The 115,343-nt window shown below is 58.0% G+C and carries 98 protein-coding genes, 2 tRNA genes and 4 pseudogenes (2 of these 104 cut by a window edge); 65 read left to right on the top strand and 39 right to left on the bottom strand.

Features of this window, described 5'->3' with window-relative positions; all coding sequences use genetic code 11:
• Window positions 1-1,181: the 3' portion of a recombinase family protein gene (locus tag ACNQFG_RS00785; protein WP_423405654.1), read on the top strand. The gene continues 457 nt to the left of window position 1, outside the view; only the last 1,181 of its 1,638 coding nucleotides appear in the window; the start codon falls outside the window, past its left edge; the stop codon is at window positions 1,179-1,181.
• 82 nt (window positions 1,182-1,263) lie between these two features.
• Here ACNQFG_RS00785 and ACNQFG_RS00780 read toward each other — a convergent pair whose 3' ends face one another.
• Together ACNQFG_RS00780 and ACNQFG_RS00775 are read right to left on the bottom strand one after the other, a co-directional pair.
• Window positions 1,264-2,415, bottom strand: a complete 1,152-nt coding sequence (locus tag ACNQFG_RS00780; protein WP_423405653.1) for a sensor histidine kinase — start codon at window positions 2,413-2,415, stop codon at window positions 1,264-1,266.
• Window positions 2,412-3,089, bottom strand: coding sequence for a response regulator transcription factor (locus tag ACNQFG_RS00775; RefSeq protein WP_423405652.1), 678 nt, complete (start codon window positions 3,087-3,089; stop codon window positions 2,412-2,414). Before ACNQFG_RS00775 ends, ACNQFG_RS00780 begins: the two co-directional genes overlap by 4 nt.
• Before the next feature lie 140 nt (window positions 3,090-3,229).
• Between ACNQFG_RS00775 and ACNQFG_RS00770 the strand changes: the two genes are divergently transcribed.
• Genes ACNQFG_RS00770 through ACNQFG_RS00760 form a run of 3 tightly spaced genes read left to right on the top strand, consistent with a single transcriptional unit; the run spans window position 3,230 to window position 5,239 of the window.
• Window positions 3,230-3,382 (top strand): CD1871A family CXXC motif-containing protein, encoded by a 153-nt coding sequence (locus tag ACNQFG_RS00770; protein ID WP_423406530.1) that lies wholly within the window; start codon window positions 3,230-3,232, stop codon window positions 3,380-3,382.
• A 25-nt stretch (window positions 3,383-3,407) separates the two neighbouring features.
• On the top strand, window positions 3,408-4,283 hold the full coding sequence (locus ACNQFG_RS00765; RefSeq protein ID WP_423406529.1) for a 4Fe-4S binding protein: 876 nt from the start codon (window positions 3,408-3,410) through the stop codon (window positions 4,281-4,283).
• A complete protein-coding gene (locus ACNQFG_RS00760) occupies window positions 4,280-5,239 on the top strand; it encodes a TlpA disulfide reductase family protein (protein ID WP_423405651.1) in 960 nt (319 codons plus the stop codon). The genes ACNQFG_RS00765 and ACNQFG_RS00760 overlap by 4 nt, the downstream gene beginning before the upstream one ends.
• A 176-nt stretch (window positions 5,240-5,415) precedes the next feature.
• Here the strand turns inward: ACNQFG_RS00760 and ACNQFG_RS00755 are convergent, their stop codons facing one another.
• Together ACNQFG_RS00755 and ACNQFG_RS00750 are read right to left on the bottom strand one after the other, a co-directional pair.
• Window positions 5,416-5,661, bottom strand: coding sequence for a phage holin (locus ACNQFG_RS00755; RefSeq protein ID WP_423405650.1), 246 nt, complete (start codon window positions 5,659-5,661; stop codon window positions 5,416-5,418).
• 36 nt (window positions 5,662-5,697) lie between these two features.
• Window positions 5,698-6,327: a GH25 family lysozyme gene (locus ACNQFG_RS00750; RefSeq protein WP_423405649.1), complete on the bottom strand. Its 630-nt coding sequence runs from the start codon at window positions 6,325-6,327 to the stop codon at window positions 5,698-5,700.
• A gap of 668 nt (window positions 6,328-6,995) precedes the next feature.
• Here ACNQFG_RS00750 and ACNQFG_RS00745 point away from each other — a divergent pair.
• The 15 genes from ACNQFG_RS00745 (at window position 6,996) to atpC (ending at window position 22,108) form a co-directional block, all read left to right on the top strand.
• On the top strand, window positions 6,996-8,024 hold the full coding sequence (locus ACNQFG_RS00745; RefSeq protein WP_423405648.1) for a ubiquitin-like domain-containing protein: 1,029 nt from the start codon (window positions 6,996-6,998) through the stop codon (window positions 8,022-8,024).
• 290 nt (window positions 8,025-8,314) lie between these two features.
• Window positions 8,315-10,582, top strand: coding sequence for a 1,4-alpha-glucan branching protein GlgB (gene glgB, locus ACNQFG_RS00740; protein WP_423405647.1), 2,268 nt, complete (start codon window positions 8,315-8,317; stop codon window positions 10,580-10,582).
• 84 nt (window positions 10,583-10,666) lie between these two features.
• Window positions 10,667-11,860, top strand: a complete 1,194-nt coding sequence (locus ACNQFG_RS00735) for a glucose-1-phosphate adenylyltransferase (protein WP_005938116.1) — start codon at window positions 10,667-10,669, stop codon at window positions 11,858-11,860.
• Entirely contained in the window at window positions 11,854-12,981 is a 1,128-nt protein-coding gene (gene glgD / locus ACNQFG_RS00730; protein ID WP_005938113.1) for a glucose-1-phosphate adenylyltransferase subunit GlgD, read from the top strand. The genes ACNQFG_RS00735 and glgD overlap by 7 nt, the downstream gene beginning before the upstream one ends.
• A gap of 166 nt (window positions 12,982-13,147) precedes the next feature.
• Window positions 13,148-14,566, top strand: coding sequence for a glycogen synthase (locus ACNQFG_RS00725; protein ID WP_423405646.1), 1,419 nt, complete (start codon window positions 13,148-13,150; stop codon window positions 14,564-14,566).
• A 338-nt stretch (window positions 14,567-14,904) separates the two neighbouring features.
• The gene (locus ACNQFG_RS00720) at window positions 14,905-15,165 is read left to right on the top strand and encodes an AtpZ/AtpI family protein (protein WP_097791596.1); all 261 of its coding nucleotides are present in this window, start codon (window positions 14,905-14,907) and stop codon (window positions 15,163-15,165) included.
• Window positions 15,166-15,182: 17 nt separating this feature from the next.
• Complete coding sequence (locus ACNQFG_RS00715) at window positions 15,183-15,683, top strand: ATP synthase subunit I (protein ID WP_423405645.1); 501 nt, start codon at window positions 15,183-15,185, stop codon at window positions 15,681-15,683.
• A gap of 3 nt (window positions 15,684-15,686) precedes the next feature.
• Window positions 15,687-16,430, top strand: a complete 744-nt coding sequence (locus ACNQFG_RS00710; RefSeq protein ID WP_154259627.1) for a F0F1 ATP synthase subunit A — start codon at window positions 15,687-15,689, stop codon at window positions 16,428-16,430.
• A 53-nt stretch (window positions 16,431-16,483) separates the two neighbouring features.
• The gene (gene atpE, locus ACNQFG_RS00705; RefSeq protein ID WP_005930278.1) at window positions 16,484-16,765 is read left to right on the top strand and encodes an ATP synthase F0 subunit C; all 282 of its coding nucleotides are present in this window, start codon (window positions 16,484-16,486) and stop codon (window positions 16,763-16,765) included.
• Window positions 16,766-16,801: 36 nt separating this feature from the next.
• The gene (gene atpF, locus ACNQFG_RS00700; protein ID WP_097774383.1) at window positions 16,802-17,308 is read left to right on the top strand and encodes a F0F1 ATP synthase subunit B; all 507 of its coding nucleotides are present in this window, start codon (window positions 16,802-16,804) and stop codon (window positions 17,306-17,308) included.
• On the top strand, window positions 17,305-17,844 hold the full coding sequence (gene atpH, locus ACNQFG_RS00695) for an ATP synthase F1 subunit delta (protein WP_423405644.1): 540 nt from the start codon (window positions 17,305-17,307) through the stop codon (window positions 17,842-17,844). Before atpF ends, atpH begins: the two co-directional genes overlap by 4 nt.
• Window positions 17,845-17,895: 51 nt before the next feature.
• Window positions 17,896-19,416 carry a F0F1 ATP synthase subunit alpha gene (gene atpA / locus ACNQFG_RS00690; protein WP_097774385.1) on the top strand — a complete coding sequence of 507 codons (1,521 nt, stop codon included), beginning with the start codon at window positions 17,896-17,898 and terminating at the stop codon, window positions 19,414-19,416.
• A 17-nt stretch (window positions 19,417-19,433) separates the two neighbouring features.
• On the top strand, window positions 19,434-20,282 hold the full coding sequence (gene atpG / locus ACNQFG_RS00685) for an ATP synthase F1 subunit gamma (protein WP_005938091.1): 849 nt from the start codon (window positions 19,434-19,436) through the stop codon (window positions 20,280-20,282).
• Window positions 20,283-20,308: 26 nt separating this feature from the next.
• Complete coding sequence (gene atpD / locus ACNQFG_RS00680; RefSeq protein ID WP_005938088.1) at window positions 20,309-21,703, top strand: F0F1 ATP synthase subunit beta; 1,395 nt, start codon at window positions 20,309-20,311, stop codon at window positions 21,701-21,703.
• 3 nt (window positions 21,704-21,706) lie between these two features.
• Window positions 21,707-22,108 carry an ATP synthase F1 subunit epsilon gene (atpC, locus tag ACNQFG_RS00675; protein ID WP_423405643.1) on the top strand — a complete coding sequence of 134 codons (402 nt, stop codon included), beginning with the start codon at window positions 21,707-21,709 and terminating at the stop codon, window positions 22,106-22,108.
• 61 nt (window positions 22,109-22,169) lie between these two features.
• Here the strand turns inward: atpC and ACNQFG_RS00670 are convergent, their stop codons facing one another.
• Window positions 22,170-23,012: a DegV family protein gene (locus ACNQFG_RS00670; protein WP_097791605.1), complete on the bottom strand. Its 843-nt coding sequence runs from the start codon at window positions 23,010-23,012 to the stop codon at window positions 22,170-22,172.
• 332 nt (window positions 23,013-23,344) lie between these two features.
• On the opposite strand from ACNQFG_RS00670, the gene murC reads away from it, so the two are divergent.
• Window positions 23,345-24,721, top strand: coding sequence for a UDP-N-acetylmuramate--L-alanine ligase (gene murC / locus ACNQFG_RS00665; RefSeq protein ID WP_423405642.1), 1,377 nt, complete (start codon window positions 23,345-23,347; stop codon window positions 24,719-24,721).
• Between the two features lie 93 nt (window positions 24,722-24,814).
• On the opposite strand, the gene coaBC is transcribed toward murC, so the two are convergent.
• A complete protein-coding gene (coaBC, locus tag ACNQFG_RS00660; RefSeq protein WP_423405641.1) occupies window positions 24,815-26,011 on the bottom strand; it encodes a bifunctional phosphopantothenoylcysteine decarboxylase/phosphopantothenate--cysteine ligase CoaBC in 1,197 nt (398 codons plus the stop codon).
• 303 nt (window positions 26,012-26,314) lie between these two features.
• Here coaBC and ACNQFG_RS00655 point away from each other — a divergent pair, with 303 nt between their 5' ends.
• From ACNQFG_RS00655 to ACNQFG_RS00645, 3 genes are all read left to right on the top strand, one after another.
• Window positions 26,315-27,193, top strand: coding sequence for a type III pantothenate kinase (locus ACNQFG_RS00655; RefSeq protein ID WP_423405640.1), 879 nt, complete (start codon window positions 26,315-26,317; stop codon window positions 27,191-27,193).
• A 23-nt stretch (window positions 27,194-27,216) separates the two neighbouring features.
• Entirely contained in the window at window positions 27,217-28,185 is a 969-nt protein-coding gene (locus ACNQFG_RS00650) for a Gfo/Idh/MocA family protein (protein WP_423405639.1), read from the top strand.
• 123 nt (window positions 28,186-28,308) lie between these two features.
• Window positions 28,309-28,908 carry an ECF transporter S component gene (locus tag ACNQFG_RS00645; protein ID WP_423405638.1) on the top strand — a complete coding sequence of 200 codons (600 nt, stop codon included), beginning with the start codon at window positions 28,309-28,311 and terminating at the stop codon, window positions 28,906-28,908.
• Between the two features lie 139 nt (window positions 28,909-29,047).
• On the opposite strand, the gene ACNQFG_RS00640 is transcribed toward ACNQFG_RS00645, so the two are convergent.
• Window positions 29,048-29,416, bottom strand: a complete 369-nt coding sequence (locus ACNQFG_RS00640; RefSeq protein WP_097791611.1) for a RidA family protein — start codon at window positions 29,414-29,416, stop codon at window positions 29,048-29,050.
• 171 nt (window positions 29,417-29,587) lie between these two features.
• On the opposite strand from ACNQFG_RS00640, the gene ACNQFG_RS00635 reads away from it, so the two are divergent.
• The 4 genes from ACNQFG_RS00635 (at window position 29,588) to ACNQFG_RS00620 (ending at window position 34,311) form a co-directional block, all read left to right on the top strand.
• On the top strand, window positions 29,588-31,348 hold the full coding sequence (locus tag ACNQFG_RS00635) for a tyrosine-protein phosphatase (protein WP_423405637.1): 1,761 nt from the start codon (window positions 29,588-29,590) through the stop codon (window positions 31,346-31,348).
• 322 nt (window positions 31,349-31,670) lie between these two features.
• Window positions 31,671-33,248: a ribonuclease Y gene (gene rny, locus ACNQFG_RS00630; protein ID WP_423405636.1), complete on the top strand. Its 1,578-nt coding sequence runs from the start codon at window positions 31,671-31,673 to the stop codon at window positions 33,246-33,248.
• A 255-nt stretch (window positions 33,249-33,503) separates the two neighbouring features.
• A complete protein-coding gene (locus ACNQFG_RS00625; protein WP_423405635.1) occupies window positions 33,504-34,196 on the top strand; it encodes an ABC transporter substrate-binding protein in 693 nt (230 codons plus the stop codon).
• Window positions 34,105-34,311, top strand: a complete 207-nt coding sequence (locus ACNQFG_RS00620) for a hypothetical protein (protein WP_423406528.1) — start codon at window positions 34,105-34,107, stop codon at window positions 34,309-34,311. The genes ACNQFG_RS00625 and ACNQFG_RS00620 overlap by 92 nt, the downstream gene beginning before the upstream one ends.
• Before the next feature lie 199 nt (window positions 34,312-34,510).
• Here the strand turns inward: ACNQFG_RS00620 and ACNQFG_RS00615 are convergent, their stop codons facing one another.
• From ACNQFG_RS00615 to uxaC, 6 genes are all read right to left on the bottom strand, one after another.
• Window positions 34,511-35,275 (bottom strand): nucleoside phosphorylase, encoded by a 765-nt coding sequence (locus ACNQFG_RS00615; RefSeq protein ID WP_423405634.1) that lies wholly within the window; start codon window positions 35,273-35,275, stop codon window positions 34,511-34,513.
• Window positions 35,276-35,440: 165 nt separating this feature from the next.
• Window positions 35,441-35,917, bottom strand: coding sequence for an NUDIX hydrolase (locus ACNQFG_RS00610; protein WP_423405633.1), 477 nt, complete (start codon window positions 35,915-35,917; stop codon window positions 35,441-35,443).
• A gap of 303 nt (window positions 35,918-36,220) precedes the next feature.
• A complete protein-coding gene (locus ACNQFG_RS00605; protein WP_423405632.1) occupies window positions 36,221-37,702 on the bottom strand; it encodes a recombinase family protein in 1,482 nt (493 codons plus the stop codon).
• Between the two features lie 273 nt (window positions 37,703-37,975).
• Window positions 37,976-38,128: a hypothetical protein gene (locus tag ACNQFG_RS00600; protein WP_179860395.1), complete on the bottom strand. Its 153-nt coding sequence runs from the start codon at window positions 38,126-38,128 to the stop codon at window positions 37,976-37,978.
• A gap of 439 nt (window positions 38,129-38,567) precedes the next feature.
• Window positions 38,568-38,643, bottom strand: a tRNA-Val gene (locus ACNQFG_RS00595).
• Between the two features lie 273 nt (window positions 38,644-38,916).
• A complete protein-coding gene (gene uxaC / locus ACNQFG_RS00590; protein WP_423405631.1) occupies window positions 38,917-40,350 on the bottom strand; it encodes a glucuronate isomerase in 1,434 nt (477 codons plus the stop codon).
• A gap of 328 nt (window positions 40,351-40,678) precedes the next feature.
• Between uxaC and ACNQFG_RS00585 the strand changes: the two genes are divergently transcribed.
• From ACNQFG_RS00585 to ACNQFG_RS00570, 4 genes are all read left to right on the top strand, one after another.
• Window positions 40,679-42,193 (top strand): tagaturonate reductase, encoded by a 1,515-nt coding sequence (locus tag ACNQFG_RS00585; protein ID WP_005944147.1) that lies wholly within the window; start codon window positions 40,679-40,681, stop codon window positions 42,191-42,193.
• A gap of 208 nt (window positions 42,194-42,401) precedes the next feature.
• Window positions 42,402-43,892, top strand: coding sequence for a UxaA family hydrolase (locus ACNQFG_RS00580; RefSeq protein ID WP_423405630.1), 1,491 nt, complete (start codon window positions 42,402-42,404; stop codon window positions 43,890-43,892).
• Between the two features lie 72 nt (window positions 43,893-43,964).
• Window positions 43,965-44,126 (top strand): hypothetical protein, encoded by a 162-nt coding sequence (locus ACNQFG_RS00575; protein WP_172678628.1) that lies wholly within the window; start codon window positions 43,965-43,967, stop codon window positions 44,124-44,126.
• Complete coding sequence (locus tag ACNQFG_RS00570; protein ID WP_423405629.1) at window positions 44,123-45,004, top strand: aldose epimerase; 882 nt, start codon at window positions 44,123-44,125, stop codon at window positions 45,002-45,004. Before ACNQFG_RS00575 ends, ACNQFG_RS00570 begins: the two co-directional genes overlap by 4 nt.
• Window positions 45,005-45,208: 204 nt before the next feature.
• Here ACNQFG_RS00570 and ACNQFG_RS00565 read toward each other — a convergent pair whose 3' ends face one another.
• Window positions 45,209-45,685: a cytochrome C gene (locus ACNQFG_RS00565; protein WP_423405628.1), complete on the bottom strand. Its 477-nt coding sequence runs from the start codon at window positions 45,683-45,685 to the stop codon at window positions 45,209-45,211.
• A gap of 260 nt (window positions 45,686-45,945) precedes the next feature.
• Here ACNQFG_RS00565 and ACNQFG_RS00560 point away from each other — a divergent pair, with 260 nt between their 5' ends.
• Window positions 45,946-47,031: a hypothetical protein gene (locus ACNQFG_RS00560; protein ID WP_423405627.1), complete on the top strand. Its 1,086-nt coding sequence runs from the start codon at window positions 45,946-45,948 to the stop codon at window positions 47,029-47,031.
• A gap of 101 nt (window positions 47,032-47,132) precedes the next feature.
• Here ACNQFG_RS00560 and ACNQFG_RS00555 read toward each other — a convergent pair whose 3' ends face one another.
• The 5 genes from ACNQFG_RS00555 to ACNQFG_RS00535 all read right to left on the bottom strand — a co-directional run bounded on the left by ACNQFG_RS00555 (window position 47,133) and on the right by ACNQFG_RS00535 (window position 52,035).
• The gene (locus ACNQFG_RS00555; RefSeq protein ID WP_423405626.1) at window positions 47,133-47,933 is read right to left on the bottom strand and encodes a gluconate 5-dehydrogenase; all 801 of its coding nucleotides are present in this window, start codon (window positions 47,931-47,933) and stop codon (window positions 47,133-47,135) included.
• Window positions 47,934-48,003: 70 nt separating this feature from the next.
• Complete coding sequence (gene kduI / locus ACNQFG_RS00550; RefSeq protein WP_005944042.1) at window positions 48,004-48,852, bottom strand: 5-dehydro-4-deoxy-D-glucuronate isomerase; 849 nt, start codon at window positions 48,850-48,852, stop codon at window positions 48,004-48,006.
• Window positions 48,853-48,871: 19 nt separating this feature from the next.
• Entirely contained in the window at window positions 48,872-49,897 is a 1,026-nt protein-coding gene (locus tag ACNQFG_RS00545; protein WP_423405625.1) for a PfkB family carbohydrate kinase, read from the bottom strand.
• A 93-nt stretch (window positions 49,898-49,990) separates the two neighbouring features.
• The gene (eda, locus tag ACNQFG_RS00540; protein WP_423405624.1) at window positions 49,991-50,953 is read right to left on the bottom strand and encodes a bifunctional 4-hydroxy-2-oxoglutarate aldolase/2-dehydro-3-deoxy-phosphogluconate aldolase; all 963 of its coding nucleotides are present in this window, start codon (window positions 50,951-50,953) and stop codon (window positions 49,991-49,993) included.
• A gap of 176 nt (window positions 50,954-51,129) precedes the next feature.
• Entirely contained in the window at window positions 51,130-52,035 is a 906-nt protein-coding gene (locus ACNQFG_RS00535; protein WP_423405623.1) for an HAD-IIB family hydrolase, read from the bottom strand.
• 194 nt (window positions 52,036-52,229) lie between these two features.
• Here ACNQFG_RS00535 and ACNQFG_RS00530 point away from each other — a divergent pair, with 194 nt between their 5' ends.
• From ACNQFG_RS00530 to ACNQFG_RS00480, 11 genes and pseudogenes are all read left to right on the top strand, one after another.
• Complete coding sequence (locus ACNQFG_RS00530) at window positions 52,230-52,874, top strand: phosphatase PAP2 family protein (RefSeq protein WP_423405622.1); 645 nt, start codon at window positions 52,230-52,232, stop codon at window positions 52,872-52,874.
• Window positions 52,875-53,008: 134 nt separating this feature from the next.
• Window positions 53,009-53,683, top strand: a complete 675-nt coding sequence (locus ACNQFG_RS00525) for a GntR family transcriptional regulator (protein ID WP_423405621.1) — start codon at window positions 53,009-53,011, stop codon at window positions 53,681-53,683.
• 281 nt (window positions 53,684-53,964) lie between these two features.
• Window positions 53,965-55,065 carry a mannonate dehydratase gene (gene uxuA / locus ACNQFG_RS00520; RefSeq protein WP_005937183.1) on the top strand — a complete coding sequence of 367 codons (1,101 nt, stop codon included), beginning with the start codon at window positions 53,965-53,967 and terminating at the stop codon, window positions 55,063-55,065.
• Between the two features lie 5 nt (window positions 55,066-55,070).
• Window positions 55,071-56,657 carry a mannitol dehydrogenase family protein gene (locus ACNQFG_RS00515; RefSeq protein ID WP_423405620.1) on the top strand — a complete coding sequence of 529 codons (1,587 nt, stop codon included), beginning with the start codon at window positions 55,071-55,073 and terminating at the stop codon, window positions 56,655-56,657.
• A 287-nt stretch (window positions 56,658-56,944) separates the two neighbouring features.
• Window positions 56,945-57,877: an ROK family protein gene (locus tag ACNQFG_RS00510; protein WP_423405619.1), complete on the top strand. Its 933-nt coding sequence runs from the start codon at window positions 56,945-56,947 to the stop codon at window positions 57,875-57,877.
• A gap of 133 nt (window positions 57,878-58,010) precedes the next feature.
• Window positions 58,011-59,669, top strand: coding sequence for a glutamine--tRNA ligase/YqeY domain fusion protein (locus ACNQFG_RS00505; protein ID WP_005942643.1), 1,659 nt, complete (start codon window positions 58,011-58,013; stop codon window positions 59,667-59,669).
• 31 nt (window positions 59,670-59,700) lie between these two features.
• Entirely contained in the window at window positions 59,701-60,093 is a 393-nt protein-coding gene (locus tag ACNQFG_RS00500; RefSeq protein WP_097791467.1) for an FMN-binding protein, read from the top strand.
• 242 nt (window positions 60,094-60,335) lie between these two features.
• The gene (locus tag ACNQFG_RS00495) at window positions 60,336-61,406 is read left to right on the top strand and encodes a leucine-rich repeat protein (RefSeq protein ID WP_423405618.1); all 1,071 of its coding nucleotides are present in this window, start codon (window positions 60,336-60,338) and stop codon (window positions 61,404-61,406) included.
• Between the two features lie 32 nt (window positions 61,407-61,438).
• Window positions 61,439-62,869, top strand: coding sequence for a VWA-like domain-containing protein (locus ACNQFG_RS00490; RefSeq protein ID WP_423405617.1), 1,431 nt, complete (start codon window positions 61,439-61,441; stop codon window positions 62,867-62,869).
• Window positions 62,870-62,880: 11 nt separating this feature from the next.
• Window positions 62,881-64,418: pseudogene (locus tag ACNQFG_RS00485) on the top strand (ATP-binding protein).
• A gap of 3 nt (window positions 64,419-64,421) precedes the next feature.
• Complete coding sequence (locus tag ACNQFG_RS00480) at window positions 64,422-65,381, top strand: AEC family transporter (RefSeq protein WP_423405616.1); 960 nt, start codon at window positions 64,422-64,424, stop codon at window positions 65,379-65,381.
• Window positions 65,382-65,598: 217 nt separating this feature from the next.
• On the opposite strand, the gene ACNQFG_RS00475 is transcribed toward ACNQFG_RS00480, so the two are convergent.
• The 4 genes from ACNQFG_RS00475 to ACNQFG_RS00460 all read right to left on the bottom strand — a co-directional run bounded on the left by ACNQFG_RS00475 (window position 65,599) and on the right by ACNQFG_RS00460 (window position 68,143).
• A tRNA-Met gene (locus ACNQFG_RS00475) sits at window positions 65,599-65,675 on the bottom strand.
• A gap of 108 nt (window positions 65,676-65,783) precedes the next feature.
• The gene (locus ACNQFG_RS00470; RefSeq protein WP_423405615.1) at window positions 65,784-66,953 is read right to left on the bottom strand and encodes a DUF4349 domain-containing protein; all 1,170 of its coding nucleotides are present in this window, start codon (window positions 66,951-66,953) and stop codon (window positions 65,784-65,786) included.
• A complete protein-coding gene (locus ACNQFG_RS00465) occupies window positions 66,940-67,431 on the bottom strand; it encodes an RNA polymerase sigma factor (RefSeq protein ID WP_423405614.1) in 492 nt (163 codons plus the stop codon). Before ACNQFG_RS00465 ends, ACNQFG_RS00470 begins: the two co-directional genes overlap by 14 nt.
• Before the next feature lie 136 nt (window positions 67,432-67,567).
• On the bottom strand, window positions 67,568-68,143 hold the full coding sequence (locus ACNQFG_RS00460; protein ID WP_423405613.1) for a hypothetical protein: 576 nt from the start codon (window positions 68,141-68,143) through the stop codon (window positions 67,568-67,570).
• A gap of 182 nt (window positions 68,144-68,325) precedes the next feature.
• Between ACNQFG_RS00460 and ACNQFG_RS00455 the strand changes: the two genes are divergently transcribed.
• Window positions 68,326-68,883, top strand: a complete 558-nt coding sequence (locus tag ACNQFG_RS00455) for a biotin transporter BioY (RefSeq protein ID WP_423405612.1) — start codon at window positions 68,326-68,328, stop codon at window positions 68,881-68,883.
• A 56-nt stretch (window positions 68,884-68,939) separates the two neighbouring features.
• Here ACNQFG_RS00455 and argF read toward each other — a convergent pair.
• From argF to uidA, 3 genes and pseudogenes are all read right to left on the bottom strand, one after another.
• A pseudogene (argF, locus tag ACNQFG_RS00450) lies at window positions 68,940-69,939 on the bottom strand (ornithine carbamoyltransferase).
• Window positions 69,940-70,032: 93 nt separating this feature from the next.
• Entirely contained in the window at window positions 70,033-70,512 is a 480-nt protein-coding gene (locus ACNQFG_RS00445) for a deoxycytidylate deaminase (protein WP_005944992.1), read from the bottom strand.
• Between the two features lie 208 nt (window positions 70,513-70,720).
• On the bottom strand, window positions 70,721-72,547 hold the full coding sequence (gene uidA, locus ACNQFG_RS00440) for a beta-glucuronidase (protein WP_423405611.1): 1,827 nt from the start codon (window positions 72,545-72,547) through the stop codon (window positions 70,721-70,723).
• A 585-nt stretch (window positions 72,548-73,132) separates the two neighbouring features.
• Here uidA and ACNQFG_RS00435 point away from each other — a divergent pair.
• The 8 genes from ACNQFG_RS00435 (at window position 73,133) to ACNQFG_RS00400 (ending at window position 81,559) form a co-directional block, all read left to right on the top strand.
• A complete protein-coding gene (locus ACNQFG_RS00435) occupies window positions 73,133-74,524 on the top strand; it encodes an MFS transporter (protein ID WP_097791449.1) in 1,392 nt (463 codons plus the stop codon).
• Window positions 74,525-74,676: 152 nt separating this feature from the next.
• On the top strand, window positions 74,677-75,879 hold the full coding sequence (locus ACNQFG_RS00430; RefSeq protein ID WP_097791448.1) for an AraC family transcriptional regulator: 1,203 nt from the start codon (window positions 74,677-74,679) through the stop codon (window positions 75,877-75,879).
• Between the two features lie 388 nt (window positions 75,880-76,267).
• Window positions 76,268-77,317 carry a substrate-binding domain-containing protein gene (locus tag ACNQFG_RS00425; RefSeq protein ID WP_423405610.1) on the top strand — a complete coding sequence of 350 codons (1,050 nt, stop codon included), beginning with the start codon at window positions 76,268-76,270 and terminating at the stop codon, window positions 77,315-77,317.
• A 163-nt stretch (window positions 77,318-77,480) separates the two neighbouring features.
• Window positions 77,481-79,001 (top strand): sugar ABC transporter ATP-binding protein, encoded by a 1,521-nt coding sequence (locus ACNQFG_RS00420; RefSeq protein ID WP_423405609.1) that lies wholly within the window; start codon window positions 77,481-77,483, stop codon window positions 78,999-79,001.
• Window positions 79,002-79,041: 40 nt separating this feature from the next.
• Complete coding sequence (locus tag ACNQFG_RS00415) at window positions 79,042-80,040, top strand: ABC transporter permease subunit (protein WP_120080912.1); 999 nt, start codon at window positions 79,042-79,044, stop codon at window positions 80,038-80,040.
• A gap of 93 nt (window positions 80,041-80,133) precedes the next feature.
• A complete protein-coding gene (locus ACNQFG_RS00410) occupies window positions 80,134-80,442 on the top strand; it encodes a hypothetical protein (protein ID WP_302275378.1) in 309 nt (102 codons plus the stop codon).
• A gap of 138 nt (window positions 80,443-80,580) precedes the next feature.
• On the top strand, window positions 80,581-81,051 hold the full coding sequence (locus ACNQFG_RS00405; RefSeq protein WP_423405608.1) for a DUF4430 domain-containing protein: 471 nt from the start codon (window positions 80,581-80,583) through the stop codon (window positions 81,049-81,051).
• A gap of 7 nt (window positions 81,052-81,058) precedes the next feature.
• Complete coding sequence (locus ACNQFG_RS00400; RefSeq protein WP_097791442.1) at window positions 81,059-81,559, top strand: hypothetical protein; 501 nt, start codon at window positions 81,059-81,061, stop codon at window positions 81,557-81,559.
• 238 nt (window positions 81,560-81,797) lie between these two features.
• On the opposite strand, the gene eno is transcribed toward ACNQFG_RS00400, so the two are convergent.
• Window positions 81,798-83,096 carry a phosphopyruvate hydratase gene (gene eno, locus ACNQFG_RS00395; protein ID WP_005942684.1) on the bottom strand — a complete coding sequence of 433 codons (1,299 nt, stop codon included), beginning with the start codon at window positions 83,094-83,096 and terminating at the stop codon, window positions 81,798-81,800.
• Between the two features lie 475 nt (window positions 83,097-83,571).
• On the opposite strand from eno, the gene ACNQFG_RS00390 reads away from it, so the two are divergent.
• The 5 genes and pseudogenes from ACNQFG_RS00390 to ACNQFG_RS00370 all read left to right on the top strand — a co-directional run bounded on the left by ACNQFG_RS00390 (window position 83,572) and on the right by ACNQFG_RS00370 (window position 88,437).
• Entirely contained in the window at window positions 83,572-84,795 is a 1,224-nt protein-coding gene (locus tag ACNQFG_RS00390) for an ABC transporter substrate-binding protein (RefSeq protein WP_423405607.1), read from the top strand.
• A gap of 171 nt (window positions 84,796-84,966) precedes the next feature.
• Window positions 84,967-85,845, top strand: a complete 879-nt coding sequence (locus ACNQFG_RS00385) for a branched-chain amino acid ABC transporter permease (RefSeq protein WP_097777225.1) — start codon at window positions 84,967-84,969, stop codon at window positions 85,843-85,845.
• Window positions 85,846-85,858: 13 nt separating this feature from the next.
• Window positions 85,859-86,884 carry a branched-chain amino acid ABC transporter permease gene (locus ACNQFG_RS00380; protein WP_423405606.1) on the top strand — a complete coding sequence of 342 codons (1,026 nt, stop codon included), beginning with the start codon at window positions 85,859-85,861 and terminating at the stop codon, window positions 86,882-86,884.
• Window positions 86,877-87,720, top strand: a pseudogene (locus ACNQFG_RS00375) (ABC transporter ATP-binding protein). The gene ACNQFG_RS00380 and the pseudogene ACNQFG_RS00375 overlap by 8 nt, the downstream one beginning before the upstream one ends.
• A 3-nt stretch (window positions 87,721-87,723) precedes the next feature.
• On the top strand, window positions 87,724-88,437 hold the full coding sequence (locus tag ACNQFG_RS00370) for an ABC transporter ATP-binding protein (protein WP_294648329.1): 714 nt from the start codon (window positions 87,724-87,726) through the stop codon (window positions 88,435-88,437).
• Window positions 88,438-88,501: 64 nt separating this feature from the next.
• Here ACNQFG_RS00370 and ACNQFG_RS00365 read toward each other — a convergent pair whose 3' ends face one another.
• The 6 genes from ACNQFG_RS00365 to ACNQFG_RS00340 form a co-directional block, all read right to left on the bottom strand.
• A complete protein-coding gene (locus ACNQFG_RS00365) occupies window positions 88,502-89,635 on the bottom strand; it encodes a ComEC/Rec2 family competence protein (protein WP_423405605.1) in 1,134 nt (377 codons plus the stop codon).
• The gene (locus ACNQFG_RS00360) at window positions 89,608-91,662 is read right to left on the bottom strand and encodes a YgiQ family radical SAM protein (protein WP_423405604.1); all 2,055 of its coding nucleotides are present in this window, start codon (window positions 91,660-91,662) and stop codon (window positions 89,608-89,610) included. The genes ACNQFG_RS00365 and ACNQFG_RS00360 overlap by 28 nt, the downstream gene beginning before the upstream one ends.
• A gap of 15 nt (window positions 91,663-91,677) precedes the next feature.
• Window positions 91,678-92,598, bottom strand: coding sequence for a BsuBI/PstI family type II restriction endonuclease (locus ACNQFG_RS00355; RefSeq protein WP_423405603.1), 921 nt, complete (start codon window positions 92,596-92,598; stop codon window positions 91,678-91,680).
• A complete protein-coding gene (locus ACNQFG_RS00350) occupies window positions 92,595-94,082 on the bottom strand; it encodes an Eco57I restriction-modification methylase domain-containing protein (protein ID WP_423405602.1) in 1,488 nt (495 codons plus the stop codon). Before ACNQFG_RS00350 ends, ACNQFG_RS00355 begins: the two co-directional genes overlap by 4 nt.
• Window positions 94,083-94,122: 40 nt before the next feature.
• Window positions 94,123-97,047, bottom strand: coding sequence for a DNA translocase FtsK (locus ACNQFG_RS00345; RefSeq protein WP_423405601.1), 2,925 nt, complete (start codon window positions 97,045-97,047; stop codon window positions 94,123-94,125).
• Window positions 97,048-97,134: 87 nt separating this feature from the next.
• Window positions 97,135-97,821 (bottom strand): ClpP family protease, encoded by a 687-nt coding sequence (locus tag ACNQFG_RS00340; protein ID WP_423405600.1) that lies wholly within the window; start codon window positions 97,819-97,821, stop codon window positions 97,135-97,137.
• A 246-nt stretch (window positions 97,822-98,067) separates the two neighbouring features.
• Here ACNQFG_RS00340 and ACNQFG_RS00335 point away from each other — a divergent pair, with 246 nt between their 5' ends.
• The 5 genes from ACNQFG_RS00335 (at window position 98,068) to ACNQFG_RS00315 (ending at window position 103,412) form a co-directional block, all read left to right on the top strand.
• Complete coding sequence (locus ACNQFG_RS00335) at window positions 98,068-98,709, top strand: redox-sensing transcriptional repressor Rex (protein ID WP_423405599.1); 642 nt, start codon at window positions 98,068-98,070, stop codon at window positions 98,707-98,709.
• Window positions 98,710-98,909: 200 nt separating this feature from the next.
• Entirely contained in the window at window positions 98,910-99,515 is a 606-nt protein-coding gene (locus ACNQFG_RS00330; RefSeq protein ID WP_423405598.1) for a thymidine kinase, read from the top strand.
• A gap of 558 nt (window positions 99,516-100,073) precedes the next feature.
• Window positions 100,074-101,450 (top strand): ABC transporter substrate-binding protein, encoded by a 1,377-nt coding sequence (locus tag ACNQFG_RS00325; protein ID WP_423405597.1) that lies wholly within the window; start codon window positions 100,074-100,076, stop codon window positions 101,448-101,450.
• A gap of 167 nt (window positions 101,451-101,617) precedes the next feature.
• Window positions 101,618-102,544 carry a carbohydrate ABC transporter permease gene (locus tag ACNQFG_RS00320; protein WP_423405596.1) on the top strand — a complete coding sequence of 309 codons (927 nt, stop codon included), beginning with the start codon at window positions 101,618-101,620 and terminating at the stop codon, window positions 102,542-102,544.
• 10 nt (window positions 102,545-102,554) lie between these two features.
• Window positions 102,555-103,412 (top strand): carbohydrate ABC transporter permease, encoded by an 858-nt coding sequence (locus ACNQFG_RS00315; RefSeq protein ID WP_005942942.1) that lies wholly within the window; start codon window positions 102,555-102,557, stop codon window positions 103,410-103,412.
• A 90-nt stretch (window positions 103,413-103,502) separates the two neighbouring features.
• Here the strand turns inward: ACNQFG_RS00315 and ACNQFG_RS00310 are convergent, their stop codons facing one another.
• Window positions 103,503-104,318: a helix-turn-helix domain-containing protein gene (locus ACNQFG_RS00310; protein WP_423405595.1), complete on the bottom strand. Its 816-nt coding sequence runs from the start codon at window positions 104,316-104,318 to the stop codon at window positions 103,503-103,505.
• Window positions 104,319-104,411: 93 nt separating this feature from the next.
• Here ACNQFG_RS00310 and ACNQFG_RS00305 point away from each other — a divergent pair, with 93 nt between their 5' ends.
• Both ACNQFG_RS00305 and ACNQFG_RS00300 read left to right on the top strand, forming a co-directional pair.
• Window positions 104,412-105,968, top strand: coding sequence for a glycoside hydrolase family 28 protein (locus ACNQFG_RS00305; RefSeq protein ID WP_423405594.1), 1,557 nt, complete (start codon window positions 104,412-104,414; stop codon window positions 105,966-105,968).
• 5 nt (window positions 105,969-105,973) lie between these two features.
• Complete coding sequence (locus tag ACNQFG_RS00300; RefSeq protein ID WP_423405593.1) at window positions 105,974-107,116, top strand: glycoside hydrolase family 88/105 protein; 1,143 nt, start codon at window positions 105,974-105,976, stop codon at window positions 107,114-107,116.
• 116 nt (window positions 107,117-107,232) lie between these two features.
• Here ACNQFG_RS00300 and ilvD read toward each other — a convergent pair whose 3' ends face one another.
• The 4 genes from ilvD to ilvB form a co-directional block, all read right to left on the bottom strand.
• Window positions 107,233-108,891: a dihydroxy-acid dehydratase gene (gene ilvD, locus ACNQFG_RS00295; RefSeq protein ID WP_097774031.1), complete on the bottom strand. Its 1,659-nt coding sequence runs from the start codon at window positions 108,889-108,891 to the stop codon at window positions 107,233-107,235.
• A gap of 168 nt (window positions 108,892-109,059) precedes the next feature.
• Complete coding sequence (gene ilvC, locus ACNQFG_RS00290) at window positions 109,060-110,079, bottom strand: ketol-acid reductoisomerase (RefSeq protein WP_097774032.1); 1,020 nt, start codon at window positions 110,077-110,079, stop codon at window positions 109,060-109,062.
• Window positions 110,080-110,316: 237 nt separating this feature from the next.
• On the bottom strand, window positions 110,317-110,889 hold the full coding sequence (gene ilvN, locus ACNQFG_RS00285; protein ID WP_005942213.1) for an acetolactate synthase small subunit: 573 nt from the start codon (window positions 110,887-110,889) through the stop codon (window positions 110,317-110,319).
• Between the two features lie 15 nt (window positions 110,890-110,904).
• Window positions 110,905-112,569 carry a biosynthetic-type acetolactate synthase large subunit gene (gene ilvB, locus ACNQFG_RS00280; protein WP_423405592.1) on the bottom strand — a complete coding sequence of 555 codons (1,665 nt, stop codon included), beginning with the start codon at window positions 112,567-112,569 and terminating at the stop codon, window positions 110,905-110,907.
• A gap of 251 nt (window positions 112,570-112,820) precedes the next feature.
• Between ilvB and ACNQFG_RS00275 the strand changes: the two genes are divergently transcribed.
• Window positions 112,821-114,038 carry an ATP-binding protein gene (locus ACNQFG_RS00275; protein WP_423405591.1) on the top strand — a complete coding sequence of 406 codons (1,218 nt, stop codon included), beginning with the start codon at window positions 112,821-112,823 and terminating at the stop codon, window positions 114,036-114,038.
• A 365-nt stretch (window positions 114,039-114,403) separates the two neighbouring features.
• On the opposite strand, the pseudogene ilvA reads toward ACNQFG_RS00275, so the two are convergent.
• Window positions 114,404-115,343: pseudogene (gene ilvA, locus ACNQFG_RS00270) on the bottom strand (threonine ammonia-lyase) (it continues 266 nt past the right edge of the window).

Here is a 115,343-nt window from a genome sequence, read left to right as displayed (position 1 = left end):
TTCGGACACGCAAGAAAAGTGGAAAGTATATCTCCAGCGGCGCACCGTTTGGCTACCAGAAAGACCCTGCCGACCACAATCACCTTGTGATCGACCCGAACACCGCCCCCGTTGTTGAGTATATCTATTCAATGGCAGAGGAAGGGCTGGGGCTTCACCGCATCGCCAAGCGGCTCCACGATGAAAAAGTCTTGAAGCCGTGTTACTACAAGAAGGAGATGTTTGGCCGCTTTATTGATGATGAAAAGATGTATGATTGGGACAGTGCCTATATCAGTCAGGTTCTGCACAGCCCAGTCTACGCCGGACACATCATCTACGAAGCCAAGCCCACCGTGTCCATGAAATCCAAAAAGCGGCGTTATATTCCGTTTGAAGAACGCGCTATCGTTCCGAATACACATGAAGCAATCATCCCACAAGACCGTTGGGAGAACGTGCAGCGAATCCTTTACAGCCGTTCCAGTAGTTTTATGTGCGATAAGACCGACTACGACAATATCTTCAAAGGCATCGTCCGCTGTGCAGACTGCGGCAGAACGATGTTAGTCAAGGTCGAGCACAGGCGCAAACGTAACAGTGTTCTGGATCAGACCTTTTATTGTTGCAGCACTTATCGGAAATATGGTGCGAAAGCCTGTGACTCGCATAATTTGGAAGCCCGTGTTCTGCATGAAGCTGTCTTTGCGGACATTCAGGCACACGCAAAGGCCGCTGTGAGCAATCGGGAAGCCCTTGTGAAGAAGATTGCAAATCAGATGCACCTCCGGGTGTCCTCTGACCGGGCGCAGCACAAACGGGATTTGAAGCAGTGTAAAGCACGAATCGCAGAAATCGAAGACCTGTATGCAAAACTTTATGAGGACGTATCAAAGGGACTTCTCCCGGAGAAACGTTTTCAAATGCTTGCGGATCGCTACGACAAAGAACAGGCTGAACTGACCGACAAGATTGAGCAGTACGAGCGGGAAGGCCGTGCTGAACACGATCAGCTGGACAAGATTCAGGATTTTATTGATGAAGTCAGCAAGTACGCTGGTATCACCGAACTGAACTATAAGATTCTGCATCAGCTGATTGACAAGATTCTGGTATCCAAAGCGGAAAAGGTCGATGGCGAATACGTCCAGAAAATCCAGATTTTCTACCGCTTTATCGGCCCATTGGATGCCATCGAGTAACAAAGTCAGAAAAGTCACCTCCGAGAACTATCCTACAGATGCAGGGCGGCAAGCGAAGCGGCGAAAAACGAATAAAAGGGTTTTAGGGCTTCGTTGATTGTTGCGTTGGCAACCCCACCGCAATGGTAGTGCCCTTCTCCGAACTTTTCTCTACCCAAACGGAGCCGCCGTGGAGGTCGGCGATCTCCCATACCAGTGAGAGTCCCAGTCCTGCGCCACCGTATTCCCGGCTGCGAGACTTGTCCACCCGGAAGAAGGGCTGGAAGATACTGCGCTGATACACCTCCGGGATGCCGCAGCCAGTGTCGGAAACGCGAATGATGCACTTTTCCTGCCCCTGTGCAAGCTCGACCCGCACCGAGCCGCCGAGGCGGTTGTATTTGACAGCGTTCTCCGTCAGGTTGAAGAGCATGCGGTAGATCAGCGCGTCGCTGCCGGTCAGGGCGGCGTCGCCCTCCGCTTCCAGCGTGATGCTTCGCTTCTCCGCCAGCGACGCAAGATCCGTAAAGATCTCCTCGACCATGGGGGCGAGCTGGAGCTGCTCGTTCCGCGCCACCTGCTGCAAATTGCTCATCTCCAGCAGCGTCTTGGTCATCTGTGTCAGCCGCTCCGTCTGCTCGCGCAAAAGCGTGAGGAATTCCGCCGTCTCCGGCCGCACATCGGGATGCTCCGCGGAAAACAGCTCCAGCTGCGCCTGCATCAGCGCCAGCGGGGTGCGCAGCTCGTGGGCGGCATTGCCGGTGAACTGCCGCTGGGCGGAAAAGGCGTTGTTCAGCCGCTCCAGCATCTGGTTGAATGAGCGGCTCAGCTGCCGGAACTCCGAAATAGCATCTTCATCGATCCTCATATCGGCAAGATTGTTCAGCCGCACCTGCTCCACCTGCGAGGTAAAGCTGCGCAGGGGCTTGAGAGCGCGTCCGCTGACGAAATAGGCGAGGATGCCGCTGAGCAGCGTTACCGCCGCCGTGATGTACCAGTTGGTGGTGCGGAAGCGCCCCTGCACCCCATCGACGACGATGGTCAACTCCTCGTTGGGCGCTATGAGCTGCGGGTCAAAGCTTGCCGTGCCTCCCTCATTCAGGAACACCGTGCCGTCACCCTGTAAGCTGTCCGCAATGGTGTCCATATAGTACACACCGGAGGAGCACAGCAGCAGATTCATGGCCACGCAGGTGATGCCGATGAGCAGGACGGACATCAGCGTGATGCGCCACTGCAGGGAAAGACGCTTCATGATTCCTCGCCTCCCATCAGATAGCCCTCGCCGATGCGGTTGCGGATGGGGTCATAGCCCAGCACGGCGCGGAGCTTTTTGCGCAGGGCGGAGATGTGGACGCGAATGGAATTGCTGAAGCTGTCCACGCTGTTGTCCCAAACGTGATCCATCAGCTCCTCCTGACTCACAGGCCGCCCCTGATGCACCATTAGGTATTCGAGTATCCCCGTTTCCTTGCGGGTGAGCGTCAGCAGCTGCCCATTGACAGTGGCGGTGCGGGAGCGGGTGTCAAAGGTTAAAGCTCCGCAGCTTAGCAGCACATCCTGCTGGGTGAACTGCCGCAATGTAAGGCTGCGGATGCGGGCCTCCAGCTCGGCAAGATGAAAAGGCTTTGCCAGATAGTCGTTGGCGCCCGCATCCAGCCCCTCCACCTTGTCCTCCACCTCGCCGCGGGCGGAGAGGATCAGTACCCTCGTCTCACGGTCGGTCTGCCGCAGGGTGCGCAGCACCGTCATGCCGTCCTTTTTCGGCAGATTCAGATCAAGAAGTACCAGATCGTAGCACTCCACGCCCAGCAACTCCAGAGCCTTCTCCCCGTCGTAGCAGTAGTCCACGCTGTAGGCCAGCCGCCGCAGGCTGCGGACGATGGTCTCACACAGGGCGCGTTCGTCTTCAATTACTAAAAGGTGCATGAGAACTCTCCTTTTTATTTCTCCGTTTTTGTGTTGTTTTTATTATAGCAAAAATAGATAAGGTTTGCGTTAAGTTTTCGTTCTTAACAGAGACTTTAACTCTCCCGCGCTATAATGGGGGCAGAAAATCGGAAAGGATGATGAAAAATGAGCTGCGGGAAAAGGCTGCGGCGCAGATCGCGCTGCTGATGGCCGGAGTCGCCATGCTGTGCTTCGGCGTCTGGCGGGGCGAGGCGGCGACGGTGCTGAGCAAAGCAATCAAATTATGTCTGGAGTGTGTGGGGATTGGGTAAAAAGTTTTCAGGCGTTTCGCAGACCATGTCCCGCTTCCGGGGCTGGATTCAGGCGGGTGCGACGCTGCTGACCAACCTGCACCTGCCGAACTTCCTCAAGGGAGGACTGTATCAGGGCGCTGGGAAAACCGTCTGCGTGCCGGGGCTGAACTGCTATTCCTGCCCGGGCGCGGCCGGTGCCTGTCCGGTGGGAGCATTCCAGGCGGTGGTGGGCTCTTCCAAGTTCCGCTTTTCCTATTATATCACAGGCTTTCTCATTCTGCTGGGTGTGCTGCTGGGGCGGTTCATCTGCGGTTTCCTCTGCCCATTCGGGTGGTTTCAGGAGCTGCTGCATAAGATCCCGACAAAGAAACTCTCCACCAAGAAACTCAAGCCCCTGACATACCTCAAGTACGCTGTACTGCTGGTGATGGTTTTCCTGTTGCCGGCGTTCCTGGTGAACGATGTAGGCATGGGCGACCCCTTCTTCTGCAAGTATCTCTGCCCGCAGGGCGTGCTGGAGGGTGCCATTCCCCTCTCCCTGACCAATGCGGGCATCCGCGCTGCGCTGGGCAAGCTGTTCACATGGAAGGCCTGCATCCTGCTGGCGGTCATCGTGGGCAGCGTGGTGTTCTACCGCCCCTTCTGCAAGTGGCTGTGCCCGCTGGGCGCGTTCTACGCCCTGTTCAACCGGGTGTCCCTCTTCCAGATGAAGGTGGATAAAAACAAGTGCGTCTCCTGCGGGAAATGCGCCAGAGCCTGTAAGATGGATGTGGATGTGACGAAGGCACCCAACCATACCGAGTGTATCCGCTGCGGGATGTGCATCCGTGCCTGTCCGACGAACGCCGTCAGCTTCCGCTACGGCTTCGGCGATGGGAAAGAAACTACAACAAAAATAAATACGGAGGAATCAAAATGAAGTTTCAAAAGTTTACTGCGCTGCTGCTGGCGGTCCTGCTGGTGCTGTCTTTGGCGGCGTGCGGCACAAAGGACAACGAAAAAAAAGCGGATATGAGCAGCAATGATTCTGCCATGACCGGCGAGCCGAAAACCGCCGAGGAGGCGCTTGCCCTGCACAAAAAGCTGATGGAACAGGAGAACACGATTCTCTCGCAGAACACTGCGCTCTGGGAAAAGGTTTTCATGGCGGCTGATAAGGGCATGACCTTGCAGGAGGACGGAAAAAATTACGGCGAGTTCCTGCTGGATACCATCGAGGGTGCCAAAGACCAGTTCACCGACGAAGAGTATGAGATGCTGAAGGAGTCGGCCACGGAGATCAGCAATATCGAGAACAAGCTGACCGAGCTGGAAAACAAGTACCCCGAGATCATGCAGGAATCCATCGACGGCGATATGAGTGTGCCCGCAGGCAGCGACATGACCAATCCGCCCGACGACGGCAGTATGCAGAAGTTCCCCGCATTTGAGGGCAAAGACTTGGATGGGAATCCGGTGAAGAGCGACGAGCTGTTCTCCGCCAACGCCGTCACCGTGGTGAATTTCTGGTTCAACGGCTGCAAGCCCTGCGTGGGCGAGCTTTCCGAGCTGGACGCACTGAACAAGGAGCTTGCGAAGAAGGGCGGCGCACTCATCGGCGTCAACACCTTCACATTGGATGGCGATGAAGCGGCAATTTCCGAAGCAAAAGATGTACTGGCCAAGAAGGGCGTGACCTACCAGAATGTGTATTTCGCTTCCGACGGCGAGGCGGGAAAGTTCACTACAAACATTTTTGCCTACCCCACCACCTATGTGGTTGACCGCAACGGCAATATCGTGGGTGACCCCATCGTAGGCGCCATCACGGAAAAGAAGCAGGCGGAGACGCTGCAAAAGCTCATCGACCAGGCTCTTGCCGCCGATATGGGCTGACAAACGAATTTATCTTCTCAGAAAGGAGGGATACACCCAAAATGTACGTTTGCAACCCTGCTTCGGCAGGGTTGTTTTTGTTATAGCTGTTTTTCGCTGAACGGGGGTGCGCGGCTGCATCGCGGCCCCGGACAGCACGGAGGGCCCGGTGCATTGCGCACCGGGCCCTCATCTGTTTACTGGCCGTTCTTCAGTTTGTAGAAGTAGTCATCGGCTTCGATGGCCTCCGGGGTGAACGAGTTGTTCTTCCACCAGCTGACGAGGGCGGCGGCCACGGTCAGGCCGGTGGAGACCAGCTGCTCCAGCTGGGCCGACTCGATGGGCAGCACCGCGTGGCCGGTGGCGCTGAGGATCTGGTTGGTCAGGGCCAGCGCCAGCGCGGCGGTGCGGGCAATGGTCGAGGGCGAGATCTTGTGCTTCATAAAAACTCCTTTCGTTCCGGGTGTGATGTGCGGGGTTCAGCCGGAGAAGCGGCCAAGCCCTGCGCGGCGGCAGAGGGCGGGGTAGTCCTTGTAGGCGCGGCTCAGATCGACAGGGCCGTCGATGCCCGCCACATGGCCTGTGCTGGTGTACTGCCACATCCCGTGGGGGCGGGTGGGGCGCTTGCCGCGGTAATCGGCGAGCCAGAGGTCGTAGGCGGTGAGTGCATCCATTGCAAGGGCAGTGTCCGCAAAATTCGTGTAGGTGTAGACCATGGCGTAGAGATTCCAGGCTTCGAGCTGGGCGGCGGCCTGGGCCACCCGCTGCGCGAGCGCGGCAGGGGAGAGGGAACGCAGCCGGGCGTCCTCCACATCAATGGCAAGGGGCAGCTGGAACGTTTTCCCGCGCAGCGCGGCCCGCAGGGCGTTGAGCTCCGCTTCGGTCTGCCGGGAGGTGACGGCGCAGGTGTAATAGTAGCCGCCCACCGGGATGCCGCGCGCCGTGCAGGCAGCATGACAGCGCTCGAACTGCGGGTCGGGGTAGGGCTGGCCGTTTCGGCTGCCCAGCACCCGCAGCATCACGCCGTCGATGGCACCGGAACGCTGCACCGCGTCCCAGTCTATGCAGCCCTGCCATCGTGAGACATCCAGCACCCGCAGCGGGGTCATCGGATGACCTCCGGGCGGTGGGCCGGATACGATGTTTGTGTCATGGAACAGACCTCCTTTCTGCTGTTGTCCCGATTGTACAGCCGGGATACGAAATGCGGAAGTGTGGTCTTTTTTCTTGCGGATCTTTGCCGTTCGGCATTTTGCCAAGGGGTGTTTCCGGGGCAGAAAAGCAGGGGCAGAACAGGGCCTTTTGGGGAGTAATTCTGGGTGCATTTTCGGGCGGAAAATGGCGTCTGTGAATGGTTTGTGATGACAAAAATCAAGGGAAATTCGGTCGATTTCCGGCTTTGAAACAGCACTTGAATGTTAAAAAATTGTGAACAAATCATGCCCGGATTTTGCAAAAAAATCGGGAAGAATCGCTCGAAAATTTCACGCATACGGGAAAACTGTGTACAAAATTCACAAAAAACTATGTTAAGAATCTGGCAAACTGGAAATGTCAAATTTGACAAATCGGCTTTGGTCTGCTAAAATAGCTTCCGCTCAACGGACGTTGCAGCGTATAAAATTCATCACATTGAAGTGAAAAGCCGCACTGCGGTTCCCGAATACGGAGTGAAGAAACTCCGTGCCACGGCGGGTATTGGAAGGCCCGCATCGTATTCCAAACTGTAAAAAGAGAGGAGTTGTCTCGTATCGCTTCCGTAAAATTTCAAAAAGCATTGAGCGGCCGCACCCGTGCCGCCGCCCCCCGTGTGCTGGCGTTCTGCGTCATGGCCGTGAGCCTGTTGTTCACACTGGCCGTGACCGCTGCGAATCTGCGGCTGACCTACGTCACAGACTCCAATGGTGCCCGGCAGCTGGTGGTCAGCACTGACGCTGACAGCGATCCCGCCCGCGTGATGAGCCTTTCCGGCATCCAGTCCGAAGAGGGCGATCAGGTCTATTACACGGCCTACAGCGGCAATCTTGCCGCCCTGAACATTGAGCGCGCATTCACCGTGACCATCCAGGCCGACGACCAGGAGTATCCGGTGAAGATGGCCTTTGGCACCGTTGCCGATGCGCTGGAACGCGCCGGCATTACCCTGGATGAAGAGGACTACACCGAGCCTGCTCTGGACCAGCTGGTCACAGCAGGCAGCAGCATCGTGGTCCACCGCGTCGATTATCAGGATAAGGTCGAGACGCAGGCCATCCCCTACGATACCGAGTACGTCTACACCAGCCTGTATTTCCGCAACACCGGCCGCGCCACCACGGTGCGCCATGGTGCGGAAGGCCAGCAGACCATCACCACCCGCGACCGCTATGTGGACGGCGAGCTGGAAAACAGCATCGTGGTGGATTCCACCACCACTGTGGAGCCGACCAACCACATCGTAAAGACCTATGGCGCAGGCGCGCCGGTCTCCCCGCTGACCGGCCCGGACGGCACCACCAATGCACCCGCCTCTTACAGCAAGGTGCTCACCGGAAAGGCCACCGGCTACTATTCCAAGACCGGCAAGGGTTCTTCCGGTCTGGGTCTGGGCTACGGCACTGTGGCTGTGGACCCGGATGTGATCCCCTACGGCACCAAGCTGTATATCACCTCCACCGACGGCAAGTTCGTGTACGGCTATGCGGTGGCTACCGATACCGGCATTGCCGTGCAGAAGGGCCAGATCCTTGTGGACCTGTTCTACGAGACCTACGCCGAGTCGGTCATCAATGGGGCGATCCAGGTCAATGTTTACGTTGTGAACTGAGTCTTTGGAATCCCCCTCCCCGCACACGGAATGAACAGAACGTCTGCCCCGCTCTTTGTTGCATTTTGCACAGAGAATGGGCGCAGATGTTCTTTTTTGTTTTATATTCCGTCAGGTTTACCTATAATTTTCGCATAAATTTGGCTAGGTTGTCTATATCACTAAAATATCCTCGAAAAGATTATGGTACATTTTCCGGAAAAAGCCTTGAAAAATGTGCCAAAATTCTTTAATATAAGAGAGTAAAAAGGTATAGGCCCCTCTGCGGCCTGTACGGGGAGGAGCAGTCTATGAAACCGACGGAAGAAAAAATCCATACGGATCCATCGGACCTGCCGGTGTATTTGTTCAAACAGGGCAATAACTGTGAAGCATACCGCTACTTTGGCGCACACATGGAAACGCGTGCCGGTGAAGCAGGTGTGGTGTTCCGCGTGTGGGCACCCCATGCTGTAGCCATCAGCGTGGTGGGCGACTTTAACAGCTGGAAGCCGGGCAGCCACCCGATGCGCAAGGTGGATGGCGATTCCGTATGGGAATTGTTCATCCCGGGCATGAAGGAATATGATGTTTATAAATACTGCGTGACCACCCGCGCAGGTGATCTGGTCTATAAGGCCGATCCCTATGCGTTCCACGCCGAGACCCGCCCGTCCAACGGCAGCAAGGTCTACGATATCAGTGGTTTTGCGTGGCACGATGATGCATGGCAGGCAGCACAGAAAAAGGCTGATGTGATCAACAGCCCGATGAATATTTACGAGATGCACGCCGGCAGCTGGAAGACCAAGGGCGAGAATATCCCCTACAATTATTCCGAGCTGGCAGACGAGCTGATCCCGTATATCACAGAGATGGGCTATACCCATGTGGAACTGCTGCCGGTCATGGAATATCCGTTTGACGGCAGCTGGGGCTATCAGGTCACCGGCTATTTTGCACCCACCAGCCGCTACGGCACCCCCAAGGACCTGATGGCTTTTGTGGATAAGCTCCATGCCGCCGGCATCGGTGTGATCATGGACTGGGTGCCTGCTCACTTCCCGAAGGATCAGTTCGGCCTGTACAACTTTGATGGCGAAGCCTGCTACGAGGACCCGAATCCGAAGCGCGGCGAACATAAGGAGTGGGGCACCATGGTGTTCGACTTCGGCCGCAGCGAGGTGCAGAGCTTCCTGATCTCCAGCGCACTGTATTGGCTGGAGCAGTACCATATCGACGGTCTGCGCGTGGACGCGGTGGCATCCATGCTGTATCTGGACTATAACCGCAAGCAGGGCGAGTGGGAGCCGAACAAGGACGGCGGCAAGGAAAATCTGGAGGCTGTTGCTTTCCTGCGCAAGCTGAACGACACCGTGCTGGGCCGTCACCCCCACAAGTACATGATCGCGGAAGAGTCCACTGCATGGCCCATGGTCACAAAGCCTGCATCGGACGGCGGCCTTGGTTTCAACTTCAAGTGGAACATGGGCTGGATGAACGATATGCTCAGCTACATGAAGACTGACCCGCTCTTCCGTTCCGGCAACCACAACAAGGTCACCTTCAGCTTCTTCTACGCCTTCAGCGAGAACTTTGTGCTGCCCATCAGCCACGATGAGGTGGTGCACGGCAAGGGCAGCCTGATCAACAAGATGCCCGGCGAGTACGACGCCAAGTTTGCAAACCTGCGCACCTTCTTTGGCTACATGATGGCCCACCCGGGCAAGAAGCTGCTGTTCATGGGTCAGGAGTTTGGCCAGTTCGCCGAGTGGAACGAGACAAAGCCGCTGGACTGGATGCTGCTGGGCTACGATAAGCACACCGAGCTGCAGACCTACGTCAAGACCCTGAACGCCTTCTACAAGGAGCATCCCGCCTTCTGGCAGGTGGATTACAGCTGGGAGGGCTTCCAGTGGATCGTGCCGGATGACTCGCAGCAGAGCGTCATCGCCTTCCTGCGCAAGGACACCTCCGGCAAGCAGATCCTTGTGGTGTGCAACTTCAACCCCGTCCTGCGCGAGGGCTACACGCTGGGCGCACCGGTGGCAGGCTCCTACAAGGAGATCCTGAACAGCGACGATGCAGAGTTCGGCGGTTCCGGCGCAGTCCACAACAAGGCCGTGCGCACCCACAAAAAGCCGATGCACGGCTTTGAGCAGAGCATCACCATCACCCTGCCGCCCATGAGCACCCTGTATTTTGAAGTGCCCACCAAGCGCACCCGCAAGGCGGCAGACCCGGCCAAGGCCGACGAAAAGGCAGCACCCAAGAAGACTGCTGCCAAGACCAAAAAGGCGGAAAAAGCGGAGAAGGCCCCCAAAAAGACCACCCGCACCCCCAAGGCGAAGACGGAGAAGGCCGCGGAGGAAAAGCCCGCCAAGGCAGAGAAACCGGCCAAGGCCGCAAAACCCAGAAAGACCTCCGCAAAGGCCGAACCGGCCGAGAAGGCTGCGCCTGCGGAAAAGCCCAAGCGCACCCGCAAGACCAAAGCAGAAGCTGCCCCTGCGGCAGACGCTGCACCGGCAAAGCCCACCCGCAAGCCCCGCGCCAAAAAGGCAGCAGAGCCCAAAGAGTGAGCCGTGCGCACAGACCATTCACATCGTTAGACCATTTCCAATTCCAAACCAACTCGGAAATGTGTAAAAGGGGAGAATAAAGCTATGGCAAAAGAAATTGTGGCAATGATCCTTGCCGGTGGACGTGGCTCGCGCTTGTACGCGCTGACACAGAAAACGGCAAAACCCGCAGTGTCCTTCGGCGGTAAGTACCGCATCGTGGACTTCCCGCTGTCCAACTGCGTGAACTCCAACATCGACACCGTTGGCATCGCGACCCAGTATCAGCCCCAGAAGCTGAACGAGTACATCGGCAACGGCCAGCCCTGGGATCTGGATCGTCTGCACGGCGGCGTGCACACCCTGCCGCCCTACGAGCAGGCAAAGGGCACCGACTGGTACAAGGGCACTGCAAACGCCATCTACCAGAACATCGGCTTCATCGACAGCTACGATCCCGAGTATGTGATCATCCTGTCCGGCGACCAGATCTGCAAGCAGGACTATGCCGACTTCCTGCGCTTCCACAAGGAAAAGGGCGCAGAGTTCTCTGTGGCTGTTATGGAAGTGGACTGGAAGGAAGCCTCCCGCTTCGGCCTGATGGTGGCTGACGAGAACGACCGCATCACCGAGTTCCAGGAGAAGCCCCCGGTACCCAAGTCCAATCTGGCTTCCATGGGCATCTACATCTTCAACTGGGATGTGCTGAAGAAGTATCTGGAAGAGGACGAAGCAGACCCTAACTCCAAGAACGACTTTGGCATGAACATCATCCCCGCCCTGCTGCGCGACGGCCGCAAGATGTACGCCTACCGCTTTGCCGGCTACTGGCGTGACGTGGGCACGATCGACAGCCTGTGGGAAGCCAACATGGAAGTGCTGGACCCCGAAAACTCCGGCATCGATATCTTCGACGAGAAGTGGAAGATCTACAGCCGCAACCCGGTCCTGCCTCCGCAGAAGATCGGCCCCCGCGCTGTGGTGCAGGATTCCCTCGTCACGGAGGGCTGCAAGATCTACGGCAATGTGCATCACTCTGTGCTGAGCGCAGGCGTTGTTGTGGAAGAGGGCGCTACCGTTGAGGACGCAGTCCTGATGGACGGCGTTGTGGTCAAGGCTGGTGCTGTTGTCAAGCGCTGCATCCTGGCGGAGGATGTTGTGGTCGGTGCAGGTGCACGAGTGGGCGGCGATGGCCCCATTGCCCATGTGGGCACCGGCCTGACCGTCGGCGCAGGCGCAACCGTCAAGGAAGGTGCCAAAGTCTTTGAATCCGTCAAGGAGGGTATGGAAGTATGCTGAGCCAGAACACCAATGCGTTGGGTATTATTTTCCCCAACAGTTATGATAATACCGTCCCCGAGCTGGTGACCGAGCGCGCAATGGCTTCGATCCCCTTCGCGGGCCGCTACCGTATGGTGGACTTTGTTCTGTCCAGCATGGCAAACTGCGGTATCTCCAATGTCTCCATCGTGGTGCGCAAAAACTACCACTCCCTGATGGATCATCTGGGCACCGGCCGTGAGTGGGATATGGCCCGCCGTCACGGCGGCCTGAACATCGTGCCGCCTTTCGCTGAGAAGGGCGTGCGCATCTATTCCGGCCGTGTGGAAGCTCTGGGCTCTATCATGAACTTCCTGGAGAACCAGAAGGAAAAGTACGTGGTCATGAGCGACGCCAACGTTGCCCTGAACTACGACTTCAACGCCCTGCTGGCCGCCCATCAGGCAAGCGGTGCCGATGTGACCGTCGCTTACCAGAAGACCGAGATCCCCGAGGGCCGCAAGAATGACAACTACACCCTGACCGTTGATGCCGACGGCCGTGTGACCGAGCTGCTGTTCAACGATTACCGCCCCGGCGTGCAGAACCTTGACCTGAACATCTATGTTCTGGAGCGCGAGACCCTGCTCAAGCTGGTCCGGGATGCGACCTCCCGCGGCCTGATCTACTTCGAGCGCGATATTCTGGCCCACAATGTCAACATCCTGAACATCCACGCTCTGGAGTACACCGGCTATGTGGCACATGTCTGTGACATGAAGAGCTACTTCGACGAGAACCTCAAGCTGACCGATGACGAAAATCTGGAAAAGCTGTTCCCCAAGAAGAGCCCGGTCTACACCAAGATCCGCGACGACAACCCCACCCGCTATGTGCCGGGCTGCAAGGTGACCGACTCCATTCTGGCCGACGGCTGCGTCATCGAGGGCACGGTGGAGAACTGTGTGCTGTTCCGCGGCGTCAAGGTCAAGAAGGGTGCCGTCGTCAAGAACTGCGTGCTGATGCAGGATACGGTGGTGGAAGCCAATGCCGAGCTGGACTGCGTTGTTACCGATAAGAACGTGAAGATCACCGCCGGCAAGAAGCTGTCCGGCACCGAGAGCTTCCCGGTGTACGTGCAGAAGAAGCACACCGTCTGATTTTACTGAGTTATCCATAGGGGCGGCTTCCTCCCCGGTAGCCCCTCTTGAGAGGGGCGGGGGCATCTGTGTGCCCCCGCCTGCTCTTTTGTAAAAATGGTTCGTGCTGCCTGCAAGGGCGGTGGGGGAGAACGAAAATATCCCACTATATGAAAGGAGCGATCCTATGAGAATCCTGTATGCTGCTTCGGAAGCTGCCCCTTTTGCAAAGTCCGGCGGTCTGGCCGACGTTGCGGGTGCCCTGCCCAAGGCTCTGGTCAAGGACGGCGTGGATGCCCGCGTCATTATGCCCCTGTACGGCGATTTGAAGTTCCGTGATACGCTGGAGTACGTGACCAATTATTCCGTCCCCGTGGGCTGGCGCAGCCAGTACTGCGGCCTGTTCAAGACCGAGCGGAACGGCGTGACCTACTACTTCCTGGACAACGAGTATTACTTCAAGCGCCGCGGCCTGTACGGCTTCTATGATGACGGCGAGCGTTTCGCCTTCTTCTCCCGCGCCGTTTTAGAGACCCTGTTCTACATCGATTTCACCCCCGATATCATCAACTGCAACGACTGGCAGACCGCTCTGGTGCCGGTGTACCTGAACCTGTACTATCGCCATCTGGATAAGTTCAACCGCATCAAGACCATCTTCACCATCCATAATATCGCTTATCAGGGCAAGTACGGCACCGACATTCTGGAGGACACCTGCGGCATCGGCCGCCGCGACCAGCACATCGTAGAGTACGACGGCTGCGCAAACTTCATGAAGGGTGCTTTCGAGACTGCCGATAAGATCACCACTGTCAGCCCCACCTATGCCATGGAGATCCTCGACCCGTGGTTCAGCTATGGTCTGGACGCTCTGTTGCGCGAGAAGCAGTACAAGCTGTGCGGCATCCTGAACGGCATCGATACCGATTCCAACGATCCCGCTACGGATAAGAACATCCCCTTCAACTACGACATCACCAACTTTGAAGAGGGCAAGGCAAAGTGCAAGGAAGCCCTGCAGGATAAGTTCGGCCTGAACAAGGATGGCAGCCCCGTCTTTGCCATGGTCAGCCGCATGGTCGGCATGAAGGGCTTTGATCTGGTGCAGAGCATCGCCGATGGCCTGGTGGATCGCGGCATCGAGCTGGTCATTCTGGGCAGCGGCGAGAGCCAGTACGAGAACTTCTTCTCCGACCTGTGCGCACGCCACCCGGGCCGCGTTGGCACCTACATCGGCTTCGAGCCGGCCCTGTCGCAGGAGATCTACGCAGGTGCAGATGCCTTCATCATGCCTTCCAAGAGCGAGCCCTGCGGTCTGGCACAGATGGTGGCCTGCCGCTACGGTACGCCTCCCATCGTCCGCGAGACCGGCGGTCTGCGCGACTCCATCCACGACAGCACCATGGGTGAGGGCAACGGCTTCACCTTTGCGGGCTACAATGCCCACGAGCTGTATGACGCCTGCTGCCGCGCACAGGACCGCTACTACAACAAGGAAGACTGGCACAACCTCGTCAAGCACGACATGGAGTGCGACTTCAGCTGGGATGTCTCCGCCAAGAGCTACGAGGGCCTGTACAACGAGACCGCAAACCTCTGGTAAATTCGACCAATTCCATACACTCCAGCCCTGCCGGGCCTCTGTACTGCACAGGGGCCCGGCGGGGCTTTTTGCTGTCAAGGGGCAGACTGAACAAAGACGCCATCACTTTTTTGTGGAGGATGCGATGAACGGCGGACAAAAATCCACCGGGGGAGGACAGTTGTGAAGTAAGTATAAACAAACTATGAAGTTTTCACAGAATTTGGTGGAAAATTGATTGAAAAAACGGCCGGTTTGAATTATACTATCTCTATGAGGGTCTTGCATGGAAAAGGTCCTTTGCGAAAGAGCCGCCGCATGGGGTGCCTGCGGCGGGCAGACCAGAAGGAGGAACGCCGTTGAAGGGCTTATACAAAGCACTGGAGGATATCGTGTGGCTGACGCAGCTGGGTTTGTCCATGCTGCTGCCGCTGCTGCTCTGTCTGGGCGGCTGCTGGTGGGCAGTGAACCGCTGGGGCTGGCCGGAGTGGGTGTATCTTCCGGGCGTTTTTCTGGGGCTGGCCGCAGGGGCACAAAATTTCTGGGTCTTTGCCAGGGAGCGGATGGAACGCGCCAAAAAGGAGAAGACTTCTCGTGTTGGCTTCAATTCGCATCAATGAACGTTGGAGGGTTTGCTATGAAACTGCAGCCGGAATCCAAAAAGGAGCTGACCCGCATTGCCTGCGGCACGGCCATCTGTACCGCCGTCATGTGGGTGATCTTTGCAGCTCTGCACCTGGTTGGCTGGGTCCGGTTCGACTACACGGTCGTGCTGGGCGGTCTGGTGGGTGCAGCCGTCGCCATCGGCAACTTTGCGGGCATCTGCCTCGTATGCCAGAAGGTCATCGACGAGCAGGATGAGAAACGGCGCAAAGCCAAACTACAGCTTTCCCACAACAGCCGGATGCTGCTGCAGGCCGTCTGGGTCATCGTGGCCATCGCCGCGCCCTGCTTCCAGCCGTTTGCCGGTGTTCTGCCGCTGCTTTTCCCGCGCGTTACGATCTACTACCTGCAAATAACCGGCAAGTACAAGCCTCTTGCGCAGGCAGCCCCCGCACAGGACGTCTCGGTGGAAGACGAACCGGTGCAGGCCGCCGCGCAGGCCGAAGCTCCCGGCGAAAAAGGGGGTGAAACGTAACAAATGGAACTGAACGGCGCAAAGATCCTGTATACCATCCATACGGACATCCCCCTGCTGGGTGATTTCAAGATCTCCCAGACCTTAGTCAGTACCTGGATCGTCATGGCGCTGCTTTCGGGTCTTGCCATCTGGCTGGGCAGCAACCTCAAGCTGGAAAATGTCTCAAAGCGGCAGGCCGCCGCCGAGTTCATCGTAGAACGGCTGGACCAGTTCGTGCACGACAACATGGGCTATCACTTTGATAAGTATATCCCGCTCATCGGCGCGATCTTCGCTCTGAGCATCGGCTGCAACCTCATCAGTGTCATCGGCCTGTGGAGCCCCACGGCAGACCTGAACACCGAGGCGGCGTGGGCCATTGTGGTGTTCGTGCTGATCATGTACTACAAGATCAAGACCAACGGCATCCTTTCCTACCTGAAAGGTCTTTTGGACCCCATCTTCATCATGGCACCCATCAATGTGCTGTCGGAGGTTTCCACCCCCGTCAGTATGGCGTTCCGTCACTTTGGCAACATCTTGTCCGGTACGGTCATTTCCACACTGCTGTACTGGGCGCTGGCAAGCCTGAGCCACGTCATTTTCGGCTGGCTGCCGGGTGCCTTGAGTCAGATCCAGCTGTTCCAGATCGGCATCCCGGCCTTTACGGGCCTGTATTTCGACTGGTTCGGCGGCTGCATTCAGGCGTTCATCTTCTGCACCCTGACCGCAATTTTCATCAAACGTGCTGCCGGTGAGGACTAAGCCCTCACAACGGCATCTCCCAAAACAAAAAACTTTTTTGGAGGACAAATCTTATGACTGACTTTCAGTACCTCGCTCGTGGTATCGCTCTGGCAGGCTGCGGCATCGGCGCAGGCTGCGCACTGATCGCAGGTATCGGCCCCGGTATCGGCGAAGGCAACGCAGCAGCTGCTGCCTGTGAAGCTGTGGGCCGTCAGCCCGAGTGCAAGAGCGACGTTACCAGCACCCTGATCCTGGGCGTTGCACTTTCCGAGACCACCGGTATTTACGGCTTCGTCACCGGCCTGCTGCTGATCTTCCTGGCACCCGGTATGTTCATGAAGTTCCTGGCATAAGCGGAACCTTTTACAAAATAACGAAAGGAGACGCTTATGGAACTGTACCAGGCGTTGATCACGCTGGACGGCTGGACCTTTCTGGCCCAGATCTGCAACCTGATGATCCAGCTGTTCATCTTCAAAAAGTTCCTGCTGAATCCGGTCAAAAACGTGATCGCAGAGCGCAAGGCGAAGGCAGACAGCCAGATCGCCGATGCCACCAAGCTGCGCACCGAAGCCGAAGCTATGAAGGCAGAGTACGAGCAGAACCTGCAGAATGCCCGCGCCGAGGCCAACGAGATCGTTGCCAATGCGCAGAAGACGGCCACCGCCCGCGGCGAAGAGATCGTGGGCGAGGCCCGCGCGCAGGCTGCTGCCCTCAAGCAGAAGGCCGAAGCCGACATTGCGCAGGAGCGCAAGAAGGCCGTGAACGAGGTCAAGGACGAGATCGGCGGCATCGCCATGGAGATCGCCTCCAAGGTGGTGGAGCGTGAGATCAGCGAGAAGGACCACAAGGATCTGATCGACGAATTTATCAAAAATGTGGGTGAAGCATCATGACCGAGACTGCAAGGATGTACGGCGGAAGCCTGTACGATCTGGCGGCGGAGGAAGGGCTGGAGGCCCGCATTCTGGGCGAGCTGGACGAAACCGTGGCGCTTTTTAAGGCAAACCCGGACTACCTGCATCTGCTCAGCACCCCCAGCATCCCGAAAAGAGAGCGCTGCGGCCTGCTGGATGAAGCACTGCGGGATCAGGTCCACCTCTATGTGCTGAACTTTTTGAAGATCCTGTGCGAGAAGGGCACCCTGCGGGAGCTGTCCGGCTGTGCACGGGCTTACCGTGTGCGCTACAATCAGGCGCACGGCATTCTGGAAGCAACGGCGACCACTGCAGTGGCAATGACGGAGCAGCAGGCAAAGGGCCTGCACGAAAAGCTGGAAAAACTCACCGGCAAGACCATCGACCTGAAAACAAAGGTCGATCCGGCAGTGCTGGGCGGCATCCGGCTGGATATCGAAGGCACCGAGCTGGACGGCACGGTGCAGAACCGTCTGTCCGCCCTGCGCAGGGATATTGCTTCCGTGACACTGTGATCGAATTTCCACCCGAAAGATTTTTAAGAATTGAGTGGTGAACAAACAAAGATGCAACTGAAACCTGAAGAGATCTCCAAGATCATCCGTGCGCAGATCAAGCATTACGAAAATGCCATTGAGCAGAGCGAGACCGGCACGGTCATTATGGTGGGCGATGGCATCGCCCGCGCCAGTGGTCTGGAAAAGTGCATGGCAGGTGAGCTGCTTCAGTTTGATAACGGCGAATACGGCATGGCCCAGAATTTGGAGGAGAATACCGTCTCCATCGTTCTGCTGGGCTCCGACGTCGGCATCAAGGAAGGCAGCACTGTCAAGCGCACCGGCAAGGTGGTGTCCGTGCCGGTGGGCGAAGCCATGATCGGCCGCGTGGTCAACGCGCTGGGCCAGCCCATCGACGGCGCAGGCCCCATCGAGACCACCGAGTTCCGCGCCATTGAAAGCCGCGCTCCCGGCATCATCGACCGTCAGCCGGTTAAGGAGCCGCTGCAGACCGGCATCAAGGCCATCGACTCCATGATCCCCATTGGCCGCGGCCAGCGCGAGCTGATCATCGGCGACCGCCAGACCGGCAAGACCACCATCGCCTCCGATACCATCATCAACCAGAAGGGCAAGGACGTCATCTGCATTTACGTTGCCATCGGTCAGAAGCGCTCTACCGTGGCAAACCTTGTGCAGAGCCTGACCGAGGCCGGTGCTATGGGCTACACCATCGTGGTGTCCGCAACGGCATCCGAGCTTTCGCCCCTGCAGTATATCGCACCCTACTCCGGCTGTGCCATGGGCGAATATTTCATGCATCAGGGCAAGCACGTCCTCATCATCTACGACGATCTGTCCAAGCACGCCGTGGCCTACCGTGCACTGTCGCTGCTGATCCGCCGTCCCCCGGGACGTGAGGCTTACCCCGGCGACGTGTTCTATCTGCACTCCCGTCTGCTGGAACGCGCGGCCAAGCTCTCCAATGAGCTGGGCGGCGGCAGCCTGACGGCTCTGCCCATCATCGAGACGCAGGCGGGCGATGTTTCCGCCTACATCCCCACGAATGTCATTTCCATCACCGATGGTCAGATCTTCCTGGAGACGGAGCTGTTCCACTCCGGTGTCATGCCGGCAGTCAACCCCGGCATCTCGGTGTCCCGCGTGGGCGGCAATGCCCAGATCAAGGCCATGAAGAAGGTCGCCGGCACCCTGAAGCTGATCTACTCCCAGTACCGCGAGCTGCAGAGCTTTGCACAGTTCGGTTCCGATCTGGATGCCGACACCAAGGCCCGCCTTGCACAAGGCGAGCGCATCGTGGAAGTGCTCAAGCAGAACCGCTCCGCTCCCGTGCCTGTGGAAAAGCAGGTGGCCATCCTGTATGCGACCATTCACGATCACCTTGTGAAGGTCAAGGTGCCGGACGTGGCCGAGTATGAGAAGGGCCTGTACGAATATCTGGACAACAATGCTGCGGGTGCCGCCGTCATGGAGACCATCCGCACCACCGGCAATCTGGATAAGGACACTGAGGAGCAGCTTAAGAGCGTGCTCACAGCCTATACCGACAGCTTCGTCAAGGCGCACTAAGGAAGGAGGCGTAACGCATGGCTGGTTCCATGAAGGACATCAAGCTGCGCATCAAAAGCGTAGAGAGCACCATGCAGATCACCAAGGCAATGGAACTGGTGGCTTCCTCCAAAATGCGCCGCGCCAAGGAACGGGTGGAGCACAGCCGCCCCTACTTTGAAACGCTGCATGAGACTTTGACCAAGATCGCCGCGGCCGACCCCCGCGCCCGCAACCCCTACCTGCGCCGTGACGAAGTGAAGCGCACCCTGCTCATCGTCATTGCAGGCGACCGCGGCCTTGCCGGTGGATACAATTCCAACGTGCTCAAGCAGGCCGGGGCCGAAGAAGGCGAAGTGCTGGTGCTGCCCATCGGCAAGCGCTCGGCAGAGTATTTCGTCCACCACGAGGTGCCCCTGTTCACGCAGGAGGTGCTGCTGGCGGCAGATGTCTCGGTGGGCGAGTGCTTCCAGCTGTCCCGCCAGATCACGGAAGGATATCTCAAGGGCGAGTACGATGCGGTAAAGATCTGCTACACCCGGTTCGATTCCATGATGACCCAGACCGCAGCCACCATGGAGGTGCTGCCGCTGTCCATCGAACCTACCGAGCAGCAGAAGGCGGATGCCCGCCGCAGCCAGATCCTGTACAAGCCCAGCAGCGAGGAAGTATTCAGCGCGATCATCCCGGAGTATGTGGCAGGCATCGTCTACGGTGCCGTGTGCGAGAGCGTAGCCAGTGAGCTTGCCGCCCGCCGCACTGCCATGGATGCCGCCACCAAGAACGCCGGTGAGATGATCGACCATTTGAACCTGTATTATAACCGTGCCCGTCAGGCTGCCATCACGCAGGAGATCACCGAGATCGTGGCCGGCGCGGAGATTTAAAACCTATCAAAAAGGAGTTGTAGCCTATGTCCGAAAAACATATCGGCAAGGTGCTCCAGGTCATCGGCCCGGTGCTGGACATCCAGTTTGAGGATGGCCAGCTGCCGGAGCTGCTCAACGCCATCGAGATCGACAACCACGGCGAAAAGCTGGTGGTCGAGGTGGCACAGCACACCGGCGATAACGTGGTGCGCTGCATTGCAATGAACAGCACCGATGGTCTGGTGCGCGGCACCGAAGCCGTGGATACCGGCGAACCCATCAAAGTGCCCGTGGGCGACCAGTGTCTGGGCCGCGTGTTCAACCTGCTGGGTGAGCCCGTGGACAACAAGCCCGCCCCGGCCCCGGAGGCCTACTGGCCCATCCACCGCCCTGCTCCCAGCTACGAGGAGCAGCAGTCCACCACCGAGATCCTCGAGACCGGCATCAAGGTCGTGGATCTGATCTGCCCCTACGCAAAGGGCGGCAAGATCGGTCTGTTCGGCGGTGCAGGCGTCGGCAAGACGGTCCTGATTCAGGAGCTGATCTATAACATCGCCACCGAGCACAACGGCTACTCGGTGTTCACCGGCGTTGGCGAGCGCACCCGTGAGGGCAACGACCTGTACGGCGAAATGACCGAAAGCGGCGTTATCAACAAGACTGCGCTGGTCTACGGCCAGATGAACGAACCCCCAGGAGCCCGTATGCGCGTGGCACTGTCCGGCCTGACCATGGCGGAGTATTTCCGCGATGTGAAGAATCAGGATGTGCTGCTCTTCATCGATAACATCTTCCGCTTCACCCAGGCTGGTTCTGAGGTGTCCGCACTGCTGGGCCGTATGCCCTCTGCCGTCGGCTACCAGCCCACGCTGGCCACCGAGATGGGTGCTCTGCAGGAGCGCATCACCTCCACCCGCAAGGGCTCCATCACCTCGGTGCAGGCCGTCTACGTGCCCGCCGATGACCTGACCGACCCGGCCCCTGCCACCACCTTTACCCATCTGGATGCCACCACGGTCCTGAGCCGTGACATTGCTTCGCAGGGCATCTACCCCGCTGTGGACCCGCTGGATTCCACCAGCCGCATCCTCAGCCCGGAGGTCGTGGGTCAGGAGCACTACGAGATCGCCCGCGCCGTCCAGAAGGTGCTGCAGCGCTACAAGGAGCTGCAGGACATCATTGCCATCATGGGCATGGACGAGCTGAGCGAGGAAGACAAGCGCACGGTCAGCCGCGCCCGCAAGGTGCAGCGCTTCCTGAGCCAGAGCTTCCACGTGGCAGAGCAGTTTACCGGTATGCCCGGCCAGTATGTGCCGCTCAAGGAGACCCTGCGCGGCTTCAAGATGATCCTGAACGGCGAGTGCGACGAGCTGCCCGAGAGCGCATTCCTGTTCGCGGGCACCATCGATGACGTGTTCGCAAAAGCGAAGAAAGGGTAAACCATGACGACCTTTCATCTGACGGTGGTCACGCCGGACGGCTGCGCCTTTGACGGGCAGGCCGAGCGCATCGTCTGCCGCGCCATTGACGGCGATCTGGCCATCCTTGCCAAACACGGGGATTACTGCACCGCGCTGGGCATGGGCGAAGCCCATATCGTGGATGCCGAGGGCCAGCGCCGCCGCGCCGCCTGCATGGGCGGGCTGCTGAGCGTGCTGGATGGCGAAGTGCGTCTGGTCGCCACCACATGGGAGTGGGCCGAGGAGATCGATCAGGCCCGCGCCGAGGCTTCCAAGAAGCGCGCCGAAGAGCTTCTGGCACAGAAGAATCTGGACAAGCGCGACTATGAGCTGGCCCAGGCCCGCCTGAAGCGCGCCCTCGTCCGCACCTCCATCCACCCATAACAGCAAACAGCACCCCATCCGCAGCGCCTGCTGCCGGTGGGGTGCTTTTGTGCGGTGCGATTTACTTTGTGGCAAAAACGATACCGATGGTGCCGGGGCCGGAGTAGCCGCCGATGGTGGTACCGATGTCCGTCTCGATGATCTGCTCGAACTTGCCGTACTGTGCAAGCCCGGCCTTGACGGCCTCCAAACAGCCGGGTTTGGGCTGGCAGGAGGAGAGGAAGACGACACTGGTATCGATGTCGTCTCGGTCAGCCAGCTTCTCGGTGATGTATTTGCCCACGCAGATGGGAAGCTGACCGCGGTACTTCTTGACCACCTTCAGCTCGCCGTCGATGACGGCCAGACTGGGCTTGATGCCCAGAATGTTGGCCCCGAAGGCCAGCACGCCGGAGCAGCGGCCACTCTTGGCCATGTAGTCCAACTGGTTGAGCACGAAGCTGAGATCGACCTTCTTGGCAAGGGCTTGCAGCCGCATACAGATGTTCCGGGGCGGCAGGCCGTCCGCCGCGAGCTTGGCTGCCCGCAGGACGAGATAGCCCTGCCCGGTGCAGATGTTCTCGCTATCCACGACCGAGACGTTCCCGAACTCCTGCGCGGCGAGTTTTGCGTTCTGGCAGCAGGACGAGAACTTGGACCCGACACAGATGTGGATGACGGCATCGTAGTCTTTAGCAAAGGGCGCAAAGAAATCCGTGTACTCCACGAGGTTCGGGGCAGCGGATTTCGGCATCTTGCCGCCGTTCTGCACATGGGTGAACACATCGGCGGGGCGGACGGTAACGCCGTCCAGCAGGCTTTCCTCGCCCATCAGGATGTGCATGGGGATGAGCGAGATATTCCACTGCCGCAGCAGCGTTTCGGACAGGTCGCAGGTGCTGTCCGCTGTGATCTTGATCTTCATGTTCGATACTCCTCTTCTGTTCGCCGGGCCGGGCCGCAGCGCGTTGGTTTCTTCAAAATCCTGAATTATCATAGCACAAAAGCTTAAAGTTTGTTAGGCAATCACAAAAATGAAATGTGAATCTTTTGTGAATCGCTGATTCTGGCGGAAAAAGGCTGGCATTTGTGTACAGTTGTCACAAAATAAACCGGTTTTTTATGGTTCTTTCCGAAAATTCGGGTTTACCTGTTTATTTTGTCCGCCAAAAATTATATAATAAGTAGTACCACACGATGGATCAAAATGAGATCGGTCTGCTCTGCGGCCGTTATTTATTTGGAGGTTGCCTTATTATGTTTGTTACCGACTATACCAAGCATCTGCTTGATCATGTGAAGAAGATCCACTTCATCGGCTGCGGCGGCAGCGGCATGTATCCGCTCATCCAGATCCTTGCCGCAAAAGGCTACGAGATCTCCGGCAGCGATGTGCTGGATGGCAGCATCATCCGCTACGAGCGTGAGATGGGTGTCAAGGTCAGCCTGGGTCACAGCGCCGATAATGTGATCGGCACCGACATGGTGGTCTACTCTGCCGCCATTTCCAAAGATAACGTGGAGCTGAATGCCGCTGCCTCCTACGGCATCCCCACCATCGAGCGCAGCGTTCTGCTGGGTTACGTGAGCCGCCTGTACAAACAGAGCATCTGCGTCTCCGGCACCCACGGCAAGACCACGACCACTTCCATGATCACCACTGCGCTGGAGCTGGCAGGCCGCGACCCGTCCGCTGTCATCGGCGGCAAGCTTCCGCTGATCAATGGCTACGGCAAGGCTGGCAAGGGCGACGATATCGTAATTGAGTCCTGTGAATTTGCCGAGACCTTCCTGAAACTGACCCCGTACCTGTCCGTTGTGCTGAACATCGACAACGACCATCTGGATTACTACGGCAGCATGGGCGAACTGAAGTTTGCCTTCAAGCGCTTTGCCCTGATGACCAAGTTCATGATCTTTGCCAATGCGGACGACAAGAACACCATGGATGTCATGTACACGCTGGACCGCCGCGTGCGCACCTTTGGTATCGACAACGACGGTGACTACCGCGCCGTCAATGTGCAGGAGTACAAGCCCGGCTTCTTTGAGTTCGACCTGAAGGAGTGGAACAAGGTCACCGGCCATATCCGTCTGGCTGTGCCCGGCTACCACAACATTTACAATGCGCTTGCCATGTGCGCCGTCTGCCGCTTCGTCGGTCTGACCGTGGAGCAGTGCGCCGATGCAGCCCTGAATTTCAAGGGTGCCGGCCGCCGCTTTGAGGTCTACGGCGAGTGTAACGGCGCTTTGGTCGTGGACGATTATGCACATCATCCCACCGAGATCCGTGCGACCTTGACCACGGCCCGCGAGATGGGCTACAAGCGTCTGATCGCCGTCCACCAGCCGTTTACATACAGCCGCACCAAGCTGCTGTTCAACGACTTTGTGGATGTGCTCAAGATCCCCGATATCACCGTGCTGACCCCGATCATGGGCAGCCGTGAGCCCAACGATCCCACCATTACCAGTGCAAAACTGGCCGCTCAGATCCCGAACGCAGTCCTGGTGGACAGCCTGGAAGCTGCGGCGCAGTGGGTCAAGGACAATGCCCGCGAAGGTGACCTCGTCATCACCCTCGGCTGCGGCGACATCTACAAGGCCAGCAAGATGATGGTGGCAAAGGACTGAAGCCGCCGCATCCGGTGACCAATAAAACCAAAGCTCCCTGCCGGGCACAAAATGTGCGGCAGGGAGCTTTTTTGTGGGATGCGAACCGTCTGTTTACCCGTTCCGCCGCTTCAGGATCTCGTCCAGAATGGCGTCGGCGACGTCCGATTTGCTCATGAGGGGCAGTTCACGGGCACCGTCCGGGGTGATGAAGGTGACGACGTTGGTGTCCACACCGAAACCGGCACCGGCCACCTTCAGGTTGTTGGCGACCACCATGTCGAGGTTCTTCCGGGTCAGCTTGGCCGAGGAGTTTTCCAGCATGTCGCGGGTCTCCATTGAGAAGCCGCAGAGGAACTGCCGGGTCTTCCGGGGGCCGATGGTGCCGAGGATGTCGGCGGTGCGCTCCACCGGGATGGACATGTCGCCGTCCTTTTTTTTGATCTTGTCGTTTGCCACGGCAGCGGGGCGGTAGTCGGCCACGGCAGCGGCCATGACGAGGATGTCCATTGCGTCAAAGCGGCTGGTGACGGCTTCGTACATGTCCTGTGCGGTGGTGATGGGCACGTCCTCGGTGAACCGGACCGGCGGCAGGGCCGTGGGGCCGTGGATGAGGGTGACGTCTGCACCACGCATCGCGGCGGCGCGAGCCACGGCATAGCCCATCTTGCCGGTGGAATGGTTGGTGAGGTAGCGCACCGGGTCCAGCGGCTCCTGCGTGGGGCCGGCGGTGACGGCAATGCGCAGACCGGCAAGATCTTTGGGCCGAGCAATGGCATGCAGGATATACTCGATCAGCACATCTTCCTTAGGCAGACGGCCGCTGCCAACATCCTTGCAGGCCAGCACGCCGCTCTCGGAGGGGATCACCGTGAAGCCGTAGCGTTCCAGCGTGGCGATATTATCCTGCGTGATGGGGTTTTCCAGCATTCCGGTATTCATGGCCGGAGAAACGAGCTTGGGGCACTTTGCAGCCAACACTGTGGTGGTGAGCATATCATCGGCGATGCCGTGGGCCATCTTGGCGATGACGTTGGCAGTGGCCGGGGCGACAAGGATCACATCGGCTTTTTTTGCCAGCGAGATGTGGGTGACTTCAAACTTGAAATCCCGGTCAAAGGTATCCACCATGCACTTGTGGCCGGTAAGCGTTTCAAATGTAACAGGGGTGATGAACTGGGTCGCATTTTTGGTCATGATGACCTCCACATCGGCTCCCAGCTTGCGCAGTGCGCTGGCCACGTTGGCCATTTTATAGGCGGCAATGCCGCCGCTTACGCCCAGAAGGACGCATTTTCCGTTCAGATCCATCCAAAAACCTCCCAAATCTCTGGTTTGCTCCCCTTAGTATAATGCAAAAGTTCCGCCAGCACAACAAAATCTTTTTGCAGCACTTGTAACGGAAGGCAAAATGCGGTAAAATAACCCTTGACTTAGAGTGAAAGGAACCAAACCCTCTCAGTCTCGCTGACGCTCGCCAGCTCTCCCGAAGGGAGAGCTTGGAAGCAGAAACGTTGGCCTGTAACGTAAAACCTCCCCCTTTGGGGGAGGTGGCAGCGCGGATGCGCTGACGGAGAGGGTTGGCTCTTGCAAATCAGGAAAGGTTTCCCAAATATGATCTTAGCCATTGATATAGGCAACACCACCGTCGCCCTTGGGGGCATTCGGGACGGACGTGTATGCTTTGTGGCGCGCATGGACACGGTGCGCACCCGCACGGCTGCAGAATATCGTGTCGAAATGGATAAAATTTTTGCGCACCGCCGCCATCCTGAGCGCCCCATGCGCTTTGAGGGCGCTGTGCTCACCAGCGTGGTGCCCCAGATCACCGGGGCACTGGCGGAGTGCGCCCGCCATTATACGGGCAGGAAGCCGGTCATCGTTTCGCCGGAGATCCGAACCGGACTGACCATGGGCGTGGATGAACCCCACGCCGTGGGCAAGGATCGCCTTGTGGATGCGGCTTATGCGGCGGCAAATTTTCCGCTGCCGGTGGTCACGGTGGACCTTGGCACTGCCACGACCTTTAATGTGGTGGACGAGAACCGCGTGTTCCGGGGCGGTGTCATCTGCCCGGGGCTTTCCACCGGGCTGCGGGCACTGGGCGACCGCTGTGCCCAGCTGCCGCAGGTGCGTCTCGGTTCCCCGAAGAGCGCCATCGGTGTGAACACCGAGAGCTGTATGCTGTCCGGCTCCGTGATGGGCACGGCGGTGCTGCTGGACGGCATCGCCCAGCGCATCGAAGAAGAACTGGGCCGCCCGGCAACGCTGGTCGTGACCGGCGGTCTGGCCAAATACGTCACCCCGCTGTGCCGCCACCCGCTGACCTACGACCCGGAGCTGCTGATGAAGGGCCTGGCGCTGCTGTACCAGATGAACGCGCCGCAGCACCACGCAGGCGGCGGCAAAAAGCGGAACCAGAACTTCCGCCGCGCCCGCCGACCCCACCCGCAGCGCCGGGAGCGCCGCGAGGATGAGGCCAAAGCAGGCTGACGACAGACAGGATGGAGAAGAGAATGAAATTAGGCATTCTTGGCACGGGCAAGATCGTGCGGGAATTTTTGCCATGGCTTGCAGAGCACACGCCTTTTACGGTGCAGGCCATCTGCAGCACCGAGCGCAGCGCAGAGGCGGCGGGGGAGCTGTGCGAACAGTACAGCATCCCCCAGCATACCACCAACTATTTTGAGTTGTTGCAGGACGTGGATGTGGTCTATCTGGCCGTGCCGAACAACCAGCACGCCCGCTATGCCAAGGTGGCCATCGAGGCGGGGAAGCATGTCATCGTGGAAAAGCCGATGGCCATCAATGCCTTGCAGGCAGAGGAGCTGGCGAATCTGGCCCGCCGCAGGAAAGTCTTCCTGTTCGAGGCCATGACCACCCAGTATCTGGAAAATTACAACAAGATCCGGGAGCTGCTGCCCCGCATTGGCACCGTGAAGCTGGTACAGTGCAATTTCAGCCAGTATTCCAGCCGGTACGATGCCTTCTGTGCAGGCGAGGTACAGCCTGCCTTTGACCCGGCCTGTGCCGGCGGTGCCCTGATGGATCTTGGCGTATATAATGTAAGCTACATCGTGGGCCTGTTCGGGGAGCCGAATCAGGCCAAATATACCGCCAACATGGAGCGCGGCATCGACACCAGCGGCATCCTGACCATGGATTACAGCGGCTTCAAGGCCGTGAGCATCGCTGCCAAGGACTGCGCGGCCCCGGCCCGGTACATCATTCAGGGCACGAAGGGCTATATTCTGCAGAAGTCCACCGCCAACTGCTGCGGCGGCATCACCTTCCACCCTAACGAGGGCAAGGAGGAGCACTACAATCTGAACGGCGGCAGGCCCCGGCAGGCGGCAGAGTTCCATGCGTTCGCCCGCGCCATCGAGGGCGGCGACCAGGAGCTTTGCAGCCGGATGCTGGATACCTCTGTGGCCGTCAGCAAGGTGCTGACCGTGGCCCGGCGGTCAGCAGGACTCAAGTTCTGACCACGGACAATGCCCTGACAAGCGTGTCTGAAGTCCGTATCAACAAAATTTATCCCGCATAGAGCGGGCAGGTTTGCGCCGTATCCGACGTATAGGGCGGAACGGCAGCAGGAGGAAAACAGAATGAAAAACAACGATCTTCGTACTCTCACCCGGCTGGCACTGCTGGTCGCCATCGAGCTGGTCATGAAGGCCATCGGCCTGGGCAGTGTGCCTGTGGGCCCGCTGTACATGAGCTTCCTGACCCTTCCCATTGCAGTGGGTGCCATCACCATGGGCCCCGCTGTGGGCGCATTGCTGGGCGGTGTGTTCGGCGCAGTGAGCTTCTACGATGCCATCACCGGTGCTTCCGCTATGACGGGTGCACTGTTTCAGGTAAGCCCTGTGAACACCTTTATCCTGTGCGTGGGTATGCGCGTGCTGATGGGCCTGTGCTGCGGCCTGATCTTCAGCGGCCTGAAGCGCTTTGACAAGCCCGGCACATGGAGCTACATCGTCAGCGCCATGAGCGCCCCGTTCCTGAACACGGTGTTCTTCATGGGCTGGATCGTGCTGGCCTTCTACGGCTGTGACTACGTGCAGAACCTCGTGTCCGTCAAGGGTGCTGCGAACCCCTTCATGTTCGTGGTGCTGCTGGTCGGCGTGCAGGGCGTGGCCGAGTTCCTTGTCTCCGGCATTCTGGGCGGCATCGTAGCCCGTGCTGTGCGCAAGTTTTTGAAGTAACCGACGCGCCACACGTCAGGGCAGCGCGTCCGGCCCGATCATAAAATAACAAAAGCCAGAACTGGTCTGCCAAACGGCAGCGCAGTTCTGGCTTTTTTGCAGCTTCATGCAGCATCCGGAATCGGGTACGGACGGCGGATCACGCCTCTGCGATGGCCTCGACCTCGCACAGGACGCCCTTGGGCAGGTCCTTGACGGCGACACAGCTGCGGGCGGGCTTGGAGGTGAAGAACTTGGCGTAAACCTCGTTGAAGGCCGCAAAATCCGCGATGTCGGCCAGGAAGCAGGTGGTCTTGACCACCTTGTCAAAGCCGCTGCCGCCAGCTTCCAGAATGGCGCCGACGTTCTTGCAGCTCTGCTCCGCCTGTGCGGCGATGCCTTCGGGGATGGTGCCGTCGGCGGGGTTCACCGGGATCTGGCCGGAGGTGTAAACAAAACCGTTGGTGAGAAAGCCCTGCGAGTAGGGGCCGATGGCGCCGGGGGCCTTTTCTGTAGCGATCACTTTCATAGGATACTCCTTCTTTCTTCATCTGAGATGTGAAATGCGTTTGCTATGCTGAGTCTACACCCGGCGGGCGGGTGCTGTCAATCATTCGGCACTTTTTTCGCCGTCCGGCTTTACATTCCGCGCAAAAGGCGGTATTCTTTATGTACCAACCACTGTTTCAGGAGGAGCCCCATGGATATCCGCCAGCTGCACTACTTTCTGGTATTGTGCGATGAAATGAATTACAGCCGCGCGGCACAGCGGCTGTTTTTGTCACGGCAGGCACTGCGGCAGAGCATCTCTGCGCTGGAAGCCGAGCTGTGCGGGCCGCTGTTCCTCAGCGCCCACCACAAGCTCACCCTTACCGACCGCGGCATGAGCCTGCAGCGCCATGCCGCGCCAGTAGTGGAGCAGTTCCAGCAGATGCAGGCATCCCTGCGGGCCGAGATCCAGTCGGCGCAGCCGGTGCGCATCGGCATCAGCGTGTCGCTGGTGCCGGACTACCTGCCCGGATTAGAGACCCAGCTGGACAAGTTCCGCCAGCAGTATCCCCATGTGGAGATGCGCTTCCGCATGATGGACAACGATGCGGTGGCGGACGATGTGGAGCAGGGGGAGCTGGACGCGGGTCTGGTCATCGATCTGGGCTGTGCTGCACCGGTACTGGCCCGCACCACCCTGCGGGCAGACCCTGCCTGCCTGCTGGTGCCCCGGGGGCACGCGTTCTGGGATAAGGAGAGCATCCCGCTGGCAGAGCTGCGCGGTCAGCGGGTGCTGCTGCCCAGCTTGCGGCAGGATCTGTTTGCGCCCCTGTGGGACGCCTGCGCCAAGGCGGGCTTTGCGCCCGACGCCGAGATCGGCCCCAGCTTTTATCAGGCCTATTATCTTGTGCAGGAGCAGCTTTGCACCTGTCTGACCCGCTATGAACCGGGAGCCAGACGGGAACTGGACCGTGTGCGGGATGTGCTGCTGGAAGATCTGCCTCCGCTGTGCGTCTCACTGGTGCAGCGGCGGGACCACAACTCGGCCTATCTGGATCTGCTGCGCAGCTACCTGATGGAGGTGCTGGGCGGTACGGCATCGCTGCCGCCCCGGCGGGGCCGCCCGGCCAAGCCGTTCTACAGCCGTCCGGTGCTGTCCAGCACGGCGGTGGAAAAGCCTGCGCCCCACCCCGCGCCCGGCACCCAGCTGGATTTTGCCGGCGGCACCAACTTCCGGGAGCTGGGCGGCTACCCGGCCGATGAGGGCAAACACGTCCGCTGGGGGCAGATCTACCGGGGCATCCCCACAGGTCTGCTGACGAGCGACGCCGACCGGAAGCTGCTGGATTCGCTGGGGCTGCGCCTCATCCTCGACCTGCGCAGCGAGCAGGAGGCCGAGAAGATGCCGGATTATGTGCCGGACGGTGCCCGGATGGTGCGCATCTGCGGGCTCTGCCTGGACGACGGCAAGGAAGTGGATTTCTCGCCGGAGGACCGCGAGCGCCTGCTGGAAGGCAAGCCGGACGAAGGCCGCCGGATGGCCGATGCCATGTACCGGCAGATGCTCTTCGGCAACAAGGCGTTCAAGGAGCTGTTCCGTGCGCTGGAAGCAGGCGAGACCCCCATCCTGTTCCACTGCTCGGCCGGCAAGGACCGCACCGGCGTGGCGGCCATGCTCATTCTGCTGGCACTGGGCGCTTCGGATGAGACGATTCGTCAGGATTTCGTCCGGACGAACGAATGCCGCCGCCCGGAGCTGGAAAAGATCTGGGCCGAACATGCCGACGAGATCGCCGCCCGCCCGGAACAGAAGAAGTTTTATCAGGGCATCGCAGGGGTGCACCCCGAATCGGTGGACCTGGTGCTCTCCGCCATCCGGGAAAAATACGGCAGCGCCGAGAACTATCTGGAAGCCGAATACGGCCTGACCCCTGCGCGCCTGATGCGGCTGCGCAGGATGTATCTGGAGTAAATTTTCAAAATTGCGCCCGCTTCCCTTGACATTGCTTCAAATGTTTCGTACTATAATTAGTAGTATGGAATAAAAGACGCTGTGTGCAGGGGTATTCCGCAACCAAATTTCAATGGGGCTTCATCTGCCCGTTTTTATATGAAAACCTTGTAAATAAAAAAGAAGTGCAGAACGCGCACCCGAAGGGTCTTTCCGGTGGTGTGTTCCGGTCCGGCTTCTTTTGTGTTGAGAGCTTGATTTTGTCTTGTTGCCCACGCCTTGCCTGGCAGCGTCTCCAGCATTTCGTTGAATTTGAACTTTAACGTTAAGGAGAGTGAACACGATGCCCACGATCGCATTGGTTTTGATCGTGGCCGTGATCGCAGCTGCTGCCGGCATCGGCGGGGGTTATTTTATTGGTTACAACAACCGTAAAAAGACCGCCGAAGCCCAGATCGGCAGCGCAGAAGCCGAGGCCACCCGTCTGGTGAACGAAGCGATCAAGACCGCAGAACAGAAACGCAAGGAAGCGGTTCTGGAAGCAAAGGACGAGGCCTTCAAGCTGAAGGCCGAGGTGGATGCCCAGAAGGCAGAAGCCGATAAGGAGATCAAGCAGCGCCGTGCGGAGATCAGCCGTCAGGAGAACCGCATCGACCAGAAGGAAACCGCCCTCGACCGCAAGACCGAGGTACTGGAAAAGAAAGAAGAAGAGCTGAAGAAGAAGAACGAGGAAGCCGACGCCCATCTGGCGGAGGTGGACGCCATCCGCGCCAAGGAGATGGAGCGTCTGGAGACGCTGGCAGGTCTGAGTCAGGAGGATGCCCGCGAAGTGCTGCTGCACAAGGTGGACGAGGAGCTGACCCACGAAAAGGCCGTGCGCGTTGCCGCCTACGAGACCGACCTGAAGGAAAACTGCGACAACATCGCACGCAACCTGATCGGTCAGGCCGTCAGCCGCTGCGCTGCCGACCACTGCAGCGAGACCACCGTCAGCGTGGTGCCGCTGCCCAGCGATGAAATGAAGGGCCGCATCATCGGCCGCGAAGGCCGCAACATCCGCGCTCTGGAGACCGCGACCGGCGTGGACCTGATCATCGACGATACCCCGGAGGCCATCACCCTGTCCTCCTTCGACCAGACCCGCCGCGAGGTGGCCCGCATGACGCTGGAACGCCTGATCGGTGATGGCCGCATCCACCCCGCCCGCATCGAGGAGACGGTGGAAAAGTGCCGCCACGAGCTGGAGCTGCAGATGAAGCGCGAGGGCGAGCGTGCCGTGATGGAGCTGGGCATCCATGGCCTGCACCCGGACCTGATCAAGCTGATCGGCCGGTTGAAGTACCGCACCAGCTTTGGCCAGAACGCCCTGACCCACAGCATGGAGGTGGCATGGGTGGCCGGCCTGCTGGCAGGCGAGATGGGTGTGAACGTGACCATGGCACGCCGTGCCGGTCTGCTGCATGATATCGGCAAGGCACTGGATCACGAGATCGAGGGCAGCCATGTGCAGATCGGTGTGGACATCTGCCGCAAGTATAAGGAAAATACCCAGATCATCCATGCCATTGAGGCTCACCACGGCGACGTGGAACCCAAGACCCCGCTGGCCTTCATCATTCAGGCTGCCGACGCCATCAGCGCTGCACGCCCGGGTGCCCGCCGCGAGAACGTGGAAAGCTACGTCAAGCGTCTGGAAAATCTGGAGGAGATCTCTTCCAGCTTCGAGGGTGTGGAGCAGGCCTTTGCCGTGCAGGCAGGCCGCGAAGTGCGCATCATGGTCAAGCCCGATGTCATCAGCGACGATCAGGTGATCCTGCTGGCACGCTCCATTGCCAAGAAGATCGAGGACACGCTGGATTACCCCGGCCAGATCAAGGTCAATGTGATCCGCGAGAGCCGCGCTGTGGAGTACGCAAAATAAGATCCGTTCCCGAAGCCCGCTGTATGGTTGCAGCGGGCTTCTTTTGTCTGCCCCGGCTGCGGAAGTCTGGAACAACTGTCTTCCATGCAAGAACAACGATGATATGAAAACCGGAAAAGAGCCTGCATTTTGCATGAAAAAAGAAAAGCGGGCTGTTTGTTTATAAAATGAAGTAAGCAGCAGATAATATAGAGAAAAACAGAAAAAAGCATACTTTTTCAATCGTATTTATTTCAAAGTGAAATGAGCTCATGAGTGAAAATTGTACAAAAATTAAGCGATTCTTTCGGCCGCGATGCAAAGTGGTCCAATGGCGATGCCGTTACCGCAGCCGACTTCGTGTTTGGCTGGCAGCGTGCTGTTGACCCCGCAAACGCATCTGAGTATGCCTACATGCTGAGCGATATCGGTCAGGTGGTCAACGCCGCCGAGATCATTGCAGGCAGCAAGCCCGTCACCGATCTGGGCATCACCGCTGTGGACGACAAGACCCTGAAGGTGGAGCTGAACGTTCCGGTCAGCTACTTCCTGAGCCTGATGTATTTCCCCACCTTCTATCCGGTCAACGAGGCCTTCTACAACACCTGCGCCGATACCTTCGGCACCAGCCCCGACACCGTTCTGTCGAACGGCGCTTTCAAACTGACCGACTACCAGCCTGCCGCAACGGCCTTTACGCTGGTGAAGAACGCCGACTACTACGATGCTGACCGCATTGCTCTGGACGGCCTGAACTATCAGGTCATCAAGGACAGCCAGCAGGCTCTGATGAGCTACCAGACCGGTGCGCTGGATCTCGGACCGCATCGGCGTGCTGCATCTGGGTCACCTGCTGGAGACGGGTACCACCGAAGAGATCTTCGAGAACCCCATCCACCCCTACACCCGCAGCCTGCTGTCGGCCATCCCGCTGCCGAACCCGGTGGTGGAAAAACGCCGCGTGGCTGAGACCTACGACTACGCATCTTCCGGCATCGACTATTCCAAGGGCACCAGCCACCATGTGGAGGGCAGCCACTATGTCAAGTGCACCGACGAGGAATTTGCCCGGTGGTGTAAATAAAACCAGCAAAAAACCCAGAACTGCAAAGCCGCTCCGGCGGTGCAGTTCTGGGTTTTTGTTGTTGAGGAGAGGGGTGTTGGGGGCACAGAGTTCACTTCTCAAACTCTTGCGAGTTTCCGAAGTGCTCTTGTTGGGGCATGCCTGCCCCAAACCCTATATTGGTGCCATACTGTTTGCTGTTGATTGAAACCATGGCCGGTTACATGTTTATAAGAACGCTGATGCAGAGTTCCAGCGCTTTCCGCAAAGAACCCTTTCCCCAATCTCTCTCATCATGAGCATAAATATTCGCAAGAGAGTCGGCAGTGTAGAGAATCTGGCCAAAGACTGCACCACGTTTCTGGGCACAGGCAGCCAATGCAGCACACTCCATTTCAACTGTGGAACAGCCCTCGGATTTGCGATATTCTACCATATCTTGTGTTTCTCGAAAAAAACCATCCGTTGTCCATGTAACACACTCCTGGAACGGAATGTTCTGCACAAGAAGAGTATGCTCGATGGCATCCCGGATATTTTTGTTAAGCTCTATATAGCGGGATGCCGGAAGATAATGATAAGAGGTTCCCTCGTCTCGTAACGCCTTTACCGGAATGAGAAATTCGTTTTCGGCCAAATCGGTCAGAACACCGCAAGAACCAGTCGAAATGATTTTCTTACAACCGCAGGAGATGAGGAAGTCCATCAGTTGTGCTGCCGCAGGTGCGCCCAGCGGGGCAGCGCAAAGGCAAAATTCCATGCCATCCTGCTTTACGATGTAAACAGGATAGTTCCGGGTTATGGTTTCAAAAGTTTCAGCAACGGTGGCTTCTGCCTCGGAAGCATAATCATCAACTGCTTCTCCAAGAAAGGCATAGACGCATTTTTCGGGAAGTTTCAGCTGTTCTGCACCATGATTTGGCCTTATGACTTCTTCCGAGTTGGAATCGTACTCTAAAATAGGCAGTTCGTGTTTTTGAATCATCTTAGCTCTTTCAATCCTTTCAGGAAAACGTAGAGGACAAGAATCGTCCCGTGGCCACAAATTTTCAATTCTTGAAAATTTTCTGCCCCTTGGGACAGCTTCTTGTTGGGGCGTGCCTGCTCCAAACCCTGCTGGAACGAGTACGGCAAACTGGAAGTTGCATGATTATTCATATTCTGACCTGATAGTGAATTGTTTGGGAAGATTGTAAATGTTTGTTTTCAGAAATATAGGATAGAAATATTCATCCTGTAACCGTTCAAATGCAAGCCATTCAAAGTCATGTATATGGTGACCTTCATGGAGTGTAAACCGTTCTCCTTTTTCCAATAATCCTGTTTCGGAAATGTCCATCAGATAATAGATACAGATTTCATGGTAATTCAGCTTATCAACATCTTCAGTGAAAAAACTTTGGTTCAGCCATAAAGGACGAATAATTTTAGGTGTGATATTCAGTTCTTCCTCTACTTCTCTAACAACTGCGTGTTCGGCAGTTTCTCCCATCTGAACTCTGCCACCAGGCAAATAAAAGTATGGGGAACGTTCATCGTGCATTGCCAGGATTTTGTTGTTAGAAATAATGATAGCACAAACCCTATAATTAAACTTTTTCCGGTTAGAAACATAAGTAATGTCCATCCATCTTTCCTCCGTCAAATTACGATTTGTTGAACTAAGCCGAGTATATCATACTCTGTGAAAAATAGCAAAAGGTAGGGTGCCATCGCTCAGGCTTGCACTGGCGGGGGAAGATACTCCGGCAGGCCGTGCTTTCTTGGTAGACATTCCTAGGCGTTGGGAACCGCGGGCTAAGCAACAGCCCACTGGGCTGATTGCTTACTCTGCCGACTGGCGTCGTCAGAGCCGCCCTGTTCGAGTCCTGTACCGTCCTGCTCTGACATGAGACAGCGGCAAACGCAACAAAAAAGCCCCTAACTTTCGTTAGAGGCTTTTGTTTGGTGGAGCATTGTCCACAGCACTCGAACCCAACACTTCCTCACGGGTGACCGTTTTGGCATCATCCGTGAAGTTGAAATTGAGTACGACCCGGTCATCAAAGACGTAGACCGAGTTGACAAAGGTATCAATGATCTGCCGCTGGTGTTCCGTGCTGCCCACGTCACCCTTGCGGAATTTTTCAAGCCAGAACCGAATCCACTCACGGGTCAGGACGGGCTTTTTCAGCTCTTCTTCCAGAATGCTGGTGTTCAGGGCTTCTTTCCGGGCTTCCAGCTCGTCCAACCGCTGCTTGGTGGTCGGGGTCAGGATGCCCTGTTCAATGGCTTCCAGAAGGTTTGCCAGCCGCTTCTCCGTGTCCCTGAGCTGGTCTTTCAGGACAGGCAGCCGGGTGTTCTCCTTCTGCTGGGCTTCCATGACCAAATCTATCAGCCGTTCGATGATTTCATCGCTAAAAATCACCTTAATGGCGGTGTCCACCACGAACCGTTCCAGCGGCTCCTTGCGGATGGCTTTCAGGTCGCAGTGCGCCTTGCCGTGGCGTTTGGCGTTGCCGCACTTGTAGTAATAGTAGGTGTTTCCCATGTGGCTGGTGCCGCTTTCGCCACCCATCAGGGTGCCGCACTTGCCACAGAACAGCTTAGTGGTCAGCAGATAGCTCACATCCTCTTTTGCAGGCCGACCGTGGGCGATTCTGTTCTGCTCGAAACGCTGCTGCACCCGGTCGAACAAATCCTGGTCAACAATAGCCGGAATGCCGCCCGGCGTCACAATGTCCTTGTAGCGGTATTCGCCGATGTAGCGGCGGTTGCGGAAGATTTGGAAGAAGCTGTTCTTTACGAACGGCTTCCCGGTGCGGGTACGCAGGCCGCGCTCATTCAGGGATGCTGCAATCTTCTCAGCCGGTTCGCCGTCGGCGTACCGGGTGAAGATCTCTTGCACGATGGGAGCCGTCTCCGGGTCGATATGGTACAGCCTGTCCTCCTTGCCAATGGTGAAGCCCAGCGGCACCACACCGCCGTTGTACTTGCACTGGAGGGCGTTTTCGCGCTCACCGCGCGCCACTTTCAGGGCGAGTTCGGCGGAATAGTATTCCGCCATGCCAATCAGCATACTCTCCACCATAATGCCTTCAGGCCCCTGCGAGATGGGTTCCATGGCAGACACCAGATGGACACCGTTCTTTTCCAGCTGGTACTTGTAGTTCACGGCATCGAATCGGTTCCGGGCAAAGCGGTCCAGCTTCCAGACCAGAACTACGTCGAAGATTTTCTTTCCGCTGTCCTTGATCATCCGCTGAAAGTCTGGGCGGTCATCCGTTTTGGCAGAGTAGGCACGGTCAATGTAGGTGCCGACCACGGTGATGCCGTTCTTCTCGGCGTAGTCCTTGCAGTCGCGCAGCTGTCCCTCAATGGACGCTTCACGCTGGCTGTCGGATGAATAGCGGGCGTAGATCACGGCGGTCATGGTTGCACCTCCTTGGCGCGTATTCGACTTGCCTTTATAGTATCGGGTCAAGCGCAGCTTGTCAACAATCTGCGAGCAGATTGAAATGTGAAAATTGCGAAACGCAGCGAAAAAGGTGAGAGCAAGAATCGTCCCGTGGCCACAAATTTTCAATTCTTGAAAATGTTGTGCCCTTCCGGGACTGCACTTCTGCAACGCTCCCGCGTTTTGAAGTGTTCTTGTTGGGGCGTGCCTGCCCCAAACCCTGCTGGAACGAGTACGGCAAACTGGAGGTTATCGTTTGTTTTTCATATTGCTAAAAGTAAGAACAACGCAAACAGCTATAACTACTGCTGCGACGATTAAAAGCATATCGTTATGAAAATACAGACTCAATAACAACAAAACCAAATCTATGATTTGCAAAATTGGTAATAATTTTCTCATCTACTTTTCCTCCTCAAATTCTTATTTGTTGAACTAAGCCGAGTATACCACACTCCACCATGAAAGAACACCCCGATATAGTGAAATTTTGCCATTTTTCTGCGTACGTGCGTACACGATCCGCAGGGATTCTAAGGGGCTTGACCCCTTAGCACACGGACTTTGGAACAAAGTCTAGTGTGTTACACCTTGCCAGAGGTGTACAGGCTCCCGGTACGCACGTACGCAGCAATTGCCATCAATGCGCCATATAGATGGCGATCAAGTTCGCACAAAGCGACCTTGATCCCGCAAAACAAAAGGCAGGATACCACCGTCATAGTGATACCCTGCCTTTGCTCGTTTAATGCTCTGTGTAGTCCTTCCGCAGAACTTCCGATAAACAAAAAACGTACCCAAACCCTTTCTCATAGAGAATCGGGTTCGAGTACGAACTGTATGGTGGACGGTACAGGACTCGAACCTGTGACCTCCTGCACGTCAAGCAGATGCTCTACCAGCTGAGCTAACCGTCCAAATTGGCTGTGCCGCAATCGGCTTGATTATGTTATCATATTCTCCGCAAAAAAGCAAGTCTTTTTTGAAATTTTCTGCAAACTTTTTTGCAGCGGGGCGGGAGGTGCCGAAATTTCTGCGGCCTGGCGTGGAACTTGGCCGATGCAGAGCGGCAGAGGGGAGCCGTTTTGCCAAACGCGCTGCGGGCTGCGCAAAAAAGCCCGGCCGGAGGCTGTACGGGCAGCGCTCCGGCCGGGCGGAAAACAGAAATGAGAGATCAGGCGGGAAGAGGCTTACAGGGCGAAGTAGCGCTTTGCGTTGTCGAAGCAGATGCCCTTGACGATCTTCTCCAGAGCCTTCTCGTCGTTGGGATACTCGCCATCCTCGACCCACTGGCCGATGATGTTGCACAGGATGCGGCGGAAGTAGTCATGACGGGTGTAGCTCAGGAAGCTGCGGCTGTCGGTCAGCATGCCAACGAAGTTGCCCAGCAGGCCCAGGCTTGCCAGGCGGGTCATCTGCTCTTCCATGCCGATCTTGTGGTCATTGAACCACCATGCGGAGCCGTGCTGGATCTTGCCCGGCACCTCGCTGTTCTGGAAGCAGCCCAGAATGGTGCCGATCTGTGCGTCGTCGGCGGGGTTCAGGCTGTAGATGATGGTCTTGGGGCACTCGTCGGTGTCGTTCAGGGCGCTCAGCAGGCTTGCGATCTCGCCGCCGCAGGTAGCGGTGTTGATCATATCAAAGCCGGTGTCGGGTCCCAGCAGAGCGTTCATCTTGCGGTTCACGCCGCGCAGGCAGTTGTAGTGGATCTGCATGGCGATGCCCAGACGGTGATACTGCTTGCCCAGATGGATCAGGATGTAGGTCTGGTACTTCTCAGCCTCTTCGATGGTGCAGGTCTCGCCGGCCATCACCTTCTGGTAAATGGCGTTGACCTCTTCCTTGGTGGCCTCACGGTAGGGGATGTAATCCAGACCGTGGTCCGAAGCGCGGCAGCCCATCTCGGCAAAGAACTCGATGCGCTTGGTCAGAGCGTCGGTGACGCAGTCGATGCAGGCCAGCTTTTCCTTGCCCACAACAGCGGCCAGCTTGCCCATGTACTCGGCAAAGCCGGGCTTGTTGATGTTGATGGCCTTATCGGGGCGGAAGGAAGGAGCCACGGTGAACTTGATGGTGGGATCTTCCTTGATCTTCTTGTGCCAGTACAGATCATCGATGGGGTCATCGGTGGTGCCGATGAAGGCCACGTTGGACTGCTCGATCAGGCCGCGGACGGTCAGCTTGGGATCGTGCTGCAGCTTGTCGTTGCACAGGTTCCACACTTCCTCAGCGGTGTCGCCGTTCAGCACGCCGTCGTAGCCAAAGAACACATGCAGCTCGAGGTTGGTCCAGTGGTACATCGGGTTGCCGATGGCCATGGGCAGAGCCTCTGCAAACTTCTGGAAGCGCTCGCGGTCGGGCTTATCACCGGTAATGTACTCCTCGGGCACACCGTTGGAACGCATCACGCGCCACTTGTAGTGGTCGCCAAAGTAGCTGCCGTCCGGGTTGCGGCCGCCCAGCCATACCTGAGCGATGTTCTCAAAGCGGCGGTTCTCGTAGATCTCACGGGGAGGAATGTGGCAGTGGTAGTCGCAGATAGGCATATCCGCAGCGTAGTCATGGTACAGATGCTGAGCAGTGGGAGACTGGAGCATGAATTCCTTATCCATAAATGCTTTCATGGGTCGATATAACTCCTTTTCTCTGATGGTTTTTGTTAAAAATCCGTCAAACCTTGTGTACAACGGGACGCCCGCCTGCACGGGCAGGTTTGTCTTACCTTTAGTATAACGGAAAAAGCGCATGTATACAACTGAAAAAGTGACAAATTTTCTAGCACACAATTGTGCTTTTCGCTGGAAATGCCCCAAATCGTCACCTTAAGGCTAAAAATATTGCACAAAGCTCTTGACTTATTTGTATACAACAGCATAAAATAGGGTAAGGAGCAGAGGGCAGACAAAGAGGCTCTCTGATAAGCAAAGCAAGTTTATAAAGGAGATCAACAAGATGGAAACTTTGAACTACAAGGTTCTGGAAGGCACCGGCTACAACGGCTACATCCTGAAGGATGCACCCGTCAAGGTCATGCAGTTTGGCGAGGGCAACTTCCTGCGTGCTTTCGTGGATTACTTCTATGACATCGCAAACGAGAAGGCCGGCTACAACGGCAAGGTCAAGCTGGTGCAGCCCATCAGCAACTTCCCCCAGATGGCAGACTGGATCAACGAGCAGGAGGGCCTGTACACCCTGTACCTGCGCGGCAGCGAGAAGGGCCAGAAGGTCGATGCAAAGCGCGTGATCTCCTGCGTGTCCGACTGTGTGTGCCCCTACATCGACGGCAAGTGGGACGAAGTGCTGGAGCTGGCACGCTCTGCCGATCTCGAGACCATCGTTTCCAACACCACTGAAGCCGGCATCGCCTACACGCAGGGTGACAGCCAGTTCGATCAGGTTCCTCCCAACAGCTTCCCCGCAAAGCTGACCCGCGTGCTGTTCGAGCGCTACAAGGCATTCAACGGCGCTGCTGACAAGGGTCTGGCCATCCTGTCCTGCGAACTGATCGACAACAACGGCAAGGAGCTGCAGAAGTGCTGCAACAACTACGCCAAGGATTGGAATCTGGAGCCTGCATTCATCGACTGGATGAACAACGCAAACACCTTCTGCTCCACTCTGGTGGACCGCATCGTTCCGGGCCGCATCCGCGATCCCAAGGAACTGGCTGCCATGGAAGAGGCCAACGGCTACCATGATGCCGCTCTGGACGTGGGCGAAGTGTTCGGCGTGTGGGTCATCGAAGGCCCCGCTGAGCTGGAGGACAAGCTGCCGTTCAAGAAGGCCGGCGTGAACGTCATGGTCGTGCCCGATGTTACCCCCTACAAGAAGCGCAAGGTCCGCATCCTGAACGGTGCACACACCGGCTTCGTTCTGGGCGCATATCTGGCCGGCTTCGACATTGTGCGTGACTGCATGCACAACGACACCATCCGCGGCTTCATGAACAAGATGCTGCACGAGGAGATCATCCCCACCCTGCCGCTGGACAAGAAGGATCTGGAAGAGTTTGCTTCCGCTGTTGAGGACCGCTTCAACAACCCCTTCGTCAACCACGAGCTGATGAGCATCTCCCTGAACTCCACCTCCAAGTGGAAGGCCCGCAACATGCCTTCCTTCCTGGCTTACATCGAGGAGCAGAAACAGCTGCCCAAGTGCCTGACCATGTCTCTGGCAGCCTACATTGCCTTCTATTCCAGCGACATTCAGGAGCGCACCGCCGACGGCCTGATCTGCAAGCGTCCTGCCGGCAACACCTACAAGATCCAGGATGACGCATGGGCACTGGACTTCTACTATGCACACAAGGACGACACCGCTGCTCAGCTGGTGAACGCCGTGCTGACCAACACCCAGATGTGGGATCAGGATCTGACTAAGATCGAGGGTCTCGAGGCCGCTGTTCTGGCTGATCTGGAAATGATCCGCACTCAGGGTGCCGAGGCTGCTTACAAGAGCTGCCTGTAAGCCTGATCGTTTAAAAGAAACATTGCTTTGAGGTGTGAACCCTCTCAGTCCGCTTCGCGTCCAGCTCCCCCGAGGGGGGAGCTTTTGCGGAAACGTGGAAACGTAAAGTTTTCATCGCAAAGACCTCGCCCTTCGGGAGAGGTGGCATCGCATGGCGATGACGGAGAGGGTTCATTCCCTTTTGTGCGATACGATAAGGAGAACTACTATGCCGCAGGCAATTCATATCAGCCCCATCGACAACGTGGTCGTTGCCCTGCACCCCATTGCCAAGGGCACGCTGGTGGAAGTGGACGGTCTTTCTGTGACTGCTCTGGAGGACATTCCGCAGGGCCACAAGATGGCCGTGAAGCCCATCAAGAACGGTGAGAACGTGATCAAGTACGGCTTTCCCATCGGCCACGCCACCGCAGATGCCGCTCCCGGCAGCTGGATGCACACCCACAACGTGCACACCAACCTGTCCGGTGAGGTAGAGTACAGCTACAACCCCGCCCCGGATCTGGCTCCCCTGCCCAAGGTCGAGCCGGAGACCTTTATGGGCTTCCGCCGCAAGGACGGCCGTGCCGCCATCCGCAATGAGATCTGGATCATCCCCACCGTGGGCTGCGTCAACGACATCGCCAAGAAGATCGTTGCCGACAATCAGGATCTGGTCACCGGCTCCATCGAGGGCCTGTACACCTTCACCCATCCCTTTGGCTGCAGCCAGACCGGCCACGACCATGCACAGACCCGCAAGCTGCTGGCTGCGCTGGTGCGCCACCCCAATGCTGCTGCCGTTCTGGTGCTGCATCTGGGCTGCGAGAACCTGCAGCACGATCAGTTCGTGGAAGAGCTTGGCGAGTACGACCACGACCGTGTGAAGTTCCTCACCTGTCAGGAGGTGGACGACGAGTTCACCGCTGCCCGCGATATCCTCAAGGAGCTGGCTGTCTATGCCGGGCAGTTCAAGCGTGAGCCTATCCCCGTGTCCGATCTGGTGGTGGGCATGAAGTGCGGCGGCTCGGACGGCCTGTCCGGCATCACCGCCAACCCCACCATCGGCCGCTTCTCCGACATGATGGGTCAGCGCGGCGGTTCCACCGTGCTGACCGAGGTGCCCGAGATGTTCGGTGCCGAGGGCTTCCTGATGGATCGCTGCATCAACCGTGACGTCTTTGTCAAGGCTGAGCACATGATCAACGGCTTCAAGGATTACTTCATCAGCCACAACGAGGTGGTCTACGATAACCCCTCTCCGGGCAACAAGCAGGGCGGCATCACCACGCTGGAAGACAAGAGCTGCGGCTGCGTCCAGAAGGGCGGCACTGCCCCCATCATGGACGTGATCGGCTACGGTGATCCCGTTGTCACCAAGGGCCTGAACATGCTGTACGGCCCCGGCAACGATCTGGTTTCTGCCACGGCCATGACCGCCGCAGGCGCACACCTGATCCTGTTCTCCACCGGCCGCGGCACTCCGTTCTCGGCCCCGGCTCCCACCCTGAAGATCTCCACCAACACCCCGCTGGCCCAGAAGAAATCCGGCTGGATCGACTTCAACACCGGCGTGATCGCCGATGGCGAAAAGACCATCGACGAGGCTGCAAAGGATCTGCTGGATCTGGTCATCCGCGTTGCAAGCGGTGAGCAGACCAAGGCCGAGAAGCACGGCTTCCGCGAGATCTCCATCTTCAAGGACGGCGTCGTGCTATAAATAAAAAAGGCTGCTGTGCGTTTGTTTTGCGCACGGCGGCCTTTTTGTGAAATACAGGAAGGAAGTGTTATTATGGCAGTCAATACAACCGGAATGCTCTTGATCACACTGCTGGTCTATGCAGCGATCATCTACGGCGCAGTTTGGCTTGTAAAATACTTTATCCGGTATGGCGTTGATTACTATTTCAAAAAACTGGCAGAAAGCCAGAAAAATAGGGAGGACTTGAAATGAATCAGATCACGACTCAGTATGTTACCGAAGGCGGTGCCTGCTACGAGCAGTACGTTATCACCGACCCCGCTGCCAAGACGGCCCTGACCATCACCCCGGAGCGCGGCGGCATGATCACCGGCTTCTCCCTGAACGGCGAGGAGTACATCTGGACCCGCCACCCCAATTTTTCCGAGTGCAACCGCCCCCGCTTCGGCGTGCCGGTGCTGTTCCCCAACTGCGGCCTGCCGGATAACGGCGTGCACATCTTTGACGGCAAGGCATACCCCATGGAGAACCACGGCTTTGCCGACCTGTGCGCATGGGATGTGGAGAGCGTCGGCCCGGACGGCGTGACCCTGATTTTGGAGTCCACCCCGCTGACCAAGTTCCTCTATCCCTTCGATTTCACCGTGCTGATGAACTACGACCTGAACGGCACCACCGCTTCCATCAGCATGACCGTCATCAACGAGGGCGACGTCCCGATGCCCTTCAGCTTCGGCTTCCACCCCTACTTCAAGGCTTCCAAGCTGGAGAATGTGGATTTTGACATCCGGTGCAAGACCTGTTCCGAGAGCGCCAAGGGCGAGCAGCCCGCTGCCCCGGAAAAGATCACCCTCACCCGCAAGGAAGGTGCGGACAACAGCGTGCGCCTGCTGACCGGCGTGCAGTTCCCCATGACCCTCACCGACAGCGGCAGCGGCCACAAGGTGACTGTGGATGCCGACGACAGCTTCGACCACGCCGTGCTGTGGCAGCAGGATGCCGAGAGCTTTGTGTGCATGGAGCCGTGGAACGGCTGGGCCAACAGCGTCAATGAGGAAGGCAAGCACGAAGTGCTGGAGCCGGACGAGGCCATGACCAGCGAGTGGACCATTACCATCGAGAAGGTCTAAGGACGCGATGTTCTCTTTTGCGTGCCAAAAGAGAACCAGAAAAGCACCCGCTACTTTCGAGGCGCGGGAGGCACGAATTAAGGGCTACTCGCCCTTAATAATCCCAAAGCAGAACAAAATCCCCCAGAATCGGGCGGTGTGCCATTCGGCACAAACGCTTTTCCGATTTTGGGGGATTTTTTATTTGCGGCGTTGCCGCAGAAATTACTGCTCCGGAGCAGAGAAAGCGATGGGGGTAGCACCTGCAGCGGCATCCACACTCAGCAGGGAGATGGGAGCGACCTCGTAGTGCAGGGTCTCAAAGCTCTGGGTCTGGCCGTCCTCGGTGGTGAACTCCAGGACGTACTTAGCGGACTGGTCAGCATCCTCCGGCAGGGTCAGAACGACGTTCTCGCCGTCTGCCAGGCCCTCACCGGCCAGGTTCTCGCCCTTGTCCTCAGAGCCGGCAACATACAGGTACAGCTCGGTGACGGTAGAACCGGTGGTGTTGTACACAGTGTACTCAGCGGGCTCAGCTGATTCGCTGGCTGCAGCCTCAGAGCTTGCAGCCTCGGAAGAAGCGGCAGCAGAAGAAGCCACAGAAGAGGAAGCGGCGGTGGAGGATGCAGAAGAACCGCAGGCGGTCATGCCAACAGCCAGTGCCAGAGCAGCAGCGACGACAGCAGCATTTTTCAGTTTCATAGTGATAGATTCTCCTTGTTCAATGTGAAAAGTTCCTTCATGGGACAACTTCGTGTGAAAGTTGCTCACGAGTAACTATTATACCGAAAATGACGAAAAATGCAAGGAAAAATCCTTTACAAAAATGTGAAATCTCAGGGTTTCTCGAAACAAACTGGGCATCACGACAAGAGACACTGACAAAAATTTGAAAAAACTATTGACATTGTTGATATCAAAATGATATTATAATGGCGAAAGATGGAATAGGAGGTGTTTCCATGAGGCGGACAAAACTTTTCGTCTGGGTGCTTGCGGTGGCATTGCTGCTGTGTGCCTGTACGGGCAGGCCGAACCAGAATCTTCCGGACGGACGCAGCGACCTGACGAAATGGGTCGTGAGTGAGCGGCAGGTCGAGATCCCATCCCAAACGGTCGAGCACGGCGAAGATTATGTCATCCAATGGGAAGACCCCGCCATGGAAGCCCACATCCGCTTCGTGCTCAATAAGCCGGAAGGGGACATCCTGCACAGCGACGTGTGGGAGATTCAGGTGCTGCGGATCAGCGCAAACGGCGTGGATGCCGCATGGACAGAGCCGACCGAGGGTGCCGTTTTCAATACGGCTGACAGCGCAAAGAATGCGACACATCTGGCTGAGGGCGGAAATCTTGAGAACCTGACCAGCCTGAACGATCTGCGACATTTTGACAGCCTGCAAGTGTTCTATTATACGGCAAAAGTGCCTTACGACAGTCTGACAGACCTGTCCGGACTGGAAGCCTGCACCGGACTGAAAGTGCTCTCGCTCTATGGTGCCAAACCCGCAACGCTAGCCCCTCTGGCGGCGCTGACGAAGCTGGAAAGCCTGACCCTTTCCAACTGTGGAACGCTTGATCTAAGCCCCTTGGAGGGGTTGCAGAAGTTGGAGGTGCTGGGCCTGAGTTCGTCGAATGAACTGGCTTCGCTGGAGCCGCTGACGACACTGCCCAAACTGCGGTATCTGAGCATCGGAACCGGCACCACGTACCCCAGCCTGGACCCCTTGACCCGCACACACATTGAGTTCCTGGACATGGGCCTTGGCGTGGGCGACGAGAAGACCTGCAAGGGTCTGGATTACGAGCCGTTGACCCGGATGCCGGACCTGAAGTATCTGGACCTGATGAACCATCTGGACCTCACCGCCGACCTGTGCAAGCGCATCGCCGCCGGTTCGCCCAACCTGCGCGGGCTGGATATCTCCTACACTCCTGCTGCGGACCACAGCAAGGAGCTGCAGGCCCTCGGCATTGAATGGCTGCAGGACCCCACCAACCGAAGCATCAACGAGTTCTGGCGTCGGATGATCTATAAGCTGGGATGATCGCCCGGCATGGCCAGACAAAATACGGGCAATCAAAAAACAAGCCCCCTGCATGACCAAATGATCTGGTCACGCAGGGGGCTTTGAAGTGTTCGCGGAACTTACTTAGGCTGCTTGCCGATGTAAGCCAGAATGCCGCCGTCGGCGTACAGGATCTGGCCGTTCACAAAGTCGGAAGCGTGGCTTGCAAGGAACACGCAGGGGCCCACCATGTCGTCCGGCTCGCCCCAGCGGCCTGCGGGGGTCTTGGCGGCGATGAACTGGTCGAAGGGATGGCGGCTGCCGTCCGGCTGGATCTCGCGCAGAGGTGCGGTCTGGGCGGTGGCAATGTAGCCGGGGCCCATGCCGTTGCACTGGATGTTGTACTCGCCGTACTCAGAAGCGATGTTCTTGGTGAGCATCTTCAGGGCACCCTTGGCGGCAGCGTAGGCGGAGACGGTCTCACGGCCCAGCTCGCTCATCATGGAGCAGATGTTGATGATCTTGCCCTCGCGCTTTTCCATCATGTCCGGCAGAACGGCCTTGGAGCAGTTGAAGGCACCGCCTACATGCACGTCGATGACCCGCATAAAGTCGGCGTGGCTCATCTCGATCATGGGCACGCGCTTCATCAGGCCGGCATTGTTTACCAGAATGTCCACAGGGCCCACCTCGGCCTTGATCTTTGCAACCATGGCGTTCACGGCGTCCTCGTCGGACACATCTGCCACATAGCCGTGTGCCTCAACACCGGCCTCCTTGTAGGCGGCAATGCCCTTTTCCAGGCTGCCCTCGTTGGAGCAGTTGAAGCAGATGGCGGCACCGCACTTGGCCATGCCTTCGGCGATGGAAAAGCCGATGCCGTGGGCACCGCCGGTGATGAGGGCGACCTTACCCTTCAGATCAAATGCAGACAGGTCCATTGATATATTACCTCCGTTTTTGCAACAAGCCCCGTGCCGGTTGAGCGGTACGGGGCTTGTTGGTATTTTTTTAGCGCAGGTCAGTGGTAGCGATGTTGTCCATGTCGTCAAACTCCATGTTCTCGCCGCCCATTGCCCAGATAAACGTATAGTTCGAGGTGCCTACGCCGCTGTGAATGCTCCAAGAAGGGCTGATGACAGCATCCTCGTTGTGCATCACGATGTGGCGGGTCTGGGTAGGCTCGCCGCACATGTGGAACACCACCTGCCCCTCGGGCAGTTCAAAGTAGGTATAAATTTCCATGCGCCGCTCGTGGGTGTGGCTGGGCATCGTGTTCCAGTTGGAACCGGATTCCAGTTCGGTCATACCCATGCTGAGCTGGCAGGTCTTCAGCACATCCGGGTGGATGAACTGATTGATGGTACGCTTGTTGCAGGTCTCGACGCTGCCCAGAGGACGGTGATTTGCATCAGCCATCTTGATCAGGCGGGTCTCGTAAGAGCAATGTGCGGGAGCGGATACCATGTAGAACTTGGCGGGATGCTCCGGGTCGGCGGAAGCAAAGGTGACTTCCTTGGTGCCCTTGGTGATGTACAGGCAGTCCTTGTAGCCCAGCTCGTACTTCACGCCGTCGGCCACCACGATGCCGGTGGAATCCTTGCCGATGTTGAACATGCCGATCTCGCGGCGCTCCAGAAAGTAGTGGGTGCCGAAGTTTGCCCACACATCGATGCCCTTGTCGATGGACACGGTCTCGTGCACCGGCATGCAGCCCAGCGTGACCATACGGTCCACATGGCTGTACACAGCAACGACCTCATCGGCCTTGTACAGGCCGGTGATGAGCATTTCGTCCCGCATTTCCTCAGTGGTATAGCGCTTGAAATCCTTCTGGTTGCAGGAGTAGCGGATATCCATTCTGGACTCCTTCCTGCAATTAGCGCTGGATACGGCCGGAACCGTCGCCGCCAGCCAGCTTCTCGACCTCGGACACGGTCATCATGTTGTAGTCGCCCTCGATGGTGTGCTTCAGAGCAGAAGCAGCAACAGCGAACTCAACAGCATCCTGAGTGCTCTTGCCGGTCAGCAGGCTGTAGATCAGGCCGCCGCCGAAGGAGTCACCACCGCCAACGCGGTCGATGATCTTCAGCTCGTACTTCTTGGAGAAGCAGTACTCATTGGAAGCAACATCGTACAGCATAGCGCTCCAGCCGTTCTCGGAAGCGTTGTGGCTCTCACGCAGGGTGATAGCGACCTTCTCGAAGTGGAACTTGTCAGCCAGCTGCTTTGCAACGCTCTTGTAGCCCTCGGCATTCAGCTTGCCGCCGTAGATATCGGTAGCCTCGGCCTCGATGCCGAACACGTCCTTTGCGTCCTCCTCGTTGGAGATGCACACGTCAACATACTGGCACAGATCGGTCATGGCAGCGCGGGCCTGCTCACGGGTCCACAGCTTGCCGCGGTAGTTCAGGTCGCAGCTGATCTTCACGCCGTGAGCCTTAGCAGCCTTGCAGGCCTCGCGGCAGATCTCGACGACATTCTCGCCCAGAGCCGGGGTGATGCCGGTGAAGTGGAACCAGTCCACGCCCTCGAAAATCTTATCCCAATCAAAGTCGGAGGGCTGAGCCAGCTGGATGGCACTGTTGGCACGGTCGTAGATGCAGACGGAACCACGCTGAGAAGCACCCTTCTCGTTGTAGTAGATGCCAACGCGATCGCCGCCGCGGGTGATCATGCTGGTGTCAACGCCGTAACGGCGCAGGCTGTTGACAGCGGCCTGACCGATTGCGTGTGCGGGGAGCTTAGTGACGAAAGCTGCGTCCAGACCGTAGTTGGCCAGAGAAACAGCAACGTTTGCCTCGCCGCCGCCGAAGCTGAACTCCAGGCTGTTAGCCTGAACGAAACGCTCGTAGTTGAACGGCTGCAGACGGACCATCAGTTCGCCAAAAGTAACGACTTTCATTGGTTATTCTCCTTTTATTTACAGGTGTTTATGACCTTCTGCTGCGGGGCATCCCCGGCGCAGCAGGGCTTTCACGGATAGGGGAGCCGGAGCTCAGGCCTGAACCAGGTGGAATGCGAAGCCGCCGATCTCGTCTGCAAAGTAGCAGGCGATGGTCTTGCCGTTCTTCACGACCTTGCTGTCCAGATCGAACTTGACACCGCGCTGAGACAGGTGATAGATGGCACGATCCACGTTATTGCAGCCGATGGCGATGTGGCCATTGGTGCCGCGGCCGACCTTCTTCATGATCTCGAACTCCTTGTTGCCGACAAAGATGCTGGAATTGCCGGGAGCGACCTTCATGTTCAGCAGGCTGCCGATGAGGTTTGCCATCTTCATGGCCTCTTCCTCGTTCTCGGTGTTGATGCCGACGTGCATCAGCTTCAGACCCAGCATGGTGTCAACTGCTTCCTTGCTCTGAGCGGTGATCTTAGCCCAGTCGTGAGCCTTGATCACGTCGCTCTTGCACATCCAGGTGCCGCCGACAGCAAAGATCTGGTCGTAGCCCAGATAGTCGTTGACGTTCTTTGCGTTGACACCGCCGGTGCACATCCAGCGTGCGCTCTTCAGGGCAGCGCCGATGTTCTTCAGCATGCCGACACCGCCGTTTGCCTCAGCGGGGAAGAACTTCAGGGCCTCGCAGCCCATGTTCATAGCCTGCTGCATCTCGCCTGCAGAGCAGGTGCCGGGCATCATGATGCCGCCCTTGTCGATAACGTGCTTGCAGACTTCGGGGTCGAAGCCGGGAGCAACGATGAAGGAAGCACCAGCTGCCATTGCACGGTCAGCCTGCTCGGTGGTCAGGACAGTGCCTGCGCCCAGCAGCATCTCGGGCATCTCCTCGTGGATCTTGCGGATGCACTCTTCAGCGCATGCGGTACGGAAGGTGACCTCAGCTGCGGGCAGACCGCCGTCAGCCAGAGCCTTGCACAGGGGCAGGGCTTCATCAACGCTGTTAAAAGCGATAACAGGGATAATGCCGATCTGATAGACCTTTTCTACGATGGGATTCATAACGCATTCTCCTTTTAATTTAACTCTGGGGGCGGGGCCTTGGCCCGTTTGGGCACACTCTGCCCCACCATACGCTCGTAATATTAGTATAAACGACAGCGGGGGTTTTGGTAATGCTCAACAAGCACAATGTTTTGCATAAGAGCTTGTATACATTGCACAAAAATGCCGAACGCTCACAGCCCCAGCCGCTCAAACAGCTCGGCCACGCCGTCGTGGTCGCAGTCGTTCGTGCTCACAAGGTCGGCCAGAGCCTGGATGTGGGGCATTCCGTTGGCCATAACAGCGGCGATCCCTGCCTTTTCCAGCATGGCGCGGTCGTTCTCGCTGTCGCCCACGGCAAGGGTATTCTCGTGGGGGATGCCCAGCAGGTCGGCCAGAGCCAGCAGGGCCGTGCCCTTGTCCACCCCCTGCGCCGTGAGCTCGATGTTGTCCGATGAACCCTGCACGACCTCGGCCCCAGCAAGGGCCCGGAAGTGGGGGAGGGCGGCCTGCGCCTGCTCCGCTGTATCGAAGAACATGCAGAACTTCTCCACCTCGTGGGCATGGCGGCTCATCCACTCGGTGAGGTCCCGCACGACCGTGAACCGGCCGTCGTTGGGCTGGCGGGCCTCGGTGGAGCCGCGCCGGGCGTTCCGGCGGGCGAACCGCTCCATGGCGACGGTGTCGCGGTAGGTGCGGCCATCGCAGAAGACGCTCATCGCGCCGGGGTATTCCATATAAAGTGCAAAGGCCTCCCGCGCCAGCTCCACCGGCATGGGCCGCGCGATGAGGGAGACCGGCTCGGTGGTGTGGTGTTCGGCAGCATTGCAGTAGCGGCTGTAGACGGCGCGCATGGGGTCGGTGCCCAGGTCCCACACGGCGGCACCGTTGGAGGTGATGGCATACCGGATGCCGGGCAGCTGGGCCACGACCGGCGGAAGATTGGACAGCGGCCGCCCGGTGGCGGGCAGGACCACGATGCCGCGGGCGACTGCCTCCGCGATGGCCTGCCGGGTGCGGGGCGTGACCTGCCCCTGATGGTTCAGAAGGGTGCCGTCGAGGTCAAGGGCCACGAGGCGGGGAGAAGTGGTGTTTGACATAAAGGCTCCTTTGGTTCGCTTTTCCTTCGTACGACCTCTCCTACAGGGAGAGGTGGCATTGCGTAGCAATGACGGAGAGGCTGTATAGAGTAGAACATGATCTTTTTCATTTTAACGTAAAAATTCCATTTGCGCAATACGGCGCATTATGATAAAATAGGTCGTTGCGGAATCAAAATTATAGGAGAAAATACATGAATACACGCTCGCTGCGCTCCCGCATGAAGCCGCATCTGTGGTTTCAGGCATATTGGGTGGTGTATCTGATCTGGTTCTTCTGGCTGGATCTGACCATCACCGACCCGAAGTACATCATTCACAGCCCCATCGACGACTTCATCCCCTTCAATGAGTGGTTCATCTTTCCGTATTGCAGCTGGTTTGTGCTGCTGGCTGGTGTGACGGCCCTGCTGTGGTGGTGCGACACCCAAAGCTACGATAAGCTCTGCCTGACCATGTTTTCCGGCATGACCTTCTGCCTGATCCTGTACATGCTGCTGCCCAACGGTCTGGATATCCGCCCCACAGTGGATGCGGTGGGCCGCAGCAACATTGCAATGAGCATCATGCAGCTGATCTGGAGGGCGGATGCCTCGGTCAATGTGTGCCCGTCCATCCATTGCCAAAGCTCGGCCTGCATGGCACTGGCGTTCAGCCACAGCAAGCTGGCAAAGGAGCGCCCGGCCCTGAAAATTCTGGCCTGGGTGTGGGCTGCACTGATCTGTGCGTCCACCGTGTTCACCAAGCAGCACTCCATCATTGATGTGGTGTGCGGTCTGGCGCTGGTGGCCGTCTGGGTGCCGGTCCTTTATGCTAAAAAGACGAAGAAAACGGCTTGACAAGAAAAAATTGCATTTTATGTCCAAATCCCCTTGACGCATGGTGCGCTTCGGGGGTAAAATAAAACTGGTCTTTCACTAATATATCAAAGAGCGACCGGAATTGTTTTGGTGGATAGAAGGAGAACGTTACGATGGCAGTACGGAGTGCACGGGAGGCTGCATACGAGACCATCCGCAGCCGTATCATTACAATGGAACTCAAGCCCGGCGATGAGCTCAATGACCATGCACTGGCGCAGGAGATGGGCATCAGCCGCACGCCCATGCGGGAGGCTTTGCTGATGCTCAATCTGGCCCGCATGGTGGACATCAAACCGCAGAGCGGCACCCATGTGGCACCCATCAACCTGAAGTTGATGGAGATGGAGCAGTTTGCCCGCTATACACTGGAAAAAGAGATCCTGAACCACATCCGCGGGCGGCTGACCGGTGAGCAGGAGCGGGCTTACCGCCTGCTCATTGAGCAGTACCGTGTGCTGGAGAGCGACTCCGGCGCCGAGAACCGCGAGACCCGGATGCTGGAACTTGACAACGCCTTCCACCGCCGCGCGTTCGAGCTGTGCGGCATGGAAGCTCACTACGACCACATGCTGTCCACCTTCCAGCACATCGAGCGGCTGCGCAAGTTCAGCTTGCAGACCGACGAGAACAAATCCGTCTGTGGGGCCCATACCCGCATTCTGGAGGCCGTCCTCCACGGCAGCGAGGACGATGTCGGCCGCGCCTTGCACGAGCACCTGAACCGCTATAAGCTCTCGGTGGAACAGGCCAGAGCCATCCATCCGGATTACTTTATTGAAGGGTAAATGTCCCGCCTGCTCCGCTGTTTGCAAGCCCGGCGGTGAGAGAAACTGGAAATTGCCGATATTGACAAAAAAATAGCAAGAAAATCGTGTATTTGACGGCCGCAAAAAGGGGAAAATCCTTTGTGTGGTCGTCTTTTTGTCTAAAGTATACAAGAAAAAACTCTGAAAAATGTCAAAACGTCAATTGCCAAGTTGGAACTGATATATTAGAATATATGCAGAGACGTGCCGCAGCGGTTGCTGCGGACGAAAAAGCAAAGCAACATAAGGAGGAAACCCCTATGCCTATGAAAATGGGTTGGCGCTGGTATGGCGAGGGCAACGATCCCATCAGCCTGAGCGACATCAAGCAGATCCCCGGCGTGACCAGCATCGTCTGGGCGTTGCACGACAAGATGCCCGGCGAGATCTGGGAGATCGACGAGATCCAGAAGGTAGCTGATCAGATCCACGCCTACGGCTTCGACATGGACGTGGTCGAGTCGGTCAACGTCCACGATGACATCAAGATCGGCCTGCCCACCCGCGACAAGTACATCGAGAACTACAAGCAGTGCATCCGCAATCTGTCCAAGTTCGGTGTCAAGGTCATCTGCTACAACTTCATGCCGGTGTTCGACTGGACCCGTACCGATCTGTTCCACCCCGTGGGCGACGGCTCCACTGCACTGTTCTACGAGAAGGACAAAATCAAGGGCGATTACAAGGCTATGGCTGAGTACATCATGTCCTTCACCGAGAAGTATAACATGACCTTCCCCGGCTGGGAGCCGGAGCGCATGGCAAAGCTGGACGAGCTGTTCAAGGCTTACGCCCCTGTCACCAAGGAAAAGCTGTGGGAAAACCTGAAGTACTTCCTGGAAGCACTGATGCCCACCTGCCATGAGTGCGGCATCAAAATGGCTATCCATCAGGATGATCCCCCTTGGGATATCTTCGGCCTGCCCCGTCTGCTGGTGGATGCCCAGAGCATCGACCGCTTCCTGAGCATGGTGGATGATCCGTACAACTGCCTGACCCTGTGCACCGGCAGCCTGAACGCAAACCCCAACAACAACTGTGCCGAGATCGTGCGCAAGCACTGCGACCGCATTGCCTTTGGTCACATCCGCAACATCCACCACTTCCCCAATGGTGACTTCTCCGAGGCTGCTCACCGCGACTGCTGCGGCGAGACCGGCATCATCGAGGTGCTGCGTGCTTACCATGACTGCGGCTTTGAAGGCTACATCCGTCCCGACCACGGCCGTCAGCTGTGGGAGGAAGGCCCCGGCAACTGCCGCCCCGGTTACGGCAAGTATGACCGTGCTCTGGGCGTTCAGTACATGCTGGGTGTCTGGGATCTGCTGGATCGTCTGGATGAAGAGAAAAAGAAGGGCTGATAAATATGAAGCTGTCTGAGATCAAAAACGGCAAGCTGTCCGCCGAGTGGGCAGAGAAGGGTTATGAGCTGCCCAAATTCGATATCGAGGCTGTCAAGGCCAAGACCCACGCCGAACCCACCTGGGTGCACTTCGGCGCAGGCAATATCTTCCGTGCGTTCCCGGCTGCCATCCTGAACGATGCGCTGAACACCGGCAAGTATGACCGCGGTGTCATCGTGGCCGAGAGCTTTGACTACGAGATCATCGACAAGGCTTATCGTCCCTACGACAATATGAGCCTGCTGGTCTGCCTGAAGTCCACCGGCGAGATCGAGAAGAAGGTGGTGGCTTCCGTTACCGAGAGCCTGAAGGCTGACTACTCCTTCGGCGAGGACTGGGCACGTCTGGTGGAGATCTTCCAGAACCCCAGCCTGCAGATGATCTCCTTCACCATCACTGAGAAGGGCTACGGCGTTGCTCCTGCTGATCTGGAGCGCGGCCTGACCCCCGTGCTGGCCATGGGCAAGGTCACTGCTCTGCTGTACGAGCGCTTCAAGGCCGGCAAGCTGCCCCTGACCGTCCAGAGCATGGATAACTGCTCCCACAACGGCGATAAGGTCAAGAACGCTGTCCACGCCTATGCTGCCAAGTGGGTGGAGCAGGGTCTGGTGCCCGCCGAGTTCCTGGCCTATGTGCAGGACGAGACCAAGATCACCTTCCCGTGGAGCATGATCGACAAGATCACCCCGCGCCCGGATGCCAAGGTCCAGCAGATGCTGGCCGACGACGGCTTTGAGGATAACTACACCATCGTCACCGAGAAGCACACCTTCACTGCTCCCTTCGTCAACGCCGAAGAGACCCAGTACCTGTGCATCGAGGATCACTACACCAATGGCCGTCCTCCGCTGGAGCTGGGCGGTGTGCTGTACTGCGACCGCGAGACCGTGGACAAGATCGAGAAGATGAAGGTCTGCACCTGCCTGAACCCGCTGCACACTGCCATGTCCATCTATGGCTGCATGCTGGGTTACACCCTCATCTCCGCCGAGATGGCCGATGAAGACCTGCGTGCCTTCATCCAGAAGATCGGCTATATCGAGGCCATGCCTGTGGTCGTTGATCCCGGCGTGCTGAACCCCTATGAGTTCATCGGCGCTGTCATCAACCGCCGTCTGCCCAACCCCTTCATGCCGGATGCTCCCCAGCGTATCGCTACCGATACCTCCCAGAAGCTGGCCATCCGCTTTGGTGAGACCATCAAGGCCTACGAGGCACGCGGTCTGGACAAGAGCAACCTGATCCTGATCCCGCTGGTGCTGGCAGGCTACGCCCGCTACCTGAAGGGCATCGATGACAACGGTCAGGCTTTTGAGCCTTCCACTGATCCGCTGCTGGCTGAGCTGCAGGCCATCGTTGCTCCGCTGGAGGTCAAGGAAGGCGAGCAGGACTTCAGCTGCCTGAAGAAGCTGTACAGCCGTGTTGACGTGTTCGGCGTGGATCTGTACGCCGTTGGTCTGGGCGAGAAGATCGAGGCAATGGCCAAGGAGCTGTTTGCAGGCCCCGGCGCTGTGCGCAAGACCCTGCACAAGTACGTCGTCGCCCGCTGAGCGCTGACATCCTCTTTTTAAGTTAAGCTATCTTCGCACCCACGCTGCGCTTTGCTTTGCCGCAGCGTGGGATTTTTTATACCCTCTCAGTCTCGCTTACGCTCGCCAGCTCCCCCGAAGGGGGAGCTTTTATGCTGTATATGTTGCCGCTGCGGCAAAACCTCGCCCTTCGGGAGAGGTGGCAGCGCGGCAGCGTTGACGGAGAGGGTGGAATTTCCGGCAAATGCCTTTACTTATAGCCGATTTTTTGCCATAATAAGAAAAAACGGAACCGGGAGGAAACCAGCATGAAGGTCATGATCTTTGACGTGGGCGGCACCGAGATCAAATACTCGGTCATGGACGATGCGATGAACCGGTACGAGTCCGGCAGCATCCCGACGCCCAGCGACAGCCAGCCGCACTTTCTCGAAACGTTGGCGCAGCTCTACCGCCCCCACAGGGACGAGGTGGACGGCATCGCACTGAGCCTGCCCGGCTTCATCGACGCCGAGCACGGTGTGGTCCGGGGCGGCGGTGCGCCCTCCATCATCTATAACATCGGCACCCCGGTGGGCCCACGCCTAGCCGAGCTCTGCGGCTGCAAGGTCTGGATCGAAAACGACGGCAAGGCTGCAGCCATTGCAGAGCTGCGGGCCGGTGCCTTGCAGGGCTGCTGCAATGCGGCAGTGTTTATCATCGGCACCGGCGTGGGCGGCGGCATCATCATCAATGGCCAGCTGGTGCGCGGCGTGCACTTTACCGCCGGAGAGTACAGCTTTGTGAACACCAACGCCGACGCCTGGAGCGACGGCAAAAAGTCGATGGCCTGCCAGTGCAGCACCTCCGCGCTGCTGGATGCCTACCGGGTGCGCAGGCAGCTGCCCGCCGATGCCCCCATGAACGGTAAACTCTTTTTTGATGCCGCCAATGCCGCCGAGCCGGAAGCGCTGGAAGTGCTGGAACGGTTCTGCAAGATGGTGGCCGTGCAGATCTACAACCTGACCGTATTGCTGGATGTGGAAAAGGTAGCCATCGGCGGCGGCATCAGCGGCCAGCCCCTCCTCATCGAGACCCTCGACCGGGTGTATGAGGAAAAGATCCTGAAGGGCCATCCCTTCGGCGAGGAGCAGGCCCGCAGCCTGCCCCGGCCGGAGATCGTGCCCTGCGCGTTCCACAACGAAGCCAACCAGATCGGTGCGCTGGTCAGCTACCTCAACGCATTTTACCCGCAGAAATAAAGTGCCTAGAGCAGCTGTTTTTCGATGGTTTGTATTTCTAGCTTGAAGCAAAGCGAAAAATGGTGTATTATAATGGGTATTGAATCATGAGCAGTACCGGGCGGTTTGGCCCGGATGAAGGGGGAACTCCACCATGGCAGATAAAAACTTTCTGACCGACATCATCGACGCTGATCTGGCCGAGGGCAAGATCAGCGAGATCCATACCCGCTTCCCGCCCGAGCCCAACGGCTACCTGCACATTGGCAGTGCCAAGGCCATCTACATCAACTGGTCCATTGCAAACCAGTACGGCGGTAAGTTCAACCTGCGTCTGGACGACACCAACCCTGCCCGCGAGGGTGAGGAGTACGTGAACAGCATCATCGAGGATCTGCACTGGCTGGGCGCCGACCCCAACGGCGGCATCTTCTACGGCAGCGACTACTTTGACAAGTGCTACGAGTATGCCGAAAAGCTCATCATGGAGGGCAAGGCCTACGTGGACGACCTGACCCGCGACGAAATGCGCGAGTACCGCGGTGCCGATGCCGGCAAGCCTTCCCGTCCCTCTCCGTGGCGCGACCGCACCCCGGAAGAGAATCTTGACCTGTTCCGCCGGATGCGTGCCGGTGAGTTCCAGGAGGGCGAAAAGACCCTGCGTGCCAAGATCGATCTGGCCAGCCCCAACATGAACATGCGTGACCCGGCTATCTACCGCATCAAGTACGCCGAGCATCACCGTCAGGGCAGCAAGTGGTGCATCTACCCGATGTACGACTTCGCACACCCCATTCAGGATGCCATTGAGGGCATCACCCACAGCATGTGCAGTCTGGAGTTCGAGAACCACCGTCCGCTGTATAACTGGGTCATCGAGAACATCTTCGGCACTGCCTTCCCCAAGCAGCGTGAGTTTGCACGCCTGAACATGACCAACACCGTCATGAGCAAGCGCTATCTGCGTGAGCTGGTGGAAATGGGCATTGTGGACGGCTGGGACGACCCCCGTATGCCCACCCTGTGCGGCCTGCGCCGCCGCGGCTACACCCCCACCTCCATCTTCACCTTCGTGCGGGAGGCCGGCATTTCTAAATCCGACAACCTGATCGACATGCGCCAGCTGGAAGCCTGCATCCGCAGCGAGCTGGACCTGACCGCTCAGCGCCGCATTGCCGTGCTGGACCCCGTAAAGCTGATCGTAGACAACTACCCGGAGGACAAGACCGAGTACTTTGATGTAGCCAACAACCCCAACCGCGAAGCCAACGATACCACCACCCGCAAGGTGGCCTTTACCAAAGAGCTGTGGATCGAGAATGAGGACTTTGCCGAGGTGCCGCCTCCCAAGTTCAAGCGCCTGACCATTGGCGGTGAGGTGCGTCTGATGGGCGCTTACATCGTCAAGTGCACCGGCGTGGAGAAGAATGCCGACGGCAGCATTGCCGCCATCCACTGCACCGCCGACCTCGAGACGGGCAACGGCAATCCCGCCGACGGCCGCAAGGTCAAGGGCACCATCCATTGGGTGAGTGCCGCCCATGCCGTGGATGCCGAGGTGCGTCTGTACGACAAGCTGTTCACCGAGGCCAACATGAACGCCATCCCCGAGGGCAGCGATTACAAGGACTACCTGAACCCGGAAAGCGTTGTTGTGTGCAAGGGCTGCAAGCTGGAAGAAAGCCTGAAGGACGCAAAGCCCGGTGAGAAGTTCCAGTTCGTGCGCACCGGCTTCTTTACCCCGGACTCCAAGAACCCCGGCGTTTACAACCGCGTCGTCACCCTGCGCGACAGTTTCAAGCCTGCAAAATAAACCAAGACCTGCCAAAGGAGCATACAACAAGATGAAGAAACACATGAGCCGGAGCACCCTCGTGATGGTGCTGCTGGATATCGTTCTGGGTGTGGTGCTGTCGCTGTATATCGCCAACACCGGCACGATGCCTGCCGCAGACAACGCGGCCACCTACACCGACGGCACCTACACGGCCAGCGCCAAAGGCTGCCTGAGCGATGTGGCGGTCACCGTGACCATCACCGGCGGTAAAGTGACGAATGTCGACATTGATGCTTCGGGTGAGACGCCGGAACTGGGCGGCAAGGCGGCGGAAAGCCTGACAGCCAGCCTGAAAGAGGCGGGCAGCACCGCCGGTGTGGATGCCGTGACCGGCAGCACCATGACCAGTGACGCGGTCTTTGCCGCAATGGATGATTGTCTGGCGCAGGCCGCACAGTGATCGCACTCTCCCAACTGCTGCACGGCAACTGCGCGTGCAGCAGTTTTTTGTTTGGAAGGCTTTCCGTTGTACAACCTCTCAGTCTCGCTTGCGCTCGACAGCTCCCCTAGTAGGGGAGCCTCTGGCGAAACCGGAAACTTTGCGTGGATTGCCAAGGCCTCTCCTACTAGGAGAGGTGGCAATGCGAAGCATTGACGGAGAGGTTGTATAGAGGATAGCGCTATCTTGTACAGAGGACGTCTATGTTACTGGATATCTTACCATTAAAAAACAACACGGCCCGCCTTGTCCGGGCCTATGGGGAGGCCCCCTGCATCGCCCTGCCGTCGGTGCTGCCGACCCCGGAGGGCGGCAGCTGGGCTGTCACCGAACTGGGGGACTACTGCTTCTCCGAATCGCCCCGGAACCTGCCCGCCCCGGACGCAGTCTGCCGCTACGCAGTGGGGGAAGACGGCAGCGCCGTCCTGACCAGAGCCTTTGGCCGGGACCGGACCGGGCGGCACCGCCGCTATGACCTCGACTTTGGCGCTGCGCCCGAAGAAGACCTCCACCCCGTCTGCGGGAACTTCCTCGAAGAAGCCGTCCTGCCGGACAGCTTACAGGTCGTCGGCAGCTGCGCATTCTACAACTGCCGCAGGCTGCGCACCCTGTCCCTTGGGGCAGGGGAGCTGACTGTGGGCAGCGATGTGTTTTTGAACTGCTTCGCGCTGGCGGACCTCATCGTCCGGGCCGACCCGGAGCAGGCCACCGGCCTGTTCGCGCTCGTCAACAATATCACCGAGGCCGTGCGGGCGCTGTTCTGGTGCCCCGGCGAGGCGGCCCCCCGCGCAGGCCTGTGGTATCCCGCCTACTGGGAGGATATCGAGGAAACCCCCGCCCACATCCTTCTGCACACCTTTTCCGGCCAAGGATATCATTACCGGCAGTGTTTTCTGGATGGAAAAATCCTCTGCGCAGAATACGACGCCATTTTCCCGGACGGCCACGCCTCCGAGGACAAGGATATCATGGCCATGCTCTGCTTCGACCGTCTGCGCTGGCCCTGGGGCCTGACCGAACAGGCAAAGGCCCCCTACACCGCGTTCCTCAAGGCGAACACGGGCCGGGTCGTGGCCCGGCTGCTGAAGGCGCAGGACCTTGACAGCCTGAAGGCTCTGCTGGCGCTGGATGTGCTGGACGCGGCCGGGTTTGACGAGGCCGCAGCGCTGGCCGTTCAGGCCGAACAGGCTGCTGCTGCGGCCCTGCTGGCCGATGCCGCCCACAGCAGACAGGCCGCAAAGCCGAACCGGAAACGCTATGATTTTGACTTTTGAACCCTTTCCCGCAGGGGAAGTGAGGTGAAACGATGCCCAAAGAAACATTTTTCGACCCCCGCAAGCCGTTTGAATCGAAGCGCCCGGAGACCCACGAGGAGTGGCAGGCACGCATGGGCGGCGAGGTGCTGGCGGTGGTGCGCAGCGGGCTGTATCTGGACTTCCGCTTTCTCGACCTGGCACTTTCGGCGCTGACGCCCACCCCGGATGAGCGGTGCGGCGTGCTGGCCACCGATGGCCGCATCCTCTGCTACCAGCCCAGCCACCTGCTGCGGCTCTATCAGGACAATCCAAAATATCTCAACCGGTTGTATCTGCACACCATATTCCACTGCGTATTCCGGCATTTGTGGCTGAAAGGCCGCCGGGAGCCGCAGCTGTGGAGCCTTGCCTGTGATATCGCAGTGGAAAACGTTATCGACAGCCTGAACCGCACCAGCGTCAAGCGCCCGCTGACCTATGTGCGCCAGAACGCCTATCAGTGCATCGCGGAAGAGGGCAAAGTCGTGGCAGCGGCCCCGGCGTACCGCTGGCTGGTCCGGCAGACCCCCGGTGTGCTGCGCCAGCTGGAGCGGGAGTTCGTGACCGACGACCACCGTCTGTGGCCGAAGGATGCGCCTGACCAGCCCCAGCAGATGCCCACGCCGCTGCCCCAGAAAACGTGGCAGAAGATCGGGGAGCGGATGCAGACAGAGCTGGACCTGCGGGATAAGGAAGCCGGAGACGGTGCCGATGCCCTGAAGCAGCAGGTAAAAGCCGCCAACCGCAGCCGCCGCAGCTACCGGGATTTTCTGCGCCGGTTCTGCGTGCTGCGGGAGGAAGTAAAGCTGGACCCGGACGAGTTCGACCTGAACTTCTACACCTACGGCCTTTCGGTGTACGGAAACCTGCCCCTCATCGAGCCTCTGGAAAGCCGGGAGAGCAAAAAGATCGAGGAGCTGGCCCTTGTCATCGACACCAGCTACTCCACCTCCGGTGAACTGGTGCGGGCGTTCCTTGCGGAGACCTACACTCTGCTGAAAGGACAGGAGAACTTTTTCCACCGGATGAACCTGCACCTGATCCAGGCCGATAACGCCATCCGGCAGGATATCCTGATCCACAATGAGGACGAGCTGATCCACGCCATGAACCACTTTGAGCTGCGGGGCGGCGGCGGAACGGACTTCCGCCCGGCCTTTGAATACGTGAACCAGCTGTGCGCCGAGAAGAAGTTCTCGAACCTGCGGGGCCTTTTGTACTTCACCGACGGCATGGGCACCTACCCCGCCAAGCGCCCGGCCTACGACACCGCCTTTCTGTTTTTGGGGGAGCGGTTCGATGACGCCAACGTGCCGCCGTGGGCCATGAAGGTGGTTCTGGATGAAGAAGAATTTACCGGTGCAGCAGCCCGCCCGCAAAGCACCCTTGCCGACGCGCTGGCCGAAGAGGACGACCTGTACCGTGACCTGAACAATTCGTGAGGGAATTTGTTATGAATATCAAACGAGCCAAAGAAGAAATTGAACACACCGTAAAAGCCTACCTTGCCAAGGATGCTCTGGGCGAATACGCCATCCCGGCCATCCGGCAGCGTCCCATTCTGCTCATGGGGCCTCCGGGCATTGGCAAGACGCAGGTGATGGAGCAGGTAGCCCGGGAGTGCGGCGTGGCGCTGGTGGCCTACACCATCACCCACCACACCCGCCAGAGCGCCGTGGGTCTGCCCTTCATCCGCCAGCGCAATTATGGCGGAAAGGATGTCTCGGTGACTGAATACACCATGAGCGAGATCATTGCCAGCATCTACGCCAAGATGGAGGCCACCGGCCTCTCCGAGGGCATTCTGTTCATCGACGAGATCAACTGTGTTTCGGAAACGCTGGCCCCCACCATGCTGCAATTTTTGCAATGCAAGACCTTTGGCAATCAGGCCGTGCCTGCGGGCTGGGTGATCGTGGCGGCAGGCAACCCACCGGAATATAACAAATCTGTGCGCGACTTTGATATCGTTACGCTGGACCGCGTGCGCCGCATGGACATTGAGCCGGACCTGCCCGTGTGGAAGGACTATGCCCGCGCTGCCCACATCCACAGCGCCATTTTGAGCTATCTGGAGCTGCACCCGCAGAACTTCTACCAGATCAACGCCGATGTGGACGGCACCCAGTTCGTGACCGCCCGCGGCTGGGAGGATCTTTCCAATCTGCTGGACACCTACGAGGCGCTGGGCCTCAAGGCAGACGAGGCACTCATCCGCGAGTACATCCAGCACCCGAAGATCGCAGAGGACTTCTCCGCCTATCTCGACCTTTACTATAAGTACCGCGACGACTACGGCGTAGAGGAGATCTTGGCCGGACAGGCAAAGCCCGCCGTGTTCGCACGGCTGCTGCAGGCCCCCTTCGACGAGCGGCTGAGCCTTGTCAGCCTGCTCCTGTCCGGCCTGAACAACCGGTTCACGGCGTCCCGCCGGGCCGATGCTGCGGCCGATGCCTGCTATGCCTTCCTGCGGGAGGCCAAACAGGGCTTTGCGACCCTGCCCGATGACATCCCGGATGGCCCGGCAACTCTGTTCAACCAGATGATGACCGACTACGACGCCGAGACCCGGCGCCAGCGCGAGGCGGGTCTGCTCAGCCGCGACGCGCTGGCCACCCGGCTCAAGGTCTATGCCGTCCTGCGCCAGTGGGAGGCGGAACTGCGCCGCGCCAAGGCGGTGGGTACACAGGAAGCCTTCGACCTGCTGCGCACCCAGTTCCAGTCGCTCTCCGATGAGCGGGATGCCGCACAGGAGGCGGCAGCCAGCGCACTGGAAGCCGCTTTCGACTTTATGGAGCAGGCCTTTGCCGAAAGCCAGGAGATGGTGGTGTTCGTCACCGAGCTGACGCTGGCCCCTGCCGCCCATGCGTTCATCACCGAGAACGGCTGCCCCGGTACTTCAAGTACAACAAAGACCTGCTGCTGGACCACCGCAAAGCTGCCCTGCAGCAGGAGCTGGCTGCAGAGCAGCGCCGCCACGGCGGGGTGTGAGCCATGCTGGAAAATCTTCTGTTCAGCATGAACAGCACCATGCCGCTGTTCTTTATCATGCTGCTGGGCTACCTGCTCCACCGCAGGCAGTTCCTCACCGACGACTTCGTGGCCATGGCCAACAAGTTCGTGTTTTATGTGGCACTGCCGGTGCAGCTGTTCCGCGACCTTGGCAAAAACGATGTCCGCGCCACCTTCGATGGCCGGTATGTGCTGTTCTGCGCTGCGGCCACCACGGCAAGCATTCTGGTTATCTGGGGGCTGGCCCGGCTCTTTTTGAAGGATAAGCACATCGTGGGGGAGTTCGTGCAGGCGAGCTACCGCTCTTCGGCGGCCATCCTCGGTGCGGCCTTCATCCAGAACATCTATGGCACCTCCGGCCTGTCCGGCCTGATGATCCTGGGCAGTGTGCCGCTGTACAACATCTTTGCGGTCGCCATCCTCACGCTGGAAAGCCCTTCGCAGGACGCCCGGAGCGGCATGGGAGAGAAGCTGGTCAAGAGCCTCAAGGGCATCGTGACCAACCCCATCCTGCTGGGCATCGCGGCGGGCTTTGTGTGGAGCCTGCTCCGTCTGCCCATGCCCGCCATGGCCAACAAGACGCTCTCCAGCCTGGCTGGTATGACCAGCCCGCTGGCCCTGCTTGCCATCGGTGCGGGCTTCAAGGGCCGCGCAGCGCTGGGCTACCTCAAGCCTACGGCCGTTGCAACGGTCATCAAGCTCATCCTCCTGCCGGCCATCTTCCTGCCTGTGGCGGTGCGGCTGGGCTTTGTGGACCAGAAGCTCGTGGCGCTGATGGTCATGCTGGGCAGTGTGACCACCCCGGCGGGCTACGTCATGGCCAAACAGATGGGCCACGAAGGCACCCTGACCGGCAGCGTCTGCGTCACCACCACCTTCTTCAGCGCCCTGACCCTGACCTTCTGGGTCTTCTGGGCGAGGAGCCACGGTTACATCGTATAAATAAAAAAGAGCTGCTGCAAAACTCCTTCAGTCACGGCTTCGCCGCGCCAGCTCCCTCAAAGAGGGAGCCTGACATGACGGTAAGCTGTGAAGCCTCCCTCATTGAGGGAGGTGGCATCGCGTAAGCGATGTCGGAAGGAGTTTGCAGCGGCTCACTTTTTTGTATTAAAATAAAAACACAACAAAAAAGCATCTTGAAAAACTTCAAGATGCTTGGTGGTTGCGGGGGCCGGATTTGAACCAACGACCTTCGGGTTATGAGCCCGACGAGCTACCAGACTGCTCCACCCCGCGATATTTACTTTGTGCTCTCAGCCGTTCTCGCTGACTGCTCAAGTATAATACCACAGAGCGGGGGAGATGTCAAGTGTTTTTCGAAAGTTTTTTTGAACCTTCCGGTCATCACTTCGCTTCAGGCTTGCGGGGCTGCTTTTTGCGGGGGTGGCGGACTTTGTAGAACACCACGCCGCAGACGATACCGATGCCAATGGCGGGCCATGCGCCGATGAGGAAGACGAGAACCGTCTGGACCCCGGCGGTGAAGTTCGACCAGCCGTTCCGGAAGGCGTTGACCAGCCGGGCACCGAAGCTGCTGCCGGTGGAGGTCAAGGTCTCGACCTCGTTGAGGGTGATGTTCACGGTGCAGTACTGCACCTGATTGGCGTACCAGTTCAGCTGACTCTGGTAGCTCTCGATCTGGTACTGCACGTCGCTCAGGGAGGACTCGATCTGCAGCAGGTCGGAGAGCGCGTCCGCGCTGGCCTGCAATTCCTGCAAACGGGTGCGCTGGGCGGTCAGATTGTCCAGCCGGGCCTCGATGTCCAGATACTGGGTGGTCACATCGTCGGCGCTCTCGCTCCGGCTGATCACGCTGCCAGCGGCTTCGGCAGACGTCAGGAAGGCGCTGTAAGCGCTCTCCGGCACCCGCAGGGTCAGCGAGAGGGTGCGGGTGTTGTCGGTGCTGTCGGTGTACTCATTGCTGGACTCCATATAGCCGTCCATGCTGTCCAGCGTCTCGTCCAGCTGCTGGCGTGCCCCATCGAAGTCTTTGGTCTCGATGGAGAGATCGGCTGTGTAGATGATCTTGGCGCTGTCCACCGTGCCGGAAGCCGAGTTCTCGCCCTCCACATTGCCGGAGGTCAGCAGGTCGGCGCTGCCGGTACCACTCACGGCGCGTTCGGCGCTGCCGGTGCCGTAGGTGTCTGCACCGCCGTCCAGAGAATAGGTGGCAAGCTCCGGTGCGGCATCGTAGGCGGCTGCCGTGCTGGGCGCAGACCCGCCGGAGAACAGGGTGACACCGTTCCAACTGCTTTTGCTCAGCGCGGCGCCATACAGGCAGACACCGCACAGCGCCACACAGGCGGCCAGTTCCGCGGCCCGTTTGACTGGGAAACGGAGGGGGGCTTTTTTCTTCTTTTCCGGTGCAAGGGCCGGGGTGAGCTGGGGTTTGGGGGTGGTGCCGGATGCGGCCTGCTCGGCCTGCCGGGCCTTCTGCATGGCCAGCAGCTTTGCCTTCAGATCGTCCGGGGCGTAGAGGTCGTCCGTCTCCATCTTGTACTCATACCACCTCATCTTCGATCTCCTCCTTCAGCATCGTATGTAACTGCGCCCGGGCACGCCGCAGCCAGCTCAGCACCGTGTTGGACGGTGCGCCCATCATCCGGCCGATCTCCGCCGCCGTGTACCCCTCGTAGTAATGCAGATAGATAGCATTGCGGTAGTTTTCCGGCAGGGCGCGCACTGCGTCCAGCACACTGCCGTCTTCCATCTGGTCGGGTGCGGGGATATTCTCGTCCAGCTCGGTGTCCTTCTGATGGGCTGCGCGGGTCAGGTCCCGGCAGCGGTTGATGGCCACCCGCAGCAGCCACGCCTTGAGGTGCTCCTCACTCTCAAAGCGGCCGTCGTAGTTCAGGAGCTTTTCGAAAACATCCTGCACCACATCTTCGGCGTCCGCCGCGCAGCTGCAATTGTGGTAGGCTGCTCGGTAGACGGCGTCGCTGTATCGCTGCACAGCCAGCGCAAAAACTTCGTCTTTGGTCAACTGTCCCATATCGTCTTACACTCCTTTGAAGCCCCGGTGGCCGGGGTTTGCTGGAAATCGTTGGTTCCAGTGGGACATTCTACCGGATACACGGCTGAGAGGTCCCGATTATTGCATCGCAGAATAAAAAGAGTATAACAAAAATTCAACGTTTGTACAATCGCTGAAGCAACGCAATGCGCCCGGCGAGGAAGGCTTCGGCCTTGGGGTGGGCAAGCCAGTGCTTGTCGCCCGGCTCCCGGCAGAGCCGCTGCTCCAGCGCATGAGGGTCGGCGTCGATGGCCTCCACATCCCGCAGCGTGAGGGTGAGCGTGAGGGCCGCCGCGCAGTCCGGCAGCGGCGGCAGCGGGTCCTCCCACACAAAGGGCGGCAGCAGCTGCACCGCCACCGTGGCGCGGGTGCACTCCTCGGTGAGCAGCAGGGCGGCGGGTGTGCCGTCGGGCAGGACATGGAGGCTGCTGTAAAGCAGCTGCAAAGTCCGGGGTGCCAGCAGGGGCGTGCTGGCCGCGCCGGGCGTTTCGCGCAGGGTGAGGAAGGCTTCGGCCTCGTCGGCGTAGATGCGCCGGGCCGGTGCCTGAAAGTCTGCCCAGAGTGCGGGCAGCGCAAACACGCCCTCGCGGTCCAGCCCATGCTGGAGCAGCAGGTAGAACTCGGTCAGTGGGTAGGCCGGGTCCGGCTGCGGCATCCCGAAATCCGGCCGGGAAAGATGTCCTCCGCCCATGTGATACGCCTCCTTGGAGATTCTGCTTCCAGTATAGTGGGCTGCGGGCCGTTTGGCAAGCGGAATCACGGATTGTAAACCCTGACTGAATTTTTGTGTTGACCATTTGTGGCGGGCCGGGGTATACTGGCGAGCGTGACCGACAACAACGACAATATCGACCCGAATATCGGAGGGGAATCATGGAGAAGAAACTGACCACCTATCAGATGGCTGTCACTGCGCTGATGGCCGCCGCGCTGTGCGTGCTTGGCCCGCTGAGCGTGCCCATCGGAGCCATTCCCATTTCGCTGTCAAACTTTGTCATCTGCCTGACCGCATGGCTGCTGGGGCCCAAGTTCGGCACCCTGAGCGTGGCGGTGTACCTGCTCATCGGCCTTGTGGGCGTGCCGGTGTTCTCCGGCTACGGCGCGGGCATTGCCAAGCTGGCAGGCCCCACCGGCGGCTATCTGGTGGGCTACCTGCTGCTGGCCTTCATCGGCGGTCTGTTCATCGAAAAGAGCAAGGGCCAGCCGGTGATCGCCGGCATCGGCCTTGTGCTGGGCGATGCCGCCTGCTACGTGCTGGGTACCGCATGGTTCGTGTTCCAGATGCAGTGCGAGCTGGGCTATGCGCTTTCGGTGTGCGTGTACCCGTTCATTGCGCTGGACCTCGCCAAGATCGTGGTGAGCTGCATCGTGGGTGCACTGCTGCGCAAGCGTCTGGTACAGGCTGGCGTGCTGAAGCTGAAGGAGGCCTAACAGGCAAAGCAAAAGGGAGACTGCAAACGCAGCCTCCCTTTTTTATTTGTGATCCGTTATTTTACATAGCCAAGGGTCGCAGCCATCACGGCCTTGATGGTGTGCATCCGGTTCTCGGCTTCGTCGAACACGATGCTCTGGGGGCCTTCAAACACTTCATCGGTCACTTCCATGGCATCGCGGCCAAAGCGCTCGCCCATCTCCTTGCCCACGGTGGTCTTGTGGTCGTGGAAGGCGGGCAGGCAGTGCATGAACACAGCGTGCAGGCCTGCAATGTCCATCAGCTGCTGGTTGATCTGGTAGGCGGCAAGGTCGTTGATGCGCTCAGCCCACACCTCCACCGGCTCACCCATGGACACCCACACATCGGTGTACAGCACGTCGGCACCCTTGGCGGCCTTGGCGGGGTCCTCCTCAAAGGTGAGGGTGGCACCGGTCTCGGCAGCGATCTTCTGGCACTCGGCCACGAGGGCAGCGTCCGGCTGGTACTTCTTGGGTGCACAGGCGGTGAAGTTCAGGCCCATCTTGGCGCAGCCCACCATCAGGCTGTTGCCCATGTTGTAGCGGGCATCGCCGAAGTAAACGAAGTTGATGCCCTTCAGGTGACCAAAGTGCTCCCGGATGGTGAGGAAGTCGGCCAGGATCTGGGTGGGATGGAACTCGTTGGTCAGGCCGTTCCACACCGGCACACCGGCGTAGTGGGCAAGGTCTTCCACGATCTGCTGGCCATAGCCCCGGTACTCGATGCCGTCGAACATGCGGCCCAGCACACGGGCAGTGTCGGCGATGGACTCCTTCTTGCCGATCTGGCTGCCGGACGGGTCAAGGTAGGTCACTTCCATGCCCAGATCGTGGGCAGCGACCTCGAAGCTGCAACGGGTGCGGGTGGAGGTCTTTTCAAAGATCAGGGCGATGTTCTTGCCTTGCCAGCTGGTCATTGTGGCGGATGCCGGCCTTCTTTTTTGCCTTCAGGTCTGCGGCAAGGTCCAGCAGTTCTTCGATCTCGGCAGGGGTGTAGTCCAATAGCTTCAAAAAGCTGCGGTTCTTCAGACTCATTGTATATTTCCCTCTCTATGCAATCATTATTGAATATTTATTCAAGCTATGATTCTATTATAGTACGTTGCATCAGGAAGGTCAAGAGGAAGCTTACAGCTCCAGCTCTGCCTTCCGTCCGGTGGACTGATAGGCAGTCAGCTTCACGCCGGCTTTTTTGAACATGAACCGCGCCGCCACGCTGGAATCGCTGTCGTGGTACTTGTCGCCGTAGTACACCACCTCGGCAATGCCCGACTGGATGATGGCCTTGGTGCACTCGTTGCAGGGGAACAGAGTCACGTACACCCGTGCACCTTTCAGATTATTGTGGGCGCTGTTGAGGATGGCGTTCAGCTCGGCGTGGCACACGTACATATACTTGGTGTCCAGCGGTGCGCCCTCCCGCTCCCAGGGCATCTCGTCGTCGCTGCAGCCAATGGGCATACCGTTGTAGCCCAAGGACAGAATTTTGTTTTCCGAGCTGACGATGCACGCGCCCACCTGACTGTTGGGGTCCTTGGAGCGCATGGCCGTGAGCAGCGCAATGCCCATGAAATATTCATCCCAGTTGATGTAATCGGTACGTTTCATAAAAACAGCCTCCCTTGCAAGTATGGCTTGTTCCGGTTTGACAGAACGTTGAAAATCGACTATGCTGCAAATGAAAAGACGCTCGCGGCCGGAGCGCAAGGTAAGGATACCATAAAAAGAAAAGAAGTGCAATCGCAAAAGCACCCGCAGGCTCAGCGTCTGCGGGTGCTTTTGGCATGGTTATGAGAAGGTTTGAGAGAGGTTCAACTTACTTGTTGCCCTTGTAATCCAGCGGGAGGCTGGTCCAGCGGGCGCGGAAGTGGAAGGCGGCGTCCTTCGGCTGACGCTGACGGGTGAAGATGCCCTTCTTGTTGCCGTTGGCGCGCATGATGCCCTCGGTGGTCTGGAAGTCTGCAAAGTTCCAGACCAGCTCGCCCTGCACGAAGTCGTAGCTATCGAAGACGTTGTGGTTCATGTCGAGGTACTCGTTCTGGTACTCCTGGCTCCACATGACGCTGGGCAGCTTGTGCTCGGTGGGCATGGTGTCGGCACCGTACTCGGTGAAGATCATCGGGCGGCCGTTCAGGACCTTGGCCCAGCCGTCCATCTCCTTGCGGAATGCGGCCTCGGCATCCACGATGCCCATGCCGCCCATAACGTACCAGCCGTAGTAGCGGTTCAGGCTGATGAAGTCAGCGAACTGCTGGCCCTTGCTGTTGTGGGGCAGGCTCATCATGACGATGGCGTAGGTGCGGGGGCGCTTCTGCGGGTCAAGCTCGTGTGCCAGATCGAACAGGGTCTTGAAGTAGGCTTCGGTGCCCTCGCTGGTGCACTGGGGCTCGTTCAGGATGCTCCATGCGATGACGGAGGCGTGGTTCTTGTCGCGGTCGATCATGTCGGTCAGCGCGTCCTTGTGGTTTTCCAGCAGCTGAGGCGTGGTGTCCTTCTCGAACCAGCCCACCTTCTTGCCGTTGCCCTGGTTTGCTGCCAGGAAGTTCATGGTGCTCTCCATGAAGCCGACGGCGGGGACTTCGTCGATGATGAGGAAGCCTTCCTCATCGGCCATCTGGTACAGCTCCTCCGCATAGGGGTAGTGGCTGGTGCGGAAGCAGTTGGCACCGATCCACTTCATCAGCTCGTAATCGCGCTTGACGGTGGCCAGGTCGAGGCCGCGGCCGCGGATGTCTGCATCCTCGTGCTTGCCGAAGCCGCGCAGGTAGACGGGCTTGCCGTTCAGCAGGAAGTGGCCGTTCTGGATCTCGAAGGTGCGGATGCCGATCTTCTCGGTGTACTCGTCGACGATGGCGCTGCCGTCGTGGATGCGGATGACGATGTTGTACAGGTAGGCGGCATGGACGTTCCAGAGCTTGGCGTCCTTGACGACCAGAGTACCTTCCTTGCCGGAAGCCTCAGCGACCTTGGTGGTGCCGTCGTACAGCTCTACGGTCACGTCGTGGCTGCCGTTGGTGGTGACGGTGTAATCGACCTCGGCACCGTCCGCAGTCAGGCGGTGCTTGACGGAATAGTCCAGAACGCGCTCGGCGGGCAGGGCCATCAGCTTGACGGGGCGATGGATGCCGGCATAGTTGTAGAAGTCGAAGTAGGGGGCAGCGACCTTTTTGCCGTTGGACAGGGTAGCGGTGTTGCCGGCGGGCAGCATGTACTCGTTCAGCTCGTTGTTCAGCAGGACGCTCAGCTTGTTGTACTGGTTGTAGCGGACGATGTCGGTGACGACTGCGTCAAAGGGCAGGAAGCCGCCCTCGTGCTGTGCGACCTCGACGCCGTTCACAAAGACGCGGGCGTGGTGGGTGGCAGAGCCGAAGCGGATGGCGATGTCCTTGCCGCTCCACTCGCCGGGCACGAAGAAATCGGTCTCGTACCAGAAATCGCCGCAGTACTCGCGGGATTCCTTATCGGTGAAGAAGTCGCAGAAGGAAGCGGGCACGGGCATGGAGATGGACTCCGGCAGGCCGTTTGCCCAGTCTGCATCGACGCCCTCGCTCTTGGGGTCGAAGCGGAAGCGCCACATGCCGTCCAGGCTGACGACGCGGCGGGAAGTGGAAGCCACAGGATACAGCAGGGATTTGTTGTTCATTGCAGGAACCTCATTTCTCATCATACTAAAACATTTTGAACTACGAAATAAACCTCTCCGTCATCGCTGCGCGATGCCACCTCCCCTGATAGGGGAGGCCTTGGCAGTCCCCGCAAAGGATACGGTTTCGCCAGAGGCTCTCCGATCAGGAGAGCTGTCGAGCGAATGCGAGACGGAGAGGTTGATACCGCAGCTCATATCTTCTGGTATCAGTATGACAGATTTTTTGCAAAAGGAATAGAACAAATTTTTTATAAATCCAGACTTTTTTGGGGAATTTTGAACGATTCCGGGGCAGAATACCTATTATAATGCGGACGCCGCCGCGAAAACTGTTAAAATCAACTACGCCAAGGAAAATGTAGTGAAAGAGATTCCACATATTTTATGAAAAAATTGGCAAAGTGCCCAAACAATAATCGTAAAATTTTACGTTTTCACCTAAAAATTGTTCTAACGATGATTGCTAAAGATTTGTCATAATACTGATATACAAGCTGAAATGCAGTGAACCATATTTCGATGTGTTTTGCAGCAGCGTTTGGAGAACCGAATCCAAGAATCGATCTATCTAAGGAGAAACCAATGGCAAATGAGATGAAGAAAGCTGCCCCCTTCGGCATGAAGGACAAGGTCGGCTACATGTTCGGTGATTTCGGCAACGATTTCACCTTCCTGCTGTCGTCGAGCTTCCTGATGAAGTTCTACACCGACGTCATGGGCGTCAACGCCGCCATCGTTGGCATGGTGATGATGATCGCCCGTTTTGTGGATGCGTTCACCGATGTGGGCATGGGCCAGATCGTGGACCACTCCAAGCCCACCAAGGACGGCAAGTTCCGCCCCTGGATCAAGCGGATGTGCGGCCCGGTGGCCATCGCTTCCTTCCTGATCTATCAGTCCGGCCTGGCCGGGATGCCCTATGGCTTCAAGGTGGCCTGGCTGTTCATCACCTACATCCTGTGGGGCTCCATCTTCTATACCTCCATCAACATCCCCTACGGCTCCATGGCTTCCGCCGTCTCGGCAGACCCCAAGGACCGCGCGGAGCTGTCCACCTGGCGCACCATCGGTTCCACGCTGGCCAACATGGTCATCGGCGTGGCGACGCCCATGGTCGCCTATGTCGTCGTGGACGGCAAGACGGTGATGTCCGGCTCCCGCATGACCATCATCGCAGGCGTCTTCTCCATCTGCGCCATCCTGTGCTATATCGTCTGCTTCAAGCTGACCCGTGAGCGTGTCGAGGTCCCCGCAAGCAGCCAGAAGGTGAGCGCTTCCGCCATCTTCAAGAGCATCTTCACCAACCGGGCGCTGCTGGGCATCATCGTGGCGGCCATCTTCGTCCTGCTGAGCCAGCTGACCGTCATGAGCCTGGCCGGTTACGTTTACCCCAACGTGTACGGCAGCGCTGCCGCACAGTCCACTGCCAGCCTGCTGGGCACGGTGGTCATGCTGATCGTCTGCGCACCCTTTGCTTCCAAGCTGGCTGCAAAGTTCGGCAAGAAGGAGCTGGCCGTGGCCTCCAGCATCTGCTCCGCTCTGGTCTGGCTGGTCTGCCTGATCTGGCGTCCGGCCAGCGTCTGGGGCTTTGTGGCCTGCTACATCCTGGCCAATATCGGCATGGGCTTCTTCAACACCATCATCTGGGCTATGATCACCGACGTCATCGACGACGCCGAGGTCCGCAGCGGCATCCGTGAGGACGGCACCATCTACTCGGTCTACTCCTTCGCCCGCAAGCTGGGTCAGGCCTTCTCTTCCGGTCTGGTCGGTGCCCTGCTGGGGATCATCGGCTACACCGAAGCGACTGCGTTTGACCCCGCTGTCACCCGCGGCATCTTCAACATGGCCTGCATCGCCCCCATCATCGGCTTTGTGTGCATCGTGCTGGCGCTGGTCTTCCTCTACCCGCTGAATAAGAAGAAGGTCGAGGAGAACGTGGCGGCTCTGGCTGCGCGCCGCAACAGCAAGTAATCCTTTGTAAAACATAGAGCGAAGTGCTCTGCCGTCTTGGGATGGCAGGGCACTTTTTCTGCGCTCGGCCACTTGTTTCTTGCAGAAAAATGCTGTATACTGATATATCAAATGAGATGTGAGAGATGCGATGAAACAGGAAAGGAGACGCCATGCGGGTCGATCCATTACAGGTGCTCACCAAACTGGCGGCAGCACAGAATATCCCCACCCGGCGGGTGACGCCGCCGTTCGACGGACTGGAAGAGTTCGACTACGGCCTGCGCCGCTCGCTGGACCCGCAGTTCGACTGGCAGGAGTTCGGCCGGCTGCTGCTGGAACAGACCCCGGCGCAGACGCTGCTCTTCGTTGAGGGCACCTTTGAGCTGCATTTTGCCCTCTTCCGCATCCCGGACGAGGAGAACACCGTCTTCCTCGTCGGGCCATGGACCTTTGGCCCCCGCAGCGAGAAGGCCCGCAAGTGGGCCCGCCGCTACCTGGGTGAGGCCGGAGAGAATGCCGTGCAGGAATACTACAACGGCGTCAAGCTGCTGCAGGCGAACGATTTTTACATGACCATCCGGGTCCTGGTCGGGATGATGATGGGGGAGGACCTGGTCGTGAAGGAGCTGAAGGAGTTTCTGCCCTTCTGCTTCCACCCGGACGTCCGGTATTTCAACGAGCCGAAGTTCCAGAAGGATATCCCCATCTCCATGCTGGAACAGCGGTACGAATCCGAGAACCGCATCCTTGATGCCGTGTGCCGCGGTGACGACGAAGCCGCCATCGAGGCCATGCACCATCACTCCCGCTTTACCTACGGCGGGCGGTTCGAAGGCTCGCTCTACCAGCAGAAGAACATGATGATCGTCTTCAACACCCTGCTGCGCAAGGCCATCGAGCCCAGCAAGGTGCACCCCTATTATATCGACGCCATCTCCAGCAAGTACGCCCGCATCATTGAGGAGGCCGACGAGATCCCCCAGGAGATGATGTGGCAGATGGTGCGGGATTACTGCGCCTATGTCCGCCGCTACTCGCTGAAGGAGTTCTCGCCCGCCGTCCAGAAGGTGATGAACTACGTCAACCTGAATGTCTCCGAGCCGCTGACACTGAAGAGCCTGGCGGCCATGTGCTTCATCAGCCCGTCGTATCTGTCGGCGCTGTTCAAGCAGGAGACCGGCACCACCCTCATCGACTATATCAACACCCAGCGGGTGAACCGTGCGGCCCAGCTGCTGGAGCAGAACAACCACAGCATCGCCGCCGTGGCCGAGGAAGTGGGCATTCTGGACGTGAATTACTTCACCAAGATCTTCAAAAAGACCCTCGGCGTCACCCCCACCCGTTACCGCCGGGAACATAAAGAAAAATAACTGCGAAACAGCAGAATGAAAAAAAGACCCATTTTGTCCTTTTGATGCGTACAGATTATGCACCGGGGCAAAGTGGGTTTTTTTGCATCGGATAGGATTGTTGCACACCGGAACGATCTCTGTAACTATTTTGAGAGATTTCATGGACTTTTGTATGGAATTTGGACGCATGTTGCAAAATTGAAAGAAATTGTGCTTGATATCAAAAAGAAACTTGTATCCAACAAAAGCAATTGTGAAGGATGCACAAAAGATTTCTTGGATTCTTGTGAACTTGTTCTATTGCGAACGGTCGTGCGGACGGTTATAATACAAACAGAATCACGAAACGTGCGGTGTGCGCACGATTCGATTTTGCTGTGATATGCGAATGAAGGAGAACATTATTATGAAAATGATTTCGCGTCGTGACTTCCTGAAGGCTTCCGCTGTTGTGGGTGCCGCTGGCGTTCTGACCGCCTGCGGCGGCTCCTCCAGCTCCACCGCTGCCTCCTCTACTGCTGCTTCCTCTGTGGCTGCTTCTTCTGCAGCCGCTTCTACCGGCAGCGCAAACGTTGGCGTTTGCATCTATCAGTTTGCTGATAACTTCATGACCCTGTACCGCTCCGATCTGGAAGAGTACCTGAAGGATATGGGCTACGCCGTCACCATCATGGACGGCAAGAACGACCAGAACACCCAGACCGAGCAGATCAACACCTTCCTGCAGCAGGGCGTGGACGTGCTGGTCATCAACCCTGTCCAGACCACTTCCGCACAGACCATCGTTGATACCGTCAAGCCCTCTGAGACTCCTATCGTCTTCATCAACCGTGAGCCCGACAAGAGCGTTCTGGACTCCTACGCAGACAAGTGCTGCTACGTTGGTGCTGACGCACGTCAGTCCGGTACTTATCAGGGCGAGCTGATCCTGGAGACCGAGACTCAGGGCGATATCAACGGCGACGGCAAGATCACCTACATTATGTGCAAGGGCGACCCCGAGAACATCGATGCTCAGTACCGCACCGAGTACTCCATCAAGGCTCTGACCGATGCAGGCAAGGAAGTTGAGTGCCTGTACGAGTACCTGGACAACTGGGATCAGACCACCGCTCAGCAGGACGTTGCAAACGCTCTGTCTCAGTACGGCGATAAGATCGAAGTCGTCTTCTGCAACAACGACGCAATGGCACTGGGCGCTCTGCAGTCCATCCAGCAGGCAAGCCGCACCGTCGGCAAGGACATCTATCTGGTCGGCGTCGATGCTCTGGCAGAGGCTGTTCAGGACGTTCTGGATGGCAACATGACCGGTACCGTGCTGAACGACGACGTGGGTCAGGCTACCGCAGCTGCTGAGGCTACCAAGCTGTACGTTGAAGGCTCCAAGGTCGAGCAGTACTACTGGGTCGACTATGTGAAGGTGACCAAGGACAACGCTTCCGAGTACGTGAAGTAAGACCAAAGTTTTCCTGAAACAATGCAAGGTGCGCAGTGGACCTTGACGGCTTGAGCAAAGCTATAAAGCGCGTGCGTGCGAGAAATATTCTCCGCGCACGCGCCTTGTTTTGAAAAAAGGTTTTTCTGCGGCCTTATAATAAACGACAAGGAGGCTCTGCGGAATGTCAGAATACCGTCTGGTAATGAAAGGCGTGGTCAAGACCTTCCCCGGCGTCAAAGCGCTGGATCACGCCCAGTTGGAGCTTCGCCCCGGTAAGGTCATGGCGCTGATGGGTGAAAACGGCGCCGGTAAGTCCACCCTGATGAAATGCATGTTTGGCATTTACAAGATGGACGAGGGCGAAATTGAATACGAGGGCGAAAAAGTTACTATCACCACCCCTCTGGATGCACTGAACCGCGGCATTGCCATGGTGCATCAGGAACTGCAGCCGATTCCGGCACGTACTGTGGCCGAGAACATCTGGCTGGGCCGCTACCCCACCAAAAAGTACGGTCCTATTACGGTGGTGGATCACGCCAAAATGTACAAGGATACGGAGGAGCTGCTGAAAAAGCTGAAGCTGGAGATCAATCCCCGTGCAAAGCTTGGCTCTCTGAGCATCGCACAGATGCAGATGGTGGAAATTGCAAAGGCTGTTTCCGCAAACTGCAAGGTGCTGATCCTGGACGAACCCACTTCCTCACTGACCGCAAACGAAGTTGAGTCGCTGTTCCGCATCATGCGCGAGCTGAAGGCTCTGGGCGTGGCACTGGTCTATATCAGCCACAAGATGGACGAGATCAAGGTGATCGCGGACGAAGTCACCATCATGCGCGATGGCCAGTACATCGGTAAGTGGGACGTTGCCAACATGACCAAGGAGCAGATCATTGCAAAGATGGTCGGCCGTGAGCTGTCGAACCTGTATCCCCCGCTGGAGAACCATCCCTCGGACGAGGTGATGATGAAGGTGGAGGACTTTACATCCATCCATCCGCGTTCCTTCCGCCACTGCAGCTTCGAGATCAAAAAAGGCGAGATTCTGGGCGTGGCCGGTCTGGTGGGCGCACAGCGCACCGAGCTGATGGAAGGCATCTTCGGCCTGCGTGCCCATACCTCCGGTAAGGTGTGGATCAAGGGCGAAGAGGTGAACATCAAGCAGCCCCGCGACGCCATCCAGAAGAGCGTGGCTCTGCTGACCGAGGACCGCCGTGCCACCGGCATCATGGGTGTGCTGAGTGTTGCGGATAACATCTCCATTGCATCGCTGGATGCCCTGCGCAAGGGCCCCATCATGCTGGACAACAAGAAGATCCTGGATCTGGTGGCTACCAACAAGGAAAAGATGGCCATCAAGGTACCCAGCCCCAAGACCCAGATCAAGAGCCTTTCCGGCGGCAACCAGCAGAAGGTGCTGATCGCCCGGTGGCTGGCCAACAACCCCGATGTGCTCATTCTGGACGAGCCTACCCGCGGCATCGACGTCGGTGCAAAGTATGAGATCTACTGCATCATCGCCGATCTGGCCAAGCAGGGCAAGAGCATTATCATGATCTCCTCCGAAATGAGCGAGATCATCGGTATGTCCAACCGTGTCATGGTCATGTGCGATGGCCGCATCACCGGCTTTATCGACGGTAAGGATGCCACGCAGGAGAACATCATGGCGCTGGCTACCCAGTTCGAGACCGCACCTTGACGCAGCTGCGGCAAATCAGTAATTAAGGAGGCTGTCTATCGTGGAAGCTACCAAAAAATTGAATGGCAAGGCTGTGGGCAAGTGGCTCAGCAACAACGCCATTATTATGATGATGCTGGCCATCACTCTGATCGTTGGCATCATGCACCCCAACTTCTTCTCCGGCACCAACATGATCAACCTGTTCAAGAACGTGTCCATCCGCTACATCATCGCTCTGGGCATTTCCGGCTGTTTGATCACCACCGGTAACGACCTGTCCGCTGGCCGTCTGGCTGGTTTTGCCGCATGTCTGGCCTGCATTTTTGCGCAGACCGAAGGCGCTTCCGGCAAGTTCTACCCCAATATGCCCACCCTGTCCACCCCCGTGGTGTTCATTCTGGTCATTGCCATCTGCGCCATCGTGGGTCTGTGCAATGGTCTGGTGGTCAGCTACCTGAAGGTGCAGCCCTTCATTGCTACCTTGGGTATGCAGCAGGTGGTCTACGGTATCTGCCTTGTGTACACCGGCGGTACCCCCATCGGCTCTTTGAACAAAAACTTCACCTCTCTGGCCTCCAACACCATCATCGGTGTGCCCGTGCTGATCTGGATCGCTTTGGTGGTGGCTGCATGCTTCTGGTTCCTGTACAACAAGACCCGCCACGGCAAGTACATGTACGCCATCGGCGGCAACGAGGCTGCTGCTGAGGTGGCCGGTGTCAACGTGCATGCTACCAAGATCCGCATCTACATTCTGGCCTCCTGCATGTTCGGTCTGGCAGGCTGCCTGCTGGCTGCAAAGTCCGGCGGCGCATCCGTCAACACTGCAATGGGCTATGAGCTGGACGCCATCGCAGCCTGCACCATCGGCGGTGTTTCCACCACCGGCGGCGTTGGTACTGTTCCCGGCGTTCTGGTCGGCGTTCTGGTCTTTGAGCTGATGAAGGTGGCTCTGCAGTTCATGAACGTGAACTCCTCCTACACCTACATCGTTCAGGGCCTTGTCATTATCGTGGCTGTGGCTATCGATATCCGCAAGTATCTGGCAAAGAAGTAATTTCCCCCGAAAGAGAGCGCCTGCTGGGCCGTCCACTCGTTGCAGTGGACGGCCCGCTTTGTTATAATAGAAGAAAAACCAAGGAGAACGACCATGGCAGAATGGAATGAAAAAGAAGCCGAACTCGCCCGCCGCGAAGCACTGCTGGCCGAGCGCGAGGCCCAGCTGGAAAAAGAACAGGCCGAACTGGAAGCGCGCAAGGCGCAGGGCGAAGCGGGGAAGAAGAGCCTGCTGAACAACAACGACCCCAACTTCGTGAACCCCAAGGAAAAGCTCTACGACAAGTTCCCGCTGAGCGTCCACCAGATGGACATCATCATCGGGGTGCTGTTTGCCCTCATCGTTCTGTTTCTGGTGCTGGGCATGACGCACACCAGCTTTTTCGGCCTGTTTGGCGGCTGAAAACGTGGAGTGGGAGCAGCCGCTCTTTGGGAGACTGCGTAGCCCGGCCGAGCCGCACTTGCAATTTCCCCCGGCGGATGGTATCATAAGCACTGCATGTTCTGTGCATGCAAAATAGAACCAAGGAGCAATCTTTTGATGAAGATCATGAATCGTATCCTCTCTGTTGTCGCTGCTGCTGCACTGGCCGCCGGTCTGCTGGCGGGCTGCGGCGCTTCCTCTGCCGCAGGCAGCACGGCTTCTTCCGCTGCGTCCAGCGTGGCGGCATCTTCGGAGGCCGCTTCCTCGGAGGCTGCATCGGCAGAGGCTTCGGAAGCCAAGGTCAAGGCCCAGTTCACGGTGACCGGGGCCGACGGCGAGAGCCAGACCTTCGACCTGGAAGTGACCGACGGTGAGAAGCTGAGCGATGCGCTGGCCGAGGCCGGCATCATCAGCGCAGACGAGGCCGCTGCAGGCTTTGTCACCACCGTCAACGGCGAGACCGCCGACTGGGACAAGGACAGCGCCTGGTGGTGCCTGACCGACGCTTCCGGTGAGATGACCGCCGTGGGCGTGGCGGACATCGAGCTGCACGACGGCGATCGCTATGCCTTTACCTACACGAAGTAAGGAACCCATGCACACCAGAGTGCTGCGGCTGGTTCTCAGCGGGCTGATGGGCGCACTTCTGGTGGTGAGCAAACAGGCCATGAGCGGCCTCCCGAACATCGAGCCGGTGACGCTCCTCATCATCCTGTTCGCGCTGGAACTGCCCCGCGAGACGCCGGGGGCCATCACGGTGTTTCTGGTATTGCAAGGGGTGCTGTATGGCTTCGGCCTGTGGTGGGCGATGTATCTGTACGTCTGGTATCTGCTGGCCTTTCTGGCCCGGCTGCTGCGCCGGATGGACCATGCCCTCGGCTGGGCTGTGTTCAGCGGGCTGTATGGCCTGTGCTTCGGCGGGCTGTGCGCAGCGGTGTATCTTGTGGCCAAGACGCCCGCCTTCGCGCTGAGCTGGTGGCTGAGCGGCCTTTCCTACGACGCGATGCACGGCGTGGGCAACTTTGCCCTCATGCTGCTGCTCTACCGGCCTCTGCGCACGGCGCTGCGCACCGCCAAAAAACAGATCCATGGATGAAAAAGACGTGCTGCACAGCGTGTGCGGCACGTCTTTTTCGTTATCCTAAGATCTTTTCCAGCAGCCAGAGCAGAATGCGGGGCAGACCGGCCTGCTCCAGAAACCAGAGCAGGATCGAGGACGAAAGGGAAAAGGTGGAAAGCATGAGCGGTTCTCCTTCCTTCAAATCTGAGAGCGCATTGCAACAGGCACTCCAGTAAAAATACGAAGGAGAAAGGACCGCGATTGCTGGAAAATTTTAGCGCTTTACGTTGAAAGCTGCCATGCCGGGGTAAACGGCGCTGCCGCCCAGCTGCTCCTCAATGCGCAGCAGCTGGTTGTACTTTGCAACACGCTCGGTACGGCTGGGAGCACCGGTCTTGATCTGGCAGGTGTTCAGAGCCACGGCCAGATCGGCAATGGTGGTGTCCTCGGTCTCGCCGGAGCGGTGAGAGCTGATGGCGGTGTAACCGGCCTTGTGAGCCATCTTGATGGCCTCCAGCGTCTCGGAAACAGAGCCGATCTGGTTCAGCTTGATCAGGATCGCGTTGCCTGCACCCAGCCCGATGCCCTTGGCCAGACGCTCGGTGTTGGTCACAAAGAGGTCGTCGCCCACCAGCTGGACCTTGCCGCCCAGCTCGCGGGTCATCTCCTGCCAGCCTTCCCAGTCTTCTTCATCCAGACCGTCCTCAATGGAGATGATGGGGTATTTTTCCACCAGACTCTTCCAGTGTGCGATCAGCTCGCTGGAGGTGAACTCGGTGCCGGCCTTGGGCAGCTTGTAGAAGCCCTTGCCCTTGGGGCTCTTCCACTCGGAGGACGCGGCATCCATGGCCAGCATGAAGTCCTTGCCGGGCACGTAACCGGCCTTTTCGATGGCGGCCAGAATGGTCTCAATGGTCTCCTCGTCGCTGGACAGGTTGGGGGCAAAGCCGCCCTCATCGCCCACGGAGGTAGCCAGACCCTTGGCCTTCAGGATGGAAGCCAGAGCGTGGAAGACCTCCGCGCACCAGCGCAAAGCTTCCTTGAAGGAGGGCGCGCCCACGGGCATGATCATGAACTCCTGCGTATCCACCGTGTTGGTGGCGTGTGCGCCGCCGTTCAGAATGTTCATCATGGGCACGGGCAGGCGGTTGCCGTTCACACCGCCCAGAAAGCGGTACAGCGGCATATCCAGAGAAGCAGCGGCTGCACGGCAGGCGGCAATGGACACGGCCAGAATGGCGTTTGCGCCCAGATTGGATTTATCTTTGGTGCCGTCGGCCTTGATCATGGCAGCGTCGATGGCGTAGATGTCGGAGGCATCCATGCCCACAACAGCATCAGCAATGACGGTGTTGATGTTCTCAACAGCCTTGGTCACGCCCTTGCCCAGATAGCGGCCCTTGTCGCCGTCCCGCAGCTCCAGAGCTTCAAACTCACCAGTGGATGCGCCGGAAGGTGCGCAGCCGCGTGCCACAGTGCCGTCGGCCAGAGTGATCTCCGCTTCTACGGTGGGGTTGCCGCGGGAGTCCAGAATTTCGCGGCCAACAACAGATTCAATTTCCAGATAATTCATAAGAAAGACCTCCCGGTAATGATTTGAAATGGTGGATAGTCAATACTAACTAACTGCCTTTATCCTACCACGTCCTGTGCCTGGTTGCAAGAGGGGATTGCGATGTTTGCGGCTGTAAACATCATCAGTCTGCCCGGAGGCGGGGGCGGATATGCCGGGAGGTGGGAAGGCGGCCGCCGAACCTGCCCGGAACCGACCGGATGGCAGCCGTGTAACCTTTTTGACATTCATGAAAACCGTTCATTTCAGGGTGAAACAAGGTGAACAATTTGAAAAAACAGCCAAAAGTGATATGGAAGTTTTGTGTAGTTTAACATGATTTGACGGAAAAGGCCCGGAAAAGTATGGACGGTTTGTGAATTGCGAACGGCCCCGAAGGGGGCTATAATGAAACTACCAAGAGCAGAGCCGCTTTGAGGGAAAGGGCTCTGCTTTCTGCATTTTGCAAATACTTCCAAACAGGAGGATAACGATTATGAAAAAGATGATTTCTCGTCGTAACTTTCTGGCTGCTGCCGGTGTTGTTGCTGCAGCCGGCGTTCTGACTGCATGCGGCGGTTCTTCTTCCAGCACGGCTGCTTCCGGTTCTGCGGCTGGTTCCGCAGCCGGTTCCGCTGCTTCCGGCGACACCATCAAGGTGGGCGTCATGGGCCCCTTGAGCGGCAACGTTTCCGTTTACGGTCAGGCCGTTGTCAACGGCGCTACCCTGTACCTGAAGCAGGTCAACGAAAAGGGCGGCATCAACGGCAAGCAGCTGGAGATCATCACCATGGATGAGCAGGGCGATGCAACTCAGGCTGTTACCTGCTTCACCAAGATGTGCGATCAGGGCATCACCGCTCTGGTGGGCGACGTTACCACCACCCCGACTCTGGCAGTTGCTGCCGAGAGCGCAGACTACAACATGCCCATGGTCACCGCTTCCGCTACCGCTGAGGCTGTCACCTACGATGCCGAGACCGACACCGTGAACGAGAATGTGTTCCGCGCAACCTTCACCGACCCGTTCCAGGGCATCAAGATGGCTGACTACGCTTACCAGCGGTTGGGCTACACCAAGGCAGCCGTCATCTTCCAGAAGGGCGCTGACTACAACGAGGGTCTGGCAGAGAACTTCGTCAACGAGTTCGAGAGCCTGGGCGGCACCATCGTCGATCAGGAGACCTACTCTGAGGGCGATGTGGACTACAAGACCCAGCTGACCACCATTCTGGGCAAGGCTCCCGAAGTGGTGTTCTGCCCCAACTACTATCAGGAAGTCGGTCAGATCCTGGCTCAGGCTGAGAGCATCGGTCTGGCAGTTCCCTTCCTGGGCGGCGACGGCTGGGATGGTCTGGAAGGCTACGCAACTGCCGACCAGCTGAAGGATGCCTACTTCTGCGCAAACTACGCAAAGGGCTCCAACCCCGACTTTGAGGATGCCTACAAGGCTGAGTACGGTGAGGAGTACCCCAACGGCTTCGCTCCTCTGGGCTACGATGCTGCCATGACCGTTGTCTACGGCATTCAGGCTGCTGAGGATGCCGGTCTGGCTGCTGGCGATGACGACTACAAGCAGGCCGTCATCGATGCCATCGCAGGCGGCACCATCGATGGCATCACCGGCACCTTCACCTTCGATGAGCACCACAACCCCGTCAAGCAGACCGCTATCCTGTGCTTCGACGGTGCAACCCCCGTTCTGAAGGAAATGTTCTGATCTGCTTTGATCCTGCGCACCGGTGTGCGGCATAAAGGCAGCACTCAGAAATAAAAGACCCATTGCGGAGACCGCCGGAACAGGTTTTGCTCGGCCGTCTCCGCTTTTTTGGTAAAAAAGTGCATTCCCCAAAAGGCGTGCAAACGCCGCAAAGAAAGGAAGTATCAGTTCATGACAGTGTTTTTTAGCCAGCTGATCAACGGCTTGTCCCTTGGCAGCATCTATGCACTGATCGCACTGGGTTACAGCATGGTGTACGGCATCATCCTGCTGCTGAACTTTGCCCATGGCGATGTCATTATGGTTGGTGCGTACATGTCCTGGTTCGTGATGAATCAGCTGGGCCTTGGCCCGGTCACTGCTGTGTGCGCCACCATCATCACCTGCACGCTGCTGGGCGTTGTGATCGAGAAGATCGCCTACACCCCGCTGCGCAACGCACCCCGTATCTCCCTGCTGATCACGGCAATCGGCGTGTCCTTCTTCCTGGAGTACACTGCAGAGCTGATCCTTGGTTCCGGTGCAAAGGTCATTCCGGCCTACTACACCAACCAGACCTTCCGCATCGGCTCTGTGCCGCTGGGCCTCACCTCTGTCATCACCCTGCTGGTCACGGTGCTGTCCATGCTGGTGCTGACCTTTCTGGTGCAGAAGACCAAGCTCGGCAAGGCCATGCGTGCCGTGTCTGAGGATATGGACGCTGCCCGCCTGATGGGCATTAACGTCAACAGCACCATTTCCTTTACCTTTGCGGTGGGCTCCGCACTGGCCGGTATCGGCTCGGTGCTGTACTGCTGCAGCTACCCGCAGGCGACCCCCACCATGGGCTCCATGCTGGGCCTGAAGGCCTTCGTTGCAGCCGTTCTGGGCGGCATCGGCTCCATTCCCGGTGCCATGATCGGCGGCATCGCCATCGGCCTGTGCGAGTGCTTTGTTTCCGCCATCGGCCTTTCCGCATGGAAGGATGCCGTCACGTTTGCGATCCTGATCATCGTGCTGCTGGTCAAGCCCACCGGCTTCCTTGGCCGCAAGGTTCAGGAAAAGGTGTAAGGAGGGCATGAAGATGAATACCAAACGCAAAACGCTCAAAATGCCCGTGCGCTACCTGATGAACGCCGTGCTGGTGGCTCTGCTGTTCGTGGGCCTGTCCTTCCTCACCCAGAACGTGCTGTCCACCTACCAGAACAAGGTGCTTCTCACCGTGGGCATCAACATCATTCTGGCTGTCTCGCTGAACGTTGCCACCGGTTATCTGGGCCAGCTGCCGCTGGGCCATGCCGGTTTCATGGCCGTGGGTGCTTACACCTGTGCCCTGTTCACGAAATACAGCAATCTGCCCTCCGGTGTCGCTTTTGTCGTGGGTCTGGTGCTGGCCTGCATCGTGGCGGGCCTGTTCGGCGTGCTGATCGGCATTCCTGCTCTGCGCCTGACCGGTGATTATCTGGCCATCCTGACGCTGGGCTTTGGCGAGATCATCCGCATCACCCTGAACAACATCGATGATGTGCTGGGCTTCAAGCTGTTCTACGGTGCCAAGGGCCTGAAGAACATCCCCAAGTATTCCAACTTCGCCAATGTGTTCATCTGCGTGGTCATTACCTGCTTTGCCATCCACGCCATGATGAAGAGCCGCCATGGCCGTGCCGTGCTGGCCATCCGCGATAACGAGATCGCTGCCGAGAGCTGCGGCATCCAGACTACTTATTATAAGGTCATGGCCTTTGCATTCTCTGCCGCCTTTGCCGGTCTGGCCGGCGGCCTGTACGCCTGCTATCTGGGCGTTCTGGACCCCTCCACCTTCGGCTTCATGAAGTCCATCGAAATTCTGGTCATGGTGGTTCTGGGCGGCATGGGCTCCATGCTGGGCTCTATCCTGTCCGCGACCGTGCTTACCATCCTGCCCGAGGCGACCCGCAGCTTTGACAGCTACCGCATGGTAGTCTACTCGCTGGTGCTGGTCCTCATGATGATCTTCCGTCCGGGCGGCCTGCTTGGCAGCTACGACTTCTCCATGAGCCGCATTGTGGAAAAGATCATGAACGGCGAACTGTTCCGCAAGAAGAACAAGGAGGGTGCAGACCATGAGTGAGTTCCAGACGAGACTGAACAGCGTCCCCTCCGGCGGCTTTTTGACCGACCGCGACAAGGACAAAAAGCCCATTCTGGACGTGCGTGAGCTGGGCATCGACTTCGGCGGTCTGACCGCCGTGGATGGCTTCAACCTGATGATCGGCCGCAACGAGATCACCGGTCTGATCGGCCCCAACGGTGCCGGTAAGACCACCGTGTTCAACCTGCTGACCAACGTCTACCAGCCCACCCGCGGCTCCATCCTGATCGATGGTATGCCCACCGCCGGCAAAAAGACCTATCAGGTCAACCGCATGGGCGTGGCCCGTACCTTCCAGAACATCCGCCTGTTCAAGGAACTGAGCGTGATCGATAACATCAAGGTGGGCCTGCACGAGTCCATGAAGTACAATCTGGCATCTTCGCTGATCCGCCTGCCCAACTACTGGAAGGAAGAGAAGAAGTGCACCGAGCGTGCTCTGGAGCTGCTGGATATCTTCCACATGGCAGACCTCGCCAATGTGTGTGCAGGCAGGCAGCCTGCCCTACGGCGCACAGCGCCGTCTGGAGATCATGCGTGCACTGGCCACCAGCCCGAAGCTGCTGCTGCTGGACGAGCCTGCTGCCGGTATGAATCCCTCCGAGACTGCAGAGCTGACCGAGACCATCCGCCGCATCCGCGACGAGTTCAACATCGCCGTGCTGCTGATCGAGCACGATATGAGCCTGGTCATGGGCATCTGCGAGGGCATTGCCGTGCTGAACTTCGGCCGCATCATCGCCAAGGGCACGCCGGATGAGATCCGCAACAACCCGCAGGTCATCGAAGCCTATCTGGGCAAGAAGGAGGGCTAAGCCATGGCTGATACGTTACTGAAAGTTGATAACATCAACGTCTATTACGGCAACATCCACGCCGTCAAGGACATCTCCTTCGAGGTGAATCAGGGCGAGATCGTCACCCTGATCGGTGCCAACGGTGCTGGCAAATCCACCACCCTGAAAACCATTTCCGGCCTGCTGAAGCCCAAGACCGGCGACATCCTGTACAAGGGCAGCAGCATCAAGGGCATGCGCGCCCACAAGATCGTGGAAGCGGGCCTTGCCCATGTGCCGGAAGGCCGTCATGTGTTCCTGCACATGACCGTGGAAGAAAATCTGGACATGGGTGCATACACCCAGCCTGCTTCCACCATTGCACCCAACAAGGAAAAGGTGTTTGAGCTGTTCCCCCGCCTGAAGGAGCGCCGCAAGCAGCTGGCCGGTACCATGTCCGGCGGCGAGCAGCAGATGCTGGCTATGGGCCGTGCACTGATGAGCAACGCTTCCATGCTGATGCTGGACGAGCCTTCCATGGGCCTTTCGCCGCTGCTGGTGCAGGAGATCTTCGACATCATCCAGAACGTGCACAAGGAAGGCATGACCATCCTGCTGGTGGAGCAGAACGCACAGATGGCTCTTTCCGTGGCAGACCGTGCCTATGTCCTTGAGACGGGCCGTGTAGTCATGGAGGGCACCGGTGCCGAACTGCTGACCAACGAGCGCGTGCGCAGCGCATATCTGGGCGGCTGAGGCACGGTATATAGAGCAAGCAAAAAGGACTGTCGCGTTCGCGACAGTCCTTTTTTGCTGTGTCTCACTTGATGCAGCTGGAACAGGGCGTATAGCCTGCTTCCACGGCTTCCTGATAGCTGGAGAAGAGGATCTGGTTCTTCTCTGCCGGCAGGTTCGGGCAGGTAGGCAGATGGAACTTTTTGCTGTTCACATTGCCGATGTACGCCTGCTGGGCCGTGCTGGATGCCGCCGGGTCGGTGGGGTTCAGCTCGGCGTCGGTGGCGGTCTTGTCGGTGCGGATGGTGTAGTTCTGGCCGTCCGACCCGATGACGACCGTGCCCTGCAGGTCGGTGCGGTACACATCCACCCCGGCATCCCGCAGGATGCTCAGCGTTTCCTCGTGCGGGTGGCCGTACTTGTTGTTCACGCCGCAGGAGATGATGCCCATTTCCGGCAGCACCGCGTTCAGGAAGAGGTAGCTGGTGGAGGTGCTGGAACCGTGGTGGCCCACCTGCAGCACATCGGCCCTGAGGTTCGCGCCGCTGTTCACAAGGTCGGTCTCCGCAGTCTTTTCCATGTCGCCGGTCAGCAGGAAGCTGGTGGCACCATAATCTACCCGCAGGACGATCGAGGTGTCGTTCGTCTCACTGTATTGTGCCACCGGGCCCAGCATCGTCACCGTTGCATTGCCCAGCTGCCAGACGGTGCCCACGGCGGGCACCTCTACCTGCAGGCCCTGCTGTTGGGTGTACTTGACAAAATCCTGAAAGCACTTGGTGGAGGCATCGGCCACCGGGCTGTACACATGGTACGCCGGGAAGTAGGCCAGTGCGGCAGCCAAGCCGCCTACATGATCCTCGTGTGCGTGGGAGCAGAAGACGTATTGCAGCTCTTCTACGCCCTGCTTCTGCAAATAGCTGACCACCATGCTGCCGTCGTCCACATTGCCGCCGTCGTAGAGCATGAACTGTCCGTCGCATTCCACCAGCACACTCAGCGCCTGGCCCACGTCGAGAAAGTGCATCCGGAAGCTGTCGGCGGTCTGCACCCCGCTGGATGCCGGGTTCGGGATCACATCGGCGCTGCCGCCCGGAAGGACGGATGCCCCGTCACAGGCCGCAAGGCCCAGGGCCAGCGCAGCGGCTAACGCAAGTGCGGCCAGCCGCCGGAAAGGCTTTCGCCAGAAACTTACTTTTTCCGATTTGTATTTTTCCACGTTGTGTTCTCTTTCTGTTGATCGTTTTTTGGCTTATGGCCGGGGGCAGAGCGGGGCGCAAAGCGTGCGCCGGGGCTGGGCTGACGTCCGCCCGCACTGCGGTTCGCCGGGGCGGCATGGCCCTGCGGACGGCCCTTGCCCTTGCCGTTGGGGCGGACGGTGTAGGTGCCGTCATTGTGGATCGTCACATCGGCGGCTTCGGCCCGGCGGGCAGAGCGCTGCACGGCGCGGCGGCCTACGGCGGGCACCAGCAGGGGGATCAGGTCCTCCCGGTGGGTCATCTTCAGCGCCTTGACTACCTTCTCGGCGTTGCGAGGCTCGTAGTATTGCAGCAGCGCCCGCTGCAGCGCCTTGCCCTCGGGGGTCTTTTCCACAAACACCGGCTTCAGGGTGTAGGGGTCAAGGCCGGTGTAGAACATGCAGGTGCTCACAGTGCCGGGGGTGGGGTAAAAATCCTGCACCTGTTCCGGGCGCATGTGGTTTTTGTAAAGATATTCTGCCAGATAGACCGCATCCTTGAGGGTGCTGCCCGGGTGACTGGACATCAGATAGGGCACCAGATACTGCTTTTTGCCGGCCTTTTTGCTCAGCTCATAGAATTTATCCTTGAACTTGTTGAAGGTCTCGATGGGCGGCTTGCCCATGTAGGCCAGCGTGTTGGGAGCACAGTGCTCCGGAGCCACCTTCAGTTGGCCGGACACATGGTACTCTACCAGTTCCTTGAAGAAGGTGTCGTCCGGGTCGGCCATCAGGTAGTCGAACCGGATACCGCTGCGGATGAACACCTTTTTCACGCCCGGCAGCTCCCGCACCCGGCGCAGGATCTTCAGGTAGTCGCTGTGGTCCACGATCATGTGGGAGCAGGTGGTGGGGGCAAGACAGTGCTTGCCGCCGGTGCACATGCCCCGCAGCATCTGCTCCCGGCAGGAGGGAAAGCGGAAGTTTGCGGTGGGGCCGCCCACATCGTGGATGTAGCCCTTGAAATCCGGCTCGTGGGTCATGCGCTCGGCTTCTGCCACGATGCTGTCCGCGCTGCGGCTGGTGACACGGCGGCCCTGATGCAGCTGGATGGCGCAGAAGTTGCAGCCGCCAAAGCAGCCACGGTTCTGGATGATGGAGAACTGCACCTCACGGATGGCGGGCACGCCGCCCATGCTCTCGTAGATGGGGTGGTAACGGCGGGTGTAGGGCAGAGCGTAGACCTTATCCAGCTCCCCGCGCACCAGCGGCTTTGCGGGGATGTTCTGCACCAGATACTTTTCGCTCTGCTTCTGCACGATGATCTGGCCGCTGACCACATCCTGATTGTCCATCTGGATGCGGCAGGCCTTGGCATACGCCGTCTTATCCGACGCCACCTTTTTAAAGCCTGCGCACTCCACGTAGCGCTCGGGCAAATGGTCGAAGTCGGTCATGTAACAGGTGCCGTCCACGTCCGTGATGCTCTCCACCGGTTCCCCGGCGGCAAGGCGGCGGGCGATCTCCACGGTCTGGTGCTCGCCCATGCCAAAGCTGATGATGTCCGCGCCGGAATCCTCGGCGATGCTGGGCAGCACGGTGTCCAGCCAGTAGTCATAGTGGGCAAAGCGGCGCAGGGACGCCTCCAGACCGCCCAGAATCACCGGCAGGTCGGGATAGGCCTGCTTGGCAAGGCGGGTGTACACGGTGGCGCTGCGGTCCGGGCGTGCGCCGCCCTTGCCGCCGGGGGAGTATTCGTCCTCGGCGCGGGGGATCTTTGCCACGGAATAGTGGCTGACCATGCTGTCCACGTTGCCGCCGCCGATGAAGAAGCCGTACTTCGGCTTGCCGAACCGCTTGAAGTCCTCGCAGTCGGTGTAACGTGGCTGGGCCAGCACGCCGATCTTATAGCCCTCGGCTTCCAGCAGACGGCTGATGATGGCAGTGCCAAAGCTGGGGTGGTCCACATAGGCGTCGCCGCCCACCACCACAAAGTCCAGCTGCTCCCACCCGCGGGCCTCCATATCGGCCCGGCTGATGGGAAGAAATTCGGTGTAGATCTGTTGCATTTTTCTCCTCAATCGTTACTTTCTTGGCCCTAAAAATTTGTCACCATTCAGATGGATCATATGGTCTGGCATATCTGCCAGCCAAACTTCCGTCTCCCATGCAAGGGATTCTGAAAATTTCTTGTAAGTCTTGAAATCTAAAAAGGCAGTCACATAAATCTTGCCGGATGTAACATTTTTTGTCATTTCCTCCAGTTCTTTTATCCGCCTTGGTTCCATTGGACCCACCGACGTGACAGCCTCTACAAAATAAAGCCAATCCTTCTCCGCTGAATATAGGATCACATCTGGCATTTTGTCATGTACGGAAATGTCAAATCCCAATTTCTGAAGTGCATCTGTTTCTTTTATCAAATCCTTCTTTGTTGTATCTCCCAGATAAAGGCACTCTGAACTTGGTGCAAAACGAGGTGCAAATTCCTCAAGAATTGCCTTCTGAAGCTGATTGTGTTTTCCTGCCGATAAGGTAAAATCTTTTCCGTTGATTTTTACAGGCATTTTTCTCATGGCTTTTTTAGCTGCATACAGTGAGATCAGCGTTTCATGATTTTGCAAAAAATGACTCAGTTCTTGTTCCCATTGGTCGCTATGATAGCTCTGAACAAGTTTTAACATTTCATTTGTCAAACGATATCTATAATTCGGACTGTTGGTCGCTTTTCCATTGTCCTCAATAAATGCAGCATTTCGAAAATGGTGCATTGCCTGTTTTCGAAATGTCTCTCGACTATTTTCTGCGTAGGTCGCTGGATAATTCTTGCTTATAAATGCAATCACATCATGGATTCGTATCCATTCATTCGTTGCAAATTTCCATTCTTGATCTTTCGTCAATCCGGCCATTGCAAGGAGCGTATAACAACACATGTCGTTTTTCTGCGCTTTTGGAACTTTCAGTGCCGTTAAAATATCTCGGACTTCTTCTAGTTTCTTCATAGATAATTCTCCAAAATCTTATCACAGACGGCTTCCGACATATCATGACTTTTCAACAGATCTCTTCCCATGGATTCAATAATATCAATGGGTGGGACGGGCATCGAATTTACTTCTGTAGAGTTTACCTGTGTGGAACCGTTTAGGATTCGATAGTATACATCATAGAGCGTAGAGTTGAAGAGTACATATAATCCATATACAGTACATTCGGAAAGTTCCCGAATTCCACTGATGAAATTTATTTTATTTTGTGTACTGATTCTATTGTACGCCGGGTTTTTCCTGGCTAAATATACGCCGCATTGCAATCTTCGACATTCTTCCTTGGATGTGAAACGCTTAACAAAAAGGTAATTTGTGTTTTTTTGCAACAGCCCTGTTTGACCCGTTACAAGAAATTCGTTTTCTTTTCCAATCGGGAACAGAACTTTTCCATTTTGAATATGCTGCGCATAAAAGAGTGGAACGGCACCTTCTTCTTCGCGGTCACGCAGAGATTCTCGATTGCGAAAATCTACCGTTAGTCCGGTTTTCATTTTTAGTCCGATTTGAGGCAAAGTGTTTTTCCAACAATTTAATTTTTGGAGGATAGTGGCTTCTTCATTGTTCGTGACCAGGTATACATAATTTTCTGCGCCTTTGACAACCGTTTCATATGGAGCTTCATATATTGTTTTCGCTTCAAAATCTGAATTGCTCTTTGTTGTTGTTATTAAAATGTGCTTCGGTCTATCCATTGTTTTTTTTGCCTTGAAAATCATCGTTTCCTGCAAGACGCTTTCGATTTCAAAGACTTTGTCACGACTTTCGAATAAATGAATGTGTTCCAGCACCATTTCTCCGAAAAACTTTTTTCTAAAACGTCCAAAGTATGCACCGGATGTCCATGAGCGAGGAACGATATACACCATCTCTCCGTTTTCTTTCAAATCAAATGCACTCATAGCTGCAAACAGGAAATACAAATTAGGCGCGCCATAGCATACATCTTTCATTGCAGAAGCCTCTGGTGCATCTTTGAGCAATTTTATATAAGGTGGATTTCCAATTACAAAATCATATTTTTGAGGATTTAAGTTTGCACCCAATGTCTCATTATAATCCTCTGCTTGACTTAGAATGTAATTTTCTGGTCGTATCTCATACACTACTTTTTTAGATGTGTGATTTTTTATCCATTCTAAATTCTGTTGCAGAAGTTCAATAATATCTTGATTGTTCTCATAGCATGTTAAATATACTTCTTCTATCGTTGGCTTTTTGTTTAATTCGTCCATTACTGCGGCTGTCAGCAATCCCGTTCCCGCACCCGGATCAAGAATGGAGATTGTTTTTTTTTCACAAGAGACATCCAATAGCCTTGCCATAAAGACCGCTGTTTCCTTACTTGTGAAAAATTGTCCGCACTTTTTCCGTTGTGATTTCGGCATCTGTTCGATGTACTTTCTTGTCGTTGTCACAACAAAATCAATTGCATCCATAAATCGTATACTCCATGCTTCTATAAGTTTTTAATGAAACTCATTCATCCGGCTGGTTCATCTGCATTTCCAGCCACTGCTGGCGGCTGATAAGCACAGCGCGGGGCTTGGCGCCCTCGTAGGGTCCGATGATGCCTTTTTGTTCCATCTCGTCCATGATACGGGCCGCGCGGGCGTAGCCCAGCTTGCAGCGGCGCTGCAGCAGGCTGGTGGAGGCCTGACCGGCATCGATGACCACCTCCACGGCCTGCTTGAACATCGGGTCGCTGCCGGTCTCCTCGTCGGCATCGGCAGAGGATGCGCCTTTTTTGCCGTCCTGAATGGCGTGCTTTTCCATGGCTTCGATCATGGCTTCGTCATACTGCACGGTGCCGCTCTGCTTGATGAAGTCCAGCACACGGCTGATCTCCTCATCCCGCACGAAAGTGCCCTGAATACGGGTAGGCTTGGGCGCACCCACGGGCATGAACAGCATATCACCCATGCCCAGCAGCTTTTCGGCACCGGAGCCGTCCAGAATAGTGCGGCTGTCCACCTGACTGGACACTGCAAATGCGATGCGGCTGGGGATGTTGGCCTTGATCAGGCCGGTGATCACGTCCACGCTGGGGCGCTGGGTGGCTACGATCAGGTGCATACCGGCGGCGCGGGCCTTCTGGGCGATGCGGCAGATGGAGTCCTCCACATCCTTGCCCACCACCATCATCAGATCGGCCAGCTCGTCGATGATAATGGCGATGTATGGCATCTTTTCCAGATCAGGCCGTTCTGCGGCCAGCTTGTTGAAAGACTTGATGTCGCGCACATTGTTCTCTGCAAACAGATGATAGCGGCGCTCCATCTCCTGCACCGCACTGCCAAGGGCACCTGCGGCCTTTTTCGGCTCGGTGACCACCGGCATCAGCAGGTGGGGAATGCCGTTGTACTCGGCCAGCTCCACCACCTTGGGGTCGATCAGCAGCAGCTTCACGTCCTCCGGGCTGGAGCGGAACAGCAGGCTCATGATGATGCTGTTCACGCACACGGATTTACCGCTGCCGGTGCTGCCTGCAATGAGCAGATGGGGCATCTTGCACAGGTCTGCCACCTGTGCCACACCGGCAATGTCTTTACCAAGCGCAATGCCCAGAGGTGAGGTCATGCGCAAAAAGCTCTGACTCTCGAACACGCTGCGGATATACACCGGGGTCTTTTTGTGGTTGGGCACCTCAATGCCCACGGCAGGCTTGCCGGGGATGGGTGCTTCCATACGCACGTCCGCCACCGCAAGGTTCAGGGCGATATCGTCTGCCAGCGAGGTGATGCGGCTGATCTTGACACCCGCCATGGGCTGCACTTCGTACCGGGTGACGGAGGGGCCCCGGGAGATATCCAGCACACGGGTGCGCACGCCAAAGCTTTCCAGCGTATCCACCAGCTTCTGGGCGTTGGCTTTCAGCTCTTCCTGTGCGTTGGGGTCGCTCTCCTCCGGGGCCTTTTCGAACAGGTCGATGCCGGGGTACTGGTACTGATAGCTCTCCTCAGGCTCCGGCTCCTCGGCCGGGGCGGTGGCTGCCTGCTGCTCGCCGACGGCGGGCTTTTCCATGGCAGCGGCTACCAGCGTGTTGATGTCTTTTTCCTCCACTGGCTCGCTGGTGATGCTGATCCAGCCGTCATCGTCCGGGGCAGAGCGCATGGCCATCACGTTGTCGGCCATGACCCGCACCGGCACGGAGGGCTCGTCGGTGGTGGGCAGGGTCGGTGTCTGGAAGGCTCCGCTGCCGTCGAACGCAGGAGCTTCGGCGGGGTCTTCGTCCACCGGCTGGGCCGGGATGCCGGGCGTTACCACCGGGGCCGGTGCTTCGGGGGCCGCCGGGGCCTCCGGTTTTGCAAAGAAGTCTTCGGCTGCTGTCTCGATGGCATCGGGCACCACCGGCTTCACGATGGGCCGGGGCGCGGGCTTGTGAAGCGGGTCCTGCCCGAAGGTGCCGCCGGGCCCGACGATGAAGGGCTCGATGGGCTCACTGCCGCCTTCAACGACGGGGGTGCTATCCGGTCCAAGGTCGATGTCAAACGAGGCGCGGGGATGGGGCGTGCCCACCTGCACCGGCGTAAAGGCCGGGGCCTCCTGCGGCTCTGCCGGGGCAGGCGCGGGGGAGGGGGCAGGTGCTTCGTAGCCGAGAGAGTCGTCCACCGGTTCGGGCGCGGCTTCGCCTTCCAGCTCTTCGGTCACCTTGTGGCCCCAGCTGAAAATGCCGGACAGCCAGCCCGGCGCTGCAAAGCCGCCCTCCTCGTCCTCTTCGCCGCAAAGGTCCGGCTCGTCTCCGGCTTCCAGCGCCGCCGCTTCCTCCTCGGCCTGGCGGGCGGCCTGCCGCTCGGCGCGGCGGGCTGCATTCTGCTCGTAGACGGCCACGCCCTTTTCGTGGGCGCTGCCGCCCAGTTCACATATCCACTGCCACAGTTCGGCGGGGGTGATATCAAAAATGTACAGGCTGACACACAGTGCCAGCACCACCATCACGAGATTCGCCGCCGGACGCCCGCAGAGCAGCAGCAGATTGCCGCCCAGCAGGGCACCGATGGCACCGCCGCCCAGCCAGGCATGGACGCCGTTCTGATAGCACTCCGCTACCATGCGGGCCGCCGGGATGTCGGCGGGGATCTCGGAAAAGACGATGACGGTGCCGCTGGCAAACACCAGCCCCAGTATCAGCTTGAACATCTGGCCGATGAGGTCTTCGCCCCGTGTGTAGAGGATGGCCAGATAGCAGATCGCTGCGCCCAGCACAAAGCTGCCACAGCCAAAAAGTCCGAACAGCACATCGTGCAGGGCCTTCCAGACCGAGCTGCCCTCCACAAAGGCCAGCACCACCAGCAAAAGGCCTGCAAACAGGGTGCCAAGCCCTGCGGGCATCCGCTCCTGTGCCCGGCTCTTTCTCCGCGCAGGTGCGCGTCTTGCGGTCGTTTTTCGTTTTTTCTTTGCCATCTTTCGTTGCAACCCTGTCTCTTTCTCCCATAGTATTCGATTCTTTCATTTTATCACGACCTATGGAAAATAGCAACGAAAACCCGCTCAGCGTTCGATCTCCCGGTACAGCCACGCCAGCGCATCCGAAAGCCCGCCCAGCTCATCAATGAGCTTTTCCTTCACAGCCCGGCGTCCATCCAGCACAGTGCCCATGTCCATCACCAGCTCGCCGGTGTGGAGCATCAGGTCGGTGTAGCGTTTTTCGGTCATGCCGCTGTGGGCCGCTACGAAGCCGGTGATGCGCTGCTGCATCTGCTCAAAGCTGCGCATGGTCTGCGGCACCCCCAGAATGACGCCGGAATGCCGCACCGGGTGCACGGTCATGGTGGCTGTTGGCACGATGAAGCTGCGCCGGGCGCTGACGGCAAGCGGGATACCGATGGAGTGCCCGCCGCCCAGCACAAGCGTTGCACTGGGTTTGGACACGCTGGCGATCAGCTCCGCCAGCGCAAGGCCCGCTTCCACATCGCCGCCCACGGTGTTCAGGATGACCAGCAGGCCCTCCACCGCCGGGTCCTCCTGCGCGGCCACCAGCTGCGGGATGACATGCTCATACTTCGTGGTCTTCTGGCCCTGCGGCGCTTCCGAATGGCCTTCGATCTGGCCGATGACGGTCAGGCAGTGGATGGCGTGGGGGCCTTTGGTGCGGTAGACGCTGCCCAGATCCTCGATCTCTTCTTTTTCCAGCCGCTGCTCTTCCACCGGGGTGTTTTTTTCGTTCTGCTCTGCCATAAGCCCCTCCTGCTCTGTTTTTTTCAGGGTTCCCGGCGGGTCAAATGATTATGCGGCGGTTAAGATTTCTTAACTTTTGAAAAAATTGCTCCATTTTATTTGACATTCTCCACATCCGCTGTATACTTTAGATAATGAATAAGATTGACAAAGATGTATCATTATTGTGCAAAACTCTTTGAATCTGCCGGAGCGCCACGGTAGGCGCAGAGGACCGGCATCGAATGGATGAAAGGAGAACCACCTATGAACACCCCTGGTAAAGCATCTCTGCCGGTGATCAAACGCCTGCCCAAGTACTACCGCTTTCTGCGGACTTTGAAGAACGACGGCATCAACAGCATTTCTTCCCGCGAGCTGGCTGCTCAGATGGGCACCACCGCTTCGCAGGTACGGCAGGACTTCAACTGCATCGGCGATGTGAATGGCCGGCAGGGCATCGGCTACTCGGTGGAAAACCTGCTCTCCATTCTGGAAGGCCTGCTGTTCGGCAACGGCGACCGCCTGCCCACCATCCTGATCGGCTGCGGTCGTCTGGGCAAGGCAGTGAGCCGCTTTATCACCACCGATACCAACGGCTATAAGCTCATTGCCGCCTTCGACAACTCGTCGGACGAAGTGGGCAAGGAGATCAGCGGCATCCAGATCCGCCATATCGACGAGCTGGAGAGCTTCTGCGCAGAGCACAAGCCCGAAGTGGCGGTTCTCTGTGTGCCCCGCGACGGTGCGGAACAGGTCAGCGGCCGTCTGGTGGATCTGGGCATCGAGGGCTTCTGGAACTTCTCCCACTATGACCTCTCTGTGCCGTATCCCGATGTGGTGGTGGAGAACGTCCATCTGGGCGACAGCCTGATGAGCCTTGGCTACCGCCTGCGCAATCAGGACTGATGTTCCGGTTTCGTCGTTGTTACTATATAGTATAATATGATAAAGCAATCCTCCCATCACAGCGAAGCCCGCTCGCTTCCCATCGTTTGGGCTTTGCTCATTCCGTAGAAAGCTGACCGGCTTGCCAATGGCTCTCCCTTTGGGAGAGCTGGCATCGCGTAGCGATGACTGAGAGGGTTGCTTTTTATGAGGAGACCTTCATGGCAAAACTGTATTTCCGCTACGGCGCAATGAACAGCGGCAAAAGCACCGCCCTGATGCAGGTAGCCCACAACTACGAAGAACAGGGGATGCGGGTGCTGATCCTCAAGCCACAGGTGGACACCAAGGGCGGCGGTGAGCTGGTGAGCCGTCTGGGCGTGCGCCGCAAGGCTGATCTGCTGATCCCGCCGGAGACGGACGTGTTCGAGGCCGTCCGCGCCGCCAGCCAGACCCAGAAGCTGGCCTGCGTGCTGTGCGACGAGAGCCAGTTTTTCACTGCGCAGCAGGCAGAACAGCTGTTCATGGTCACGGTGGATTTGAACATTCCGGTGATCTGCTACGGCCTGCGGGCAGATTTTTCGCTTAAGGGCTTTCCCGGCTCTACCCGCCTGCTGGAGCTGGCCCACACCATCGAGGAGATGAAGACTATCTGCACCTGCGGCCGCAAGGCCATCTGCAACTGCCGCAGAGTGAACGGCAGATTCGTCTTTGAGGGCGAGCAGGTGGCCATCGATCTGGAAAACGATGTGCAGTACGTGAGCATGTGCCCCCAGTGCTACTTCCGCGAGCGCCGCGCCTTCTACGCCCGCCGGGCCGCGAAATAAAAAAGCGGAGCTTTTCCCGGAAGAAGCATTGCGCTGCGTTCATTTTGCGGCCGTATTCCCCAAAAAACAGAAAAATTTTTTCAGCGCTGCCCCGCCGGGCGGCGCTTTTTTCTGCCCGGAACAGACCGTTTCCGACAGGGTGATATATCAGTTGTATCCAACTTCGCGCGTTTATTGCTCTATTGATATATCAGTTGACAAATCGGTGGAATCGTCAACGATTTCACTGATTGCATCCAACAAAACCACGCAAATTTCCCGATTGGTTACAAAAATATTGCAATTTTAGGAGGTTTCTCCGACGCCTTGCTCCAATTTCTATGCAATCTGTTGAAGTATACATGTTGCACAGTTTTTTCGCTCAAGTTTATTCATTTCGGCAAGGACGTCAAAACCGCGCCAAACACGAGCGCAATATTTGTTCGTTTTTTGCACGCTTCTCTTCAATTTACATCTTTCTTTTTGTGGTATCTTTTGTTATCATAATTGTATACAACGAGCCTTTGGCAGATAAGGCCGCAGAGCACATGTTTTCTATTTATTAGGAGGAGAACAAAAATGAGCAAGGCAATTTCTCGTCGTGATTTCATGAAGGTCACCGGCGCTGTGGGCGCTGCCGGCCTTCTGGCTGCCTGCGGCGGCAGCTCCAACTCCACCGCAGCTTCCACCGCTTCTTCCGCAGCAGAAGCAGCTTCCGTGGCTGGCCTGAGCAGCGATCCTGTCACCCTGACCATCAGCTGGTGGGGCGGCGAGTCTCGTCACAACGCTTACCAGGAGGCCCTGAAGGCTTTCTCCGCAGCAAACAGCAACATCACCATCGAGCCCACCTTCGCCGCATGGTCCGGCTGGGAGGACACCATGTCCACCAAGTTTGCCGGCGGCGTGGCTGAGGACGTCTGCCAGATCAACTGGAACTGGCTGTACAACTACTCTGCAAACGGCCAGACCTTCATCGACCTGAACAGCGTCACCGATTATCTGGACCTGTCTCAGTGGGATGATGCCAAGCTGGCAGCCTGCAACGTTGCCAATGCCCAGCAGTGCGTGCCCGTTTCCATGACCGGCCGTATCTTCTTCTGGAACATGACCACCTTCAACAAGGCTGGCATCACCGAAGTTCCCAAGTCTCTGGATGATCTGATGGCTGCCGGCAAGGCATTCAAGGAGAAGCTGGGCGACGATTACTACCCCATGCATCTGGGCGCATACGACCGTATGATCCTGATGGTGTTCTACCTCGAGTCCAAGTACGGCAAGGACTGGGCTGACCCCGTCACCTCTACCCTGAACTACACCGAGGACGAGATCGCTGAGGGCATCGACTTCATCAAGAGCCTGGTGGATGGCCACGTCATCATGCCGCTGCCCACCTACTACGGTGCAAACGGCGACAACGCTGCACACCAGTCCAACGAGTGGATCACCGGTAAGATCGCAGGCATCTTCGAGTGGGATTCCGCTGCTTCCAAGTACTCCTCCGCTCTGGATGATGCCAACAAGGACGGCTTCACCGTTGGCGAAGAGATCAAGTTCGGCGACAACAACGGCGGCTTCTCCAAGGTCTCCATGGGTCTGGCCATCACCAAGACCAGCAAGTGCCTTGCCGAGGCTGCTACCCTGATCAACTTCCTGCTGAACGAGGAGAAGGGCGCTTCCATCATGGGTTCCGAGTGCGGCATCCCCGCTTCCAAGGCTGGTCTGGCTGCTGCTCAGGCTGCCGGCGCTGTCAAGGATCTGGTTGCTGAGGCAAACGCCAAGGTCATGGCCTTCACCACCAACAAGCTGGATCCCCTGTTCGAGAACAACGACCTGAAAGCTTCCGGCACCGGCATCTATCAGGAAGTGTTCGACACCGTTGACTACGACGGCGTTTCCGGTGCAGACGTTGTTGACACCCTGCTGGACGGCATGTCCGCTGTTGGTTACACTGTCTGATCGCTTCAGACTCTGACCTGAGTTCTTACATACGAGGGGCATCGACCACTCGGCCGATGTCCCTTTTTCTCAGGCACAGGTTACAAATCTCTGACAAGTCTGTTTCCAAAGTGTGACACGCGGTATGCCATGCGTTGGAAAATCACCCACAAAAGGAGGATTCCCGGATGAAAGAAAGTAATGCGCCCTCTCTGGGGCGTACCCCGGCCCAGAAGTTCTTCGATAAGTGGCAGGGTCTGTTTTATCTGATCCCCTGGATCATCGGCTTCGTCGTCTTTAAGGCAGTTCCCTTCGGTCAGTCGCTGTACTACAGCTTCACCGATATGAACTTCTTCAACGGCATCCATCAGTACGGCGTGATGAACTACGTCACCGCCTTCTCCGATGCCAAGATCACCAAGGCGCTGATCATCACCTTCAAGTACGCTTTCATCACCGTGCCTCTGAAGCTGGTCTTTGCGCTGTTCATCGCATACATCCTGAACTTCAAGATCGCATGCGTCAACCTGTTCCGTACTGTGTACTACATTCCCTCCATTCTGGGCGGCTCTGTTGCGATCGCCGTTCTGTGGAAGGCCGTCTTCCGCGATGACGGTCTGGTCAACACCATCATCCGCGCCATCACCTTCGGCCACGCACAGGGCCCCTCTTGGCTGAGCGACCCCAGCTACGCGCTGTGGATCATCTGCTTTTTGCGCATCTGGCAGTTCGGTTCTGCCATGGTGCTGTTCCTGGCCGCTCTGAAGGGCGTGCCTGCCGACCTGTACGAGGCTGCTACCATTGATGGTGCCGGCAAGTGGCGTCAGTTCTTCTCCATCACCGTTCCGATGATCACTCCCATCATCTTCTACAACCTGGTCACTCAGATCTGCCAGGCTTTCCAGGAGTTCAATGGCCCCTACATCATCACCAACGGCGGCCCCCGTGGTTCCACCACGCTGATCTCTCTGCTGGTCTACAACTACGCATTCAAGTCTTATGACATGGGTATGGCATCCGCTCTGGCATGGATCATGTTCATCATCGTCTGCATCCTGACGATCATTGCATTCACCAGCCAGAAGAAGTGGGTCTACTACTCTGACGAAAGGTAAGGTGACCAGTATGGGAATGAAAGCATCGAATAAAATCGCGACCTTCTTCAAGTATTTCGTCCTGATCCTGGTCGGCGTCATCATGATCTATCCTCTGCTGTGGATGATCAGCGCTACCTTTAAGGACAACAGCGAGATCTTTGCAGGCATCAGCCTGTGGATCAAGCACCCCACTCTGGATGGCTACCGCGGCGCTCTGAACAACTTTGGCGGTTCCATCAACATCCTGCAGGCCATGCTGAACACCTACAGCTACGTCATCCCCAAGGTGATCTGCACGGTGGTCTCCGCCTGTGTGGCTGCCTACGGCTTTGGCCGCTTCGATTTCCCCGGCCGTAAGCTGATGTTCAACATCATGCTGGCCACCCTGTTCCTGCCGCAGGTCGTTCTGAATGTGCCGCAGTACCTGCTGTACAACAAGTTCGGCTGGCTGGACAGCCCCTTCTATCTGGCTATCTGGGTGCACTGCGCATTTGCGACCGAGACCTACTTCGTCTACCAGCTGGTGCAGTTCATGCGCAATGTCCCCCGTGATCTGGACGAAGCCGCTGCCATCGACGGCTGCTCCTCCTTCCAGACCCTGTACAAGGTCATCGTGCCCATGCTGGGCCCCGCTCTGGTGTCCTGCGCACTGTTCCAGTTCATGTGGAGCTGCAACGACTTCATGGGTCCGCTGCTTTACGTCAGCACTCCCGGTAAGTACCCGATGTCCCTGTTCGTCAAGCTGTCCATGGACGGTGATACCGGTTTCGCATGGAACAAGATCCTTGCTCTGTCCCTCATCTCCATCCTGCCGCAGCTGATCGTCTTCTTCTGTGCACAGGACCAGTTCGTTGAAGGTATCTCTGCCGGTGCCGTCAAGGGCTGATCGCTCTTCACTCTGGCCTGTGAGATCCTGACGCAACAATCAAAACGACCCCTGTGCACACGGCATAGGGGTCGTTTCTCTTTGCAAGGCTCAGCTGCGGCTGCTCTTGCGGTATTGCAAGGGGCCGACGCCCATCATCTCCCGGAAGACCCGGCGGAAGTGAGCCGCCGAGGCAAAGCCGGTCTGCTCGGCCACCGCACTGATGGAAAGCTCAGTCGTTTCCAGCAGCTTCTGGGCCGCTTCGATGCGGCGGTTGTTGATGTAATCCACGATGGACTGGCCCGTTACCCGCCGGAACAAACGGCTCAGGTAGTAGGGCGAAAGATAAAACTGCGCCGCCACCTCGGTGAGGGAAAACTTCTGCCGGTAATTGGCCGCAAGGTAGGCGCAGATCTGCTCCACGGTCTCGTTCCGGGGGCGGGCGGTCTGCCGTTCGGCTTTGCACTCCTGGTCCACATAATGCAGCAGCAGCGAAAGGTAGATGATGCCGGGGCAGTCCGGTTCCCCGGCGGCGCTCCGCATCAGGTTCAGCAGGGTGCGCAGGCGGCTGGCCCACTGCACCGGGCCGTACAGCAGGATCGGGTCGTCCGGCTCGAACAGCGGGCTGAAATCCCGCTGCATCACGCTCTTCAGCTCGGTCAGCACCGCCGCCGGGAAGCGGCAACCGATCAGCTCCGGGGCCAGATGCCCCGCCTGCTGAAACACGCCGCCCCCCGGCCCCAGCAGCAGCACGCAGCCGGGGGTGACCAGCAGCGAAGCGTCTCCCCGCTGGAACGTGCAGCTGCCGCCGGTCACCACCAGGATGCGGCAGGTCTCCTCGTCCTCCTGCAGGCGGTACTCGCTCTCGGTCATCCGCAGCTGGAGCGCCAGCGTCTTTGCATTCAGTTTATCGCGTTCCGCTCGCATTGGCATCATTGATTCCCCGCTTTTTTTCGTTTTCTCCAGTGTATCACGTCCGCCCCGCGCGGGCAAGCCGAAACCCCAAGGAGGTTTTGTTTTATGAAACTGTCACTCATCCGTTCCATGACGCGCAGCGCTGTTTTCGAGCTGGAAAACGGCCTGTGCTATCGTCCGGCCCACCCCTTCCGGGTGCTGCTGAACGGCGAACCGGTCCGGGAGGCCCAGGACACCAACGTGTTCTCCCTGTTCTCCCTGACCCCGGCCACCGACTACACCGTCACCGTTGAGTCGGAGGGCGAGACCCTGACCGCGAACTTCCGCACCCAGGACGAGAGCTTCTTTGTGGATGCTTCCCGCTACGGTCTGGTGGCCGACGGCACCACGGACAACACCCTCAAGCTGCAGGCAGCTCTTTCCACCTGCCCCAAGGGCGGCACAGTGTACGTGCCTGCAGGCCGCTACCGCACCTGCAGCCTGTTTCTGAAAAGCAACACCACCCTCTATCTTGAAAAGGGCGCTGTGCTGCTGGGCGACAATGACCGCACCCACTACCCCATCCTGCCCGGCGTGATCCCCAGCGAGAACGAGGTGGATGAATACTACCTGACCGGCTGGGAGGGCAATCCCCTGAGCAGCTTTGCGGGTCTGTTGAACATCACGCAGGTGCACGATGTCGTTGTGACCGGCGAGGGCACGCTGGACTGCGATGCCGAGAACGGCGACTGGTGGGTAACGCCCAAGATCAAGCGCATCGCATGGCGGCCCCGCGCTGTGGCTGCTGTGGACAGCGAGAACATCTGCCTGCACGGCATCACGGTGCAGAACAGCTATTCGTGGACGATCCACCCCATCTTTGTCAAGCACCTTGACCTGCTGAACTTCAACATCAACAACCCCTACAATGCCCCCAACACCGACGGCATCGACCCCGAAAGCTGCGAGTATATCCGCATCATCGGCGTGAACATCCATGTGGGCGACGACTGCATTGCCATGAAGGCCAGCAAAGTATTCCTTGGCATGAAGCTGAAAAAGAGCTGTGAGCACACCGTTATCCGCAACTGCCTGTTGGACAAAGGCCATGGCGGCATCGTCATTGGCAGCGAGATGAGCGGCGGTGTGAAGGATATGGTGGTCACCCAGTGCTTGATGGACCACACCGACCGCGGCCTGCGCGTCAAGACCCGCCGTGGCCGCGGCAACACCGCCGTCATCGACGGGCTGGTGTTCCGCAACGTGGAGATGCGGGGTGTCAAGGCACCCTTCGTCATCAACATGTTCTACTTCTGTGACCCGGACGGCCACGGCCCCTATGTGCAGTGCCGTGATGCCATGCCCGTGGACGAGTACACCCCGAAGCTGGGCAGCCTGACCATGGAGGACATCGTCGCCACCGACGCTCAGTTCGCGGGATGTTACTTCGACGGCCTGCCGGAGCAGCCTATTGAGCGCGTTTCCATGAAGAACGTCACGATCACCTTTGACCCCAATGCCGAGGCCGGTCAGGCCGCTATGGCGGATAACCGCCCTCTGGTGAAGAAGCTGGCCATCTACGCCGAGAATGTCAAGGAGATCGACCTGCACAACGTGAAGATCGAGGGCTACGAGGGCGAACGCCTGCACTTTGCAAATGTCGGCCATTTTGAGGAGGACTGATTACCATGACCCATGAAGAAATTCTTGCCATGCTGGGCGATTACGTGGACTACCTGATCGCCAATTCCAGCGCCGAAGCACCCATGTGGAACATCGAAAAGGTGCGCAGCGGCAAGCCCAACAAGTGGAACTACATCGACGGCTGCATGATCACCGCCTGCCTGAGCCTGTACAAGACCACCGGTGACGAGAAGTACCTGCGCTTTTCCAAGAACTTCATCGACTGGTTCGTGCAGGAGGATGGCTCCATCAAGACCTACGACCCCAAGGAGTACAATCTGGACAACGTGAATCAGGGCAAGAACCTGTTCACCCTGTACGATATCTTTGGTGACGAGAAGTACCGCAGGGCCATCGAGACCATCCGCAGCCAGCTGGCCACCCAGCCCCGCACCAAAGAGGGTAATTTCTGGCACAAGGACATCTACCCGTGGCAGGTGTGGCTGGACGGCACCTACATGGCCCAGCCCTTCTACATGGAGTACGAGACACGCTTTAACAAGATGCAGGGCTGCATCGACAGCTACAAACAGTTCATGAATATCAAAAAGCACATGCGGGACGAAAAGACCGGCCTGTACTACCACGGCTACGATGAGAGCCGCCAGATGTACTGGGCCGACCCCGTCACCGGCTGCAGCCCCAACTTCTGGCTGCGTGCCATGGGCTGGTTCATGGTAGCCATGGTGGACGTGCTGGAGCGGATGGACGAGCAGCTGTACAACGAGTACCGCGGCATCATGGCAATGCTCAAGCAGACCATTGAGGATGTGCACAAATTCCAGGACGAGGAGACCGGCATGTTCTGGCAGGTGATGGACCACCCCGGTGTGGAGGGCAACTACCTCGAGACCAGCGGCACCGCTCTGTTTGCCTACGCGGTGCTCAAAGGCGTGCGTCTGGGCTACCTGCCGAAACGCATGGCCGCATGGGCCGAAAAGGCCTTCTACGGCACCTGCGACAAGTACCTCTCCAAGAACCCGGATGGCAGTCTGCAGCTGGACGGCATCTGCCTGGTGGCGGGTCTTGGCGGCAAGGATCACCGCGACGGCTCTCTGGCCTACTACTTCAGCGAGCCGGTGGTCTGCAACGATGCCAAGGGTGTCGGCCCGCTGGTGCTGGCTTACACCGAAATGATCGCCCGCTGAGCACACGAATCAAATAGAAACTATACATTGGGGCCGGGAGCTTTTCCCGGCCCCAATGCGTTTTCCGGGCGCAAAAAGAGGAACTGCACGGGGCAGTTCCTCTGGGAAAAGGCTGTTTACTTGAGCACCGCACCGAGGTTTGCACTGGTGACCATGCGTGCGTAGCGGCTGAGCCAGCCGGTCTTGATGTTGGGTTCGGGTGCAACATACTTTGCCTTGCGCTGGGCCAGGACTTCGTCGCTGACCTCCAGCGTGATGGAGGCATTGGGGATATCAATGTTGATGGTATCTCCCTCCTCGATCAGGCCGATGGGACCGCCGGAAGCAGCCTCCGGGCTGACATGGCCGATGGCTGCGCCGCGGCTTGCGCCGGAGAAGCGGCCGTCGGTGATGAGGGCCACGGTCTTGTCCAGCTTCATGCCGGCCAGCGCGGAGGTGGGGTTCAGCATCTCACGCATACCGGGGCCGCCCTTGGGGCCTTCGTAGCGGATGACCACTACATCGCCCGGGACGATCTTGCCCGCATAGATGGCGGCAATGGCCTCGTCCTCGCTGTTGAACACGCGGGCCGGGCCGGAATGCTGCTGCATCTCGGGGGCCACGGCGCTGCGCTTGACCACACAGCCGTCCGGTGCAATGTTGCCCCACAGGATCTGCAGACCGCCGGTCTGGGAGTAGGGGTTGTCGATGGGACGGATGGCCTTGTCGTTCAGGATGTGTGCGCCCTTGATGTTCTCGCCCAGCGTCTTGCCGGTAACGGTGGGCACATCCAGATCCAGCAGGCCCTTCTTGGCCAGCTCTGCCTGCACGGCGGGGATGCCGCCTGCGGCGTACAGGTCCGGCATGTGGGTGGGGCCGGCCGGTGCCAGATGGCACAGGTTCGGGGTCTTGGCGCTGATCTCATTGAACAGCTTCAGGTCGATGGGCACACCGGCCTCATAAGCGATGGCCAGCAGGTGCAGCACGGTGTTGGTGGAGCAGCCCAGAGCCATATCGCAGGTAAGAGCGTTGCGGATGGAGCGCTCGTTGATGATCTGGCGTGCGGTGATGCCCTTCTTGACCATATCCATGATGGCCATACCGGCGTGCTTTGCCAGCTGCAGACGCTTGGAGTAGACGGCAGGAATGGTGCCGTTGCCGGGCAGTGCGATGCCGATGGCCTCGCACAGGCAGTTCATGCTGTTGGCGGTGTACATGCCGGAGCAGCTGCCGCAGCTGGGGCAGCAGTTGCAGGTGCAGTCTTCCAGCTGATCCTCGGTGATCATACCGGCCTTGTAGGCACCCACAGCCTCGAACATCTTGGAAAGGCTGACCTCTTCGCCGCCGTAGGTACCGGCCAGCATTGGGCCGCCGGAGCAGACCACAGCGGGCACATCCATGCGCACCGCTGCCATCACCATGCCGGGCACGATCTTATCGCAGTTGGGCACCAGTACCAGACCGTCCAGCTGATGGGCCATGAGCATGGTCTCCACGCTGTCGCAGATCAGCTCACGGGATGCAAGGCTGTACTTCATGCCCACATGGCCCATGGCGATGCCGTCGCACACGCCAATGGCGGGGATCAGGATGGGGGTGCCGCCTGCCATCTCAACGCCGGCCTTTACGGCATCGGCGATCTTGTCCAGATTCATATGGCCGGGCACGATCTCGCTGTAGGCGCTCACCACGCCGATCAGCGGGCGCTCCAGCTCTTCCTTGGTGTAGCCCAGTGCATAGAACAGGCTTCGGTTCGGGGCGCGCTCCGAACCCTTGGTCACGTTGTCACTTCTCATTTCAAATCCTCTTTTCTGACAAAAACCCTCTCCGTCACGGCTGCGCCGTGCCACCTCTCCCGAAGGGGAGAGGTTTTTGCGGAGGATCTATAAGGTTCTCACTTTCAACAAAAGCTCCCCCTTTCGGGGGAGCTGGCCGCCGAAAGGCGGCCTGAGAGGGTTTTCCCCTTACTTCTTCAGCCAGCTCATCATGCCGCGCAGCTCTGCGCCGACCTTCTCGATGGGCAGCTCTGCTTCCATGCGGCGCTTTGCCAGGAAGTGCACCTTGCGGCCGCCGTTGGGGCTCATCTCGGTCAGGAACTCGGAAGCGAAGGTGCCGTCCTGGATCTCGGTCAGAACCTTCTTCATTTCCTTGCGGGTCTCGGCGGTGATCAGGCGCTTGCCGGTGCGGTAGTCGCCGTACTCAGCGGTGTTGGAGATGGAGTAACGCATCTTGGAGAAGCCGCCCTCGTTGATCAGGTCAACGATCAGCTTCATCTCGTGGCAGGTCTCAAAGTATGCCATCTCGGGCTCGTAGCCAGCTTCCACCAGCGTATCGAAACCGGCGTGGATCAGCTCGGAAACGCCGCCGCACAGCACTGCCTGCTCACCGAACAGATCGGTCTCGGTCTCCTCCTTGAAGGTGGTCTGCAGGATGCCTGCACGGCCAGCGCCGATGCCGGAAGCGTATGCCAGAGCAATATCCTTAGCCTTGCCGGTGTAGTCCTGCTCCACGCAGATCAGAGAGGGGCAGCCCTCACCCTCGGTGTACAGGCGGCGGACGATGTGGCCGGGGCCCTTGGGAGCGATCATAATAACGTCCACATTCTTGGGAGCAGTGATGGTCTTGAAGTGGATGTTGAAGCCGTGTGCAAAGGCCAATGCCTTGCCCTCGGTCATGTAGGGAGCTACCTGCTTGTTGTAGATGTCAGCGCACAGCTCGTCGGGCACCAGCATCATGACAACGTCGCCGGCCTTGGCAGCTTCTTCCACTTCCATGACCTTGAAGTTCTCGTGAGTTGCTGCGAACTCAGAAGCCTTCTCCCAGTGAGCAGAGCCCTTGCGCAGGCCGACGACGACGTTCACGCCGCTCTCGGCCAGGTTCTCAGAATGTGCGTGGCCCTGGCTGCCGAAGCCGATGACAGCGACGGTCTTGCCGTCCAGCACGCCGAGGTTGCAGTCGGAATCGTAGTATTTCTTGATAGCCATGGTAGTTGTTCTCCTTTTTTGTTTTGTGTTTATTCAGTGGCTGATTGTAAACATTTTATTTTTTCGCTCACTGTGGAGCGGAAAAGCGAAGTTTTAACCCTCTCAGTCATCTCGCTTTGCTCGATGCCAGCTCCCCCGAGGGGGGAGCTTTTATCATACCTTCTCTTTTGATGATGCATAAAACCTCGCCCTTCGGGAGAGGTGGCACGGCGCAGCCGTGACGGAGAGGGTTCGTTCTTACTTTCTCTCCGGGCAGTGGGTTCCCGGCAGAGGCAGCTGTGCTTCGCGCACCTCCTGCGGAGGCTTCTGCATATGCTGATGCATCCCGCCGCGCTCCAGTGCGGTAACACCGGTGCGGCACTGCTCCAAAATTTTGTAATCTGTAAACATTTTCAGGAAGGCATCGATCTTATCCGGCTTGCCGATCAGCTCGAACACCATGCTGTCCGGCGAAAGGTCGATGATCTTGGCCTTGTAGATGCTGGCGATCTCCCGCAGCTCGCTGCGGTTGTGCACATCGGACGCCACCTTCAGCAGCAGCAGTTCCCGTTCCAGAGATTTTTCGCCGTCCAGCACGAACACCTGACGGGTAACTTCCAGCCGTTCGGTCTGCAGGATCAGCTGCTTGAGGGCCTTGTCATCGCTGGTAATGGTCACGGTGATGCGGCTGACTGCCGGGTCGTTGGTGGCCGAGACCGTCAGGCTGTCGATGTTGAAGCCGCGGCGGCAGAACAGGTTGGACACACGGGCCAGAACACCGCTCTGGTTGTCCACCAGCAGGCTGATGACCCTGCGCTTGTTGGATTCCATATTGCTGTGCCCTCCTTATTCCATGATGATATCGTTGATGTCGCCGCCGCCGGGGATCATGGGCAGCACCTTTGCGTCCTTATCGATGATGCACTCGATCCAAGTAGGGCCTTTCTGCTTCATTGCATCGGCAAAAGCAGCCTGAAACTCCGGCAGGTTTCTGCAGCGGTAGCCCTTCAGGCCAAAGCCCTCGGCCAGCTTGACGAAGTCCGTCTTGCGGTGGGGATCGGTCTGGCTGTAGCGCTTTTCGTAGAAGATGGTCTGCCACTGGCGCACCATGCCCAGCACCGAGTTGTTGAAGATCACGGTGATGATGGGCAGCTCATAGCTCACGGCGGTGCAGGCCTCGTTCAGGTTCATGTGGAAAGAGCCGTCGCCGGTAAACATGACCACCCGCTGGTCGCGGCCCAGAGCCATCTGTGCGCCAATGGCGGCGCCGTAGCCAAAGCCCATGGTGCCCAAACCGCCGCTGGTGATAAAGCCACGGCTCTTAGCGTGGCGCAGGTACTGTGCCGCCCACATCTGGTGCTGGCCCACATCGGTCACATACACGGCCTCCGGGCCGCACTGGTTGCACACCTCGCCGATCACCTGATGGGGCATCAGGCGGGTGGGGTCGGACACCGGGTGGTAATCCTGTGCCTGCCACTCACGGATCATCTTCATCCAGTCGGGATGCTTCTTTTCCTCGATCTGCGGCAGCATGGCGTTCAGCACGTAAGCGGCATCGCCCACGATGGAAAGATCGACCTCCACATTCTTGCCCAGCTCACTGGGGTCGATGTCGATCTGGATGATGGTGGCGTTCTTTGCAAAGGTCTTGGGGTTCAGGGCCACACGGTCCGAAAAGCGGGTGCCCACCGCGATCAGCACGTCGCAGTCGGCCACGGCACGATTGGAGGTGTAACAGCCGTGCATACCCACCATGCCAATGTTCATCGGGTCACCGTAGGGCACAACGCCTGCGGCCATCAGGGTGTAGGTGGCCGGGATCTCTGCCTTGTGCAGCAGATCACGCAGCGGCTGGCAGGAGGCTGCGCTGCGCACGCCGCCGCCAAAGTAGACCAGCGGGCGCTGGGCCGCATTGATAAGATCCGCTGCCCACTTGACCTGCTCTGCGTTGAAGGTGGTAACGGTGCGGATGGGCTCCGGCTTTTTGGGGGTGAACTCGCATACCGCCGCTGTCACGTCCTTGGGGATATCCACCAGCACCGGGCCCTTGCGGCCGCTCTGTGCAATACGGAAGGCAGAGCGCATGGTATCGGCCAGCTCTTCCACCCGGCGCACCGTGAAATTGTGCTTGGTGATGGGCATCGTGATGCCCTCAATGTAGGCTTCCTGAAAGCTGTCCCTCCCGATCCCGTCCGTGGTCACGTTGCCGGTAAAGGCTACCATGGGCACCGAGTCCATATAGGCTGTGGCTATGCCGGTGACCAGATTGGTGGCACCCGGGCCGCTGGTGGCCAGCACCACACCGGTGCGGCCGGTGGCACGGGCATAACCGTCTGCCGCGTGGGCCGCGCCCTGTTCATGTGCCGTCAGCACATGGGTGATGCGGTCCGAATTTTTGTACAGCTCATCGTAAAGGTTCAGCACTGCGCCGCCGGGATAACCAAAAAGGGTGTCCACGCCCTGCTCGCAGAGGACCTCCACAAAAATCTGAGAACCATTCAACTGCATGTCTTGTCTCTCCTGTTTCCTGTCTCTTTTCCAACTCTACACTTTCAAAATTCCCTCAGATACGTCAAATTTCGTATCCTGCATCCTCAGTGGAACGTTGGGTCAATTATACTATAAATCGGTCAGATGTCAAACAATGTTTTGTAAAGTGAATCACCCGAAAGATGAAGATAATTAAACACAGGGTTGCACTGAGTCTGCAACAGCGGTATAATTTTGGTACATTCGTTAAATGTAAGAGGGAAAAGGCTATGAAACTTCGTGAATGGAATGCCCGGCTGCACGGGCTTGTTGTTTTCCGCAGCCTGCTGGACGACCCCGTTGTGGCAAAGCTTTTGGACCTGACCGACCGCATGGAAGCGGGCACCCGCAGCATGGGCCCGGTGTGCGACGCCGTGGCGGCCTTTGAGGCGGCTTTGTTCGAGCAGACCACCAATCTGGGCGAGTATCTTGCCAATGCGGTGCTGGAGACCGAGACGGTCTGTGTGCGGCAGGCTGCGGCGGGCGGCATCGCGCCGGTGATGCGAAAGGCACTGGACAGTGAACTGAGCTTTTTGCAGGAGCTTTGCCGCCTGACGCTGGATGAGCTGTTCCAGACGGCTTATTCCGAACAGGCCCAGCGGCCGGAACTGGCTTTCCTGCCCCGGTGGGAGACGAAGGACATCGATCTGGCAGCGGCTTACGCTCAGCGGATGCAGGAGGCCGGGAAAAAAGGCTATGGCATGTTTGCCAAGCACCATGTGTTCACGGTGGAGAACGGCCATCTGGTGCCGGTGAAATACCCGGACCCCCAGCGCCTTTCCGAGCTGCCCGGCTACGAGAAGGAGCGCGAAAAGGTCATTGCCAACACAAAGGCCCTGCTGGCCGGGATGCCCGCCAACAATGTGCTGCTGTACGGCGATGCAGGCACCGGCAAGTCCAGTGCGGTGAAAGCCATTGCCAATGAGTTTGCACCTGAAGGCCTGCGGCTGGTGGAAGTGAAGAAGAACCAGCTCTACCAGATCCCGGATCTGATGGACAAGCTGGCCGCGAACCCGCTCAAATTCATCCTGTTCATCGACGACCTGAGTTTTACCGCCAACGACGACAACTTTGCCGCGCTCAAGGCCATTCTGGAAGGCAGCGTGGGCGGCCGGGCCAAGAACATTGCGGTATATGCCACCTCCAACCGCCGCCACCTTATTAAAGAAACACTGACCGACCGCACCGGCGACGACATTCACGAAGCCGATACCCGGCAGGAGCTGATGAGCCTTTCGGCCCGGTTCGGCCTGACGGTCACTTTCCAGCGGCCGGAGAAGGCCCGCTTCGAGGCCATCCTCACCGAGCTGGCCAGACAGCACGACATCCGGATGCCGATGGATCAGCTGCTGGTCAAAGCCGAAGCCTTTGCCATCCGCGCCGGCGGCCGCAGCCCCCGCGTGGCAAAGCAGTTTATTGAGCAGTGCGAGAGCGGCGTACAGAAGTAAAGCGCGGCATACTTGACAGTTGAACGAAACTGCGTATAATAGAAGATACGAAGGATATTGTGTTCATGGCTCATCATGAAGGCAAACAAGAAGCCCCCCGGTATTGCGAGTACCGAGGGGCTTCTTGTTGCTAGAGGTCAGTGCTTGCCGTCCATAAAGAACTGTTCGTCAAGCCACTTGCAGATATAGTAAGAAACGATACCTGCTGCAACGGACAGTACGAAGGATATTAGCGTATCCAAAGCTCATCACCTCCTTCCCAGTGGAGGAGCGGGGGAGACGGCAACACTAGAATAGCATAAAATTCGACAGGATACAAGCAAGAAAGGCAGTGCCCATGCGGGCACTGCCTTTTTGCAATAAAATCAAACGCGCTCGGCGACGAGCTGGAAACCGGCCTTGGTCAGCTCCGTGCGGATCTGCTCGATCTGCGCATGGTCGCGGGTCTCCAATGCCAGCTTGAGGAAGCAGCTGGAAATGGGCATGTTGGGATCGGAGCCATCGTGCTGCACCGACACCACATTGCTGCCGCAGCGGGACACGATCTCGGCCACCTTCTTGAGCTGGCCGGGCTTGTCCTCCAGCGCAATGGTCATGTTCGCCTTGCGGCCGCTCATGACCAGACCACGGGTGATCACGCGGTTGAGGATGTTCACATCGATGTTGCCGCCGGAGACGACGCAGGCCACCTTTTTGCCCTCGACCGGCAGCTTGTGGAACAGCACTGCAGCCACCGGCACGGCTCCGGCACCCTCGGCAACCAGCTTCTGGTTCTCCATCAGCGAGAGGATGGCGGCAGCGGTCTCATCCTCGCTCACGGTCACGATGTCGTCCACATACTGCTCACAGATCTGGTAGGTCAGCTCACCGGGAGTCTTGACCTGAATGCCGTCTGCAAAGGTAGAAACGGCTTTCAGGGTCTGGTACTTATGCTCGTGCAGGCTGCGGTACATGCTGGGTGCACCCTCGGCCTGTACGCCATAGACCTTCACCTCCGGGCGCAGACTCTTGATGGCAAAGGCCACGCCGGAGATCAGGCCGCCGCCGCCCACCGGCACAACGACCGCATCCACATCCGGCAGCTAATCCAGAATTTCCAGACCAATGGTTCCCTGCCCCGCGATGACCTGCTCATCGTCATAGGGGTGGATAAAGGTCATGCCGGTCTCTTCCTGCAACTCCACAGCCTTGTCGTGGGCATCATCATAGGTGCCGGGCACCAGACACACCTCTGCGCCCAGATTCTTGGTATTCTCCACCTTCATGATGGGGGCACCGTCCGGCATATAGACGATGCTCTTGATG

This window comes from Faecalibacterium prausnitzii (assembly GCF_049532945.1).
Classification (GTDB): Bacteria; Bacillota; Clostridia; order Oscillospirales; family Ruminococcaceae; genus Faecalibacterium; species Faecalibacterium prausnitzii_N.
Note: the sequence above shows the minus strand (reverse complement) of the source record. Positions and strands in the feature narration are given on the sequence as shown.

Bases quoted from the DNA above. Each gene is read 5' to 3' on its own strand.
- ACNQFG_RS00780 (WP_423405653.1), bottom strand. From the start codon at position 2,415: ATGAAGCGTCTTTCCCTGCAGTGGCGCATCACGCTGATGTCCGTCCTG.
- ACNQFG_RS00775 (WP_423405652.1), bottom strand. From the start codon at position 3,089: ATGCACCTTTTAGTAATTGAAGACGAACGCGCCCTGTGTGAGACCATC.
- ACNQFG_RS00770 (WP_423406530.1), top strand. From the start codon at position 3,230: ATGAAAAATGAGCTGCGGGAAAAGGCTGCGGCGCAGATCGCGCTGCTG.
- ACNQFG_RS00765 (WP_423406529.1), top strand. From the start codon at position 3,408: ATGTCCCGCTTCCGGGGCTGGATTCAGGCGGGTGCGACGCTGCTGACC.
- ACNQFG_RS00760 (WP_423405651.1), top strand. From the start codon at position 4,280: ATGAAGTTTCAAAAGTTTACTGCGCTGCTGCTGGCGGTCCTGCTGGTG.
- ACNQFG_RS00755 (WP_423405650.1), bottom strand. From the start codon at position 5,661: ATGAAGCACAAGATCTCGCCCTCGACCATTGCCCGCACCGCCGCGCTG.
- ACNQFG_RS00750 (WP_423405649.1), bottom strand. From the start codon at position 6,327: ATGACCCCGCTGCGGGTGCTGGATGTCTCACGATGGCAGGGCTGCATA.
- glgB (WP_423405647.1), top strand. From the start codon at position 8,315: ATGAAACCGACGGAAGAAAAAATCCATACGGATCCATCGGACCTGCCG.
- ACNQFG_RS00735 (WP_005938116.1), top strand. From the start codon at position 10,667: ATGGCAAAAGAAATTGTGGCAATGATCCTTGCCGGTGGACGTGGCTCG.
- glgD (WP_005938113.1), top strand. From the start codon at position 11,854: ATGCTGAGCCAGAACACCAATGCGTTGGGTATTATTTTCCCCAACAGT.
- ACNQFG_RS00725 (WP_423405646.1), top strand. From the start codon at position 13,148: ATGAGAATCCTGTATGCTGCTTCGGAAGCTGCCCCTTTTGCAAAGTCC.
- ACNQFG_RS00715 (WP_423405645.1), top strand. From the start codon at position 15,183: ATGAAACTGCAGCCGGAATCCAAAAAGGAGCTGACCCGCATTGCCTGC.
- ACNQFG_RS00710 (WP_154259627.1), top strand. From the start codon at position 15,687: ATGGAACTGAACGGCGCAAAGATCCTGTATACCATCCATACGGACATC.
- atpE (WP_005930278.1), top strand. From the start codon at position 16,484: ATGACTGACTTTCAGTACCTCGCTCGTGGTATCGCTCTGGCAGGCTGC.
- atpF (WP_097774383.1), top strand. From the start codon at position 16,802: ATGGAACTGTACCAGGCGTTGATCACGCTGGACGGCTGGACCTTTCTG.
- atpH (WP_423405644.1), top strand. From the start codon at position 17,305: ATGACCGAGACTGCAAGGATGTACGGCGGAAGCCTGTACGATCTGGCG.
- atpA (WP_097774385.1), top strand. From the start codon at position 17,896: ATGCAACTGAAACCTGAAGAGATCTCCAAGATCATCCGTGCGCAGATC.
- atpG (WP_005938091.1), top strand. From the start codon at position 19,434: ATGGCTGGTTCCATGAAGGACATCAAGCTGCGCATCAAAAGCGTAGAG.
- atpD (WP_005938088.1), top strand. From the start codon at position 20,309: ATGTCCGAAAAACATATCGGCAAGGTGCTCCAGGTCATCGGCCCGGTG.
- atpC (WP_423405643.1), top strand. From the start codon at position 21,707: ATGACGACCTTTCATCTGACGGTGGTCACGCCGGACGGCTGCGCCTTT.
- ACNQFG_RS00670 (WP_097791605.1), bottom strand. From the start codon at position 23,012: ATGAAGATCAAGATCACAGCGGACAGCACCTGCGACCTGTCCGAAACG.
- murC (WP_423405642.1), top strand. From the start codon at position 23,345: ATGTTTGTTACCGACTATACCAAGCATCTGCTTGATCATGTGAAGAAG.
- coaBC (WP_423405641.1), bottom strand. From the start codon at position 26,011: ATGGATCTGAACGGAAAATGCGTCCTTCTGGGCGTAAGCGGCGGCATT.
- ACNQFG_RS00655 (WP_423405640.1), top strand. From the start codon at position 26,315: ATGATCTTAGCCATTGATATAGGCAACACCACCGTCGCCCTTGGGGGC.
- ACNQFG_RS00650 (WP_423405639.1), top strand. From the start codon at position 27,217: ATGAAATTAGGCATTCTTGGCACGGGCAAGATCGTGCGGGAATTTTTG.
- ACNQFG_RS00645 (WP_423405638.1), top strand. From the start codon at position 28,309: ATGAAAAACAACGATCTTCGTACTCTCACCCGGCTGGCACTGCTGGTC.
- ACNQFG_RS00640 (WP_097791611.1), bottom strand. From the start codon at position 29,416: ATGAAAGTGATCGCTACAGAAAAGGCCCCCGGCGCCATCGGCCCCTAC.
- ACNQFG_RS00635 (WP_423405637.1), top strand. From the start codon at position 29,588: ATGGATATCCGCCAGCTGCACTACTTTCTGGTATTGTGCGATGAAATG.
- rny (WP_423405636.1), top strand. From the start codon at position 31,671: ATGCCCACGATCGCATTGGTTTTGATCGTGGCCGTGATCGCAGCTGCT.
- ACNQFG_RS00615 (WP_423405634.1), bottom strand. From the start codon at position 35,275: ATGATTCAAAAACACGAACTGCCTATTTTAGAGTACGATTCCAACTCG.
- ACNQFG_RS00610 (WP_423405633.1), bottom strand. From the start codon at position 35,917: ATGGACATTACTTATGTTTCTAACCGGAAAAAGTTTAATTATAGGGTT.
- ACNQFG_RS00605 (WP_423405632.1), bottom strand. From the start codon at position 37,702: ATGACCGCCGTGATCTACGCCCGCTATTCATCCGACAGCCAGCGTGAA.
- ACNQFG_RS00600 (WP_179860395.1), bottom strand. From the start codon at position 38,128: ATGAGAAAATTATTACCAATTTTGCAAATCATAGATTTGGTTTTGTTG.
- uxaC (WP_423405631.1), bottom strand. From the start codon at position 40,350: ATGAAAGCATTTATGGATAAGGAATTCATGCTCCAGTCTCCCACTGCT.
- ACNQFG_RS00585 (WP_005944147.1), top strand. From the start codon at position 40,679: ATGGAAACTTTGAACTACAAGGTTCTGGAAGGCACCGGCTACAACGGC.
- ACNQFG_RS00580 (WP_423405630.1), top strand. From the start codon at position 42,402: ATGCCGCAGGCAATTCATATCAGCCCCATCGACAACGTGGTCGTTGCC.
- ACNQFG_RS00575 (WP_172678628.1), top strand. From the start codon at position 43,965: ATGGCAGTCAATACAACCGGAATGCTCTTGATCACACTGCTGGTCTAT.
- ACNQFG_RS00570 (WP_423405629.1), top strand. From the start codon at position 44,123: ATGAATCAGATCACGACTCAGTATGTTACCGAAGGCGGTGCCTGCTAC.
- ACNQFG_RS00565 (WP_423405628.1), bottom strand. From the start codon at position 45,685: ATGAAACTGAAAAATGCTGCTGTCGTCGCTGCTGCTCTGGCACTGGCT.
- ACNQFG_RS00560 (WP_423405627.1), top strand. From the start codon at position 45,946: ATGAGGCGGACAAAACTTTTCGTCTGGGTGCTTGCGGTGGCATTGCTG.
- ACNQFG_RS00555 (WP_423405626.1), bottom strand. From the start codon at position 47,933: ATGGACCTGTCTGCATTTGATCTGAAGGGTAAGGTCGCCCTCATCACC.
- kduI (WP_005944042.1), bottom strand. From the start codon at position 48,852: ATGGATATCCGCTACTCCTGCAACCAGAAGGATTTCAAGCGCTATACC.
- ACNQFG_RS00545 (WP_423405625.1), bottom strand. From the start codon at position 49,897: ATGAAAGTCGTTACTTTTGGCGAACTGATGGTCCGTCTGCAGCCGTTC.
- eda (WP_423405624.1), bottom strand. From the start codon at position 50,953: ATGAATCCCATCGTAGAAAAGGTCTATCAGATCGGCATTATCCCTGTT.
- ACNQFG_RS00535 (WP_423405623.1), bottom strand. From the start codon at position 52,035: ATGTCAAACACCACTTCTCCCCGCCTCGTGGCCCTTGACCTCGACGGC.
- ACNQFG_RS00530 (WP_423405622.1), top strand. From the start codon at position 52,230: ATGAATACACGCTCGCTGCGCTCCCGCATGAAGCCGCATCTGTGGTTT.
- ACNQFG_RS00525 (WP_423405621.1), top strand. From the start codon at position 53,009: ATGGCAGTACGGAGTGCACGGGAGGCTGCATACGAGACCATCCGCAGC.
- uxuA (WP_005937183.1), top strand. From the start codon at position 53,965: ATGCCTATGAAAATGGGTTGGCGCTGGTATGGCGAGGGCAACGATCCC.
- ACNQFG_RS00515 (WP_423405620.1), top strand. From the start codon at position 55,071: ATGAAGCTGTCTGAGATCAAAAACGGCAAGCTGTCCGCCGAGTGGGCA.
- ACNQFG_RS00510 (WP_423405619.1), top strand. From the start codon at position 56,945: ATGAAGGTCATGATCTTTGACGTGGGCGGCACCGAGATCAAATACTCG.
- ACNQFG_RS00505 (WP_005942643.1), top strand. From the start codon at position 58,011: ATGGCAGATAAAAACTTTCTGACCGACATCATCGACGCTGATCTGGCC.
- ACNQFG_RS00500 (WP_097791467.1), top strand. From the start codon at position 59,701: ATGAAGAAACACATGAGCCGGAGCACCCTCGTGATGGTGCTGCTGGAT.
- ACNQFG_RS00495 (WP_423405618.1), top strand. From the start codon at position 60,336: ATGTTACTGGATATCTTACCATTAAAAAACAACACGGCCCGCCTTGTC.
- ACNQFG_RS00490 (WP_423405617.1), top strand. From the start codon at position 61,439: ATGCCCAAAGAAACATTTTTCGACCCCCGCAAGCCGTTTGAATCGAAG.
- ACNQFG_RS00480 (WP_423405616.1), top strand. From the start codon at position 64,422: ATGCTGGAAAATCTTCTGTTCAGCATGAACAGCACCATGCCGCTGTTC.
- ACNQFG_RS00470 (WP_423405615.1), bottom strand. From the start codon at position 66,953: ATGAGGTGGTATGAGTACAAGATGGAGACGGACGACCTCTACGCCCCG.
- ACNQFG_RS00465 (WP_423405614.1), bottom strand. From the start codon at position 67,431: ATGGGACAGTTGACCAAAGACGAAGTTTTTGCGCTGGCTGTGCAGCGA.
- ACNQFG_RS00460 (WP_423405613.1), bottom strand. From the start codon at position 68,143: ATGGGCGGAGGACATCTTTCCCGGCCGGATTTCGGGATGCCGCAGCCG.
- ACNQFG_RS00455 (WP_423405612.1), top strand. From the start codon at position 68,326: ATGGAGAAGAAACTGACCACCTATCAGATGGCTGTCACTGCGCTGATG.
- ACNQFG_RS00445 (WP_005944992.1), bottom strand. From the start codon at position 70,512: ATGAAACGTACCGATTACATCAACTGGGATGAATATTTCATGGGCATT.
- uidA (WP_423405611.1), bottom strand. From the start codon at position 72,547: ATGAACAACAAATCCCTGCTGTATCCTGTGGCTTCCACTTCCCGCCGC.
- ACNQFG_RS00435 (WP_097791449.1), top strand. From the start codon at position 73,133: ATGGCAAATGAGATGAAGAAAGCTGCCCCCTTCGGCATGAAGGACAAG.
- ACNQFG_RS00430 (WP_097791448.1), top strand. From the start codon at position 74,677: ATGCGGGTCGATCCATTACAGGTGCTCACCAAACTGGCGGCAGCACAG.
- ACNQFG_RS00425 (WP_423405610.1), top strand. From the start codon at position 76,268: ATGAAAATGATTTCGCGTCGTGACTTCCTGAAGGCTTCCGCTGTTGTG.
- ACNQFG_RS00420 (WP_423405609.1), top strand. From the start codon at position 77,481: ATGTCAGAATACCGTCTGGTAATGAAAGGCGTGGTCAAGACCTTCCCC.
- ACNQFG_RS00410 (WP_302275378.1), top strand. From the start codon at position 80,134: ATGGCAGAATGGAATGAAAAAGAAGCCGAACTCGCCCGCCGCGAAGCA.
- ACNQFG_RS00405 (WP_423405608.1), top strand. From the start codon at position 80,581: ATGAAGATCATGAATCGTATCCTCTCTGTTGTCGCTGCTGCTGCACTG.
- ACNQFG_RS00400 (WP_097791442.1), top strand. From the start codon at position 81,059: ATGCACACCAGAGTGCTGCGGCTGGTTCTCAGCGGGCTGATGGGCGCA.
- eno (WP_005942684.1), bottom strand. From the start codon at position 83,096: ATGAATTATCTGGAAATTGAATCTGTTGTTGGCCGCGAAATTCTGGAC.
- ACNQFG_RS00390 (WP_423405607.1), top strand. From the start codon at position 83,572: ATGAAAAAGATGATTTCTCGTCGTAACTTTCTGGCTGCTGCCGGTGTT.
- ACNQFG_RS00385 (WP_097777225.1), top strand. From the start codon at position 84,967: ATGACAGTGTTTTTTAGCCAGCTGATCAACGGCTTGTCCCTTGGCAGC.
- ACNQFG_RS00380 (WP_423405606.1), top strand. From the start codon at position 85,859: ATGAATACCAAACGCAAAACGCTCAAAATGCCCGTGCGCTACCTGATG.
- ACNQFG_RS00370 (WP_294648329.1), top strand. From the start codon at position 87,724: ATGGCTGATACGTTACTGAAAGTTGATAACATCAACGTCTATTACGGC.
- ACNQFG_RS00360 (WP_423405604.1), bottom strand. From the start codon at position 91,662: ATGCAACAGATCTACACCGAATTTCTTCCCATCAGCCGGGCCGATATG.
- ACNQFG_RS00355 (WP_423405603.1), bottom strand. From the start codon at position 92,598: ATGAAGAAACTAGAAGAAGTCCGAGATATTTTAACGGCACTGAAAGTT.
- ACNQFG_RS00350 (WP_423405602.1), bottom strand. From the start codon at position 94,082: ATGGATGCAATTGATTTTGTTGTGACAACGACAAGAAAGTACATCGAA.
- ACNQFG_RS00345 (WP_423405601.1), bottom strand. From the start codon at position 97,047: ATGGCAAAGAAAAAACGAAAAACGACCGCAAGACGCGCACCTGCGCGG.
- ACNQFG_RS00340 (WP_423405600.1), bottom strand. From the start codon at position 97,821: ATGGCAGAGCAGAACGAAAAAAACACCCCGGTGGAAGAGCAGCGGCTG.
- ACNQFG_RS00335 (WP_423405599.1), top strand. From the start codon at position 98,068: ATGAACACCCCTGGTAAAGCATCTCTGCCGGTGATCAAACGCCTGCCC.
- ACNQFG_RS00330 (WP_423405598.1), top strand. From the start codon at position 98,910: ATGGCAAAACTGTATTTCCGCTACGGCGCAATGAACAGCGGCAAAAGC.
- ACNQFG_RS00325 (WP_423405597.1), top strand. From the start codon at position 100,074: ATGAGCAAGGCAATTTCTCGTCGTGATTTCATGAAGGTCACCGGCGCT.
- ACNQFG_RS00320 (WP_423405596.1), top strand. From the start codon at position 101,618: ATGAAAGAAAGTAATGCGCCCTCTCTGGGGCGTACCCCGGCCCAGAAG.
- ACNQFG_RS00315 (WP_005942942.1), top strand. From the start codon at position 102,555: ATGGGAATGAAAGCATCGAATAAAATCGCGACCTTCTTCAAGTATTTC.
- ACNQFG_RS00310 (WP_423405595.1), bottom strand. From the start codon at position 104,318: ATGCGAGCGGAACGCGATAAACTGAATGCAAAGACGCTGGCGCTCCAG.
- ACNQFG_RS00305 (WP_423405594.1), top strand. From the start codon at position 104,412: ATGAAACTGTCACTCATCCGTTCCATGACGCGCAGCGCTGTTTTCGAG.
- ACNQFG_RS00300 (WP_423405593.1), top strand. From the start codon at position 105,974: ATGACCCATGAAGAAATTCTTGCCATGCTGGGCGATTACGTGGACTAC.
- ilvD (WP_097774031.1), bottom strand. From the start codon at position 108,891: ATGAGAAGTGACAACGTGACCAAGGGTTCGGAGCGCGCCCCGAACCGA.
- ilvC (WP_097774032.1), bottom strand. From the start codon at position 110,079: ATGGCTATCAAGAAATACTACGATTCCGACTGCAACCTCGGCGTGCTG.
- ilvN (WP_005942213.1), bottom strand. From the start codon at position 110,889: ATGGAATCCAACAAGCGCAGGGTCATCAGCCTGCTGGTGGACAACCAG.
- ilvB (WP_423405592.1), bottom strand. From the start codon at position 112,569: ATGCAGTTGAATGGTTCTCAGATTTTTGTGGAGGTCCTCTGCGAGCAG.
- ACNQFG_RS00275 (WP_423405591.1), top strand. From the start codon at position 112,821: ATGAAACTTCGTGAATGGAATGCCCGGCTGCACGGGCTTGTTGTTTTC.